73 protein-coding genes, 1 tRNA gene and 1 pseudogene are annotated in these 111,627 nt (G+C 66.6%); 37 read left to right on the top strand and 38 right to left on the bottom strand.

Features of this window, described 5'->3' with window-relative positions; genetic code table 11:
- The 4 genes from AB0L58_RS36380 to AB0L58_RS36365 form a co-directional block, all read right to left on the bottom strand.
- The coding region (locus AB0L58_RS36380; RefSeq protein ID WP_364394527.1) for a type I polyketide synthase at positions 1–6,125 on the bottom strand (6,125 nt) is incomplete at its 3' end.
- A 52-nt stretch (positions 6,126–6,177) separates the two neighbouring features.
- Positions 6,178–11,718, bottom strand: a complete 5,541-nt coding sequence (locus AB0L58_RS36375; RefSeq protein WP_364394525.1) for an SDR family NAD(P)-dependent oxidoreductase — start codon at positions 11,716–11,718, stop codon at positions 6,178–6,180.
- Positions 11,715–25,736 (bottom strand): type I polyketide synthase, encoded by a 14,022-nt coding sequence (locus AB0L58_RS36370; protein ID WP_364394523.1) that lies wholly within the window; start codon positions 25,734–25,736, stop codon positions 11,715–11,717. Before AB0L58_RS36370 ends, AB0L58_RS36375 begins: the two co-directional genes overlap by 4 nt.
- Positions 25,737–26,929: 1,193 nt before the next feature.
- Positions 26,930–27,003: transfer RNA gene (locus tag AB0L58_RS36365), tRNA-Met, on the bottom strand.
- A gap of 565 nt (positions 27,004–27,568) precedes the next feature.
- Here AB0L58_RS36365 and AB0L58_RS36360 point away from each other — a divergent pair.
- Positions 27,569–28,138 carry a transglycosylase family protein gene (locus tag AB0L58_RS36360; protein WP_364394521.1) on the top strand — a complete coding sequence of 190 codons (570 nt, stop codon included), beginning with the start codon at positions 27,569–27,571 and terminating at the stop codon, positions 28,136–28,138.
- 112 nt (positions 28,139–28,250) lie between these two features.
- Here the strand turns inward: AB0L58_RS36360 and AB0L58_RS36355 are convergent, their stop codons facing one another.
- Positions 28,251–31,253, bottom strand: coding sequence for a UPF0182 family protein (locus AB0L58_RS36355; protein WP_364394519.1), 3,003 nt, complete (start codon positions 31,251–31,253; stop codon positions 28,251–28,253).
- A gap of 234 nt (positions 31,254–31,487) precedes the next feature.
- Here AB0L58_RS36355 and AB0L58_RS36350 point away from each other — a divergent pair, with 234 nt between their 5' ends.
- Positions 31,488–32,078 carry a PPA1309 family protein gene (locus tag AB0L58_RS36350; RefSeq protein ID WP_364394517.1) on the top strand — a complete coding sequence of 197 codons (591 nt, stop codon included), beginning with the start codon at positions 31,488–31,490 and terminating at the stop codon, positions 32,076–32,078.
- 3 nt (positions 32,079–32,081) lie between these two features.
- Here the strand turns inward: AB0L58_RS36350 and AB0L58_RS36345 are convergent, their stop codons facing one another.
- Positions 32,082–33,107, bottom strand: coding sequence for a PDZ domain-containing protein (locus tag AB0L58_RS36345; protein ID WP_364394515.1), 1,026 nt, complete (start codon positions 33,105–33,107; stop codon positions 32,082–32,084).
- A gap of 128 nt (positions 33,108–33,235) precedes the next feature.
- Between AB0L58_RS36345 and AB0L58_RS36340 the strand changes: the two genes are divergently transcribed.
- The 3 genes from AB0L58_RS36340 (at position 33,236) to AB0L58_RS36330 (ending at position 37,025) form a co-directional block, all read left to right on the top strand.
- Entirely contained in the window at positions 33,236–34,645 is a 1,410-nt protein-coding gene (locus AB0L58_RS36340) for a zinc-dependent metalloprotease (protein WP_364394513.1), read from the top strand.
- Between the two features lie 89 nt (positions 34,646–34,734).
- Positions 34,735–35,598 (top strand): hypothetical protein, encoded by an 864-nt coding sequence (locus AB0L58_RS36335; protein WP_364394511.1) that lies wholly within the window; start codon positions 34,735–34,737, stop codon positions 35,596–35,598.
- Between the two features lie 83 nt (positions 35,599–35,681).
- Positions 35,682–37,025, top strand: a complete 1,344-nt coding sequence (locus AB0L58_RS36330; RefSeq protein ID WP_364394509.1) for an AarF/UbiB family protein — start codon at positions 35,682–35,684, stop codon at positions 37,023–37,025.
- A 184-nt stretch (positions 37,026–37,209) separates the two neighbouring features.
- Here AB0L58_RS36330 and AB0L58_RS36325 read toward each other — a convergent pair whose 3' ends face one another.
- Both AB0L58_RS36325 and AB0L58_RS36320 read right to left on the bottom strand, forming a co-directional pair.
- Positions 37,210–37,494, bottom strand: coding sequence for a WhiB family transcriptional regulator (locus tag AB0L58_RS36325; RefSeq protein WP_364394539.1), 285 nt, complete (start codon positions 37,492–37,494; stop codon positions 37,210–37,212).
- Positions 37,495–38,159: 665 nt separating this feature from the next.
- On the bottom strand, positions 38,160–40,349 hold the full coding sequence (locus AB0L58_RS36320) for an ATP-dependent DNA helicase UvrD2 (RefSeq protein WP_364394537.1): 2,190 nt from the start codon (positions 40,347–40,349) through the stop codon (positions 38,160–38,162).
- Positions 40,350–40,497: 148 nt separating this feature from the next.
- Between AB0L58_RS36320 and AB0L58_RS36315 the strand changes: the two genes are divergently transcribed.
- Entirely contained in the window at positions 40,498–40,728 is a 231-nt protein-coding gene (locus tag AB0L58_RS36315) for a mycoredoxin (protein ID WP_364394535.1), read from the top strand.
- 61 nt (positions 40,729–40,789) lie between these two features.
- Here AB0L58_RS36315 and nudC read toward each other — a convergent pair whose 3' ends face one another.
- The 4 genes from nudC to AB0L58_RS36295 all read right to left on the bottom strand — a co-directional run bounded on the left by nudC (position 40,790) and on the right by AB0L58_RS36295 (position 50,840).
- Entirely contained in the window at positions 40,790–41,692 is a 903-nt protein-coding gene (gene nudC, locus AB0L58_RS36310) for an NAD(+) diphosphatase (protein ID WP_364394507.1), read from the bottom strand.
- A 23-nt stretch (positions 41,693–41,715) separates the two neighbouring features.
- Positions 41,716–42,771, bottom strand: coding sequence for a potassium channel family protein (locus AB0L58_RS36305; RefSeq protein ID WP_364394505.1), 1,056 nt, complete (start codon positions 42,769–42,771; stop codon positions 41,716–41,718).
- Positions 42,772–42,912: 141 nt separating this feature from the next.
- Positions 42,913–46,794: an ATP-dependent DNA helicase gene (locus AB0L58_RS36300; RefSeq protein WP_364394503.1), complete on the bottom strand. Its 3,882-nt coding sequence runs from the start codon at positions 46,792–46,794 to the stop codon at positions 42,913–42,915.
- Positions 46,791–50,840: a PD-(D/E)XK nuclease family protein gene (locus AB0L58_RS36295; protein WP_364394501.1), complete on the bottom strand. Its 4,050-nt coding sequence runs from the start codon at positions 50,838–50,840 to the stop codon at positions 46,791–46,793. Before AB0L58_RS36295 ends, AB0L58_RS36300 begins: the two co-directional genes overlap by 4 nt.
- A gap of 126 nt (positions 50,841–50,966) precedes the next feature.
- Between AB0L58_RS36295 and AB0L58_RS36290 the strand changes: the two genes are divergently transcribed.
- The 5 genes from AB0L58_RS36290 (at position 50,967) to AB0L58_RS36270 (ending at position 55,006) form a co-directional block, all read left to right on the top strand.
- Positions 50,967–51,752: an alpha/beta fold hydrolase gene (locus tag AB0L58_RS36290; RefSeq protein WP_364394499.1), complete on the top strand. Its 786-nt coding sequence runs from the start codon at positions 50,967–50,969 to the stop codon at positions 51,750–51,752.
- A 4-nt stretch (positions 51,753–51,756) separates the two neighbouring features.
- Positions 51,757–52,053 carry an MGMT family protein gene (locus AB0L58_RS36285; protein ID WP_364394497.1) on the top strand — a complete coding sequence of 99 codons (297 nt, stop codon included), beginning with the start codon at positions 51,757–51,759 and terminating at the stop codon, positions 52,051–52,053.
- A 39-nt stretch (positions 52,054–52,092) separates the two neighbouring features.
- Complete coding sequence (locus AB0L58_RS36280; protein WP_364394495.1) at positions 52,093–52,842, top strand: VOC family protein; 750 nt, start codon at positions 52,093–52,095, stop codon at positions 52,840–52,842.
- A 97-nt stretch (positions 52,843–52,939) separates the two neighbouring features.
- Positions 52,940–54,724: an NTP transferase domain-containing protein gene (locus AB0L58_RS36275; protein ID WP_364394493.1), complete on the top strand. Its 1,785-nt coding sequence runs from the start codon at positions 52,940–52,942 to the stop codon at positions 54,722–54,724.
- A gap of 93 nt (positions 54,725–54,817) precedes the next feature.
- Complete coding sequence (locus AB0L58_RS36270) at positions 54,818–55,006, top strand: hypothetical protein (RefSeq protein WP_364394491.1); 189 nt, start codon at positions 54,818–54,820, stop codon at positions 55,004–55,006.
- Positions 55,007–55,376: 370 nt separating this feature from the next.
- Here the strand turns inward: AB0L58_RS36270 and AB0L58_RS36265 are convergent.
- Both AB0L58_RS36265 and AB0L58_RS36260 read right to left on the bottom strand, forming a co-directional pair.
- Positions 55,377–55,914 (bottom strand): annotated as a pseudogene (locus AB0L58_RS36265) (ATP-binding cassette domain-containing protein); the annotation flags it as partial.
- Between the two features lie 368 nt (positions 55,915–56,282).
- Positions 56,283–56,540 (bottom strand): hypothetical protein, encoded by a 258-nt coding sequence (locus AB0L58_RS36260; RefSeq protein ID WP_364394489.1) that lies wholly within the window; start codon positions 56,538–56,540, stop codon positions 56,283–56,285.
- Between the two features lie 31 nt (positions 56,541–56,571).
- On the opposite strand from AB0L58_RS36260, the gene mtnA reads away from it, so the two are divergent.
- Genes mtnA through mtnC form a run of 3 tightly spaced genes read left to right on the top strand, consistent with a single transcriptional unit; the run spans position 56,572 to position 59,526 of the window.
- Positions 56,572–58,266, top strand: coding sequence for an S-methyl-5-thioribose-1-phosphate isomerase (gene mtnA / locus AB0L58_RS36255; RefSeq protein ID WP_364394486.1), 1,695 nt, complete (start codon positions 56,572–56,574; stop codon positions 58,264–58,266).
- A gap of 4 nt (positions 58,267–58,270) precedes the next feature.
- Positions 58,271–58,846: a cupin gene (locus AB0L58_RS36250; protein ID WP_364394484.1), complete on the top strand. Its 576-nt coding sequence runs from the start codon at positions 58,271–58,273 to the stop codon at positions 58,844–58,846.
- Positions 58,843–59,526 carry an acireductone synthase gene (mtnC, locus tag AB0L58_RS36245; RefSeq protein ID WP_364394482.1) on the top strand — a complete coding sequence of 228 codons (684 nt, stop codon included), beginning with the start codon at positions 58,843–58,845 and terminating at the stop codon, positions 59,524–59,526. Before AB0L58_RS36250 ends, mtnC begins: the two co-directional genes overlap by 4 nt.
- Before the next feature lie 141 nt (positions 59,527–59,667).
- On the opposite strand, the gene AB0L58_RS36240 is transcribed toward mtnC, so the two are convergent.
- Positions 59,668–60,462: a helix-turn-helix domain-containing protein gene (locus AB0L58_RS36240; protein ID WP_364394480.1), complete on the bottom strand. Its 795-nt coding sequence runs from the start codon at positions 60,460–60,462 to the stop codon at positions 59,668–59,670.
- Positions 60,463–60,643: 181 nt separating this feature from the next.
- Positions 60,644–61,078: a YdeI/OmpD-associated family protein gene (locus AB0L58_RS36235; RefSeq protein ID WP_364394478.1), complete on the bottom strand. Its 435-nt coding sequence runs from the start codon at positions 61,076–61,078 to the stop codon at positions 60,644–60,646.
- A gap of 510 nt (positions 61,079–61,588) precedes the next feature.
- Here AB0L58_RS36235 and AB0L58_RS36230 point away from each other — a divergent pair.
- The 6 genes from AB0L58_RS36230 to AB0L58_RS36205 all read left to right on the top strand — a co-directional run bounded on the left by AB0L58_RS36230 (position 61,589) and on the right by AB0L58_RS36205 (position 70,152).
- Positions 61,589–65,293 carry a nitrate reductase subunit alpha gene (locus tag AB0L58_RS36230; protein WP_364394533.1) on the top strand — a complete coding sequence of 1,235 codons (3,705 nt, stop codon included), beginning with the start codon at positions 61,589–61,591 and terminating at the stop codon, positions 65,291–65,293.
- Between the two features lie 123 nt (positions 65,294–65,416).
- Positions 65,417–67,144: a nitrate reductase subunit beta gene (narH, locus tag AB0L58_RS36225; protein ID WP_364394476.1), complete on the top strand. Its 1,728-nt coding sequence runs from the start codon at positions 65,417–65,419 to the stop codon at positions 67,142–67,144.
- Between the two features lie 34 nt (positions 67,145–67,178).
- Positions 67,179–67,859, top strand: a complete 681-nt coding sequence (gene narJ / locus AB0L58_RS36220) for a nitrate reductase molybdenum cofactor assembly chaperone (protein ID WP_364394531.1) — start codon at positions 67,179–67,181, stop codon at positions 67,857–67,859.
- The gene (gene narI / locus AB0L58_RS36215) at positions 67,856–68,596 is read left to right on the top strand and encodes a respiratory nitrate reductase subunit gamma (protein WP_364394474.1); all 741 of its coding nucleotides are present in this window, start codon (positions 67,856–67,858) and stop codon (positions 68,594–68,596) included. The genes narJ and narI overlap by 4 nt, the downstream gene beginning before the upstream one ends.
- A 222-nt stretch (positions 68,597–68,818) precedes the next feature.
- Positions 68,819–69,766 carry an alpha/beta hydrolase family protein gene (locus AB0L58_RS36210; RefSeq protein ID WP_364394472.1) on the top strand — a complete coding sequence of 316 codons (948 nt, stop codon included), beginning with the start codon at positions 68,819–68,821 and terminating at the stop codon, positions 69,764–69,766.
- A gap of 47 nt (positions 69,767–69,813) precedes the next feature.
- Positions 69,814–70,152, top strand: a complete 339-nt coding sequence (locus tag AB0L58_RS36205; RefSeq protein WP_364394470.1) for a TfoX/Sxy family protein — start codon at positions 69,814–69,816, stop codon at positions 70,150–70,152.
- A gap of 5 nt (positions 70,153–70,157) precedes the next feature.
- Here the strand turns inward: AB0L58_RS36205 and AB0L58_RS36200 are convergent, their stop codons facing one another.
- Positions 70,158–71,858 (bottom strand): metallophosphoesterase, encoded by a 1,701-nt coding sequence (locus AB0L58_RS36200; RefSeq protein WP_364394468.1) that lies wholly within the window; start codon positions 71,856–71,858, stop codon positions 70,158–70,160.
- Between the two features lie 187 nt (positions 71,859–72,045).
- Between AB0L58_RS36200 and AB0L58_RS36195 the strand changes: the two genes are divergently transcribed.
- Entirely contained in the window at positions 72,046–72,492 is a 447-nt protein-coding gene (locus AB0L58_RS36195) for a cupin domain-containing protein (RefSeq protein WP_364394466.1), read from the top strand.
- A 71-nt stretch (positions 72,493–72,563) separates the two neighbouring features.
- Here AB0L58_RS36195 and AB0L58_RS36190 read toward each other — a convergent pair whose 3' ends face one another.
- Positions 72,564–74,921 (bottom strand): FdhF/YdeP family oxidoreductase, encoded by a 2,358-nt coding sequence (locus tag AB0L58_RS36190; protein ID WP_364394464.1) that lies wholly within the window; start codon positions 74,919–74,921, stop codon positions 72,564–72,566.
- 441 nt (positions 74,922–75,362) lie between these two features.
- On the bottom strand, positions 75,363–76,082 hold the full coding sequence (locus AB0L58_RS36185) for an alpha/beta hydrolase (RefSeq protein WP_364394462.1): 720 nt from the start codon (positions 76,080–76,082) through the stop codon (positions 75,363–75,365).
- 156 nt (positions 76,083–76,238) lie between these two features.
- Between AB0L58_RS36185 and AB0L58_RS36180 the strand changes: the two genes are divergently transcribed.
- Together AB0L58_RS36180 and AB0L58_RS36175 are read left to right on the top strand one after the other, a co-directional pair.
- Entirely contained in the window at positions 76,239–76,658 is a 420-nt protein-coding gene (locus tag AB0L58_RS36180; protein WP_364394460.1) for a pyridoxamine 5'-phosphate oxidase family protein, read from the top strand.
- A 105-nt stretch (positions 76,659–76,763) separates the two neighbouring features.
- Positions 76,764–77,216 (top strand): VOC family protein, encoded by a 453-nt coding sequence (locus AB0L58_RS36175; protein ID WP_364394458.1) that lies wholly within the window; start codon positions 76,764–76,766, stop codon positions 77,214–77,216.
- Positions 77,217–77,266: 50 nt separating this feature from the next.
- On the opposite strand, the gene AB0L58_RS36170 is transcribed toward AB0L58_RS36175, so the two are convergent.
- The 4 genes from AB0L58_RS36170 to AB0L58_RS36155 form a co-directional block, all read right to left on the bottom strand.
- On the bottom strand, positions 77,267–77,890 hold the full coding sequence (locus AB0L58_RS36170) for an AMP-binding protein (protein ID WP_364394456.1): 624 nt from the start codon (positions 77,888–77,890) through the stop codon (positions 77,267–77,269).
- A 178-nt stretch (positions 77,891–78,068) separates the two neighbouring features.
- Positions 78,069–78,293 (bottom strand): hypothetical protein, encoded by a 225-nt coding sequence (locus AB0L58_RS36165; RefSeq protein WP_364394454.1) that lies wholly within the window; start codon positions 78,291–78,293, stop codon positions 78,069–78,071.
- Between the two features lie 583 nt (positions 78,294–78,876).
- Positions 78,877–81,435, bottom strand: a complete 2,559-nt coding sequence (locus AB0L58_RS36160; protein ID WP_364394452.1) for an AAA family ATPase — start codon at positions 81,433–81,435, stop codon at positions 78,877–78,879.
- A 230-nt stretch (positions 81,436–81,665) separates the two neighbouring features.
- Positions 81,666–82,577, bottom strand: coding sequence for an NAD-dependent epimerase/dehydratase family protein (locus AB0L58_RS36155; protein ID WP_364394450.1), 912 nt, complete (start codon positions 82,575–82,577; stop codon positions 81,666–81,668).
- A gap of 129 nt (positions 82,578–82,706) precedes the next feature.
- Here AB0L58_RS36155 and AB0L58_RS36150 point away from each other — a divergent pair, with 129 nt between their 5' ends.
- Positions 82,707–83,666, top strand: coding sequence for a helix-turn-helix domain-containing protein (locus tag AB0L58_RS36150; protein ID WP_364394448.1), 960 nt, complete (start codon positions 82,707–82,709; stop codon positions 83,664–83,666).
- Positions 83,667–83,922: 256 nt separating this feature from the next.
- Positions 83,923–84,543 carry a hypothetical protein gene (locus AB0L58_RS36145; RefSeq protein WP_364394446.1) on the top strand — a complete coding sequence of 207 codons (621 nt, stop codon included), beginning with the start codon at positions 83,923–83,925 and terminating at the stop codon, positions 84,541–84,543.
- Between the two features lie 1,131 nt (positions 84,544–85,674).
- On the opposite strand, the gene AB0L58_RS36140 is transcribed toward AB0L58_RS36145, so the two are convergent.
- Positions 85,675–86,493: an alpha/beta hydrolase family protein gene (locus AB0L58_RS36140; protein ID WP_364394444.1), complete on the bottom strand. Its 819-nt coding sequence runs from the start codon at positions 86,491–86,493 to the stop codon at positions 85,675–85,677.
- A gap of 552 nt (positions 86,494–87,045) precedes the next feature.
- On the opposite strand from AB0L58_RS36140, the gene AB0L58_RS36135 reads away from it, so the two are divergent.
- Positions 87,046–87,372 (top strand): helix-turn-helix domain-containing protein, encoded by a 327-nt coding sequence (locus tag AB0L58_RS36135; protein WP_364394442.1) that lies wholly within the window; start codon positions 87,046–87,048, stop codon positions 87,370–87,372.
- Here AB0L58_RS36135 and AB0L58_RS36130 read toward each other — a convergent pair.
- The 3 genes from AB0L58_RS36130 to AB0L58_RS36120 all read right to left on the bottom strand — a co-directional run bounded on the left by AB0L58_RS36130 (position 87,363) and on the right by AB0L58_RS36120 (position 89,423).
- The gene (locus tag AB0L58_RS36130; RefSeq protein ID WP_364394440.1) at positions 87,363–87,764 is read right to left on the bottom strand and encodes a type II toxin-antitoxin system VapC family toxin; all 402 of its coding nucleotides are present in this window, start codon (positions 87,762–87,764) and stop codon (positions 87,363–87,365) included. The genes AB0L58_RS36135 and AB0L58_RS36130 overlap by 10 nt on opposite strands.
- On the bottom strand, positions 87,761–88,024 hold the full coding sequence (locus AB0L58_RS36125; RefSeq protein WP_364394438.1) for a type II toxin-antitoxin system prevent-host-death family antitoxin: 264 nt from the start codon (positions 88,022–88,024) through the stop codon (positions 87,761–87,763). The genes AB0L58_RS36130 and AB0L58_RS36125 overlap by 4 nt, the downstream gene beginning before the upstream one ends.
- Before the next feature lie 238 nt (positions 88,025–88,262).
- On the bottom strand, positions 88,263–89,423 hold the full coding sequence (locus AB0L58_RS36120) for a helix-turn-helix transcriptional regulator (protein WP_364394436.1): 1,161 nt from the start codon (positions 89,421–89,423) through the stop codon (positions 88,263–88,265).
- 116 nt (positions 89,424–89,539) lie between these two features.
- Between AB0L58_RS36120 and AB0L58_RS36115 the strand changes: the two genes are divergently transcribed.
- From AB0L58_RS36115 to AB0L58_RS36095, 5 genes are read left to right on the top strand one after another with little or no spacing between them, the layout of a single operon-like run.
- On the top strand, positions 89,540–90,022 hold the full coding sequence (locus AB0L58_RS36115; RefSeq protein WP_364394434.1) for a hypothetical protein: 483 nt from the start codon (positions 89,540–89,542) through the stop codon (positions 90,020–90,022).
- On the top strand, positions 90,022–90,345 hold the full coding sequence (locus AB0L58_RS36110) for a hypothetical protein (protein WP_364394432.1): 324 nt from the start codon (positions 90,022–90,024) through the stop codon (positions 90,343–90,345). The genes AB0L58_RS36115 and AB0L58_RS36110 overlap by 1 nt, the downstream gene beginning before the upstream one ends.
- Positions 90,338–90,715 (top strand): hypothetical protein, encoded by a 378-nt coding sequence (locus AB0L58_RS36105; RefSeq protein WP_364394541.1) that lies wholly within the window; start codon positions 90,338–90,340, stop codon positions 90,713–90,715. The genes AB0L58_RS36110 and AB0L58_RS36105 overlap by 8 nt, the downstream gene beginning before the upstream one ends.
- On the top strand, positions 90,661–91,215 hold the full coding sequence (locus tag AB0L58_RS36100; RefSeq protein WP_364394430.1) for a DUF3558 domain-containing protein: 555 nt from the start codon (positions 90,661–90,663) through the stop codon (positions 91,213–91,215). Before AB0L58_RS36105 ends, AB0L58_RS36100 begins: the two co-directional genes overlap by 55 nt.
- A gap of 28 nt (positions 91,216–91,243) precedes the next feature.
- A complete protein-coding gene (locus tag AB0L58_RS36095; RefSeq protein ID WP_364394428.1) occupies positions 91,244–91,615 on the top strand; it encodes a hypothetical protein in 372 nt (123 codons plus the stop codon).
- A 262-nt stretch (positions 91,616–91,877) separates the two neighbouring features.
- Here the strand turns inward: AB0L58_RS36095 and AB0L58_RS36090 are convergent, their stop codons facing one another.
- The 6 genes from AB0L58_RS36090 to AB0L58_RS36065 form a co-directional block, all read right to left on the bottom strand.
- Complete coding sequence (locus AB0L58_RS36090; protein ID WP_364394426.1) at positions 91,878–92,738, bottom strand: sirohydrochlorin chelatase; 861 nt, start codon at positions 92,736–92,738, stop codon at positions 91,878–91,880.
- Positions 92,735–93,976 (bottom strand): uroporphyrinogen-III synthase, encoded by a 1,242-nt coding sequence (locus AB0L58_RS36085; protein ID WP_364394424.1) that lies wholly within the window; start codon positions 93,974–93,976, stop codon positions 92,735–92,737. Before AB0L58_RS36085 ends, AB0L58_RS36090 begins: the two co-directional genes overlap by 4 nt.
- Positions 93,977–93,978: 2 nt before the next feature.
- Positions 93,979–94,383 (bottom strand): nitrite reductase small subunit NirD, encoded by a 405-nt coding sequence (nirD, locus tag AB0L58_RS36080; RefSeq protein WP_364394422.1) that lies wholly within the window; start codon positions 94,381–94,383, stop codon positions 93,979–93,981.
- A gap of 64 nt (positions 94,384–94,447) precedes the next feature.
- Positions 94,448–96,997, bottom strand: coding sequence for a nitrite reductase large subunit NirB (gene nirB / locus AB0L58_RS36075; RefSeq protein WP_364394420.1), 2,550 nt, complete (start codon positions 96,995–96,997; stop codon positions 94,448–94,450).
- A 26-nt stretch (positions 96,998–97,023) separates the two neighbouring features.
- The gene (locus tag AB0L58_RS36070; protein WP_364394529.1) at positions 97,024–98,487 is read right to left on the bottom strand and encodes a nitrate/nitrite transporter; all 1,464 of its coding nucleotides are present in this window, start codon (positions 98,485–98,487) and stop codon (positions 97,024–97,026) included.
- Positions 98,488–98,760: 273 nt separating this feature from the next.
- Positions 98,761–100,020: an MFS transporter gene (locus AB0L58_RS36065; RefSeq protein ID WP_364394418.1), complete on the bottom strand. Its 1,260-nt coding sequence runs from the start codon at positions 100,018–100,020 to the stop codon at positions 98,761–98,763.
- A 65-nt stretch (positions 100,021–100,085) separates the two neighbouring features.
- Here AB0L58_RS36065 and AB0L58_RS36060 point away from each other — a divergent pair, with 65 nt between their 5' ends.
- From AB0L58_RS36060 to AB0L58_RS36040, 5 genes are all read left to right on the top strand, one after another.
- Positions 100,086–100,757 carry a FadR/GntR family transcriptional regulator gene (locus tag AB0L58_RS36060; RefSeq protein WP_364394416.1) on the top strand — a complete coding sequence of 224 codons (672 nt, stop codon included), beginning with the start codon at positions 100,086–100,088 and terminating at the stop codon, positions 100,755–100,757.
- A 188-nt stretch (positions 100,758–100,945) separates the two neighbouring features.
- A complete protein-coding gene (locus tag AB0L58_RS36055) occupies positions 100,946–102,427 on the top strand; it encodes a nitrate/nitrite transporter (protein WP_364394414.1) in 1,482 nt (493 codons plus the stop codon).
- Positions 102,428–102,562: 135 nt separating this feature from the next.
- Positions 102,563–103,795, top strand: a complete 1,233-nt coding sequence (locus tag AB0L58_RS36050; RefSeq protein WP_364394412.1) for a GNAT family N-acetyltransferase — start codon at positions 102,563–102,565, stop codon at positions 103,793–103,795.
- An 85-nt stretch (positions 103,796–103,880) separates the two neighbouring features.
- Positions 103,881–104,420 carry a GNAT family N-acetyltransferase gene (locus AB0L58_RS36045; RefSeq protein WP_364394410.1) on the top strand — a complete coding sequence of 180 codons (540 nt, stop codon included), beginning with the start codon at positions 103,881–103,883 and terminating at the stop codon, positions 104,418–104,420.
- A 67-nt stretch (positions 104,421–104,487) separates the two neighbouring features.
- Positions 104,488–105,330 (top strand): hypothetical protein, encoded by an 843-nt coding sequence (locus AB0L58_RS36040; RefSeq protein ID WP_364394408.1) that lies wholly within the window; start codon positions 104,488–104,490, stop codon positions 105,328–105,330.
- Positions 105,331–105,344: 14 nt separating this feature from the next.
- Here the strand turns inward: AB0L58_RS36040 and AB0L58_RS36035 are convergent, their stop codons facing one another.
- From AB0L58_RS36035 to AB0L58_RS36015, 5 genes are all read right to left on the bottom strand, one after another.
- Positions 105,345–106,451: an SCO2521 family protein gene (locus tag AB0L58_RS36035; protein ID WP_364394406.1), complete on the bottom strand. Its 1,107-nt coding sequence runs from the start codon at positions 106,449–106,451 to the stop codon at positions 105,345–105,347.
- A gap of 1 nt (position 106,452) precedes the next feature.
- A complete protein-coding gene (locus AB0L58_RS36030) occupies positions 106,453–107,469 on the bottom strand; it encodes an SCO2522 family protein (RefSeq protein ID WP_364394404.1) in 1,017 nt (338 codons plus the stop codon).
- A 46-nt stretch (positions 107,470–107,515) separates the two neighbouring features.
- A complete protein-coding gene (locus AB0L58_RS36025) occupies positions 107,516–108,430 on the bottom strand; it encodes an SCO2523 family variant P-loop protein (protein WP_364394402.1) in 915 nt (304 codons plus the stop codon).
- 3 nt (positions 108,431–108,433) lie between these two features.
- Entirely contained in the window at positions 108,434–110,278 is a 1,845-nt protein-coding gene (locus AB0L58_RS36020) for an SCO2524 family protein (RefSeq protein ID WP_364394400.1), read from the bottom strand.
- A 298-nt stretch (positions 110,279–110,576) separates the two neighbouring features.
- Complete coding sequence (locus tag AB0L58_RS36015; RefSeq protein WP_364394398.1) at positions 110,577–111,428, bottom strand: TIGR02569 family protein; 852 nt, start codon at positions 111,426–111,428, stop codon at positions 110,577–110,579.
- Between the two features lie 18 nt (positions 111,429–111,446).
- Between AB0L58_RS36015 and AB0L58_RS36010 the strand changes: the two genes are divergently transcribed.
- Positions 111,447–111,627 (top strand): hypothetical protein (locus tag AB0L58_RS36010; RefSeq protein WP_364394396.1); only part of this gene is annotated, 181 nt, incomplete at its 3' end.

Here is a 111,627-nt window from a genome sequence, read left to right as displayed (position 1 = left end):
GACGGACCATTCGGCGCGGTCAAACCATTCGACGCACCATCCTGATTCACCGCCGAACCAGCAATCACCGCAAGCACATCATGACCATTGCGACGGGCATCGGACAACCGCTCCAACACCAGCACACCGGCGCCCTCGGACCAGGCGACGCCATCGGCGGTGTCGGAGAACGACTTACACCGGCCGTCCGGCGACAGCCCCCGCTGCCGGCTGAACTCCACAAAGGTCTCCGGAGTCGCCATCACGGTCACGCCACCGGCCAAGGCCAGATCGCACTCACCCGACCGCAGCGACTGTGCCGCCAAATGCATTGTCACCAGAGACGACGAACACGCCGTGTCCACCGTGACCGACGGCCCCTCCAGCCCGAACACATACGAGATCCGGCCGGACGCAATGGATCCCGCGTTAGCGTTGGCCGGATAGTCGTGATACATCATGCCGGCGAAGACACCGGTCGCACTGCCGCGCAGCAGCGCGGGGTCGACACCGGCCCGCTCGAACGCCTCCCACGAAGTCTCCAACAGCAGAAACTGCTGCGGATCCATCAGCGCGGCCTCATTCGGACTGATATTGAAGAACGCCGGATCGAACTCACCTGCGGCATGCAGGAATCCGCCCGAACGCGTGTACGTGGTGTGCGGTGTTTCCCCGGTCGGGTCGTACAGCCGCTCGGTATCCCAGCCGCGGTTCACCGGGAACTCCGACGTCGCGTCGGCCCCGGTCACCACCAGCTGCCACAGCTCCTCGGGCGATCGGACCCCGCCCGGGTACCGGCACGCCATGCCGACGATGGCGATCGGTTCGCCGTCGAAGGCTTTCGCGGCGGTGACCGCCACGTTGTGCCCGGTACCGGTGAGCTCGTCGGTCAGGTGTGCGGCCAGCGCCTGCGGTGTGGGGTAGTCGAAGACGACCGCGGCCGGCAACGACAGGCCGGTGGCGGTCTTGAGCCGGTTACGCAGCTCGACCGCACCCAGGGAATCGAAACCCAGGTCCTGGAAGGCACGATCGGGATCGATCGCGGACGCACTGTCGTGGCCGAGAACCGCCGCGATGTGGGTGCGGACGGTATCGAGCACCGCCTGCCGCTGCCGACCGGCGTCCAGACCCGAAAGCCGTTGCCGCAGAGTCGACCCCACCGTCGCGAGCGCCGCGGAGCGCCGCACCGCCGGCGCCAGTGCGCGCAGCAGCGGGGGCAGCAGTCCGGCCTCGGCCTTGGCGCGGATCGTGGCGGTGTCGACCGTGGCGATCACCGCGTGCGCCGTGCCGCGTTCGAGCACCGCATCCCACCCGGCCAACGCCGGCTCGTCCGGCATCGCGGTGAATCCGGCCCGGCTCATCCGAGCCAGGTCGGCTGCACCCAGCTGCCCGGTCATACCGCCCGAGCGCGCCCACGGACCCCACGCCAGCGACTGGCCGGCCAGTCCGCGGGCTCGCCGGTGGGTCACCAGCCCGTCCAGGAAAGCGTTCGCGGCCGCGTAGTTGCCCTGCCCAGGACCGCCCACGGTGCCCGATATCGACGAAAACACTACGAACGCGGCAAGATCCAGGTCCGCGGTCGCCTGGTGCAGATGCCATGCGGCATCCACCTTCGGTGCCAGCACCGCATCCACTCGCTGGGCGGTCAACGAGGCGATCACCCCGTCGTCGAGCACACCCGCGGCATGGATCACACCGGTCAACGGCCACTGTGCGGGGATGTCGGCCAGCAGCCCGGCCACCGCGTCGGCGTCGGTGACATCACACGCCACCACCCGCACCTGCGCACCCAATTGCTCCAGCTCGGCGCACAACGCCGCGATGCCCTCGACCCGAGGACCACGGCGACTCACCAGCAGCAACGACCGTACGCCGTGCTCGGCCACCACGTGCCGGGCCGCCACCGCACCCAAACCACCTGTGCCACCGGTGATCAGCACCGTTCCGGCACCGAAGGCGTCGGCGGCGGCCGATGGAGCGACGGGCGCAGGCCGGGTGAGCCGCGCGGTGTGGGGGATGCCGTCACGGAGGACTACCTGAGGTTCGCCCACGGCCACGACAGTGGCCGCGACGGACCGGTCGACCCCGGTGTCGGTGTCCACCAGGATGATTCGTCCGGGATCCTCGGTCTGTGCGGTCCGTACCAAGCCCCACACCGCGGCACCGGCGAGATCGGTGAGGTCCTCGCCGGCCACTGCGACCGCACCACGGGTGGCGACCAGCAATGTGCTCGCGGCGAACCGGTCCTCGGACAGCCACACCTGTACCACCTCGAGGACGCGTGCGACCTCGGCATGGGTAGCGCTCACCATGTCGGTGCCGGAGGCTTCGCTCCACCCGGACCCGACCTCGACCACCACGACCGGCGGCACCGCCGCGTCCGGTTCCAGCCGGTCCCACCGGACCGAACCCGAATCCACTGCGGGCGAATCCGATTCGACCGGCGACCACACCACTTCCAGCAACGGATCCGCTGGGCCGCCCGCACCCGCGGCGAGCTGCTCCAGTCGCATGGGCCGGGGCGTCACCGATCCGGACAATACCGGCTGCCCCTGCTCGTCCGCCGCCCACAGCGACACCGACGATCCGGTGGTGGTCAACCGAACACGCAGCACGGATGCCTCGGCCGCGTGCAGCGCGATCGACCCCCACGAGAAGGGCAGCACGACTTGCCCGGCCGCCACTGTGAACGGTGAATCCGGCTGTCCCGCAGCAGTATCGAGGACGCCGGCCAGCAGTCCGGCCTGCAGTGCCCCGTCCAGTAGTGCCGGATGAATCCCGAATCCTTCGGCGCGCGCACCACTATCGGCGTCGATGGCGATTTCGGCGAATACCTCGGCACCACGTCGCCACAACGCCCGCACACTCTGGAAGGCCGGACCGTACTCGTAGCCCCGCGCCGACAGCGCCGCGTACGCGGACGCGACATCGAGATCGGTCGCCGCGGCCGGCGGCCAGGTCTGCGATGCGGGCGCGGCCGTGTCGTCCAGGGTGGTCAGCTGCCCCCGCGCGTTCAGGACCCACTGACCGTCCGGATCATGCTCACCGCGCGAGTAGATCGAAATCGGCCGCTGCGTGAACTCCGGCCCCGGCCCGCCGACGACAACCTGGATCCGCACACCGCCCGAGGCGGGCAGCAGCAGCGGCGCCTGCAGTGTCAGGTCGTCGATTACCGGGTATCCGGCTTCGGCACCGGCGCGCAAGGCCAGCTCGACGAAGCCGGTCCCCGGCAGCAGGACCGACCCGGCGACCGCGTGGTCGGCCAGCCACGGCTGCGTCGCCACCGACAACCGGCCGGTCAGCAGCACGTCGCCGGACTTCGCTTCCGACACGACCGCACCCAGCAGCGGATGCCCCATCGCGCCGAGACCCACCGATTCGACACCGGCGGCACCGAGCGCGGGTTCGAGCCAGAAGCGCCGGCGGTCGAAGGCATATGTGGGCAGTTCCACCGGCGCCGGGTTCGGGTCCGCGAGTACCGCGTTCCAGCGCACCGGCACCGCCCGCACAGACAACCGCGCCACCGCGGCGAGGATCTCGGCGGGTTCCGCACGCTCGGGATGCAGCACGGCCACCGCGGTCGCCGCCTCGGGCAGGCACTCGGCTGTCATCGCCGACAGCACCGAGTCGGGACCCACTTCCACAAAGGTGTCCACACCGTCGGCCCAGGCCGCGGCCGCGGCGTCGGCGAACCGCACCGGCCGCCGCACCTGATCGACCCAGTACTGCGGCGAGCACCACAGGCCGGGATCCGCCACCGCCCCGGTGACGGTCGAGATCACCGGAATCCGGGGCGGATCGAAGCGCAGTGTCGCGACCACCTCGGCGAACCGCGCCAGCATCGGTTCCATCAACGAGGAATGGAAGGCATGGCTGACCCGCAACCGTTTGACGCGTCGCCCGCGCTCGCGCAGCTGCTCGGCGAGAACGTCCACGACCTCCGCACGACCGGAGATCACCACTGCCGCAGGGCCGTTGACCGCGGCCACGTCCACCCCGTCGACGCTGTCCAGCAGGGCGGTGATCTCCTGCTCACCGGCCTGCACCGCGAGCATCGCTGCGCCGGTGGGCAATTCCTGCATCAACCGGCCCCGCGCCGCGACCAACGTGCACGCATCGGCCAGGCTCAGCACGCCGGCGACATGCGCGGCGGCGATCTCACCGATCGAATGCCCGAACACCACATCCGCGGTGACACCCCATGATTCGAGCAGGCGATACAGCGCCACCTCGACCGCGAACAGCGCCGGCTGCGTCAACCGGGTCTGCTCCAATTCGGTTCCGGAGCTGATCGCATCGCGCAAGGAGAGCCCGAGCAGCGGATCCAGCTGCGCGCAGACCTGGTCGAAAGCCTCGGCGAACACCGGGAACCGGCCATACAGCTGCTGACCCATGCCCGCCCGCTGGGAGCCCTGCCCGGCGAACATCACACCGACCCGTGACGCCGCGCCGGAACCGACGGCGACATCGGGACCCGGTTCGCCGGCCGCCACCGTGGCCAGTCGGCGCAGCAGCTCGGTCCGGTCGGCACCAACGACCACGGCCCGATGCGCGAACAGCGTGCGAGTCGAGATCAGCGAATGCGCCACCTCGGACACCGATACCGCGGGATCGGCGGCCACGAACTCGTGCAACCGCGCGGCCTGGGCGCGCAGCGATGCCTCCGACTTCGCCGACACCACCCACGGAACCGCGACCGCGACAGTGCTTCCCGAGCTGCCGGGGTCGGTGCCCGGCTCGGATTCGGCCGATTCGCCCGCGGATACGTGTTCGAGGACGACGTGCGCGTTGGTGCCGCTGATGCCGAAGGAGGACACCGCGGCCCGGCGGGGCCGGTCCGCTGCCTCGGGCCAATCCCGCTTCCGGGTCAGCAGTTCGATCGCGCCGGTGGACCAGTCCACCCGCGGGGTGGGCTCGTCGACATGCAGCGTCGGCGGCATCACCCCGTGCCGCATCGCCATGATCATCTTGATCATGCCGCCGACCCCCGCCGCGGCCACCGAGTGACCGATATTGGATTTCAGCGACCCGAGCCACAATGGCCGCTCCGGATCACGGTCTTGGCCGTAGGTGGCGAGCAGGGCGTGTGCTTCGATCGGATCCCCCAGCACCGTGCCGGTGCCGTGCGCCTCCACCACATCCACGTCGTCGGTCGAGAGCCGCCCGTTGGCCAGCGCGGCGCGGATCACCCGCTGCTGCGAGGGACCGTTCGGCACGGTCAAGCCGTTGGACGCACCGTCCTGATTGATCGCCGTTCCGCGGATCACCGCCCACACGCGATGCCCGAGTCGCTGCGCGTCGGACAGCCGCTCCAGCACCAGCATGCCCGCGCCTTCGGACCAGCCCGTGCCGTCCGCCGACGCCGCGAACGACTTGCACCGGCCATCGGCCGCCAGCCCCCGCTGCCGGGAGAACTCCACGAACATCCCCGGCGAGCCCATGACCGTCACGCCGCCGGCCAACGCCATCGCGCACTCCCCCGAGCGCAGCGACTGGGCCGCCAGATGCACCGCCACCAGCGACGACGAGCACGCGGTGTCCACCGACACCGCCGGACCCTCCAGTCCCAGCGTGTACGCCACCCGGCCCGACACCACGCTGCCGGTCGTACCGGTCAGCAGGTAGCCCCGCAGATCCACCGGACCCGCGTGCAGCAGATCGGCGTACTCCCCGTTCGACGCACCGGCGAAGACACCGGTATCGGATCCCCGCAACGTCGACGGGTCGATGCCGGCTCGTTCCAGGGCTTCCCAGGAAGTCTCCAACAGGATCCGCTGCTGCGGGTCCATCGCCAGTGCCTCGCGCGGGCTGATCCCGAAGAACTCCGCGTCGAATTCCGCTGCGTCATAGAGGAACCCGCCCGAGCGCGTGTACGACTTCCCGCGCGCCTGCGGGTCCGGGTCGTAGAGCCCGTCCACATCCCAACCGCGGTCGGCAGGGAACTCACCGATCGCGTCGACGCCCTCCGATACCAGATTCCACAGATCCTCCGGAGAGGCCACCCCACCCGGGTAACGACACGCCACACCCACAACCGCGATGGGCTCGAATTTCTGATCCTCGACTTCCCGCAGCCGCCTGCGTGTTTGGCGCAGATCGACCGTCAGGCGCTTCAGGTATTCAAGGTGCTTGTTGTCGTCGACCATCTAAGTTTCCGCAATCCTTCCGAACTCGAGCCAAGCTCGAGGAATTCAGTGCTCAGGCTTCCAGTTCGCTGTCGAGAATCGCGAAAAGCTCTGCTTCGTCGGCGTCTTCCACATCGTCGTCACGATGGACGCCAGCGGTGTCGATTCGAGCTGCCCAACTGGTCGCAATGGACTGCAACCGAGCCACGATCCGAGCCTTTTCCTCCTCGCCCCGATTTTCGGTCGCGAGGGCGGATTCCAAATCCTCGAATACCGCGTCGATCGAACGAACGGGCTTTTTCCCGGGCCCGTCGAGGAGTTGTTCGCGGAGATACTCGGCCAGCGCGGCGGGTGTGGGGTAGTCGAAAACCACGGTGGCCGCCAGCGCCAGGCCGGTCTCCGCTTTGACCCGGTTGCGCAGCTCGACCGCACCCAATGAATCGAATCCCAGGTCCTGGAAGGTGCTGCGGTCGGCATCGCGCGCGGACACGCCGTCCCGGCCGAGTACGGCCGTCACGTGCGCACGGACGGCATCGAGCACGACCTGCCGCTGCCGATCGGCATCCAGGCCGGCAAGCCGTTGCCGCAGACCGGATATCACCATCGAGGTCGCCGCCGGACGGGTGGCCGCCGGTGGTACCAGTTCCCGCAGCAGGGGTGGCAGCAGTCCGGCATCGGCCTTGGCGCGGATCGCGGTGGTGTCAACGCCGGCGATCACCGCGTGGCCCGGACCCGTCTCGAGGACCGAATCCCATGCGGCCAAGGCCTGCTCGTCCGACAACGCGGTGAATCCGGCGCGCATCGTCCGGGCCGCATCGGCATCGGTCAGGTGTCCGGTCATGCCGCTGGAGCGTGCCCACGGCCCCCAGGCCAGTGACCGACCGGCCAGCCCTCGTGCTCGCCGGTGGGCCACCAGACCGTCGACGAAGGTATTCGCCGCCGCGTAGTTGGCCTGTCCGGGGCCGCCGATCGTGCCCGACAACGACGAGAACACCACGAACGCAGCCAGATCCAGATCCGCGGTCGCCTCGTGCAGATACCAGGCGGCGGTCTTCGGCGCGAGCACCGCATCCACCCGGGACGCGGTCAACGCCGCGATAACGCCGTCGTCGAGGACGCCCGCGGCATGGATCACCCCGGTCAACGGCCACGGCTCGGACACCTCGGCCACCAAACGGCGCACCGCGCCGGGATCGGTGACATCACACGCCACCACCCGAACCTGCGCGCCCAGTTGCTCCAACTCGCCGGTCAGAGCTGCGACACCGTCGGCTTGCGAGCCACGGCGGCTGACCAGCAGCAACGACCGAACCCCGTGCGCTACGACCACGTGCCGGGCGACCACCGCACCCAAACCACCGGTGCCACCGGTGATCAGCACCGTTCCCGTGCCGAAGGCGGACGCCTCGCGGCCGGTCGTAGGTGACACCACGGCGGGCCGGCCGAGTCGAGCGGTGTGGGCGACACCGGCGCGCACCACCACCTGCGGTTCGGCCGCGGCCAGCGCACCGAGGTGATCGTCGATACGAGTGTCGGTGTCGACCAAGTGGATTCGGCCCGGATCCTCCGACTGCGCGCTCCGCACCAGACCCCACACCGCGGCACCGGCGAAGTCGGTGACATCCGCACCGGGCAGGGCGACCGCGCCACGCGTCGCGACCACCAGCCGGCTCGACGCGAACCGGTCCTGCCCCAGCCACGCCTGCACCACCTCGAGCATCCGGGCGACCTCGGCGTGGGTCGTGGTCACCACATCGGCGCCGGTGTGATCGGTCCAGCCGGACCCGGCCTCGACCACGACCAGCGGGGGCACCGGCGACTCCGGACCCAGCGATTCCCATCGGCCCACTTGCGAATCCGCAACCGGGGACTCGGATTCGGTCGGCGACCACACCAGTTCCAGGATCGGAGCGGCCGCACCGCCCGCACCCGCGGCCGCCGCGGCCAGCTGCGCCAGCGGCGTCGAACGGGTCGTCATCTCGCCCGACAGCACCGGTTGTCCGTGCCCATCGGTCATCGACACCGACACCGACGAACCGGTCGCGGTCAGCCGCACCCGCAGCACCGATGCCTCGGCCGCATACAGTGCCACCGACTGCCACGCGAACGGCAAGACGACGTGCCCCGGCGGGATCTCCTGCACGCCGGCCAGCAGTCCCGACTGCAGGGTCGCATCCAGCAGTGCCGGATGAACTCCGAATCCCGCACCGTGCACGCCGGTGTCCGCGTCGACGGCGATCTCGGCGAACACCTCTTCGCCGCGGCGCCACAGCGCCCGCACACCCCGGAAGGCCGGTCCCAGGTCGTAACCACGCGTCAGGAACTTCGTGTAGTCGATCTCGACAGCGGTCGCCGCGGCCGGCGGCCAAGCCTCCGGCTCGGGCATCGCCGTGTCGTCTCGGCTGGTCAGCAGGCCCTGAGCGTGCAGTGCCCACCGGCCGTCGTGGTCGTGTACACCGCGGGAATAGATCGAGAGCGACCGCTGCGCCGACTCCGGCTCGGGTCCGCCGACGACGACCTGAATCCGGACCCCGCCCGACGCGGGGAACACCAGCGGCGCCTGCAGCATCAACTCCTCGATTACCGGACACCCGGCTTCATGACCGGCACGCAATGCCAACTCCACGAATCCGGTCCCGGGCAGCAACATGGCCCCACCGATGACGTGGTCGGCCAGCCACGGCTGCGACAGCGCGGACAGCTGCCCGGTCAGGAGGACACCACCGGCGGCCATCGGCACGGCCGCGTCCAGCATGGGGTGAGCCACCACCCGCAGCCCGAGGGAATCGGCGCCGGCGATTCCCGGTGTGGTGTCGAGCCAGTAGCGGCGACGCTGGAAGGCGTAGGTGGGCAACGACACTCGCGAGACCGGGCGGGCGGCGAAGAACACCCGCCAGTCGACGTCGGCACCGGCCACGTACGCCCGCGCCAGACCGGTCACGAACTGCTCGACCTCGCCGTGCCCGCGGCGGGCTCCGGCGATCACCGACGACTGCGATTCGATGTCCTCCGGCAGGCTCTGCCGGGTCATGGCGGCCAGCACGGCGTCCGGACCGATTTCGAGGAATCGGCGCACTCCGGCCGCCGCCAGCGACTCGATCCCCGGAGCGAAACGCACCGCCGACCGCACCTGCCGGACCCAGTAGGCCGGGTCGAGCACTTCGTCGCCGGCGATCCGCCCGGACAGGTTCGACACCAGCGGCAGCTGCGGGCGGCGATAGCTGACTTCCCGTGCGACAGTGGCGAACTCGGCCAGCATCGGGTCCATCCGGTGCGAATGGAACGCGTGTGACACCCGCAGCCGTGAGGTCTTGCGCCCACGGTCGGCGAACTGCCGCTCGATCGCCGCCACGGCGTCCTCGTCACCTGACACCACCACGGCCTGCGGCGCGTTCACGGCAGCGAGGGACATCCGGTCGCTCTGGCCGGCGAGTGCCTCGGAGACTTCGTGTTCGGTCGCCGCGACGGCCAGCATCGCCCCCCCTTCGGGCAGCCGACCCATCAGGCGGCCCCGCGCCGCGACCAGCCGACACGCGTCCGGAAGCGTCCAGACACCGGCGAGGTACGCGGCGGCCAGCTCGCCGATCGAATGCCCGATCAGGTAATCCGGTGTGACACCGAACGAATCCAGGAGCCTGCACAGCGCGACCTCGTAGGCGAACAGGGCGGGCTGGGTGAAATCCGTTCGATCCAGCAGGCCGGCATCGTCCTGCCCGCCACCGGTGAACATCACCTGCCGCAGCGAAACGCCCAGTAGTGGATCGAACTGTTCGGACACCTCGTCCAGTGCCGCGGCGAACACCGGAAACGCTTCGTAGAGTTCACGTCCCATGCCGTTCCGCTGGGCACCCTGCCCGGTGCACAGGAAGGCGGTCCCGCGCGATATCGCCTGTGCCGCCGTCACGCCGGCGGCCGTGCACGCCGAGCCGTACTCCGCGAGCGCCGCCAGGCCGGCCAGCAGTGTGTCGCGATCGCCGGCGACCACCACGCCCCGCCAGTCCAAGCGGGCGCGAGTGGTGAGGAGTGAATAGCCGATATCGTCGACCGCCACGTCGGGGTGCTCGATCGCGAACTGCCGCAGCTCGGCCGCCTGCGCGCGCAGGCCGTCCTCGGTCTTCGCCGAGAGCAGCAAGGTGCAGACGCCCGCCGCCAAGGCCTGCACACCCTGATCAGGTGCCTCGTCCCCCGTCTCGGTGGAAGCCTCTTCGACAGCAGGGGCTTCCTCCAGAATCACGTGCGCGTTCGTGCCACTGGCGCCGAAGGAGGACACACCCGCGCGCCGGACACGCTCCCCTGTCGGCCAGGGTTCCGCCGCGGTGAGCAGCCGCACCGAGCCCGCCGACCAGTCCACATGCGGGGTCGGCGCGTCGACATGCAGTGTCGCGGGCAGCATGTCGTGCCGCATCGCCTGCACCATTTTGATCACGCCGCCGACACCGGCCGCGGCGGAGGTGTGGCCGATGTTCGACTTGAGCGAGCCGATCCGCAGCGGCTCGCCGGCGCGATCGCGTCCGTAGGCGGCGATCAGCGCCTGCGCCTCGATCGGGTCGCCGAGGGTAGTACCGGTGCCGTGCGCTTCGACCACATCGACGTCAGCCGGTGTGAGACCGGCATTGGCGAGCGCCTGCGCGATCACCTTCTCCTGCGACGGACCGTTCGGCGCGGTCAGCCGGCTGCTGGCGCCGTCCTGGTTGACCGCGCTGCCGCGGATGACCGCGAGTACCCGATGGCCGTGCCGGCGCGCATCGGACAGCCGCTCGATCGCGAGCATGCCGAGGCCCTCGGAGAATCCCGTCCCGTTCGCCGCCGCCGCGAAGGCCTTGCACCGCGCGTCCGGGGACAGCGCATGCTGCCGGCCGAACGCGATCAGCAGGGCCGGATCCGACATCACGGTGACGCCGCCGACCAGTGCCAGCGAGGTGTCTCCCTGTCGTAGCGCGTGGCAGGCCAGGTGCAGGGCGACCAGCGACGACGAGCACGCGGTGTCCACCGACAGCGCCGGGCCCTTGAAGCCGAAGGTGAAGGCCACGCGGCCGGACAGAACGCTGCTCGAAACACCCAGGTAGGCATGGCCTTCCGCCTCAGCGGTGAGGCCGGGCGAACCCACGCGCGGGCCGTAGTCCTGGTGGATCACGCCGGCGAACACACCGGTGTCGCTGCCGCGCAGCGACACCGGATCGATGCCGGCGTCCTCCAGTGCCTCCCAGGCCGTTTCCAGGAACAGCCGCTGCTGCGGATCCATCGCCAGGGCCGCACTCGGGCCGATATCGAAGAAACCGGCGTCGAAATCGCCCGCCGCGTCCAGGAATCCGCCTTCGCGGGTGTAGACGGTCCCGGGCGCGTCCGGATCGGTGTCGAACAGCCGCTGCAGGTCCCACCCTCGGTCGACCGGAAAGGGGCCCACGGCGTCGGTGCCGGAAGCGACCAAATCCCACAGCTGTGCCGGAGTTTCGACACCGCCTGGATACCGACAGCTCATGCCGACGATCGCGATCGGTTCGCCGGCACGGTCCTCCAGGTGCTGGATGTGCTTCTTGGCGGCCCGGAGGTCTCCGGTGAGCTTGCGCAGATACCGGCTGAGCCGTTCCTCGTTGCTGGTGCCGGGGTTGGTCATGCTGGGCCGAACTCCTCGTCAATCAGATCCAAAAGCTCACTGTCGGAACGGAATTCGAGATCATCGAACTCACTGTCCGACCACGTGCCGGCCAGGTAGGTGCGGAGGCGCTCGTTGACGCCCCGCAATCCGGCGACGGTCTCGTCGTTGTCGGTGCCGCCGGCGATGATCCGCTCGAGCAGGGCCTCGAGCCGCGCGATGTCGTCAGCCACCGCCGATGTCGGTTGCGCGGGCGCTGTCACCGCGGTCTGCGCCAGCAGGTAGTCGGCGACATCTCCCGCGGTCGGGTAGTCGAAGACCAAGGTCGAGGGCAGCGACAGCTCAGTCACCTTCGAGAGCCGGTTCCGGAACTCGACTCCGCCGAGGGAGTCGAAGCCGAGTTCGCTGAAGCCGCGGCCGGGTCCGATGTCGTCGGCCGACCCGTAACCCAGCACCGCCGCCACATGTTCGCGCACCAGGTCCAGGACGACCCCGCGTCGCTTCGCCGCCGCCACACCGTGCAGACGCTCCCCGAGCGACAGTTCACCCCTCGATGTCGGGGCCGACCGGCCGCGTGCGCGAACGAACCCGCGCAGCACCACCGGAATCGGACCGGTATGCGCTTCCAGGCGCAGTTTGTCGGTATCCAGTTGCAACAGCGCCGGCACCGGTTCGGCCGTAGTCAGCGATTCATCGAACAATCGCAGGCCGTCGGTGCGGTCGAGCGGAGCAAGGCCCAGTCGCTCCAACCGGCTCATGGCGGCACGATCCAGCGCGCCGGTCATCCCGATGTCCTGCTGCCACGGACCCCAGGCGAGTGCGAGTGCCGGTAGCCCCGCGGCGCGGCGTTGCATCGCGAGGGCGTCCAGGAAGCTGTTCGCGGCAGCGTAATTCGCTTGCCCGGCGGAACCGATCATTCCGGCTATCGACGAGAACAGCACGAACGCCGACAGATTCATGTTCCGGGTGAGCTCGTGCAGATGCCACGCCGCTTCGGCTTTGGCACCGAACACCCGATCGACCTGGTCATCGGCGAGCGTGTGGAACGTACCGTCGTCGAGCACGCCCGCCGCGTGGACGACACCGGTGAGCGGGTGCTCCGCGGGCAGGCCGGACAGCAGATCTCGTAGCGCGTCGCGGTCGGTGACATCGCAGGCGGCGACCCGCACCTCGGCGCCGGATCGGGATAGTTCCGCCACGAGTTCCGTTGCGCCGTCCGCACGCTCGCCACGGCGGGAAACCAGCAGCAGTCGCCGCACACCGTGCGTGGTGACCAGGTGCCGGGCCAGCAGCGCGCCCAATCCCCCGGTCCCGCCGGTGATCAGAACGGTTCCGGAGCCGAACGATATTTGCTCCGCGACATCTCCTGAGGTCGATGCCTCCAGTCGGGGTATCAGGACATGCTCGCCCCGCGCTGCCACCTGCGGCTCCCCGGTCTCGAGCACAGCTCGGAGCAAATCGACCGAAATATGCTGTGCACCAACGGTTTCGTCCGCGTCGAGCAACACGATCCGCTCCGGGTATTCGGTCTGAGCACTACGTAGCAGCCCCCATACCGCAGCCGATGCGGTATCCGGCGTCTCATCGGGCAGGGCTACCGCACGACTGGTCAGCACAACCAGCCGCGACCGTGCGAATCGCTCGTCGGCCAACCAGTCTCGTACCGTGCGCAAGGCGGCATGGACCCGATTGCGCGCGGATTGTTTCGAATCATCGTGCAGCGCAGCGACTTCCGACCACACCACGACGTCCGGAACGGTCGAGGCCGAGGCAAGCGTTGTCAGATCCGGATACCGCTCGTCGATTCCGTCCACGTGCGCGGCTCCGAGCACGGCTGCGCTCGCGGTCGAGGTGTGTCCGTCGGGCATCTCCACCGTCACCCAGCGCAACCCGTACCGTGCCGCCCGTCCACCCGGCAACGTGGCGCGGAACTGCTGGACGTCGTAGGAACGCATGACCGCTTCGTCGATGGTGACCACCGGACTTCCGTCCTGGTCGACGGCCACGACGGTGATCGCCTCACCGCTACGCCGGATGGCCATCACCCGCAACGTCGTGACCGTGGACGTGGTGTGGATTTGCGTTCCGCCCCAACGGAACAAGAGTTTGCCCTCGGCGGGATCGCCCTTGTGGTCGGGCCAGATCAAGCAGGCGATTCCGGCATGCATCACCATGTCGAACAGCGCCGGATGCAAATGGAACCGTTCGGCCGGGAATTCCTGGTTCAAGGTGACCTCGGAGAAAACCGTGTCCCCACTGCGCCATGCGGCGTCGACGCCGATGAACGAAGCGCCGTATTCCAGTCCGGCGGCACGCGCCACCTGGGCCGGAATCCAGTCGGTATCGACCGGTTCGGCGTCGACGGGCGGCCACGGCGCGTTTCGCAGCATATCCATCAGTCCGATGTCGATCAGCTCGCGGCTGCTCAGCACGCCACTGGCGTTGCGCGTCCACTCGCTGTCGGCCGCGTCGCCGGTGCGGCGGTAGTGGAACGTGAACGATCGACGTCCCGTGGGATCGGATTCGCGCACCAGCACCTGGAGTTCGACATCGCCGTCGGCCGGCGGGAGGATCGGCGCCTCGAGGGTGAGCTCCTCCACGGCGCCGCATCCGATCCGCGGACCTGCGACCAGCAGCATCTCCATGAGCGCGGCACTGGGGACGAGCACCACACCGTAGGTGGTGTGGTCGGCGATCCATGGATGAGTGCGCAGCGAAAGCCGCCCCGTGAACAGCCACTCGTCGCGGTCGGCCACCCGAACCACGTCGGTCAGCAGCGGGTGTTCCGAGGTGGCGTTCCGGGACTCGCCGAGGGTTGGTTCGAGCCAGTACCGCCGATGGTCGAAGGCATAGGTGGGCAGGGTGACTCGTGACATCCGGCGGTCGGTGAACAGCCGATTCCAGTCCACAGCCATCCCGGCGATGTGAGCCTGGCCGAGCATCGTCAGGAACTGCTCGACCTCGTCGTGATCCCGCCGGGCCGCCGCGGCGACCACCGATCGAGCCTCGACATCCGCGGGCAGCGTATGCCGCGTCATCGCCGCCAGCACCGCGTCGGGTCCGACTTCGAGGAACCGGCGCACACCCGAGGCCACCAGCGTCTCGACACCGGGTGCGAAATGCACTGCGGCGCGCACCTGCGACACCCAGTACGCCGGATCCAGGATCTCGTCTCCCGCGATCCGGCCGGAGACATTCGACACCAATGGAATCCGCGGGGCGCTGAAGGCCACGCCCGCCGCCACGGTCTCGAACTCGGCCAGCATGGGCTCCATCCGAGGGGAATGGAACGCATGCGACACCCGAAGTCGGCTGGTCTTGCGACCCCGCTCGGTGAACTGCCGATCGATCTCGTCAATGGTGTCCTCGTCGCCCGAGACCACCACGGCCGCAGGCGCATTCACCGCCGCCACCGACACCCGATCACTCAATCCGGCGATCGCCGTGCTGATTTCGGGCTCGGACGCGGCGACCGCGAGCATCGCGCCACCCGCCGGCAGCGCATCCATCAGCCGCCCGCGTGCCGCGACCAGCTCGCAGACATCTGCCAGCGTCCACACGCCGGCCACATATGCCGCGGCCAGTTCACCGATCGAGTGCCCGATCACCATGTCCGGGACGAGTCCGAACGACTCCAGCAGCCGATACAGCGCCACTTCGAACGCGAACAACGCCGGCTGGGTCAGTCGTGTCCGATCCAGAATTCCGGGCTCTGCCGACCCTTCCGAGCGACCTGACAAGCAGTCGCTAGCGGTGACTCCCTGATCGTCGATCAGGTGACCGGTGAACATGGCTTGCTTCAGGGAACATCCCAGCAGCGGATCGAACTGGGCACACACTTCGTCCAATGCTGCGGCGAATACCGGGAAGGCATCGGACAGGCCGGTGCCCATACCGACCCACTGCGCGCCCTGACCGGTGAACAGGAAGGCAGTCTTGCCGGAGCCCACCGTGCCGGAAACCACTCCGGCCGAGGAGGAACCGGCGGCCAGTCGTGCCAGTCGTGCCAGCAGTTCGTCACGACCACCGCCGAGAACCGCTGCCCGCCACTCGTGTTGCGGACGTGTCGTGACGAGCGAATACGCCACATCCGCCGGATCGGCGTCGGGGTGGTCGGTCAGCCACTGCCGCAGCTTCTTCGCCTGCGCCCGCAGGGCGTTCTCACTCTTGGCCGACACCAGCCATGGCACCGCCGCGTGGGGGTGGCCGGTAGCCGGTGGCGAGACGACAGGCTGTGGGGCCGGCGCCTCCTCGATGATCACGTGCGCGTTGGTGCCGCTGATTCCGAACGAGGACACACCGGCTCGGCGAACCGCGCCCCCGGCGTGCCATGGTTCCGGCCGGGTCAGCAGGCGCACCGCGCCGGCCGACCAATCCACGTGCGGGGACGGCGTTTCCGCGTGCAAGGTCGGAGGCAGGGTTTCGTATCGCAGCGCCTGCACCATCTTGATCACGCCACCGACACCGGCCGCCGCGACGGTGTGACCGATATTCGATTTGATCGATCCGATGCGCAGCGGCTCCCGATCCCCACGCTCCTGCCCGTATGCGGCGATCAACGCGTTGGCTTCGATGGGATCGCCCAGGGGAGTGCCGGTCCCGTGCGCTTCCACCGCATCCACGTCGGCGGGTGTGAGCCCGGCATTCGCGAGGGCCTGCGCGATCACTCGCTCCTGCGACGGACCGTTCGGCGCGGTCAGGCCATTGCTCGCACCGTCCTGATTCACCGCGCTGCCCCGGACGACGGCCAGGATGTCGTGGCCGAGCCGCTGCGCGTCCGACAGCCGCTCCAAGACCAGGACGCCCACGCCTTCGGCGAAGGCCACACCGTCGGCCGCGGCGGAGAACGCCTTGCACCGGCCATCCGGCGACAGGCCGCGTTGCCGCGCGAAATCGACGGAGAGATATGGGGTTGCGGCCACGGTGACGCCACCGGCCAAGGCCAGCGACGTTTCACCCTGACGCAGGGCCTGGCACGCCAGATGCAAGGCCACCAGTGAGGACGAACATGCGGTATCGATGGTGACCGCTGGTCCCTCGAGGCCGAATATGTAGGCCACGCGGCCGGAGACGACACTGTGGGTGGTGCCGGTCAGCCGGAACCCCTCGAGGTCGCCGGTGACGCGGTCGACATATCCGGAGGCGCACGCGCCCGCGAACACGCCGGTATCGCTGCCGCGCAACGTGGCCGGGTCGATTCCGGATTGCTCGAATGCCTCCCATGCGGCTTCCAGCAGCAACCGCTGCTGTGGATCCATCGCCAGGGCCTCGCGCGGGCTGATTCCGAAGAATCCGGCGTCGAAATCACCGGCATCGTCCAGGAATCCGCCGCCGCGGCTGTAGACGGTGCCGGGATTGTCCGGATCCTGGTCGATCAGCTGCTCGAGATCCCAGCCGCGATCGTTCGGGAATTCCGTGGTGGCATCGGTACCCGACCACACCAGATCCCACAACTGCTCCGGGGTTCGGACGCCGCCGGGGAACCGGCAGCTCATGCCGACGATCGCGATGGGCTCGTCCACGCGTGCCCGGCGCGACACCCGTGTCGTCCCGGAACCGGAAGCCGTGTCTTCGATCTTGGAGTGCAAAAGGGTGGCGACGGCCGCGGCGGTCGGATGGTCGAAGACCAGCGTGGACGACAGCTTGACACCGGTCGCCTTCGACAGCCGATTGCGGAATTCGACGCCGCCGAGCGAATCCAATCCCAGAGCGTCGAATCGGGCGTCGGGCCTGATGTCTTCGGCGGAGCCGTGCCCGAGGACGGCTGCCACGTGCTCCCGGACCAGCTCGAGCACCACCGCGGACCGTTCGGCCGCTGGTACCCGGCTCAGTTGTGTGCCCAGCGAACTCGACGCGGCCGCGCTCGGGGCGGTGGTGCGGGGCAGATAACCGCGCAGCACCGCTGGCACCGCACCGTCGCGCGCTTCGCGCCGCAACCGCGCCGGATCGAAACCGATCGCGGCCAGGTGCGCGGCCGCGCGGCCGGCAGCCGCATCGAACAGCCGCAGACCTTCGTCGTTCCCGAGCGGGTGGAGACCGAGCCTTTCCCAGCGGGCGACGGCGCCGCGGTCCAAAGCACCGGTCATGCCGGCGGCGGAATTCCATGGCCCCCACGCCAGCGAAATCGCGGACAGCCCTTCGGCTCGGCGACGATGTGCCAGCGCGTCGAGGAATGCGTTGGCTGCCGCGTAGTTGCCCTGCCCCGCCGATCCGATCGTTGCCGCGATGGACGAGAACAGCACGAAGGCCGACAGGTCACGGTCGCGATTGAGGTCGTGCAAATGCCATGCGGCCGCGGCCTTCGAGTCGAACACTCGCCGCAGTTGCCCGGCCGTCAAGCCCGCGAGGGTGCCGTCGTCGAGGACGCCCGCCGCATGCACTACACCGGTCAGCGGATGATCGGCCTCGATCGAATCCAGCAGCGAACTCAGCGCTGCTCGATCACCCACATCGCAGGCCGCCACTCTGACGGTGGCCCCGGCTGCCGACAGCTCGGACACCAGTTCCGTTGCACCGTCGGCAGTTTCGCCACGCCTGGACACCAGCAGCAAACGGCGGACTCCGTATGCGGTGACCAGGTGTCGGGCCACGAGCGCGCCGAGACCACCGGTGCCGCCGGTTATCAGTACGGTGCCAGCGCCGAATGACAGCGTCGCGTAGCGACTCGTCGAGGGGTGGTGGTCGGGCGACGGGTGGGCCAGCGTCGCGTGGCGACTCGTCGAGAGGTGGTGGTCGGGCGACGGGTGGGCCTGTCCCGGTTCGGCTTCGTGCTCGGCTCGTGCTTTCGCGAGTCTGGGCACGAGCAATGCTCCGGCGCGCACGGCTACCTGTGGTTCGCCTACCGCGATCACCGCGCCGATCGGCATCGAAGCATCCAGGGGCGCGGCGGCCGACGGATCGGCGTCGATGAGAACGAAACGGCCGGGATATTCGGATTGGGCGCTGCGCATCAGGCCCCAGACGGCTGCCGCGGCGAGATCCGGTGCCTCGCCCGGCAGCGCGGCACCGTTGGTGGTCACCACGACCAGCCGAGTATCGGCCAGGCGATCTTCGGCCAGCCAGGACTGCACTGTCGCCAAGACCGTTTCCAGGTGGCCGCGAACGACCGCCGGATCGTCGACCGCGGTGCCGACCTCGGGATGCCAGACCACGACATCCGGAATCGCTTGTGCCGCAGCGAGTTCTAATGGACTCGGCGAGCAGGTGTCGACTCCGGCGACCGGCGCCGAACCGAGGACGGCCATCCGGTCCGCGGACAGACTCGGTGTCGCCGCTTGCGCGGGCATCCACTGGACGCCGTAGAGATCGGCGTCGTCCCCGGCCAAGGTGCCGCGCATCTGCTGTACGTCATAGGGCCGCATGACGACCGCGTCGACGGAGACCACGGGCCGCCCCGAATCGTCCACGGTCGCAACGGATATCGTCTCCGGGCCGGTCGCCGTTGCGATGACTCGCAGCGTCGTCGCCTTGACCAACGGCTGGTGCAGACGTGCTCCGCCCCAGCGGAACAACAACCGGCCGGTGTTCGGATCGCTGTCCTGATCGCGCCAGACCAGCCCTGCCAGACCGGCATGCATCACCAGGTCGAGCAGAGCGGGATGCAGATCGAACCGCTCCGGTTCGGGCGCGGCCGCGGTATCCAAGGTGATCTCGGAGAAGACTGTCCCACCCCGCCGCCATGCGGCGTCGACACCGATGAACGCGGGACCGTATTCGAGTCCGGAGCCCTTCGCGATCTGCTCGGGAACCCATGCGGTGTCGAGGGTTTCGGCGTCGACCGGCGGCCAGGCCTCATCGCGCAGCTGGTTCAGCAGAGCGTCATCGCCGTCCCAGGAGGGGGCAAGTACGCCACTGGCGTTGCGCACCCATTCGCCCGCTCGGGGACTCGTGTCGGGGCGACCCTCCTGTCCCCTGAGCTGCGGGGCTTCGTCCCTTGAACCTCTGGCCGGGCCCGTCTTACGGAAGTAGAAGCCGAACTGTCGTCGCCCGGTCCGGTCCGGCTCCTGCACCGACACCTGGAGTTCGACCTCGTCGTCCTCCGACGGCAGGATCGGAGCCTCCAGGGTCAGCTCTTCGACGACGCCGCAACCTATTCTGCTGCCCGCTACGAGGAGGAACTCGACGAGCGTCGCACTCGGCAATACCACGGTGCCGTAGGTCATATGGTCGGCGACCCAGGGGTCGGTCGGCAGCGAGAACCGGCCGGTGAAAACGAACTCGTCCGTACCGGCCACCGGCACCACACCGGTGAGCAACGGGTGACCGAGGGCGTCGCCGGTCGCTTCGGAGCGCGGCGGCAACCAGAATCGCTGGTGTTGGAAGGCGTACGTGGGCAGGGGAACTCGTGGCATCCGACGGCCACCGAACAGTGGCGTCCAATCCACCCGCACGCCGGACGTGTGCGCGTGCGCCAACATCGTCAAGAACTGTTGGGGCTCATCGTGATCCCGGCGCGTCGCCGCGGCCACAACCGACGGCTCCGCGCGCTCCGGCAGGGTCTGCCGGGTCAGCGCCGCCAGCACCGCGTCGGGCCCCACTTCCAGGAATCGACGCACACCCGAGTCGATCAACGTCTCGATACCCGGCGCGAATCGCACCGTGGCCCGCACTTGCCGAACCCAGTAGGCAGCTTCCATCAGCTCGTCCCCGGCAAGCTGACCGGAAACATTCGATACCACGGGAAGGCATGGCCGGTTATACGTCAAGCCCGCTGCGACAGACTCGAATTCGGCCAGCATCGGCTCCATCCGATGCGAGTGGAAGGCGTGGCTGACCCGCAGCCGCGACGTTTTCCGGCCACGCTCGACAAATCGAGCCTCGATTTCGGCGACCGCGTCCTCATCACCCGAGACCACCAGGGCCGCAGGCGCGTTCACGGCGGCCACCGACACTCGCTCGGAATACCGGGCGACGACATCATTCACTTCGGTTTCGGACGCTGCGATGGCCAGCATCGCTCCGCCCTCGGGCAACGCACCCATGAGACGGCCGCGCGCTGCCACCAAGCGGCAGGCATCCTCGAGCGACCACAGACCCGCGATGTGCGCGGCCGCGACTTCGCCGATCGAATGGCCGATCACCACGTCCGGGGTGAGGCCGAACGACTCCAGCAGGCGATACAGCGCCACCTCGAAGGCGAACAACGCAGGCTGGGTGAACTCGGTCCGATCCAGCACCGTGGCAGCAGCACCGCCAGGAGCAGCGCCGCTGAACATGAGTTGTTCGAGCGAGCACCCCAGCAGCGGATCGAACTGGGCGCACACCGCATCCAATGCGTCCGCGAATACCGGGAACGCCTCGTACAAACCGGCGCCCATGCCGATCCGCTGTGCACCCTGACCGGTGAACAGGAATGCCGTCGTCCCCGAACCGATGTCGCCCGCGATGACACCTACGCCGGTTCCCGATTCGGCGAGCTTCGCCAACCGCTCGAGCAGCTCGTCCCGATCATTGCCGAAGATCACACTGCGCGAGTCCAGCTGCGCCCGCGACGTCGCCAGGGCATAGGCCGCATCCGCGACATCGATCTCCGGCCGCTCCGACAACCAGGCACGCAGCCGCACGGCCTGCGCGCGCAGACCCGCCTCACCCTTGCCCGACACCAGCAATGGAATGACCGGCACGGTGATGTCCGCGGGCCGCTCCGCATCGTCTTCGGTGTCGCCCTCGGCAGCCCCCACCGCTGCCGCAGGTGCTTCTTCGAGGATCACGTGCGCGTTGGTGCCGCTGATCCCGAACGACGACACACCGGCCCGGCGCACTCGATCGCCTGCGATCCACTCTTCGGTCTCGGTCAGCAGCCGTACCGCGCCGGCGGCCCAATCCACGTGCGGCGTCGGCGTCTCGGCATGCAGCGTCCGCGGCAGCCGCTCATGCCGCATCGCCTGCACCATCTTGATCACACCGGCCACACCGGCGGCGGCCACGGCATGGCCGATATTCGATTTCAAGGAACCGATCCGCAACGGTTCCCGATCGCCGCGATCCTGTCCGTAGGCAGCGATCAACGCTTGCGCTTCGATCGGGTCGCCCAGGGCCGTGCCGGTCCCGTGCGCCTCCACCGCGTCCACGTCGCCCGCCGAGATCCCCGCATTGGCGAGGGCCTGCGCGATGACCCGCTCCTGCGACGGACCGTTCGGTGCGGTCAGGCCGTTGCTCGCGCCGTCCTGGTTCACCGCACTACCGCGAACAACGGCCAGGATGTGGTGGCCCAGCCGCTGCGCATCCGAAAGTCGCTCGAGCACAAGAACACCCGAGCCCTCCGACCACGCCACACCGTCGGCGGCAGCCGAGAACGCCTTGCAGCGACCGTCCGGTGACAGGCCGCGCTGGCGGGAGAAGTCCACGTACAGATACGGGCTGGCCGCGATGGTCACACCGCCGGCGAGAGCCAGCGAGCTGTCGCCCTGGCGCAGCGCCTGGCACGCCAGGTGCAATGCCACCAGCGACGACGAGCACGCGGTATCCACTGTCACCGCCGGACCTTCCAGGCCGAACACGTATGCGACGCGGCCCGAGATGACACTGTGCGATGTCCCGGTCAGCCGGAAACCCTCCAGGTCACCGGTCACCCGCCGGGCGTATCCCGACGAGCAGGCACCGGCGAAGACGCTGGTGTCGCTGCCCCGCAACGACACCGGGTCGATACCCGCGTCCTCCAGGGCTTCCCATGCCGTTTCGAGCAGCAACCGCTGCTGCGGATCCATCGCCAGCGCTTCGCGCGGGCTGATGCCGAAGAAGCTCGGATCGAAATCGCCCGCAGCGCTGAGGAATCCACCGTGGCGGGTGTAGACCTTGCCCGGCTTATCGGGGTCCGGGTCGAACAGCCGGTCCAGGTCCCAGCCGCGGTCGGCGGGGAATTCGCCGATCGCGTCCCGGCCCGCGGCCACCAGCTCCCACAGATCCTCGGCGGACCGCACACCGCCCGGGAATCGGGCGCTCATGCCGACGATCGCGATCGGTTCGTCCGAGGTCGGGGATGGTCGGCCGGTGGGGCGGGTGAGCTCGGTGCGTCGCGAAACCCGCCGCAGTCGGGTGTCGGTCCCCGTGACCCGCGACCGTAGCAGCGCCGCGACCGCACTCGCGGTCGGATGGTCGAAGATGAGCGTCTTCGGCAGCGGCACACCGGTGGCGCGTATCAGTCGGTTCTGCAACTCCACCCCGCTGACGGAGTCGAAGCCGAATTCGGTGAACGGCAGATCGGGATGGATCGATCGAGCCGACTCGTGGCCCAATACGGCAGCGGCATGCTCACGAACGATGTCGAGAACTACTGTGTCGCGCTGATATTCGGGAGCCGCCAGCATTTTGCGCGCCAGCGGGCCGTTCTCCCACGCTGCGGTCGGCTCATTGCCTTCGGAGATTTGCTCCTCGGTGGCCACAAGGAGGTCGGTGACACCGGTGCGGCCTTCGGAAGCGACCGGCGCACCGGCCCAGAAGTTCCGGCGCTGGAACGCGTATGGCGGCAGGTCGACCCGCGCCCCGCCGGAGACCAGCGCGCGCAGATCCACCTGCACACCGGCGCAATGGGCCTGTGCCAGCGACGCCATGAACCGTTCCGGGCCGCCCGCACCGCGCCGCAACGACCCGACAACGGATACGCCCTCGGCGGCACCCGCCGCCTCGGCGGTCAGGCCGATGCCGATGGTGAGCACCGGATGCGGACTCGCCTCGATGAATCCGTTGATGCCCGCAGCGATCAGCGCCGTAACGGCATCGGCGAATCGAACCGGTTCCCGCAGCGACCGATACCAGTATTCGGCGTCCAGTTCCACGGTATCCAACCGGTCGGCGAATACCGTGGAAAAGAACGGCACCGAACCGGATTGTGGGCGGATCGGCTCCAGATCCGCGAGCAGCCGAGCACGGAGCCGCTCGACCGCCTTCGAATGCGACGCGTAATCAACCGGAATCCGGCGGGCCCACACACCGTCGTCGGCACAGTCGGCGAGCAGGTCCGCCATCGCCGAAACATCACCAGCTATCACACTTTGCGCCGGTCCATTCACCGCCGCCAACGACAGCCGATCCCCATACGCCGACAAACGTTCCCGGACCGCGTCCGCGCCGAGTCCGATCGAGGCCATACCACCCTGTCCGGCCAGCTCATCGGCGACCGCCCGTGACCGGAGAGCCACCACACGCGCCGCATCGGACAGCGATAGCCCACCGGCGACGTGGGCGGCCGCGATCTCGCCCTGGGAATGGCCGATCACCACGTCCGGCTCCACGCCGGCCGCTCGCCACATCCGGGCCAGCGAGACCATCACCGCGAACAGCACCGGCTGCACCACATCCACGCGATCCAGCGGGGGCGCGTCACTTTCACGACGCAGCACTGCCGTCAGCGACCAATCCACGTACGGCGCAAGCGCCGCCTCACATTCCGCGATCGACTCCGCGAACGCGCCACCCGATTCCAGCAGCCCGAGCGCCATCCCCTCCCACTGGCTGCCCTGCCCCGGGAAGACGAACGCGACCCGCCGCCGCTCAGCCCGCCCAGCTGTCGGCTCGATCGCCACAGCGGGCGCGGTCGGATCGGCCAGGGCGGCCAAGCCGGCCAGCAGCTCCGCTCGATCCCGCCCGACGACGCCGCCGCGCCACTCCATGTGGGCGCGCGTGGCCAGCAACGAGTGCGCCACGTCGACCACATCCAACTCCGGATGGCGTAGCAGCCACTCCCGCAGCCGGGTCGCTTGTGCGCGCACGCCGTCCTCGCTGCGGGCCGACACCACCCACGGGACCGCACCGACCGCGCCGTCCACCGTGGACGCGACGGACATTACGGCGGGCGCCTCCTCCACGATCACATGGGCATTCGAGCCACCCATACCGAACGAGGACACAGCTGCCCTGCGCACGTCGGCCGCCGGCCAGTTCTCGGTGCCTGTCACCACCCGTAGACCCAGGTCCTCGAGCGGAATTCGCGGATTCGGTGTCTCGAAGTTCAAGCTGGCCACCAGTTCCCGGTGAGTCAGCGAGAGCACGGTCTTGATGAGGCCCGCGATACCGGAAGCACCCTCCAGATGCCCGATATTCGTCTTGATCGATCCGACGGCCAGCGGTGCGTCCTGCGCACGGCCCACGCCGTAGGTGTCGCCGAGCGCGGCGGCCTCCACCGGGTCGCCGGCGGGTGTCCCGGTCCCGTGCAATTCGACGTACTGCACCGACAGCGCCTCGACACCTGCCGCGGTCAGCGCGGAACGGATCGCCGCCGCCTGCGCATCCCGACTCGGGGCGCTCAGCACTCGGCGTTCATTGCCGGTGTTGACCGCACTGCCGCGGATCACGGCGTGGATCCGGTCGCCGTCGGCGACCGCCCGCGCCAGCGGTTTCAGCACCACCACGCCGCCGCCCTCGCCGCGCACGAACCCGTCGGCCCGCGCATCGAAGGTGTAGCAGGCACCGAGCGCCGACCGTGCGCCGAATTGCTCGATACGCGCACTGCTCGTCGGCGACAGAATCAGGTTCAGGCCGCCGGCCAGGGCCACGTCGCTCTCGCCGCTGCGCAGGCTCTCACAGGCCAGATGCACCGCGACCAGTGAGGATGCCTGGGCGCTGTCGACCAGGATGCTCGGGCCGCTGAAACCGAAGTAGTTCGAGACGCGATTGGCGATGATGCCGCGCCCGACACCCCACAGCGAGTGGCGGCTGATGCCAGGGGCGCCCTGGGAGGCCAGGATTTCGGCGAAATCGCTTCCGGTGCAGCCGAGGAACACACCACACCGCCGGGCATCGCGCGCCGTGGCGGCCAGGCCCGCGTTCTCGAGCGCCTCCCAGCTCAGCTCCAGTGCCAGCAGCTGCTGCGGATCGATGGCCCGCGCCTCATTGGGCGAGACCCCGAAGAAGTCCGCGTCGAACTCACCCGCGGTGTCGACGAACCCAGCTCGCTCGGTGATGCTCCCCCGTCCAGGAGGCGCTGTGCCGATCGTGGTGTGTCCCGCCCTGAGCAGCTGCCAGAGACTGTCGAGATCCGCCGCGCCCGGCATTCGGCAGGACATGCCTACGATAGCGACCTCAAACGACGCCGATCCGGTCACCTCTGAACATCCTTCCCAAGGCAGGCTGGGACCCGCCGTAAGCCTCTGACGAGTGTGTTTGTTGTCTGCAGCAAAGGAATCAGCCGATTCCTTTCTTCGACATGACGGATTCCGACGCGATCGAGGCGAAGTGCCTCGAATGGCGCGGAGCGTCTTCCGTGGGCGGCCTGAGGCCTCGAGGAGATGGTGCGGGCAGGGCCCAGATTGGACCTGGCTGTGCCGTCCGGCTCAGTAGGGCAAATAATCAGCGAACGTCGCTGAAGATCGAAGCGCTACGTGGGCTTGCCAGAGGATTAAGGCGCGCATAAGCGGGGATGGTGTCTGAAACACATGCCACGAAGTACGTACACAACGTCTACGCCACTGCGATGTGGATCGACACAATGATCCCTGAGATTCTTGAAAAGTAGAACACGATTCATCACGCTGAACAGTAATTTGACGATCTTGACCTTGTCAACCGGCCAGTAGCTTCCTCACGGCTACCTCAACCGAGGATGAGCCGCAGGCTCGATCGAGGCGGTGATCACCAGTCGGCTCCGGTCCGATTGTCCAGCGTAAAGCGTTGGGCGTAGAACTTCGGGGGGTGCAACATTGGGCCTCCTCGTGGCATCACTGCATCAGAGATAGCAGATTGCCTCCGAGCGAAGTTTCCAGACATGGGAAGGTGAGCCGGTCCGCGTTTCGATCGTTGCCGCGGACTGACCGACACGGCCGATCCATCCCACTCGACGACCCCACCCGGCGATTGTGCGGATCTGCCGATTCCGGCCGGTAAGCGCGGCGACCACGCCGGCTTGATCACCGTCGAACTACTGGTCGGAGGTCCAGCACCGCAACCGTTCAGCGTGCGGGTCCGGCCGAGTCACTCCACAGCTCCGTACCGGCGCGGCGTCGGTCAGCGGTCTGCATACCCGTGGTGCGGAGCTGTCACGGTCCGGCGCGCTCGCGGATCTGCCCTGGACCTCGGACGCCGATGTCGAGGTCGAGCCGGTCGCCGCCGATACCTACGACAACCTTCGTGAACTCGCGAATCATGCATTGGCAGCGGATGTAAGAAGAATCGCCGTCCTCTGGAACACAGTTCGACCAGATCGGCTCGAGAATCCCGACTCTGGCCAACATTCCCGAATATGTTCCCCGGCGCGCATGAAAAACGGCCCGGAACTGTACGTTCCGGGCCGTTTCCCTAGTAGCGGGGACAGGATTTGAACCTGCGACCTCTGGGTTATGAGCCCAGCGAGCTACCGAGCTGCTCCACCCCGCGTCGGTAAACACAACATTACACACGTCTACGCGCGGAAGGCAAATCGCTTATCTTCCAGGGGGTTTGCCCTGGTCAACGGCTCGACGACGGGGCGACGGCGAGCAGGTGAGGTTACATGCAGGCAGCCCCGAGGGCGGCAGGCGAGCATCCGCCGAATCCATCTGGCGTATCGGCACAAGCGGTGCGGCGAAAGTCGATCAGAACGCAACAGAGCAGTCGGCCAATAGCCTCAAACGTGACCCGTGCCACTATTTCGTAGTGATCCCGAACACATAACGATGCTATAACCGACCGTCCGGAATCCATTCTTAAGGCATTTGCTACCTGCGCAAACACCGGTATACACGTTATTCGCATCATGCAATGGGGAAGTTATCAAGATGTGATCTGCCGAGATTTCTTCGTTACCGTCGATCCACGGCCCGGATCAAACGTGACGGGCTCGAACTCGAACCGCCGAACACCGGCGACCCTGTCCCGCGGTTCGAGGATCCCCGACACACCTGGGGGCAGGGACTCGGCTTTCGCATTACCGGGACCGGTGGGCGCAGGGAGGGAATACATCATGTCGAAGCACCGAAAGCTCAGCACCCGCGCCCTCGGCTATGCCGCTGTCACCGGCGCAATCGTTGCCGTCCCGTTCGGTCTTTCCACCGGCACCGCATCGGCCGCCCCGACCCACAATTGGGATGGCGTCGCGCAGTGCGAAAGCGGTGGCAACTGGGGTATCAACACCGGAAATGGTTACTACGGCGGTCTGCAGTTCTCGCAGAGCACCTGGGCGGCCAACGGTGGCGCCGGTGCCGCCAATAATGCCAGCAAGGAAGAGCAGATCCGCGTCGCGGAGAATGTGCTCGCCACCCAGGGTGCGGGCGCCTGGCCGGTTTGCGGTCAGTACCTGCGCGCCGGTGAGTCCGCGCCGAGTCCGGCCGTCGTGGAGCCCGGCCCCGCCGGTGTCGAACCCAGCCCTGCCGCGCCCGTCGAAGCTGCCCCCGCCCCGGCCTCCAACGTCAAGTCCGCCATCGAGCAGGCCAAATCCGCGGGCTACGAACTGGCCGAGCAGAACGGCCTCGAGGGCCCGTACAAGCAGCTGCTGGACCAGAACAGCGCGCTGATCGACTCGTTCGGTCGCTGACGTTCGACGAATCCGACGTCGGCTCGGCAACGGCGCCGAGGTCGACGTCGGCTCGGCGTCGATGAGAACGGCCCCGCCACCCGAACCGGGTGACGGGGCCGTTCTCGTCGGATCAGCGACCGGCTTCCTGATACGCCTTCACCGCGGCGTCCAGTTCCTCCAGCGCCTTGCCGAAGTCCTGGAAATTCCCGGACTTCATGGCATTTCGCACATTCTCGATCTTCTTGCTCAGCTCCGCTGCCGCGGCATCCTTGGCCCCGGACCCGGTCGCCGGTGGCAGCGTAGTGCCCTGTGTCGGCGGTGTCGTCCCCTGTGTCGGCGGCGTGGTGCCGTGGTCCGACGGCGGGGTGGTCCCCGGTTTCGGCCTGCTCGCCGGGTCACCGCCGAACGGCGTGGCCAGTGAACCAGTCCCCGGCAGCACCTGATTCAGCGCATCGGCCAGGGTGGAGGCGAAGCCGACCTTCACACTGCCTGCCACATCGCGGTAGCTCACCAGTACCCGCAGCAGCTGCGGGAAGGTGGAGCTGCCCGCTCCGGTATTTCGCTCGTTGTAGAACGGTTCCACATAAAGTATTCCGCCGTCGGCGATCGGCAATGTCAGCAGATTGCCATATCTGATCTTGTTCGAATTCGACAGCAGTGTTTTCTGACTGGAGACTTCGGGCGCCGTCGTCATACTGTTCTGCGTTTGCTGCGGACCCTGCGTCTGCGTATCGGTCGGCAATTGCAAGATCGTGAATTTGCCGTAGCCGTCCGGATCCGAGCGCACCGAGATGTACGCGGAAAGGAACTGCCGGTTGTAGCCGACCATGGCGCTGGTCAGATTGAATACCGGCTTATTGTTCGCCGACGCGTCACCGAGCAACACGTAATACGGCGGCTGATTGAAGGTGCCGCCCTCGGTGGTCGGATCGCTGGGCACCGACCAGAAAGCATTGTTGGTGAAGAACTCTCGCGGATTGTCCACGTGGTACTTGGTCAGCATTTCGCGCTGCACCTTGAACAGATCCTCGGGATAACGGAAGTGCGCGCGCAGTTCCGGTGAGATCTCGCTCTCCGGCTTGACCGCGCCCGGGAACACACCGCGCCAGGCCTTGAGCACCGGATCGGTGGAGTCCACCTCGTAGAGGGTCACCGTGCCGTCATAGGCGTCGACGGTGGCCTTCACCGAGTTGCGGATGTAGCTGACCTCCTTGCGTGGCAACAGCCGTCCGGTCTTCTTGTCGATGCTGTCCTCGACCGCGCCCTCCAACGAGGTGGTCTGCGCGTACGGGTAGTTGTCCAGCGTGGTGTACGCGTCCACGATCCACTGGATCCGGCCGTTGACGACCGCCGGATAGGCATTGCCGTCGGTGGTCAGCCAGGGCGCCACTTTCTGCACCCGCTCGCGCGGACTGCGATTGAAGATGATCTTGGAGTTGTCCCCGATGGCCGAGGAGAACAGCAGATTGCGCTCGGTGTACTTGGCCGCGAAGGCCAACCGGTTGAACCAGTTCCCGATCGAGACGCCACCCTTGCCGTTATAGGTGTATTGCGCTGTGTCGGAATCGTATTCGCGCGGCTGCTTACCGTTCACGGCACCGACGATCGCGTAGTCCGGATTGGACTGCGAGATCAGCTCGCCGTAGTAGACGCGCGGCTGGTCGACCTTGATCTGCTGCTGGTCGGTCGAGTTGAACAGGTCGCTGACCAGGAAGATGGGATAGCCACTGTCACTGCTGCCGCCGGTATTGGCATTGGGGTCCTCGTACTGCGGCCGGTTGACCCGATTGGCGGGTGCCGCGACGAAGCCGTTGCCGTGGGTGTAGACGGTGTGCTTGTTGATCCAATCCAGCTGGTTGCCGCTCAGCGCCGACGGGTGCAGTTCGCGGGCGGCCACGATGTAGTCCTGGGTATCGCCGTTGAGGGTGTAGCGGTCGATATCCAGCGACTCCGGGAAGCCGTAGAAGTTCTTCAGTTGCTTGAGCTGAGTGAAGGTGGGCGACAGGATATTCGGGTCGAGCAGACGGGCATTGCCGATCGTCGCCGCATCGACCGGAACTTCCAGCGGACTCTTCGAACTGTCGCCCTTGTAGTCCTTGTACTCGATCTTGTCCGAGGTGATGCCGAACGCCTGCCTGGTCGCGGCGATATTGCGCTCGATGTATTCACTCTCTTTGTCGGCGGCGTTCGGGCGCACCGAGAACTGCTCGACCACCAGCGGCCATACCGCGCCGACCAGGACGGAGGAGAGCACGAGCAGCGCGGCCGCCATCGCGGGCACCCGCAGATCGCGCAGCACGATACCGGCGAAGAAGGCGATCGCGCAGATCACCGCGATGGACAGCAGGATCAGCTTCGCGGGCAGCACCGCGTTGATATCGGTGTAGGAGCCACCGGTGAAGGTCGGCTCCTTACGACTGCTCGACAGCAGTTCGTAGCGGTCGAACCAGTAGGCAATCGCCTTGAGCAATACGAAGATTCCAGCGATCACCGCGAGCTGAATGCGCGCGGGCCTGGTCAGCGTGCCCTCGCGACCGGTCAGCCGCAGGCCACCGAAGACGTAGTGCGTCACCAGGCTGGCGAAGAATGCGATGACCACCGCAACGAACAGCCAATTCAGCACCATGCGGTAGAACGGCAGGTCGAAGGCGTAGAACCCGACGTCGAGACCGAACTGGGGATCCGTCTGGCCGAACGAACCGCCGTTGAGGAACAGCTGCACGGTGACCCAATTCGACTGCGCCACCAGTCCGGACAGCACGCCGAGCACCAGCGGGATACCGATACCGAACAGCTTGAGCCGACTCATCACGGTGGTGCGGTAGCGCGCGATCGGATCGTTCGGCCCGGCCACCGGTACGAATACCGGCCTGGTCCGGTAGGCCAGCAGCAACGCCAACCAGACGACCAGACCGACGAACAACGCGACGACGACGAACAACAGAATCCGCGTGCGCAATACGGTGAGATAGACGCTGCGGAAACCGACCTCACCGAACCACAACCAGTTCGTATAGGTGTCGGTCAGCCGCGGTCCCAGCAGCAGCAGGGCCGCCAGGATGATGGCCGCCACCAGCAGCACTCGGCTGCGTCGGGACAACGAAGGTAAGCCGGTGGGGGGCCGCATGCCCACGATGCCACTCTCCAAGGTCCGGCGGCACTCGCACCGATGTTCTCGGCCGTGACACCGCAGTCCAATGTTGCAGGTGGCCCAATGGACCGCCTCGCGGCCCACTCTACGGAATCGGGCGGTGACATTGGCAGCGCCTTCGGCGCTGCATGTTCACGGCTCGCTCGTAAGACTCGCTCCGTCGTGGTTGCGAGATCACGCCGCCCTCGATACATCCACATGGTTGCTGGTGCGAGGATGTCCAATGTGACCGCAGATCTGCACGCCGAACTAGTCCTCGCCCGTTCCGTCCGCGAAGTGGCGGAATTCGTGGATGCCGAGGGTTGGGGCAGACCGCCGCAGATGTTCGCGCTGGTGCCGACGGCCGATCTGGTCGCGGCCGAGCCCGGATTGCTCGACCAGCTCGACGAGGGCAGCGAGCTGACCGCCATTGCGCAGGAGTCGTTCCCGGAGGACATCACCGGCGGATCGATGGCGCTGGACGAATTCCTCGCGACCACCAGTTGGCCCGAGGCCGTCAGCGGCTGTCTGCTCGTCCAGGAAATCGTCGTGCTGCCGCCGGATGCCGAGAGCACCCTCGACGATGCGCTCACCCCGCTGCTGGCCGATCACGAGGCCGCCGATGCGGCCGCACGCGCCGCGGCCGAAACGCATCCGGGGCGGCGCACGGCCCGGCTGTTCGCCGCGGTGCTGCGCAGGGGCGCGGAATTGTGCCTGCTACAGGTCAAGCCCGAGGACGATCTCGACGACTTCGGCGATCTCGACCTGCGCACCTATCCGAATCTGGCGCCCAACCTCATCGAGGCACTGCACCACACGCTGGAGTGAGGCTCAGCCGCAGGAGACGGTGTCCCGCCCTGCGTTGAGGTCGTTGAGGGATTGCACTGCGCCGCTGAGGTTTTCGACCTTCACCAGGCGCAGGCCGTCCGGTGTGCGCTGCTTGGCCTCATTGCAGTTGGCGGCCGGAACCAGGAAGGTCTGCGCACCGGCATCGCGTGCGGCGATCATCTTGTACTGGATGCCGCCGATGGGGCCGACCTTGCCGTCCTGATCGATGGTTCCGGTTCCGGCGACGAACTTGCCGCCGTCGAGCTCGCCGGGCGTGAGCTTATCGATCAGCGCGAGGCTGAACATGAGGCCAGCCGACGGTCCACCGATATCGGCCAAATTGAACGAGACCTCCATCGGCGGGCGCGCACCCTCGGTCGGGGTCAGCCCCAGATACCCCTTGCCGGCATCGTCGGGCCGGGCGGCCAGAGTGATGGTCGCGGTGTGTTCGGCGTTCTCGCGCCGGTATGTCACGGTGATCTGACTGCCGGGCGCCTGCGAGGTCACCGCGGCGACGACATCCTTGGGCGCGGCCATGGGTGCGCCGTTGACGCTGACCAGTTCGTCCCCCGCCCGCAGCGTCTCCTTCGCCGGGCCGTCGTCGGCGACCTTGCGCACCAGCACCACCGTCGGCAGGTTCAGGAAGTGCAGCGCCGCCACCTCGGCATTGCCCTCGGAATCCTTGAAGTCCTGCTGATTGGACTTATCGATCTCCTCGCGCGGGACGCCGGGTGGGTATACCTCGGCACGCGGGACCAGTCCGTGCTGACCGCTGACCCAGAAACCGAACGCCTCGAAGATATTCAGCCCGTCGCGCACCGAGACCGTTGTCATATTCAGATGACCGGTCACCGGGTCCAATTCCGCGCCGCGGACGTCGACGACCTGCTTGCCATCGACCGAGCCGAGGGTATTGAACGTGGGTCCCGGCCCGAGTGCGACGAACGGCACAGTGAGCACGCTGCCCACTACACCGAGGACGAGCACCGGGATCAGGGCAGCCACGAGGGTCAGGATCCGACGATTCACCTGGACCACAGTAATGATCGCCGCCGCGCCAAGTCGTGCGAGGCGCATATTTACCGGCGTGCGCGCGGGCGGAGATTTCGCGCCGCGCGAACATCGACCCCCTACACCACACGCGTAATGTTTGGAGTATGAGTGACCTCCCCTTCGGATTCTCGAACCGCGATGACGACGACCGCAAGCGCGGAGACGAGCCGAGCGGTGCCGGGGCGAACGATCCGTTCGGCTTCGGCGGGGCAGGTGCGGGCGGTTTCGACCCGGCCCAGCTAGGACAGATGCTCACCTCGCTGGGCCAGATGCTCAGTGGGATGGGTCAGCCCGGTTCGGCGCAGGCCGGCCCGGTCAACTACGACGTGGCGAAGCGGTTGGCCCGCCAGCAGCTCGGCACGAGCGTGCCGCCGGTCTCCGAAAGTACGGTCAAGGCCGTGAACGATGCCGCGCACCTGGCCGAACTGTGGCTGGACGGCGCGACCACACTGCCCGCGGGCGCCACTAGAACCGCAGCCTGGACCGCCAACGATTGGATCGAGGAGACCCTGCCGACCTGGAAGCGGCTGTGTGATCCGGTGGCCGAACAGATCTCCGGCATGTGGACCTCACAGTTGCCGGAGGAGGCGCGCGAGTTCGCCGGTCCGATGGTGGGCATGCTCGGGCAGATGGGCGGACTCGCCTTCGGCTCGCAGCTCGGGCAGGCGCTCGGCCAACTCGCCAAGGAGGTGCTTACCTCCACCGATATCGGGCTGCCGCTCGGCCCGACCGGCACCGCGGCACTGCTGCCCGCCGCCATCTCGGAGTTCAGCGCCGGACTCGAGCAGCCGGAAAGCGAGATCCTGGTTTTTCTCGCGGCCCGCGAGGCCGCCCATCAGCGCCTGTTCGGCCATGTGCCGTGGCTGCGTCAGCAGGTGCTCGGCGCGGTCGAGGACTACGCGCGCGGCATCAAGATGGACTTCTCCGCACTGGAGTCGGCGGCCCAGAATATCGACCCGATGTCGCTGACCGATCCCTCGAAACTCGAGGAGATCCTGTCCCAGGGCGCGTTCGAACCACAGACCACCCCGGAACAGAAGCTGGCCCTGGAGCGGCTGGAGACACTGCTCGCCCTGATCGAGGGCTGGGTGCAGGTCGTCGTCACCGAGGCGATCGGTGATCGCCTGCCTGGCGCGGGTGCTCTCGCCGAAACCCTGATCCGCCGCCGCGCCACCGGCGGACCGGCCGAGCAGACCTTCGCGACCCTGGTCGGACTCGAATTGCGGCCGCGCAAATTGCGCGAGGCCGCGGCGCTGTGGCGGCGGCTCACCGCCGATGCGGGTATCGACGCGCGAGACGCGATCTGGGCACATCCGGATCTGCTGCCGGATTCCAATGATCTGGACTCCCCCGCGGGCTTCATCGATTCGGTGATCGGCGGCGGTGTGGACGCCTTCGACGATCCGCTGGCCCAACTGGCCGAAACCGAGGCACGCGAACGGGCCGAACGTGAGGCCGCGCAGGGCGACGGTGCATCCGGCCCGGACCTCGGCAAGGACACCGACGCGTCCTGAGACGTGTCCTGTTGATAAGGCGCGAATCCCTGTGGATTACTACAGGATTCGCGCGCGTTCGCTGATGACCCGAACCGCATACTGCTGCCATGACGACGAGGCGGATGTGCGGGCCGATGCTGGCGCCGCGGGTGACGGTATTGGTGCGGTCGTCCGGGGTCGTGCAGCTGGGGTGGGATCCGGAGCGGGCGTTGCTCCTCGATCGGACCGCGTTGGACACCGATACCGTGCTGGCATTCCTACGGCTGCTGGACGGCATGCACAGTCGCCCGCAGATCATCTGGCGGGCCGAGGAAGGTGGCATCGACCCGGACAGCGCGGCCGAACTGCTGGATCGCATCGATGCCGCTGGCCTGCTATTGCATCCGGATCCGCGGCTGGGGCGGCTGCGTTCGGTGCGGGTGCACGGGCTCGGGCCGCTCTCGGATGCGGTGGCGACGGGGTTGCGTCGGTTCGGACTGCGGCCGATCCGCTCGCGGGGGTACTGCCCCGACGGTTCGGTGCTGGATTGGCAGGGTGAGCTCGTGGTGCTGGCCGATGCGCTCGTCATCGAACCGCGCCTGGCCAATGAGCTGGTGCTGCATGGGATTCCGCATCTGCAGGTCCGCATTCGCGATGGCAAGGGCGTGGTGGGTCCGCTGGTCTTTCCCGGCCTGACGAGCTGCCTGCGCTGCCTCGATCTGACCCGCTGCGAATACGACCCGGAGTGGCCACAGCTGGCGAGCCAATTGCTCGGTCGGGTCGGCCACGCCTCACCGGCCGGGATCCTGGCGACGGCGGCTTTGCTGCTCGGCGAACTCGAGGCGATCATGCACTGTTCCCCCGAACGTCAGCTCGACACCATGAACACCACGATCGAACTCGAACTCGATACGCACCGGATTTCGCGCCGGGAGTGGCCGCAGCACAACGGCTGCGGATGCCGCCGAATTTTCGCCGGTAGCACACGATGAGAGTGTCGATTCTTACAGTCCGCCAGGCGAAGACATCAAGATTGGCGTGGCGATCGCGCGGGTCCGTCCGCCATGATGGGTACGTGTCTGAGATCGTGCGCCGTCGCTCGTCCCGCAATGCCAAGTTAGCCAAGATTCCGCTGGGTATCGCCGGACGAGCCGCCGTCGGGTTCGGTAAGAAGCTCGCCGGTGGCGATAAGGGGGAGATCAACGCCCAGCTGAACCAGAAGGCCGCCGAGCAGTTGTTCACCGTGCTCGGTGAGCTCAAGGGCGGCGCGATGAAGTTCGGCCAAGCGCTGAGCGTCATGGAGGCCGCGGTTCCCGAGGAGTTCGGCGAGCACTATCGCGAGGCACTCACCAAACTGCAGGCCGCAGCGCCGCCCATGCCCGCCGAGACCGTCCACCGGGTCCTGGACCAACAGCTCGGCACACAGTGGCGGCACCGCTTTCATTCCTTCGACGACACCCCCGCCGCATCGGCGAGCATCGGCCAGGTACACCGGGCCGTGTGGGCAGACGGCCGGGCCGTCGCGGTGAAAGTGCAGTACCCGGGCGCCGACGAGGCACTGCGCGCCGACCTCAAGACACTGTCGCGGATGTCCGGTCTGATCACCTCGGTGATTCCGGGCGCGGATGTGAAGCCGCTGCTCGCCGAGATCACCGAGCGCACCGAGGAGGAACTCGACTACCGCAATGAGGCCGCCAACCAGCGCACCTTCGCCAAGGCCTTCGACGGACATCCCGAGATCGTGGTGCCGAAGGTGGTGGCCAGCGCGCCGAAGGTGATCGTTACCGAATGGCTGGACGGCATCCCGGTCTCACAGATCATCAAACAGGGGGCCGAGGATCCGGAGGGCACGCGTGCGCTGCGCAATCGAGTCGCCGGGCTGATGGGCAAATTCCACTTCTCCTCGCCGGAGACCGTCGGTCTGCTGCATGCCGATCCACATCCCGGCAACTTCATGATGCTGCCCGACGGCAAACTGGCCGTCATCGATTTCGGCGCCTGCGCGCCGATGCCGGATGGTTTCCCGGAGGTCCTGGGCCGGATGCTGGCGCTCGAGCTGGAAGAACGCTTCGATGAGCTGATCGAGCTCATGTACGACCACGGCTGGGTGATTCCGGGCCGCACCATTACCGATGAGGAAATCGCCGACTACCTGCGGCCGTTCACCGACCCGATCCAGACCGATTCGTTCCATTTCACCCGCAAGTGGATGCAGCGGGTGGCGGGTAAGGCCTCCGATATCGGCAGTCCGAATATGAAGACCGCGCGGGCACTGCAACTGCCCGCGCAGTACGTGATGATCTTCCGCGTACTCGGTGGTTCGGTCGGCATCCTGGCCCAGCTCGATGCCGAACTGCCGTTCATGCAACTGGTGCGGGCCTGGATGCCCGGCTTCCAGCAGGAGCGCTCCGCGAGCTGAACGAAGTCGAAAGCGACTGGCCGAGAACGCAAACGAGCCGCCCACCGGATCTCACGGTGAGCGGCTTGTTTGCTTTCTCGTTCCTGGGCCCTGTGCCGATCGGTTTCGGGCCGATCGGATTCGACCGAATCCGAACCGACCGGACAGGCGGCCTCAGCGACCGGAGGGAGGGACATCACGGACCTCATGCCGAGATCGCGACCTTGCGCGGGCGACCACGCGGGCGCTTGCGGGCGATCACGACACCCTGGTCGAAGATCTCACCGCCCCAGACACCCCACGGCTCGCGCCGATCCATGGCCGCGGTCAGGCAGACCTTTTGGATGGGGCAAGACGCGCACAGCGCCTTGGCCTGCTCCAACTGGACCGGGCTCTCGGCGAACCACAGATCGGGATCTCCGGCTCGACAAGGCAGGACCTTTGTGACCTCCCGGGGGCGGGTGGGCCGTGCCACGGTTCGGCATGTCACGTCAGTAGCGGCTTGTGGCCTCTCTGCGGTGAACACGTCGTTCTCCTTCAGCTCGTTTGCAGCGGTACGTTCGTTCGTTCCGCGAAACCGAGGCCGATGGTGGCTGAAGGGCCGGTAAAAAAAATACTGGCCACGGTTTCGCTTCGGCGATCCGTGGCCAGGAGGTCGGGGAGTGTTCCCTACCTAGTTCGACATCTCTGTCGAATCCTGATCACGGTCGCTGGGTGTGCGGTGCGGCGGAGGCGTGCTGCCCGCAGATCTGCCGGTGCATATCCGGCCTCAACTGCGAAGGCGCCGGCTTCTGCCGTGGTGGCAAAGGCCGGGTGCCAACCCGCGCTGGGCTTGTCCTGAATGACGACGCACATCGGGGAATGCATGCTCATGGCTTTGCCGTGATCCCCGCGTACGTCGACACCGGACAGACCGATCCCCGGCAAAGCGACTGCTTGCAGGTCGCGCAAACGGGCACTGCTCGTGAGGATCCCCCGGGAGGCCGACATAACGGGTGCAGCATTCACCGCAACGCCATTGGCGTTGAAGTTCGTATTGCCATTCATTGGTCTGCCTCCCTCCTGTACTCGTGTCGGTAACTCTGCGCGCCGAGATGCCCTCCCGGTGCGTGACTCCCACCATATGTGTTGCCACGCATCGCGACAACCTATTTTCTACCTGCGGTTTTGTGGGCTTGACCGCAGCCGTGACGCCACTATCGACAACACCTCGGCCCCGTATTGCTCGAGCTTCTTCGCCCCGATTCCGGGAATCGCGGCGAGTGCGTTGTCGTCGGTGGGCAGTTGCTCGGCAATCGCGGTGAGTGTGGTGTCGGTGAAGATCACGAACTCGCGCACCCGCAGATCCTGCGCTTTCTCCTCGCGCCACGCCTGTAGCGCCGCGAGTAGCTCGGCATCGAGTTCGGCCGGGCAGCGACGGCACCGGCCGAGCATGGTGGCGTAGGTGCCGATCAAGGGTTTAGCACATACCCGGCAGGTCGGCCGGACACCATTCGAGGCGCTATCGGCAACCGGCGCGGCGATTCGCGAGGCCGGCGAGTCGTCGGGTACCAGACCGTTGAGGAATCGGGAGCGGCGCCGCGTGCGCCTGCTGCCCTCGCCGCGGGAGAGCGCCCACGACAGTTGCAGATATTCGCGCGCCCTGGTCACGCCGACGTAGAGCAGTCGCCGTTCCTCTTCGAGCGCGGCTTGATCGGCGACCGAACCGTCGGCGCCGAGCACATGCGCGATCGGCAGTGTGCCGTCGGCGATACCGACGAGGAATACCGCATCCCACTCCAGGCCCTTCGCCGCGTGCAACGACGCGAGGGTTACGCCCTGGACGGTTGGTGGGTGCCTGGCCTCGGCGCGCGCGGCCAACTCGCGCAGCAGGCCGATGAGGTCGAGTGCGTCATCGTGGTCGACCAACTCTTCGGTCAGCCGCACCAGCGCCATCAGCGATTCCCAGCGCTCGCGGGCCTGGGCGCCCGCGGGCTCGGTTGCCGTGAGACCGACCGGCGCGAGTGCGGCGCGCACCAAGGTAACCAAGGCCTTACCGCTGCGGGACTGGTCGGGCAGATCCTCGCGAGCGGCCACCTGACGCAATGCAGATATGGCTTGCCTGACCTCACTTCGTGCGAAGAACCCCTCGCCACCGCGGACCTGGTAGGGAATGCCGAGTTCGGTCAGTGCCTGTTCATAGGCCTCGGACTGCGCGTTGATCCGATAGAGCACGGCGATCTCGGCGGCCGGTGTGCCCGCGCCGATCAGTTTCTTGATCGACCGCGCGACCGCATCGGCCTCGGCCGGACCGTCGTCGAATTCGGCGAAAACCGGATCCGGGCCGTCGCCGCGCTGGCCGACCAGTTGCAGCCGGGTGCCCGCGATGCGCCCGCGGGCGGCGCCGATCACCCGGTTGGCCAGGGAGACCACCTGCGGTGTCGAGCGGTAGTCGCGTTCCAGCCGGACCACCGTGGCCTCCGGAAAGCGGCGGGAGAAGTCGAGCAGATAGCTCGGGGTGGCACCGGTGAACGAGTAGATCGTCTGGTTCGCGTCGCCGACCACGGTCAGATCGTCGCGGTCACCCAGCCAGGCGTCGAGCACCCGCTGCTGCAATGGCGTGACGTCCTGATATTCGTCGACCACGAAACTGCGGTAGCGCCCGCGGAATTCGTCGGCCACCGACGGATAGTCCTCCAATGCGGCGGCCGTGTGCAGCAGTAGGTCATCGAAGTCGAGCAGCAGACCGTCCGGTGTGGCCTTCAACTTCTCGTAGCCGCTGTATGCCGCCGCGACCCGCATCGGGTCATAGGGCGGCTCGCGCCGGTGTTCGGCCACGGCCGCCGGATAGTCCTCCGGCGCGATGAGAGTGGCCTTCGCCCATTCGATTTCGGTGAGCAGATCGCGCACGGCCTCGGTATGCGAGGACAGTCCGGCCTGATGCGCGGCCTGGGCCACGACCGGGAATTTGCGATCGAGCAACTGCCACGGCACATCGCCGACGATCTGCGGCCAGAAGTACTTGAGTTGGCGCAGCGCGGCCGCGTGGAAGGTGCGGGCCTGCACCTGATTGGCCGCGCCACCGAGTCCGAGTGCACGCAGGCGGCTGCGCATCTCCCCCGCCGCGCGCGCGGTGAACGTCACCGCGAGCACCTGGTCGGCCTTGACATGTCCGGCGGAAACCAAGTGCGCGATCCGATGGGTGATGGTCCTGGTTTTGCCGGTACCGGCACCGGCGAGCACACAGACCGGCCCCCGGGGCGCGCGGACGGCCGCGGCTTGTTCGGGGTCCAGCCCGCCGTTCGAAGCCTCGGCCAACTCCGGGTGGGTGGGCTCGCGCGTACTGGTTGCCGACACGACACACATCATGGCAGTGCGCGCCGACAAGTCGCACCGCAAGGGATCCGGTCCGGATCGCATTCCGCGTTGTGCAGGCGCGCCTCGAGTTCGATGGAACAGGATCGGGCCGTCAAATGTTGAACGGTCCGTGACTGATGTGACCCCCGCCTTGACGATGTACTCGACCACCTGGTGCGGCTACTGCCGACGGCTGAAGAAGCAGTTGGACGAGTCCGGCATCAGCTATGTCGAGATCGATATCGAAGACGATCCCGCATCGGCCGAGTTCGTCGGCAGTGTGAACGGCGGCAACCATGTGGTGCCGACGGTGAAGTTCGCGGATGGGTCCACGGCGACGAATCCGTCGCTGGCCGCGGTCAAGCAGACGTTGGCCGCGTTGGCCTGATCAGGCCCCGATCCGACCGTGCGGACCGATCGGCCCGCACGGAACTGCTGCGTGTCTTCGATCAGAGCGCGGCCCAGGACTCCACGATGGTGCGCGCGATGGAGATCGAACCCGGCAGCAAGAGGCGCGCGCCCTGGTTCTGCGCGGACCAGTCACCCACGGCGAGAGCTTCGCGCACCTCGGCCCGCGTGAACCAGTAGGCCTCGGCGATCTCGCCATCGGAAAAGGTCAGCGGCTGCTCGGGATCCGCGATGGCGGCGAAGCCGAGCATGAGCGAGCGCGGGAACGGCCACGGCTGGCTGCCCAGGTAGGTGATGTCGCGCACATCGAGGCCGACCTCCTCGCGCATTTCGCGCTCGACGCACCGCTCCAGCGACTCCCCCGCCTCCACGAATCCGGCGAGCAGCGAGAACAGCGTCTTCGGCCAGGTGTGCTGGCGGGCCAGCAGGACCCGGTCACCGCCGTCGTGGAGCAGGCAGATGACGGCCGGATCGATCCGCGGGAACTCTTCGTGGCCGTTCTCGGTGACCCGCGACCAACCGCCCTTGGTCGCGGCGGACGCGGTGCCGTCGGCGGCATTGAATCCGGCCTTGTCATGCCAGTTCAGCAGGGCCATCGCGGAGGTGAGCAGCTCGGCGGTGAGATCGTCGAGACCGCCCGCCATGGCGCGCAGATCCGTCAGCGCGCCCTGCAGATCGATATCGCGTACGGCCCACACATGTCTGCCGCCGTGGATGCCGAGGAATGCCGCGGCCGGGCTCGGCTCGGCGGACAGCTCGGTCGCCGGTTCCAGCACCAGCGCACCGTCTTCGAAGCGGAACTGCCCGCGCTTATTGATCCGGAGCAACTCGGCCTCGGCCCAGCCCTCCTTCAGCGCCTGTTCGTCGGCCCGGATCTCCTCGGCCCGGTCGAGCACTGAACGCGAAAGCAATGGAACACCATTGAGCTGAAATCCAGAGGCCACGGTTCGAGACTATCGCGGCGGCATTACCGGCGTGCGTGCCGGATATAGAGCAGCTTGTCGGTCGCTTCCAGCGCGTCCACCTCGGCCTCACCCACCCGGATCAGCTCACCGCCGCGCACCACACCGAGCACGATATCGCCGAGATGGCGCGGCGAGCCGCCCACCTCGGACGGCTCCACATCGCGTTCGGCGACCGCGAAGCCCTCCTCGGGAGTCAGCAGATCCTCGATCATCTCCACCACGGTCGGCGTGGTGGTGGCGATGCCGAGCAGCCGACCCGCGGTCTCGGAGGAGACGACCACCGAATCCGCGCCGGATTGGCGCAGCAGGTGGGTGTTCTCGGCCTCACGGATCGCGACCACGATCTTGGCGCTCTTGTTGAGTTCGCGCGCCGTAAGACTCACCAGGACCGCGGTGTCGTCCCGATTGGCAGCGACTACCACCGACGCGGCCCGCTGCACACCGGCCAGCCGGAGCACATCGGACTGGGTGGCCGAACCGTGCACCGTCACCAAGCCCACATTCGCCGCCGCCTCCAAGGCGAGCGCATCGGTATCGACCACGACGATGTCGGCGGGCTGTACGCCGTCGCCGAGCATGGCATCGATCGCGGTCCGGCCCTTCGTCCCGTATCCGACGACCACGGTGTGATTACGCACGCTGCGCCTCCAACGCTGAATCTTGAATGCCTGCCGTGAGCGCTCGGTGAGCACGCCGATGGTGGTACCGACGAGCACGATGAGGAAAAGCACGCGTAGCGGGGTGATGATGACGATATTGGCCAGCCTGGCCTCGGGGGACACCGGCGCGATATCGCCATAGCCGGTGGTGGACAGCGATACCGTCGCGTAGTAGAAGGCGTCGAGGAACGATAGCTCGTCACCGGAATTGTCGTGGTATCCATCGCGTCCGAAGTACACCACCAGCGCCGCAGTGAACAGCAGCCCGATCGCGAAGAGCACCCGGCGGACCAGCGAAGCACCTGGGCTGGTCTGGATTTCGGGAATGCGCAGCACCCCGACCAACGCGAAATCCGGCCGACTGGACAGTCCGACACTGCGTGCGCGATCACCGAACACCGGACGCGCCCGCCCCTGTGCTCGCCGATCCCACGGTGTCGACCATCTCCGGCGTTGCTTGTCCCTCCGGCACGCACGGCAGCCTACCGGGTCCCCGATCCGACGCTTGGCCCCGACGCGAAGGTTTGGTGAATGTCTGGATCATTCCAGGGGCGTCGGTGCCGCATTGCGGATCAGCTCGGCCAGTTCGTCCGGGCCGGGTAGTTCGGCGGGCGCGATGGTGCGCCCGGTACGCACGTAATGGAATGCGGCGCCGATGCGTTCGAGCATTTCCGCCTCGGTGCCATGGTCGCGCGCCGCCATCAACCTGGCCCAGGCCAGTCGATAGACGGCCAGCTGCATGGCGACCGCGGGCTCGTCGGCGGGCGTGGGTTCGGCGCCGGTTTTCCAGTCGACCACGATCCAACTGCCGCCGGGCTCGGCGAAGACCGCGTCCATCCGGCCGCGGATCACCGTGCCGGCGATCGAGGTTTCGAAGGGGATCTCCACCTCGAGCGGACTGCGGTGGGCCCATGGTGAATTGAGGAAGGACTCCTGCATGGTGACCAGCTCGGTGTCCAGGCCCGCGTCGGCGGCAGAGCTGTCGGCCGCGCCGGGAAGTTCGTCGAAGCCGAGCAGACGGTCGGCGGCGAACCAGCGCTGCACCCAGGCGTGGAAGGCGGTGCCGCGGCGGGCCAGTGGATTCGGCGGGAAGGGCAGCGGGCGGCGCAGGCGGGCGGCGAGTTGGGCAGGGTCGGCGCGCATTTCGACCAGGGCGGTCGCGGCGATCTGGCCGGGGAGTTCGACTTCCTGGGCGATGGCCTGATCGGCCTCGAATTCGGCGAGGAGGGCGTCGACATCGGCGGCCCAGCCGTCGGTGTCGTCGGGATCGAGGGCGGAATGGTTATGGGGCGGTGCGGGTTCGGAGGTCGATGGGGCGGATTCGTCCGGGGGCGGTTCGAAGTCGTCGAAAGGCGGCTCGAAGTCGCCGCGGGGCGACGCGGAATCGTCAGGATGCGGATCGAGCCCGCGTGACGGCCGCGAAAAGTCGTCCCGGTCCGGTGGATCCGGCACGCTCGCGCGCGGTTCGTAGAAATCCTCGAAGGGTTCGGGCGCATCGGGAAGGGGGATGTCCGCATACGGGTCGGCAGCGAGCGCAGTCGGATCGTCGGCCCACGCGGCCGGTGTTCTCGGGTCGGCAAAGTTGTCGGTGGCAGGGTCTACAGTCGGTGTCATGTCGATGTCATGGGGCGCGCGGTCCGCGAAATCGACTGGAGTAGTTGCTTTGTCGTGGGTTGCGCGTTGGGGCGCGCGGTTCATCGCGGTGGCGCCTGCGGAAGGGTGTGCGAGTTCGGCGAGGGCGGCGCGGACGAGGGACGCACCCTGTTCGATCGGGTCGCGGCGGTTGCCGAGGGGGTCGCGGGGCCATTCGGCGGTTGCGGGATTATCGGTGAAGGGATTGACGGCATCGACGTCGGGGGCATCGTCCCAGCGGTCGATGGTGAGCGCACCGTTGGCCGGGCTGTCCGGGGCCTCGCTGGCGTGCTCGAGTTCCAGCAGGAAATCCGACGGTCCCTTTGGGGTGGTGCCGGTTTCGGCCCAGTGGTGCGCGGAGACGAACAGGACGCGTTCGGTTCTGGTGAGCGCGACGTAGAAAAGGCGGCGATCTTCGTCGATGCGACGGCGGTCCAGGGATTCCTTGTGGGACTTGATCGCTCGTTCCAGGTCGGCGCGGTCGTAGAGGTCGGACAGGTCGAGTACGGGGACGCCCTCGGCAGCATCGTCCTGTCTGCGGTCACCGCGCAAGGAGGTGGGAAGTTCGGCGAGTGCGCCGAGCCAGGTACCAGAGGCCGCGCCGGAGGGGAAGACGCCGCGGGTCACGTGCGGTACCGCGACGATCTCCCACTCCAGCCCCTTGGCCGCGTGCACGGTCAGCACCTGGACCCGGTCCCGTGCGACCTCGACTTCGCCCGGTTCCAAGCCGTTTTCGACGGATTCTGCGGCGGCGAGGAAGGCGAGCAGACCGCCGAGCGAGGCACCGGAATCGCTGGCATAGCCCGCGACCACTTCGGCGAAGGCATCCAGATGTTCACGTCCGGCACCGGCGCCGAGCATGGCGCGGCGGGCCTGGGTTTCCACACCGACGCCGATGGTGCGCTCCACATCCGCCACCAGTTCGGCCAGTGGTTGACCGCTGCGCTCACGCAATGCGGCGAGTTCCCGACCCAATGCGACGATGCGTTCGAATCCGGACTCCGAATACTGTTCCGGCGGACCGGGGTCGGCGATCGCGTCGGCCAGCCCCGCCTGTTCGGCCGGTTCGGGTGCCACCTCGCGCAGCGCCTCGGCCAGCGCGGCCGAATCGGTGATTTCATCGACTTCATGGCCGTGCAGACGGCTGATCGACAGATCCCTGGCGCGGCGGGCCAGCGCGGCGAGGTCCGTGACGCCGATGCGCCAGCGGGCGCCGGTGAGTATCCGCATGGCGGCGCTGCCCGCGCCGGGTTCGGCGATGAGCCGCAGCGTCGCCACGATATCGGCGACCTCCGGGGTGGCGAGCAGACCGCCGAGGCCGACGATTTCCACCGGAAGTCCTCGTTCGCGTAAGGCTTCCGCGAGTGGGGCGGCATCGGCATTGCGTCGCACCAGCACGGCCGAGGTGGGTGGCGGCTCCCCCGCTTCGCGTTTGGTCACCCATTCCGCCGCTATCCGGCCCGCCACCCAATCCCGTTCCTCGGCAACCGTTTCAGCGAGTGCCAGCGCGACAAGACCGGATGCGGCGTCAGGTTTCGCGCGCAGTGCGTCGACGGTTACGCCGCCGCTGTCGATGGCATTGCGACGCAACGGTTCGGCGACCAGATTCGCCAGGGCCAGCGCCTCCGGCGGGTTCCGCCAGCTGGTCAGCAGTGGCAGGATCGGCGCGGGAATGCCTGGGGCGCTGGGGAAATCGGTGGCGAACCTGGGCAGGTTGGCGGCGGACGCACCGCGCCAGCCATAAATCGACTGCATCGGATCGCCGACCGCGGTCACCGCCAGCCGCTGTGCGCCACGACCGGTTGCCGTTTGCTCGGCATCCGACCGACGCCCGCGCGTCGCATCGCCGTCGCCGCGGCGAACGTCGAAGTCGGCGGACAAACCGCCGAAAAGCGCGGCGAGCAGGATGCGTTGGGCGTGTCCGGTGTCCTGATATTCGTCGAGCAGGACCAGTCGGAAGCGCGCCCGTTCGGCGGCGGCGACCTCGGCATGTTCGGCGGCGAGACGGGCGGCCAGGGACATCTGGGCGCCGAAATCCAAGGCGCCACGCCGGCGTAAGGCCTCGGCGAGCTGTTTGACCAGTGGCAGCAGGGCGACACGTTCGCGCTGCACCTGGACAACGTTCTGCAGGGCCTGGCTCGGCCCACCGCGTTGGCGTGGGCCCGCGGGCAGGGTGTGGACCAGTTTTTCGAGTTCGGTGTGGGCCTCGGCGAGTTGTTCGGGTTCCACCAGGTGTTCGGCGAGTTGTCCGGACAGCGCGAGGACCGCCTCGGTCACCGACACCGGGGTGCGATCGGTGTCGAGATCGCCGTCCCAGTTGCGGACCACCTGGTGGGCGAGCTGCCAGAGCTGGGTTTCGGTCAGCAGTGTCGCGGCTGGCTCCACCGGCAGCAGCAGGCCGTGCTGGGTGAGCAGCCGACCCGCGTACGAATGGTAGGTGCTGATCTCGGGTTCGGCGCCGGAAAGCTGAGCGCGCAGCTCACCGCCGGTGTCGAGGTCACGCAGCAGCGGTGAACCGGCGAGCCGGGCCAGTCGGGTGCGGATGCGGGAGGTCAACTGCTGGGCGGCTTTTCGGGTGAAGGTCAGGCCGAGTACCTCATCGGGCAGGATGAGACGATTCGCGACCATCCACACCACGCGGGCGGCCATGGTCTCGGTTTTGCCCGCGCCCGCACCGGCCACGACCAGGGTCGGCCCTGGTGGGGCCGCGATTACCGCGGCCTGCTCCGCGGTGGGTGGTGGGAGGCCGAGCGCCTCCGCGAGCCGGTTCGGCGATACGGTGCCGCTCATTCGTCGGTCACCTGCCTTCCGGTGTCCTGGACGGGGCAGCTGCCCGCGACCGCACAGTGCCGGCAGCCATCGTTGCGCATGGCGAGGTAACTCGGGCCCTGGGTGGCGGCCGCGGCATCATGAATCGTGCCACGCCATTTATCGAGTGCGTCGGCATCGAGCGGAGGTTGCATGCGCTGTGTGGCGCCCTCCTTGCTGCTCGGCTTGGCGACGTAGACCAGTCGCGCACCGCCGGGCTCGCCGGTGCTGCTGTGGGGTTCGCCAGCAGCGCCGGACGCGCTGGTGTACCGGTCCGTTTCGCCTGCGGCAGGGGCGGATTCATCCTGCGCACGGCCGGATTCGGAGGTGGACTCGCCGATGGTGGCGTCGAGTGCGCCGGCTGCCGCGGCAACCTGGTACGTCGCGAGCTGGGCGTGGTCGGCCGCGGCCTGCTTGGTGACCGGCGATTTCCCGGTCTTCACGTCGACAATGACGAACCGGCCGAAGGCATCGCGCTCGAGTCGGTCGACCCGGCCGCGAATCCGCACGGCGCGTTCGTCTTCCGTGCGCGGTGGCAATACGCAGTCGACCGGGACCTCCACACCGGCCTGGGTCAATTCACCGCGGGTATTGCGCACCCAGGCCATGAAGGTCTCCAGCATGGCCTCGGTGCGGCGCAGTTCCTGCCGGGAATGCCAGCCGCTGCCGGGGTCGATGGCCTGCCACGCCTGGTCCAGCGCGGCGCGGACCTGCGATTGCGGTACCTTGCCCGCCAGGGCCTGCACGAGCGTGTGCACCAGATTGCCCTTGACGGCGTGTGGGTTGTCGCCGTCGGTGCCGCCGTGTCGTTCCAGTGCCCAGCGCAACGGGCAGGTGCGCAGTAGCTCGACGGTGGAGGGAGACAGGGCAACCGCGCTGTCGTCGTCATCCCAGAGCGACCGTGCGGAGCTGAGATCGGCTGTGCCATACCACTGGTCGGGATGCGTACCAGGCACCCCGGCGTGGGCCAACCGGGCGAGTTGGTGGGCGGCGCGACGTCGGCGCTCCGGTTCGGCCTCGGAATCGCAGACCACACCACGCAATTCGGCCACCAGCGCATGCATGACAAGGGCGCGGCCAGGGTCGGCGACCGGGAGCGCGCCGGGTTCGCTGTCGTCGTCGTGGCCGAGGAGTTCGGCCAGGAACCGCGAGGGTACGAGATCGCGTTCGCCCGATACCGATTCCACGGCGGTGACCAGCAGCGAGCGCCGGGCCCGGCTGCACGCGACCAGCAGCAGTCTGCGCTCCTCGGCCATGATCGGGGCCGCCCGGCTGACCACCTCGCCCGCGTCGACGATGCCCGCGGTGAGATCGACCAGATCCTCGGTCTGCAGCAGGGTGCCGCGCGGGCGCGGATTCGGCCAAATGCCTTCCTGCACAGCGGCAACCGCGACCACATCCCACTCCCGACCTGCCGATGCGTGCGCGCTGAGCAGCGCGACCGCCTCCCCCGCCGCGGTCAGTGGTCTGGTGTCCTGCGGAATCTCCTGCTGCACAAGGAATTCGATGAAGCCCTCGATGCTCGCGCGCGGCAGCCGATCCACATAGGCGGCCGCGGCATCGAACAATCCGACGGCGGCATCGAGATCGCGATCGGCCTGCATACCCGCCGCCCCACCGCGTTCGGACTGCGCCACCCATCGACGTTCCAGCCGCGACCCGGTCCACAGCGCCCACAACACATCCTCGAGACCGGCGCCGCGCCGCCTAGTCTTGCCAGCCCGGTCGAGCGCGTCGAACACCCGCTTCAGCGGTGCCGCCTCCACATCGGTCAGCCGCTCCATGATTCGACGATCGGCACGGCCGACCAGTAAGTCACACAGCACCTCGGCCGAGGATTTGTCGGCATAGGCGCGCCATTGGGAACGGCTGTCGTCCGGTTCGGGCGTCGACGAACCCCCTTCCGGATCGGCACTGCTCCGCTCGGCAGCAGCCGCACCGCCTTGATCGGCTCGCAGCGAGTTCGGCTCAACCTCGCCCGGGTCCCGCTCGCCGCCATCCGCACTGCGCCGGGCCTGGTCGGCGTCCCGCTCCGAGGCATTTGCGGCCCGTTCGGCCTGGCCTGTGCCTCCTTCCGCGTCACCGGTGCCTCGCTCGGAGTCGTAGTCCGCGCCCCGCTCAATCGCGGCCGGTGTGTCCTCCGCTGCGGCCAGCTGTGCGGCGTCTGTGTGTTGCGGGTGTTCGGAGGCCGGCTCGGCGTCGTCGACGTCCGATTCGGAATGGTCGCGCTGCCATTCCATATCTCGGCTACTGAACTCCGGCTCGATGCCATACCAGTCGGCATCGTCGGTGCTCCGTTCGACGTGGCCGATATTCCGTTCGGCCGTCGTCACATTCCGTTCGGAGCTGTCCACCCCTGGTCCGAAGCCTTCCTCATCCGGCGCGAACTCCTCCTCATCCGGTGGGAAATCCTCGGCGCGCCAATCGGGTTCAGCGCTGGACGCGGAACCCGTACGCGCCTGTGCGGCCTTGATTTCGCTGCGCGCGGATTCCAGCACGCTGCGGCGAATACCGCGACGCAACCGGCGCAGCGTGATCTGATCCGCGCCACCCAGTGGGCCCGCCAGCAGATCCAATGCGTCCTCGGCCGAGAACATCGCCTCCGCCGAACGCCGTCGCCCACGCCGCTGCGCATCCTGCGCGAGCACCGCGCGCAGGGCGAGCAGCATCCAGGCCGCGCCGCGCCGCCGCGCCAATGGCGCATCGAGCGCGGGCTGCTGCACCGGCACGCCGGCCGCCAAGAGGGCGCGGCGCAGTGGAGCCAGCGACAGCGGCACCGAGCGGACGATCACCGCCATCCGCGACCACGGCACACCATCGGTGAGGTGGGCGCGGCGCAAATGGTCGGCGATCTGGGCCGCCTCCTTCGCCGGAGTGGCCAGCACCCGCACCCGCACCTCGGTGTGGTCATCCTTCGGTGCCACCGTGTGATCGGGTGCCGGAAAACGTTGAGGTGCGCTGCCCGGCAACTTGGCCGCGATCCGCGCGACGGCCAGTTCCACCGCACCGCCGGATCGATGGTTGTCCCGCAGGATGATTCGCTGTCCATCCGGGGCGGCCAGGTCCGCGACAAAGCGCGAATCCGCACCGCGAAAGGCGAATACGCCCTGATCCGGATCACCCGCGACCACCGCGGTATGCGCGGCCGTACCCATCACCCGCACCAGCAGCGCGGCCTGCGGATCCAGATGCTGGGCATCGTCGACCAGCAGATATCGGATCCGGTTCCGTTCCGCCGCAAGCAGATCGGCATCACCGGCCAGCGCGTCCAGCGCGGCTCCGACGAGTTCGGCCGCATCCAGCGCGGGCGCGGTCGCCTCGGGCGCCTCCACCCCGACCGACCAGCGCAGCAGCATCGACTGCTCGTAGCGAACCGCGAATTTGCCCGCCGCCACCCAAACCGGTCGACCGTGCTCACGGCCGAGGCGCACCAGATCCTCGGGTCCCAGCCCGCGTTCGGTGGCCCGCAGCATGAGATCGCGCAACTGCTCGGCGAATCCGCCGAGGCCGAGCGCGGGTTGCAGTCGTTCCGGCCACAGGCCACTCGCCCCGGCCGCGATATCGATCAGGTCACCACGCAACATTTCGCGCAGCACGGCATCCTGCTCGGCACCGGTCAGCAAACGTGGCGGCGGATTGCCGTGCGCGCTCGCATGTCTGCGCAATACCGAGAACGCGTAGGAATGCAGGGTGCGCACCAGCGGTTCCCTGGTGGCGCCGGGCACCCCGCCTTCGGCGGAATCGGGAGCGGTGAGCCGGGCGGTAATGGCGTCCCGGACCGTGCTCGCCGCCTGCTTCGAATGGGTCAGTACCAGTACCGATTCCGGGTCGGCCCCGGCGGCGATGCGTTCGGCGGCCAGCTCGATCAGCAGCGCGGTCTTGCCGGTGCCCGGTCCGCCGAGCACCTGCCAGGGCCGCCAGTCCGGCCGAATCGGACCGACCGCGGCCGCGGCATCGAACAGCGCGCGAACATCGGCCCCCCAGGTCCGAGCCGGGGGTGCCGCCACGTTCCGGCGAACAAGTCGCACCGCGCTATCCGATCGCACCACGCGGGCTATTGCAACAGACACCTCCGACACGCCACGCGGGCGATTCACCGATCGGTGAGGTGCGACACACGCCTCGATCTGCGCCGGATTTCGCGATGCGCCACTATGAGAGCTGTGTCGCCTCTGCATGTGTATCGGTTCGGACCTGCCGACGGGCCCAAAGTCCTGGCCCTGCACGGTGTCACCGGACACGGCAAACGCTGGCAGGAACTGGCCACCCGACATCTGCCCGATGTCCGGATGATCGCCCCCGACCTGCGCGGACACGGTCGCTCGACCTCATTGCCACCATGGAATTTCGAGACCATCGTCGAGGATCTGGTCGAACTGCTCACCGCGGAGACCGAGGAGCCCGTGGTCGTCGTCGCCCACTCCTTCGGCGGTGCCTGTGCGCTGCACCTCGCGCACGAGCATCCGCACCTGGTGCGCAAGCTGATTCTGCTCGATTCGGCGATCGCGCTGGAGGCGGAGCGCTTGATGGATATCGCGCTGTCCAGCCTGGCCTCACCGGACTACAACACGGTCGAGCACGCCCGCCGGGACAAGATCGCGACCGGCTGGGGCGAGGTGGAGCCGCGTCTGCTCGATGCCGAACTCACCGAACATCTGATGCCCACCGCCGACGGCCGGGTGGGTTGGCGGATCAGTCTGCCCGCCGTCAACTCCTATTGGGGTCAGCTGGCCCGGCACTATGTGCTGCCGCCCGCCGACCTGCCGACGATCCTGGTGCAGGCGATGAAGGTGGTGCCGCCCTTCGTCACCCCGGAGTTCCGCGCCGCGCTCACCGCGCACCTGGGCGAGAATCTGACCATGCTCGAATGGGACTGCGACCATATGGTCGCCCAGGCCCGCCCGGCCGAGACCGCGGCGCTGATCCGATCGGTGCTGTAGCCGGATGGCCACCACCGATGCCGAGGTCGAGCGGGTGCGCGCGCTGGTCGCGACCGTGCCGCCGGGCCGGGTCGTCACCTACGGTGATATCGCCGCGGCGGCCGGATTGTCCACCCCGCGCACGGTCGGCTGGATCATGCGCACCGACTCCGCCGATCTGCCCTGGCATCGGGTGATCGGTGCGGGCGGTAAGCCCGCCGCGCATCTGGCCGACCGTCAGTTGCGCCTGCTGGCCGCCGAGGGCGTGCCGATCCGCGACGGCCGAGTGGACCTGCGCGCCGCGCGTTTTCCGCTCCCGTAAACGGCCCCACCGCCGTCGATGGGCGGTTAACGTTGAAATATGTCCACGCGCCTGGCATGTGTCATCTTCGATGCAGACCGGCCGCGGTTGGTCGCCGATTTCTGGGCCGAGTTGCTGGACTGGGCGGTGACGATCGACCGTACCGACGAGGTCGATGTGGCGGCGCCCGATCCGGACGGTCTCGAGCTGGCCCTGACCTTCCGCTCCGCGACGCGCGCCAAGGATGGCAAGAACCGGATGCATCTGGATCTGGCCAGTCGCTCGCTCGATCACCAGCGGGTGCAGGTCGACCGCGCGCTGGCGCTCGGTGCCCGGCACGTCGATATCGGCCAGGGCACGGTGCCGTGGGTGGTGCTCACCGATCCGGAGGGCAACGAGTTCTGTGTACTGGAGCCACGCGAGGAGTACGTGGACACCGGCGCGGTGGCCGCCATCGTGATCGATACGCACGATCCGGCCCGGCTGGCCGACTTCTGGTCCACCGCCTCGGGCTGGCCGATCGCCTACGGCGGCGCGCGGGGGGCCGCGCTCCGTTCGGCGACGGGGCTGGGTTCCTGGCTGGAGTTCGTCCGTACGCCGGATGTGCGCGGCGGCCGCAATCGACTGCGCTTCGACCTGGTGTCCTTCCCCACCGACGATCCGGCCGCCGAGGTGGCACGACTACGTGCGGCGGGCGCGACCCAGGTCGCTGCGGACGACGTCGGCGGCATGCCCGGGTTGGTGCTCGCCGATCCGGAGACGAACGAGTTCTGCCTGCGCCGACCGATGCCGGACTATTCGACGGTCTAGCCCCTTCGACCGCCGGAACCAGACCGCCCTCCCTGGATCTGTACAGCCGACGAATTAGCATGTCGGCCATGCCCTCTCTCACGCCAGGCGCGCACCGGTGACCACCACCGACGCGATCGTGCTCGCGGGCGGACGCGCCAGCCGCATGGGGGGCGTCGACAAACCCGCCATCGTCATCGGCGGCCGATCCATGCTCGAAGCGGCCCTGGCCGCGGTGGCGCCGTGTGCGCGGACCGTGGTGGTCGGTCCACATCGGCCCGAATTGGATGCGCGGATCGTGCAGGTGCGGGAGGTGCCGCCGGGCTCGGGTCCGGTCGCGGCGGTCGGGGCCGGATTGCGCGCGCTCGGCCCGACCGCCGCTCCCCTTGTGGTGGTACTCGCGGCGGATCTGCCGTTCCTGTCGCAGGCGACAGTGCGGGAGCTGATTCGGCACGGCGCCGAATCCGGCGCGGATGCGGTCTTCGCCGCCGACGAATCCGGCCGACCGCAGTATCTGATCGGCGTGTGGCGACGGACGGCGCTGGCGGACGCGTTGCAGCGGCTGGATTCGCTGATCAATCAGCCGATGAAGGCGCTGATCCCGGCCGACACGGTCACGGTCACCATGGCCGGTATCGCCGATTGCGATACCGAGGAGCAGGTGCGCAGGGCCAGGATGGCATGGGAATCCGGTGCCGCCGGTGTGGGGCGTCCCGCACCGACGGCCGCGGTCGCCGCGACGCCGCTGCCGCTCGACGAGGCACGGGATGCCTTGCGCACCAATATCTCTCGACTCACCGAGTATCGGGCCGAATTGAGTTCGGTGCGCGGTGCCGCGCTGTCCGCGCCGCTGACGGCGGTCGGGTCGCTGCCGCGCTTCGATGTCTCCGCCATGGACGGTTACGCGGTCGCCGGGGACGGACCTTGGCGTATGCGCCGCGATATCGGCTTCGCGGGCGGGCGGCGCCCGGTCGGGCTGCTGCCGGGTGAGGCGGTGCGGATCGCCACCGGCGCACATGTGCCCGATGGCACCACGCGGGTGCTCCGTGACGAATTCGCACGGATCGACAATGACGAAATGCTGTACCAGCATGAGGATTCCCCGCTGCGCGACGATATTCGCCGTCGCGGGGAGGAGCGGAGTCCGGGCGATCTCGTTGCACCCGAGGGCACACCGGTCACGGCGGGGCTGATTTCCGCCGCCGCCAGTGTGGAGGTGACCGAGGCGGTGGTGCGCGGTCCGGTGCGGGCCCGCATCATCATGACCGGCGACGAGATCCGCAGCACCGGCCCGCTGCAGACCGGTCAGACCCGCGACTCGATCGGACCGATTCTTCCGGATGTGCTGTCCTGGTACGGAATTCGCGCGATCGATCGGGTCCACCTACGTGATACTCCGCGCGGCTTCGACGAGGTGCTCGGCGCCGCCGATGATTGCGATCTGCTGGTGATCGTCGGTGCCACCGGCGGCGGTGCGGCGGACCAGTTGCGTGCGGCGATAGCTCGAGCCGGGGCCCGAACCCTGGTGCACCGCTTGAAATTGCGACCTGGCGGTTCCACCGTCGTCGCCGAATCATCCAGCGGTACAACCATTCTCGGCCTACCTGGAAATCCCTTCGCGGCCGTTGCCGTGCTGATGGCCCTGGCCCCAGCGCTCGTGGCGGGCCGAACAGGCAGCCATCCGCGACGCCCGCTGATCGGGCCACTGCACAATGCGAGCGCGATCTCCGGGCCCGTTGCCCGCATCGTCCCGGCTCGGCTCGCCCCCTACGGCGGTTGGCTCGGCGATCCGCAGATCCGCACCACCCATCTGGGCGGCCTCGTCGACCGTGACGGCCTGGTCATCGTCCCCGCGGAGGCCACCGACGACGACCTCGTCGAATTCCTCCCGCTCCTTATGTAAAGAATCGATATTCTTCTTCCACTGGTGATGTCGGCTCGCTATTGTGTGGTGGTTAGGCGAATACAACAACACTTCGGAAAGGACCGAGTGGAGATGGCTGAAAAGTCGAAGAAAACGCCTAAGAAAATGCCCAAGCAGATGGAACGGCAGCAGCAACAGCAGCGCCAGGACCAGGGCATGAACCGATCCGGCCCGATCAGCGATCGCGACCGCATGGAGAGCGAGCGCGGGCAGGGTTCTGAACGGCGAGGCGCTGACCAGCGCCGAACCGGACAGCACTGATCTGAAACGGGCCGCCGGTTCCACTACGTGAGCCGGCGGCCCGGTTGTGCGTGGCCGAGCCGGGTTCGCACCTTCTCCGGTGCGTCAGCCGTTGGGAAACTATTCACGGCAATACATTCCGGCCGATCGATCTATAAAGGTTGACGCGCCGCTTCGAACGCGTCACGCACGGTTCGAATTACACCGCCGATGGGCCACGCCCCGGCGAGTCGCATTTTGCCGCAGACAATTGTGCGCCCATCGCGCCGAGTCAATTGGCGGCTCCCCGAGCCACCATTCGACTATCGTCGGCGAACTCCAGCTGTGCGAGCGCTGAAGCCCAGCGGCAATCGCCGCCGGAACTCGACTGCCGTCCGGCCCGGTGCACGAGCTACCGCGACCTCGGTGGCGGGGGTCGGGCGCCGAGGCGTCGGGAGTGCGGCGGGTGGGGGTCGGGGGTGGGGACCGCGGCAAGGAGGTGACGTGTGTAGTCGGCGCGGGGAGCGACGAATACGTCTGCGACGGGACCGGTTTCGACGACGGCGCCCGCACGCAGGACCACGACGCGGTCGGCGACCTGATGGACCACCGCGGGGTCGTGGCTGATGAACGCCGTATTCGGCGCGCAGGTCGGCGAACAGGTCCAAGACCTGGGCCTGTACCGAGACGTCCAGGGCGCTGGTGGGTTCGTCGGCAACGAGCAGTCGGGGTGCCAGGGCGAGGGCGCGGGCCGGGGCGACCCGCTGGCGTTGGCCACCGGAGAGTTCGCCGGGGCGGCGCGCCGCGTAATCGCGTGGCAGGCGAACGGATTCGAGGAGATCGCCGACCTTGGCGCGCAGGAGTGCGCCGGAGGCGACCCGGTGCACCCGGAGCGGTTCACCGATGGTGTCCTCGATGCTGCGCCGAGGATCGAGTGACGCGGCGACATCCCCTGCCGCGTGCCGCGGACGACGACGGTACCCGGCACGAGTACACCTATGTCACCGATCTCGCGCCCACCCTGCTGGAGCTGGCCGGCCTGCGGCGGCCGACTGTGCGTAATGGCCTGCCCGCCAAGGATTTCGACGGCATCTCCGCCGTCGGGACACTGCGCGATAACGTCGAGGACGGCCGCATCGTATTCGGGCTCGACAGCTATGGCGTCTACAACACCGTGACGACCGAACCGCTCGTAGCGGGCGTCCGACAGATCACGGTGCGCGCCGCCGTTCGTCCCCGGTTGCGCGCGGATTTCGTCATCGAGATCGATGGCGTACCCGGCCCGGAGCTGCGCGATCAGGTGCAGCTGGTCGGTATGTCACCCTGGACCGGCATCTCGGTCGGCGTCGACGCCCGCGGCCCGGTCTCCTGGGAGCTGCGCGAACGCCGCGGCACCTTCCGCTACACCGGCGACCTGCGCTCGATCACCTATACCCCGGGTCCGATCCAGGTGCCGCAGCGAACCATCGAGGCGGTGGAACGAGAAGCGGAGTTCATCGCCGAACGAGCCGGATGCACGTGCGGTGCGGATTTCCGACGACACCGCCCGTCCGATACCGTTGACCAGGGACAACACCCCGATTCCGCACGAGCGAAGGATGCACCTGATGGACGACAGTTCCCTGATCTGGGACGACGGTGCGCTGGTCACCATCGACCAGCGCGAACTGCCGCACGAGGTGCGCGAGTTACGGCTCGCGACGGTCGAGCAGGTGATCGACGCCATCAAGACCCTGGCCATCCGCGGTGCCCCCGCGATCGGCATCGCCGGTGCGTTCGGCGTGGTCATCGCCACCGCCGCGCACACCACCGACGGTGTCGTCGATGTGGCGCGGACCGAGGCCGATGCCGCACGGATCGCGGACGCCCGGCCCACCGCGGTCAATCTGGCCTGGGCAGTGCGGCGGGTGCTGAGCAAGGTGCCGCTCGGTGCGGACGCGGTACTCGCCGAAACCCTGGCCATGCTGGCCGAGGATGGACGGGTCAACCGGACCGCCGCGACCCATGCCGCCGATCTCGTCCAGCGGCTGTGCCCGGACCGGCCGCTGCGCGTGCTCACGCACTGCAATACCGGACGGCTCGCGACCAGTGCCTTCGGCACCGCGATCGGGGCGATGCGGGTGCTGTCGGAGCGCGGGGCGATCGAGAACGTTCTGGTCGACGAGACCCGACCGCTGCTCCAGGGCGCGCGGCTGACGGCCTGGGAGTTGGCCGAGGCGGGCATACCGCATCGGCTCACCATCGATTCGGCTGCCGCTTGGGCGATGGCGAGCGGTCAGGTCGACTGCGTGCTGGTCGGCGCGGACCGGGTGACCGCCAATGGCGATGTCGCGAACAAGATCGGCACCTACGGGCTCGCGATCGCGGCACACCACCATGGCATTCCCTTCATCGTGGTGGCGCCGGAGTCGACGCGCGATCCGAACATGGCGACCGGTGCCGATATCGTCGTCGAACAACGGGCCGCGGCCGAGGTGACCGGATTCGGCGGTGTGACAGCGGCTCCCGTCGACACCGACGTGTTCAACCCGGCCTTCGATGTGACGCCCGCGGAGTTGGTGACGGCCGTCGTCACCGAACTGGGTGTCGTATACGGCGCGAATGCCGAAGGTGCCGCCATCGCCGATATCGCCCGCGAGTTGTACGGGCGGGGCTGGATGCCGGGCACAGCGGGCAATATCTCGGTGCGCACCGGCGATACCGCCGTGATCACCGGCAGCGGTTTGTCCAAGGGCGAATTGACCGGAGCGGATATGGTGACCGTCCGCATCGCCGACTCCGAGCCGATACCGAATCAGCAGCGCAAGCCTTCGGCGGAGACCACAATCCACACCGCGGTGTACCGAACCACCGGTGCCGCCGCCGTTGTCCATATCCATCCGCCCTACGCGACGACCGCGGCGACGCGCGCTGGCTCCCCCGACGCCCTGACCCTGTTGCGGATCGCGGACTACGAACTCATCAAGGGTCTGGTGGCCAAGGAGCCGGACGGTACCTACCCGACCGTCCTGGATCTGCCCGTCTTCCCGAACTGGCCCGATGTTGCGCGCATCGGCGCGGATATCGAAGCCTACCTGCTCGAAAACCCCACCGCGGCACCGGTATTGGCGATCGCTGGGCACGGGATCACGACGTGGGGAGACAATCTTTCCCAGGCACGCGACCGCGCCGAATGCCTCGAAGCCCTGTGCGAGCTGGTGGCCCGCACCGGCCGTCGGCAGGCGTTCACCGCTAGCGATTGCTTGCAGGTCGCTCGAAGCGATCAGCGCGTAATCCGAACGAGACCCTCGAGATTGGACTGACATCATGACGCTGTTGCAGGTTATGGCCGCCGACGATGCCGACAAAGTGCTGCTGCGCACCGCCGACGATGCGGTGATCGGCGCCGAATTGGCAACCCGCGGTATTACTTTCGACCGCTGGCCGGTGCTGGACAATGCCACCGAGACCACCTCGGACGAACTGCTCGCCGAATACGCCGACCGGGTGGGCGAACTGAATGCCTCCGGCCGCTTCAAGCACATCGATATCGCCCGCATCCACCCGGACGACGCGAATCCGGAGTGGCCGCAGATCGCCAAGGGCGCGCGCGAGAAGTTCCTCGACGAGCATCGCCATGCCGAGGACGAGGTGCGGTTCTTCGCGGCCGGACGCGGCTGCTTCTACCTGCATCTGGGCGACGAGGTCGTGGCCGCGGTATGCGAAGGCGGGGACCTGCTTTCGGTCCCGGCGGGCACACTGCACTGGTTCGATATGGGCACCCGCCCCGACTTCATCGCCGTCCGCTTCTTCGAGGAGGCCGACGGCTGGGTCGGCGATTTCACCGGCGACCCCATCAGCTCGGGTTTCCCGACGCTCGATCAGCTGCTGACGGCCCCGTGATCGCCACCGTCGTCGTCGATATCGAGGGCACCACCAGCCCGACCAGTTCGGTGCGCGAGGACCTCTACGGCTATACCCGGGCCCGCCTGCCCGAGTGGCTGGCCGAAAACCGCACGGATGCGGCCGCTCCCATTATCGCGGCCACCCGTGAACTCGCCGACCGCCCCGATGCCGACACCGACGAGATCGCCGCGATCCTGCGCGACTGGCTCGGCTCCGATGTGAAGGCCGAACCGCTCAAGGCGGCCCAGGGCATCATCTGCGCCGAGGGTTTCCGCAATGGCGCACTGCACGGGGAGTTCTTCCCGGATGTCCCGCCGGCCCTCACCGCCTGGCACGCCGCTGGTCTGAGGCTCTATGTCTACTCCTCGGGATCGGTACGCAACCAACAGGATTGGTTCACCTTCGCCCGCGGCGGCGAGCTGGCCACACTCATCAGCGGCTACTTCGACCTGTCCAGCGCGGGGCCGAAACGCGAACCCACGTCCTACGAGAAGATCGCGAGCGCCATCGGCACCCCCGCCGAGCGCATACTGTTCCTGTCCGACCATCCCGATGAACTCGATGCCGCTGTCACCGCGGGCTGGTCGGTGATCGGTGTCCACCGTCCCGGTGAGCCGAATCCCCCACGCCCCCCGCATCATTGGATCTCCTCGTTCGCGGAACTGACACTGCCCTGAATATTCCGCGGCAAGGGTTGCGATAATGGGTATTTCGCTGTCCCGGCCCGATATTCGTATAACCGGATCGAATACGTTCGGTACGTCGCTGTCGGCGACAATGAGCGATATCGGGCGTGCCAAGGGAAGTATCTACACTGGTCAGTGACCGGCGCAACGGCTCGGGATACCGAGGAAGAATTGGATCGCACCCGGATGATTGCCCGAATCCACCCGGAACAGTTGGACATCGAGTCGATAACACTCCCCGGAGCCGAGGTCGCGCAGATGCATGGGCCGATCCCGACCGTAGGTGGTGCCGCCCGCGGCCCACATTCTGCGGAAGTCCGGATACGCACCGAGTTCGTCGAGGAATTCGGTGGACCAGGCGGTATCGCCGGATTGACCGATCAGTCCGCGCAGCCAGTCGACGGTGAGCGCGGCCTCCCACTCCCATTCGACCATGACCTGTTTGGACACCTCGTTGCCGAAGAACCAGCGCAGCACATTCACATCGTCGACCAGACCGGGAAATGCGGCGGCGTAGATGTCATTGCAGGACAGGAGATTCCACCGGGTATCGACGTAGCCCGCGGCATTCGGCTCGTGCAGGCGCAGTCCGTCGCGCATATCCGCACTGATCTCATTGCGTAGTTCGGGTACGGAGGGAAATCTGTCCACGCCTAATCCGGCCAGATCGAAAAACAGTCTGCGTTCGGCGTCGGTGAGCGGAGCAACCCGATTCAGATATCCGAACAGCGCATTCACCACCGTCCTGGTGGGATGTTCGCGATCGCCGCTCTCGAGGTGGGTGATATAGCTGGTGCTCACGCCAGCGGCGAATGCCAGCTTTTCCCGAGAAATACGTCGATCGTCGCGCAGTCTGCGCAACTCGCGCCCGAACGTAGGCGGGCGCACGCGAGCCCCGTCACCGCCATCGGTCGACCTGCGTGGCACAGCAATACACTCCCATGAAACCGTAGATGCATCAACAAAGTTGGTAGTCCTGCCAGAGGCGAGCCGATACAATATTAAACGAAATATTTGCTCTAATTTCCGCCGAGCGCCCGCGTGTCTACGGCCACACCGAGTGCGAATGTTGGGAAGCACCAATAACATTCGCGCCGCGGCCGCCGAGCTAGCGTGCCGCCGCGACGGCCCTCTCGATGCGGCGGGTGCGGGTTTCCGGACGCTTCGCCTCGTTCACCGCCGTGACGAGTTCCCGGCGGGCCGAATACGACAATGCATCGAATGCCGCGCGCACCCCGGCGCGTGCCAGCGCCGCCGCCAGATCCGCCGGTACCTCGACGGTGCGCTCGGACTCGTCGCGCTCCACCGTGACCTCGACCGTATCCCCGGGCTGCTTTCCGAGCGCGGTGCGGATCGCCTTCAGCATGCCCAGGCAGGGACCCGCGCCCATGGACCCGATCGAGCCGGTGTAGGCAATGCCGTCGAAGGTGGCGCGAACCGGGATCCGACCGCCGCCTCCGAGCGCCGTGATGATCTGCGCGGGCACCGCGACATACGCACCGCCACCGGCGGCGGACTCGATGGCGGCCTCGAATTGCTCCATGTGGCGAAGAATAATCGGTCGAGATCGCCATAGCCGAAGTTGTTGGCGAATCAACAGCGAACCCATCGGCTGGCCGCGGAATGACTTTGCGCGGGACCGCTCGACCGCCGCGCGCGGATGCGGAATCGGCCTCGGCGGCCCCCGCCAGATGTGTTAACAAATGTAAACCGCCTGAGAACCAGTGGTTTCCAAAGCATCACCGGCTAGTCCCCAAAACACTGTCCGGAACCCGCATTTCGGCCGGTCAGCGCGGATCCGCCCTGGTCACATCGATGTCCTCGGCATTTCGCGGCAATCGCGCGGTGACCGCCACGTTGCGTCGACCTCACACCTCACGATCGACCGGTGCCGGCTGTGAGAGATTCGCTTTGACCTGCGTCGCCACCTCCTTACAGTCGGTGCAACAGCCCGATTTCACAGCTCGAAGGGGGCGTCGTGGTTAATTCGCGCACTCAGGCTTCCGCGTCCTCCGATTCGGCCGGTCGGCAATCCACCGACGCGAGTGACGCACTGCTGCGTCTCGGCAAATATTTCCACCGGGGCGAGGTCTCGGCGGATGAGCGCAGCCTGCATCAGGTGGGCGGGCGCAGTGCCGATGAGTTCTATCGGGATCGCTGGTCGCACGACAAGGTGGTGCGCTCCACACACGGGGTCAACTGCACCGGGTCCTGCTCCTGGAAGATCTACGTCAAGGACGGCGTGATCACCTGGGAATCGCAGCAGACGGACTATCCCTCGGTCGGCGCGGACAAGCCCGAATACGAACCGCGCGGCTGCCCGCGCGGGGCGTCCTTCTCCTGGTACACCTACTCCCCCGCACGTGTGCGCTACCCGTATGTGCGCGGCGTGCTGCTCGAGTTGTATCGCGAGGCCAAGGACCGGCTCAAGGATCCGGTGCTGGCCTGGGAAGCGATCGTCGAGGATCCGGCAAAGGCCGAGCGCTACAAGTCCGCTCGCGGCAAGGGCGGATTCGTGCGCGCGGAATGGTGGGAGGCCGCCGAAATCGCGGCCGCCGCGCATGTGCACACGATCAAGAAGTACGGGCCCGACCGGGTGGCCGGATTCTCGCCCATTCCGGCCATGTCTATGGTCAGCCATGCCGTTGGCGCACGGTTCATTTCGATGCTCGGCGGCTCGATGCTGTCGTTCTACGATTGGTACGCCGACCTGCCGGTGGCCTCGCCGCAGGTATTCGGCGACCAGACCGATGTGCCGGAATCGGCCGACTGGTTCGATGCGGGCTATCTCATCATGTGGGGTTCGAATGTCCCGGTGACTCGGACCCCGGACGCGCACTACATGACCGAGGCGCGCTACCGCGGTCAGAAGGTCGTCGTGGTCTCGCCCGACTATGCGGACAACACCAAGTTCGCCGATGAGTGGGTACCCGCGCGACCGGGAACCGATGCGGCCCTTGCCATGTCGATGGGGCATGTCATCCTCAGCGAGTTCTTCGTGGAGCGCGATACGCCGCGGTTCCTCGACTACGTCAAGCGCTACACCGACCTGCCCTTCCTGGTGTGCCTCGACGATCCGGAGGGCTGGGACGCCGATGGCAACTACCACCACGACGGTGCGCTGCCCGGCAAATTCCTCACCGCCGCCGATCTCGGCCATACCGACGAGACCGCGGCGCACAAGCTGGTGCTGCTCGGTGCCGCGGGTAATCCGGTGGTGCCCAACGGTTCGCTCGGGCATCGCTTCACCGCCGGTGATGCGGGCAAATGGAATCTGGACCTCGAGGGCGTCGATCCGCTGCTGACCATGCACGACCATGCCGATCAGCATCCGGTCGCGGTGCAGCTGCCGCGGTTCGATACCGATACCGCGGGCGTGCTGGTGCGCGGCGTACCGACGATCACCATCGCCGGCAAGCGGGTAACCACCGTGTTCGATCTGCTGCTCGCGCAGTACGGCGTGAGACGCGACGGGCTGCCCGGCACGTGGCCGACCGGCTACGACGATGCCACCGAGCCCTACACCCCCGCCTGGCAGGAAGCCATTACCGGCGTACCCGCCGCGCAGGCGCAGCGGATCGCGCGCGAATTCGCCGATAACGCCGATAAATCCGGCGGCCGCTCGATGATCCTGATGGGTGCGGGCACCAATCACTGGTTCCACTCCGACCAGATCTACCGCTCCTTCTTCACGCTGACCCTGCTCACCGGCTGTCAAGGCGTGAACGGCGGCGGCTGGGCGCACTATGTCGGCCAGGAGAAGTGCCGTCCGGTAACCGGCTGGTCCACCCTGGCCTTCGGACTGGACTGGCAGCGACCGCCGCGTCAGATGCAAGGCACGGTGTTCTGGTACCTCAGCAATGACCAGTGGCGCTACGACCCGTTCACCGCGCAGTCCTTCGCCTCCCCGCTGGGCACCGGGAAGTTCGCGGGCCGCACCGCCGCGGACAATATCGCGCTGGCCAGTCGACTCGGCTGGATGCCGAGTTATCCGACGTTCGACCGGAATCCGCTGGATCTGGTGGACGAGGCCGAGGCCGCGGGTAAGACCGCACCCGAACATGTGGTGGACGGGCTCAAATCCGGGGATCTGCGCTTCGCCTGCGAGGATCCCGATGCACCGGAGAACTTTCCGCGCTGCCTGACCGTCTGGCGGGCGAATCTGCTCGGCTCCTCCGGCAAGGGCAACGAGTACTTCCACAAGCACCTGCTCGGCGCGGACTCCAATCTGCAGACCACCGACGCCGCCGGTGTGCGGCCACAGGAACTGGTCTGGCGTGAGGAGGCGCCACGCGGAAAGCTGGATCTGCTGCTGTCACTGGACTTCCGGATGACCAGCACCACGCTGTTCTCCGACATCGTGCTGCCCGCCGCCACCTGGTACGAGAAGCACGATCTGTCCTCCACCGATATGCACCCGTTCGTGCACGCCTTCTCCCCCGCCATCTCCCCGCCGTGGGAGGCCAAGACCGACTTCGAGGCATTCCACCGGATCGCGCGCGGATTCTCCTGGATGGCCGAGAAGCATCTGGGCAAGCGCAAGGATATCGTCGCGGTGCCACTGCAGCACGATTCACCGGATGCGCTGGCGCAGGCCGGTGGCCGCGTCCTGGACTGGAAAGCCGGTGAGTGCGACCCGATTCCGGGCAAGACCATGCCGAAGCTGATCGTGGTCGAGCGGGACTACCCGAAGCTCGCGGAGAAGATGGCCGCGCTCGGACCGCTGATCGATACGCTCGGAGTCACCACCAAGGGTGTCACCACACATCCGAACGCAGAGGTGGCCTACCTCGCCGGGGTGAACGGCACCGTGGTTTCCGGTGTGGCCCAGGGGCGTCCGTCGCTGGCCAAGGACACCCACGCGGCCGAGGCGATCCTCGCGCTGTCCGGCACCACCAACGGCAGGCTCGCGGTCGAGGGCTTCCACGCACTGGAGCGGCGCACCGGCACCGAGTTGGCCGATCTCGCCGCAGAGCACGAGGGTAAGCGAATCACCTTCGCCGACACCCAGTCCCGGCCCGTACCGGTGATCACCTCACCGGAATGGTCGGGTAGCGAGACCGGTGGACGGCGGTATTCGCCGTTCACCATCAATACCGAACGACTCAAGCCATGGCACACCCTTACCGGGCGCCAGCACTTCTACCTCGATCACGACTGGATGGCCGAACTCGGTGAGCAGCTGCCGGTATTCCGGCCGCCGCTCGATATGAGCGCGCTGTTCAGTGAGCCAGGGGTGGGGTCCGTCGGTGACAACGGCGTCACCGTTCGGTACCTGACCCCGCATTCGAAGTGGTCGATCCACTCGGCCTACCAGGACAACCTGCACATGCTGACCCTCTCGCGGGGCGGACAGTCGATCTGGATGTCGGATCGGGATGCCGCGAAAATCGGTGTGTCGGACAATGATTGGATCGAGGCGGTGAACCGCAACGGGGTGGTCGTCGCGCGGGCCATCGTCAGCCACCGGATGCCCGAAGGCACGGTATTCATGTACCACGCCCAGGACCGGGCGGTGGATGTACCGCGCATCGAGGGCGCGCCGGGCGGATTCGATTGGGGCGCACCGGATAAGCAGCCGGGCAAGGGTAAGCGCGGCGGCATCCACAACGCACTGACCCGCATCATGATCAAGCCATCGCATCTCATCGGCGGCTATGCGCAGCAGTCCTTCGCGCTGAACTACCACGGGCCCACCGGAAATCAGCGCGACGAGGTCACGACCATTCGACGGCGCAATCAAGAAGTGGAGTACTGACATGATCCGACGAGGTCACGACGCTCCGCTCGATGGGCGCAATCAAGAAGTGGAGTACTGACATGATCCGACGAGGTCACGACGCTCCGCTCGATGGGCGCAGCCAGGAAGTGGAGTACTGACATGCGTGTCATGGCACAGCTGGCCATGGTGATGAACCTGGACAAATGCATCGGGTGTCACACCTGCAGCGTCACCTGCAAGCAGGCGTGGACCAACCGCGGCGGCACCGAGTACATGTGGTTCAACAACGTGGAAACCCGTCCCGGACAGGGTTATCCGCGCCAGTATCAGGACCAGGAGAAGTGGAAGGGCGGCTGGACGCTCAACAAGCGCGGCAAGCTGACCCTCAAGTCGGGTTCGCGCCTGAAACGGCTGCTCAATATCTTCGCCAATCCGGATCTGCCCACGGTTTCGGACTACTACGAGCCGTGGAGCTACGACTACGACAATCTGCTGTCCGCACCTGCCATGGACACCAGTCCGGTGGCGCGGCCGAAATCGCTGATCACCGGCCAGGATACGAAGATCACCTGGGGCGCCAACTGGGATGACGATCTGGGCTCCGGACCGGAGCAGGTCGGCAAGGATCCGCTGCTGGCCAAGCTGTCGGATCAGGTGAAGCTGGAGTTCGAACAGACCTTCATGTTCTACCTGCCGCGGATCTGCGAGCACTGCCTCAACCCGTCGTGTGTGGCCTCGTGCCCGTCGGGGGCGATCTACAAGCGGTCCGAGGACGGCATTGTGCTCGTCGACCAGGACAAATGCCGTGGCTGGCGGCAGTGCGTCAGCGGCTGTCCGTACAAGAAGATCTACTTCAACCACAAGACGGGCAAGGCGGAGAAATGCACGTTCTGCTATCCGCGCGTGGAAGTCGGTATTCCGACGGTCTGTTCGGAGACCTGCGTCGGTCGGCTGCGGTACATCGGCGTCATGCTGTACGACGCGGATGCGGTAGCTGCTGCCGCCGCGGTCACCGAAACCGAGGATCTATATCCCTCGCAGCTCGGGGTGTTCCTCAACCCGCATGATCCCCGGGTGATCGCGGAGGCCGAGCGGGCGGGAATCTCGCCGGAGTGGATCGAGGCCGCGCAGAATTCGCCGGTCTACACATTGATCGTCGATTACCAGATCGCGTTGCCGCTACATCCGGAATACCGCACCATGCCGATGGTCTGGTATGTGCCGCCGCTGTCGCCGGTGGTGGATGTGCTCTCCGAGACCGGCCACGATGCCGAGGACGCGTCGAATCTGTTCGGCGCCATCGACGCACTGCGCATTCCGGTCGAGTACTTGGCCGAATTGTTCACCGCCGGTGAGATCGGGCCGGTGCGGGCCGCACTGCAGCGGCTCGCGGCCATGCGGTCGTTCATGCGGTCGGTGAATCTCGGCATGGAGCCGGATCCGTCGATCGCACCGTCGGTGCGGTTGGAGCCGGCGGAGATCGAGGCGATGTACCGGCTGCTGGCCATCGCGAAGTACGAGCATCGATACGTCATTCCCCAGGGCGCGACTTCCCAGGCGCACGAACTGGATTCGCTGGCAACAGGGTGCAGCCTGGATACCGACGGCGGGCCGGGCATGACGGCATTCGACACGATGGTGGAGAAGTTCCATCTGGCCGACGCCAATGGCGCGGCGCCGGAGGAGAAGTCGAACCGGATCAATCTGTTGAACTGGGATGGGCGCAGCACCGACGGTCTGCTGCCGACCGCGCGCAATGGCAATGGCGCCGATGGGCACGGTGCGAACGGCACCAATGGTTCGGCGAAAAACGGTGTGGCCACCAATGGTTCGGCGCCGTCCACGAACGGTTCCGTCGCACCGGCGGCGACCGGAGCGACCAAATGAACGCGACCGACCCACTGGCCCACGGAGGCGCATGATGGCCCTACTGAAAGTGCGCCGCCGGCCGGAACCCGTCGTCCAACTGTCCGAGCGCGATTGCCGTCTGGTCTGGCGGATCGCCGCGCTGCTGCTCGACTATCCGAGCGAGCAGATGTTGGCGACCGTCGACCAGATCGACGATGTCGCAACGCGATTGCCGGATGAGGTAGGCGCGCCGCTGCTGGAATTCATCCACCATCTGCGCGCGACTCCACCGATCACGCTGGCCCAGCAGTATGTCGAAACCTTCGATCTGCGCCGCCGATCGAGCATGCACCTGACGTTCTACGCCTACGGCGACACCCGCAAACGCGGTATGGCGCTGCTGCGGTTCAAGCACGCCTACCGGCAGGCCGGTGTCGAACTCGGTGACGAGGAATTGCCCGACCATCTGCCGGTGCTGCTGGAATTCGCCGCGACCGTCGATCCGATCGGCGGTGAGCGTTTACTCGGCGAGCATGTTCCGGTGCTCGAGCTCCTTCGACTTTCGTTGGTAGACAACGGATCGCCGTACGCCGGAGTGCTGGGCGCCGTCGTCGCCACCTTGCCGCCGGTCACCACCGCGGACCGGCGTCGCATTGCCGAATTGGCCGCGCAGGGACCGCCCGGGGAAGAGGTCGGCCTGGACCCCTTCGCCATGGACCCCTCGCTGTTCGACGGATCGGAAGCCCGCCGATGACCACCACCTGCTGGATGACGCTGCCCTACGTGGCCTTCACCTCATTCGTACTCGGTCACCTGTGGCGCTATCGCAACGACCAATTCGGTTGGACCACACGGTCATCGCAGATCTACGAGAGCCGTCTGCTGCGCCTCGGCAGTCCGCTGTTCCACTTCGGCATGCTCGGCGTCATCGGCGGCCATGTGCTCGGTGTGCTGATCCCGGAATCCTGGACCGATGCCGTCGGCATTTCCGAGCACACCTACCATCTGATCGCGGTCGCGGCGGGTTCGGTCGCCGGACTCGCCGTCATCGTCGGTGTCGGCATCCTGCTCTACCGCCGCATCACCGTGCCCGCCGTCCGCAAGGCCACCACCCGCAATGACCAGCTCATGTATGTGCTGCTGGCCGCCGCACTGGTCACCGGGCTGCTCAATACCTGGGGCAGCAACCTGCTGTGGGGAACGTACAACTATCGCGAGACCGTATCCCCGTGGTTCCGTAGCCTTTTCACCGTCCATCCCCAGCCCGAGCTGATGGTCGGCACGCCGTGGACCTTCCAATTGCACGGTCTGGTCGTGCTGACCCTCGTAGCCATCTGGCCGTACACCCGCCTGGTCCATATGTTCAGCGCGCCGATCGGCTACCTGACCCGGCCGTACATCGTGTACCGCGCCAAGGAATCCAACGCCCCCGACAAGAGCCGCTACGCGCGCGCCTGGGATGCCCCCGTGACGCCGGAAACCTGGCGCTGACCCCGAGTTCGGGTTCTCTCACCCGATGCCCCACAGCCCCGTCCGCCCGCATCGGGCGAGCGGGGCTGTGTTATTTGCCAGCAAACACGCCCGTCGAATACCGAGGGCACGCCAACTGCCGTGATAGGAATTCGACCCATGTACCGGCCTGTGCCCATGGTTCGCTCGCAACGCTCCGCTGTGCCGATGGTTCGCTCGCTGCGCTCCCTTACGCGATGCCTGGTGTTCCTACTGGCGGTCTGCGCCGCGACCATCCCCGTAACCGCCGGAGCCGATCCCGACTCCCAGATTCTCGACGTTCGGCCGCTGGGCGGGCGACAGTTCGAGGTCGTGGTCCATTCGGCGGCGATGAATCGGCCTATCCCGCTGTGGATGTCGCATCCCGGTCCGGGTGCGCCCGCGCTTTATCTGCTCAATGCGGTCGACGGCGGCGAGGACGGCGGGCCGTGGACGACCCGCACGGATGTCGCGGACTTCTTCGCGGATAAGAACGTCAATGTGATCCTGCCGATGAGTGGGCGCGCGAGCTACTACACCGATTGGCTCAATGACGATCCGGTCCTCGGCCGCAATAAATGGACGACGTTCCTGACCCAGGAACTGCCGCCGCTGCTCGGTTCGCGTTTCGGCATGACCGGGCGCAATGCCATTGCGGGCCTGTCGATGTCGGCGACCTCGGCGCTGAATCTGGCCATCGGCGCACCCGGCCTCTATCAGGCGGTGGGTGCCTACAGCGGCTGCCCACGCACCAGTGACCCCGCCGCCAATGCCTATGTGCACGGCGAGCTCGCGGCCTTCGGCGCCAATGCGGACAATATGTGGGGTGCCCCGGACAATCCGGCCTGGGCCGAACACGATCCGATGCTGCACGTGGATCAACTGCGCGGTTTGGCGCTCTACGTCTCGTCCGGCAATGGCGCACCCGGACCGCACGAAAACCTCGGCGATCCAGGCATCGACGGCAACCCGATCCGGCTGCTGGATCGCATGCTGGTCGGCGGTGTCATGGAGACCGTCATAGACAACTGCACCCGCCCCTTCGTGGACCGGCTGGCCGCGGCAGGCGTACCCGCCACCGTGATGCTCCGGCCGGGGGGACACGCCTGGGCGTACTGGCAGGACGATCTCCACCAGTCCTGGCCGCTGTTCGCCACCGCGATCGGCGCGTAGCCGACAATTCGCCACGAACTTGTCGGTGCCCTGGTCGACAATGCGGTATGACCTATGACAAGGTGCTCGCCGATCGGATCCGGGAGCTGATCGACCCGACGCCCGATGTGAGCGAGAAGAAGATGTTCGGCGGTCTCGCCTTCCTGATCAACGGCAATATGGCGGTCGCGGCGAGTCGGAAGGGCGGTCTGCTCGTCCGCGTCGACCCGGAGGAGAGCACCACCCTGCTCGCCCGCGAATACGTCGGCACGATGGTGATGGGCGGTCGCGAAATGACCAACTGGCTGCTGGTCGACGGCGCGGCCGTCGTCGAGGACGCCGCGCTCGACGAATGGATCGACCGCGGCGTCAGCTATGCGCGGTCACTGCCGCCGAAGCAGAAATAGCGGGTTCAGTGGACCAGGCGGCGGAAGGTGAGTTTGTCGAATTCCCGACCGTATTCGTCCACCGCGACCACATCCATTTCGCTGGCGAAGATGCCGGGGCGGACATCGACGCGCAGGAACGAGTAGTTGCGGAACCGCACTCGCGACCAGGGAGCCGCCTCGTCCTGTTTGCCGCCGGATGCGGTCCACACGTAGCTGTTCGGGACCGTGGTGTCCGGCAATTCGTGGCCACGGAACGTTTCCTGGGAACCGGGCTGGAAGTCGTAGCGCGGTCGGCCACCGCCGCCGACGGTGTAGTAGACCGTGCCGTCGGTATCCGGGTAGACGATCGAATTATCCGCGGCGACCCTGGTCGCGGCACCGGCGCGGATCGGATCCGTGCGCTCGTAGACGTGATTGTGGCCCTGCAGCACCAGATCCACCTGATACCGGTCGAACAGCCCGGCCCACGCATCGCGCACGCCGCCGTCGCTGGCATGGGCGTCGGTGGTCGAGTATGCGCAGTGGTGGAAAAAGCACACCAGGAAGTCGATATTCGGGTCCGCGCGGTAGGCGGCGAGGGTGCGCTCCACCCAACTCGTCTGCGCCCCACCGGAATACCCGGTATTGGCCTTGATCTCGTAGCTGATGTCATTGGCGTCGAGCGAGAGCACCGCGACATTGCCGTAGGTGAACGAATACGCCGACGGGCAGCCCGCGGGGCCGTTGCCGGGAAAGTCCAGCCGCGCCAGATGTCCGCCGTAGCCGTGCTGGCCGTAGGTCGCTTCCATATCGTGATTGCCGGTGGCGAACATCCACGGCGTCTCGGCGGCACTGCGTTCGATGGCTCCGAAGTAGATATCCCAGACGTAGGGGTTGTACTTGTCGAAACCGGAGTCGAGCTTCGCACCGTTGGCGACGAATTCGTTCGGCTTGCCACCCCCGGACGGGTCGGCATAGGCGATATCACCGGCGAGAATGTGGAAATCCGGTTTGGCGGCGGCGATTTGACGCAGCACATTACTCGCATGTGGCGCGTTCGGATCGTTATCGGATTTGTAGTACTTGTCGTCGTAATCGCCGGGCACCGTGCCCGGCGGCAGCGCCGGAGTGTCGTCGGTGCCCTGATCGCCCATCATGGTGAACCGGAACGGCAGAATCGCAGCGCGCGCACTCGGCATGGCGGGTGCGGCGGCGCGGATATCGCCGATGAATCCGTCGGAGGTACGCCAGCGGTAAAAGTGCGGTACGCGTCCGGGCAGGCCGTCGACCGGGGCGTGCACGTAGAACTGTTCGGCCGCGAGGACACCGCCGTCGGCGGAGGGGACCTGGGTCAGCAGATTGCGCACCTCGGCCTCGATGGTGCCGCCGAGCGCGGGCGTCGGGCCGTGGTCCAGGAAAACCTTGGTACCGGCCGGTTGCCGGGACAGCTGACCGGCGAACCGGAGCTGACTCGTCGCATCCGGGCCGTATCCGACGTGCCGACCGCCGACCGCGAGCTGCGCGTCCTCGGCATAGGCGCGCCTGCCGAACGGTGAAGTTCCGACGGTGGCCACCGCGGCTGCCGCGGCCGCACCGCGAAGCACATTGCGCCGGGAGACAGCATGCCGACGCAGATAGTTTCGATGCCACTCGTGCTGCTCGGCCATGGTCATATGCGCGGACTGGGCGGCGGGAATTCCGGTATCCGGCAGATCGCCAGCGGGGTTCAACGGATTCGTCGGCACGGTATCCGATGCTGTACGGCCACAACGCATCACGCAACTCGACACCGCTTCCCAGGCACGAACAATTCGTGAACTCTGGCCCGCGCGACACCATAGCTTCGCAAATCACCCAAAACGAACGAATGCCCCAGCAGGAGGGGCGATCTCACCCTTTTCCGAACCGCGTCTCCAGGGCTAGGCTGCCGCGATGACGCCATTTACGCGTGCGGCCGCCGCCGCGGTCGTCCTGGGCGGTTCCGTATTCGGTGCCGCGACCGCACATGCGACGCCCGGTACCGATATCACCGCGGTCACCCTCGCCCAAGCGCAGATCCCCGCGGGCCTGCTGCCGTTCGTCGCGGGTACCGACCTCGTCGTCCGTGAAATCACCATTGCCCCAGGCGGTTCCACCGGCTGGCACTATCACTACGGTCCGGTCTTCGGCTTCGTCCGCTCGGGCACCCTCACGCACCCCGGCCCCGACTGTGTGGCTCCGGTCTTCCACACCGGTGATTTCATCTACGAACCCGAAGGCGCCTGGAACGTACACATCGGCGGCAATCTCGGCCCCGACCCGCTCGTCCTCGACGTCGTCTACGCACCGCCGACCGGTAAGCCGCTCTTCGAAGACGCCGACGCCCCGGACTGCGCATAGTCGGCTCGGTGCCGCACCCGTTGTCGCCGTTGCGGCCGGCCGTCGAGATGTCGGACGGTCGGCCGCTCGGGTCAGGTCATCTGGGCCGAGTGGTACACCCGCGAGGCGTCCGGCGCGACCGAACGCTCGATGGTGACCTCGAGGTTCTTCATGATCGGCTGATCGCTTTGGGTGCTGTAGTCGCCGATCGCGCACAGCACGTTCATTTCCGGCATATAGCCCGCGGCGCAACCGCGAGGGATGTCGTAGGGGATCACCCGATAGTTCCGCACCGATCGACTGCTTCCGTCACCGGCGATGCTGGTGATGTCGACCTCGTCGAATTCATGGAGATCTCGCTCACGCATATCGTCGGAGTTCATGAAGACCAGCGTGCGCAGGTTCTCGATACCGCGGTATCGGTCGTTGTCGGAGTAGATGGTGGTATTCCATTGGTCGTGTGAGCGCACGGTGGCCAGCCTCAGGGTGCCCGGTGCCACCGTGGTGTCGGGTAGTTGCGCCGCCGAGAATTCCGCACGACCGGACGGGGTGAGGAAGATCAATTCACGGGCCGGCTGGCGGATGCGGAATCCGAGCGGTAGCCGGACGCGCCGGTTGAAGTCCTCGAATCCGTCGAGGACTCGGGCCATCGTGTCGCGGATTCGGTCGTAGTCGTCGACGTAGGCCTGCCAGGGAGTCGGACTGTTCGGAAGTGCCGCCTGGGCGATTCCCGCGATGATCGCGGGCTCGGACATCAGATGTGATGAGCAGGGCCGTTTCATACCTACCGACAAATGGACCATGCTCATCGAGTCCTCGACCGAGGTGGCCTGGATTCCGGTCCGCTGTTGGTCCTGCTCGGTCCGGCCCAGACACGGCAGGATCAAGGCTCGTCGGCCATGGACGACGTGGCTGCGGTTGAGTTTGGTGCTGACCTGCACAGTCAGTTCGCATTTGCGTAGCGCCTGGTAGGTGTAGGCGGTGTCGGGTGCGGCCATGGCGAAGTTGCCACCCATGCCGACGAATACCTTCACCCCGCCTGCGTGCATCGCTTCGATGGTGTGCACGGTGTCGAGACCGTGCGCACGCGGCGGGTCGATGCCGCACACCTCGGCCAACTGGTTCAGGAATGCCTCGGTCGGGCGGTGGTCGATGCCGCAGGTCCGGTTGCCCTGAACGTTGCTGTGCCCGCGCACCGGCGACGGGCCCGCACCCTCGCGGCCCAGGTTGCCGCGCAGCAGCAGCAGATTGACGATCTCGCGCACGGTGTCGACCCCGTGCTCGTGCTGGGTCACTCCCAAGCACCAGCTGATGATGCTGCGGTCGGCATCGGTGTAGATGCGCGCCGCCTTTCGGATTTCGGCGACGTCGACCCCGGACAGCCGCTCGATCTCGGTCCACGTCGTCGCCTCGCACACCGCGCGATAGTCCTCGTAGCCGAAAGTGTGGCGGTCGACGAACTCCCTATCGATCGCCTTGGGGTTTGTCCGTGCTTCCTGGAGCACGGCTTTCGCGATTCCCCGCAGCAGTGCCATATCACCGCCGATCCGCGGCTGCAGGTTCAGCGTGCTGGTCGGGGTGGCATGGAAGGTGGCCATGTCCAGGAAGTCGTGCGGGATGATCGCCTTGCGTGCGGCCGCCTCGACCAGTGGGTTGATGTGCACGATCTGCGCCCCGCGCTTATGCGCCTCCACCAGCGAGGTCAGCATGCGCGGCGCATTGGAGGCGGCGTTGACACCGATGATGAACAAGGCGTCGGCGGTCTCCCAGTCCTTCAGGTCGGCGGTGCCCTTGCCGGTGCCCAGCGATGCCTGCAGCGCCCGTCCGCTCGCCTCGTGACACATGTTGGAACAGTCGGGCAGGTTGTTCGTGCCGAGTTCACGGGCGAGCAACTGGTAGAGGAACGTGGCCTCGTTGCCGAGCCGGCCGGACGTGTAGAACGAGGCCTGGTTGGGATTGTCGAGTTCGGCGAGCGAGTGGCCGACCAGCTCGAACGCCTCCTGCCAGCTGATCGGAATGTAATGATCGGTGTCCGGGTCGTAACTCATCGGCTCGGTCAACCGGCCCTGATCCTCCAGGTCGAACTCGCTCCACTGCGACAGCTCGGTCACCGTGTGCTCGGCGAAGAACTCGCGGCCGACCCGCTTGTGGGTCATCTCCCACGCGACATGCTTGATCCCGTTCTCGCAGATGTCGAGGCGCAGCCCCTTCATATCGTCGGGCCACGCACACCCGGGGCAGTCGAAGCCGTCGCCCTCGTGGTTCATCTTCAGGATGGCCCGTGGACCGTCCACCGTTTCGCCTTCGCGCAACAGGAACCGGGTGACGCTTTTGGCGGCACCCCAGCCTGCCGCAGGGTGGTGGTACGGGTGGAACTTCGGCTCCGCGTTCTGGTCGCGGTCCCGGCTCGGGCCTTCGTCGGGACCGAAATCTTCGCGTGGACTCGACATAGTCTCTCCACCTTTCGATGGTCCGGTGCCGCGATAGATTGTCGGATTTTCAAGGATTCTTGCTCGGGACATGCGTTCGGCTATCCGATGGACATGCATGCGGTTGAACGTGTGCATTTTTCGACGACCGCGCCGACGACGTCCGAACTCTGGCAAGGCAATAGACGCAGGGGAGGTCGTTGCAGCGACAGAGACCTTCACCCACACCGACAGTACGCCGGATCAGCCTGGTATCCGCCCGGTATGCCCCGCTCCGACCGCGGACATTGCGCTGCGGGGAATCGCCCACGCAGCTACCCGTCCCGGGCACAGACGTCGGACGCCTCAGTGCCCCGCCGCACCACCACATCGACTCGGACCGACGGCTCGCTGGCGATGCCGGCCTCGCCAAGGGCGGTGGACTTTCTTCCAGCAGCGGGCACATTTCGTCGATGATTCAGCTCAGTCGGCCGCGATCTCCAGTAACGCGTCGGCCACCGACTGCGGCTCGGTGATCATCAGGTCGTGCCCGGTGTCGATGTCCCACAGGCGCCCCGATGACCGGGCATTCTCGACCAGCATCGGGTCACGAGTAGCCAGCGTCGAAGTGCAGACGATGTGGTACTGCGGCAGCGCCGACAGGGCATCCTCGTTGCGCAAATCGAGTTTGTCCTCGAAGCACTGCCACGGGTGGGCGGTCAGCCGCGCCTGCATCCACGCCAGGTCCGCGGCATCGGTGACGCCGTAGAAAAGGCCCGCGTTCTCGGTCGGGAGCAGGACCAACTCGACCCCCTCGATGGTCTCCCCGAGCGGCCGGGTCGCCTCCATGATCGGGCCAGCGACATCGACGAGGGACTGCCCGTCGACCGGATTGGCGGCATCCAGATACACGAGCCGACCGACCCGCTCGATGGCGCGGTCCGCGGCGCCGGTGATGACCATGCCGCCGTAGCTGTGGCCGACCAGGATCACGTCCCGCAGATCCTCGTAGTGCAGCAGCGATGCGACATCCTGAATGTGGGTGTCCAAACCGATGCCCACGAGGCGCAGGTGCGCCCGCTCGGCCAGCCCTGACAGGGTCGGCGCGTACACCTCATGGCCTGCCGAACGCAGCAGCCGTGATACCCGCCGATAGCACCACCCGCCGTGCCCACCACCATGTACCAGGACAAACGTCGCCATCACGGCTCCTGAAAATCTAATTCTCAAATTTGAGAGCATTCTTACAGACCTTCGGATTATGCAATCGGCATCGCGATCGAACAATGGCCGACCGACACCAGCTACGCCGGCCTCATCGGCTATACTCGAACATAAGTTCGAATCGAGGGGTTTCGGATGCGGGCGTTACGTCGAGCCGAGATTGCCGGGTTGCTGGCCAGCGATATCGTCGCGCACCTGGCCACGATCGACGCGGCCGGATATCCGCACGTCACGCCGATGTGGTTTCTGTGGGATCAGCAGGCCTTTCGGCTGACCAGTTGGGCGGGGCGGCCGCATTTGCGGCGGATCCTGGCCAATCCGCGGGTCGGGTTGGTGATCGATCGAGAGGTCGTGGGGTCGCGGACCGGTGGGCAGCGGCCGAACCGGCAGGTGCGGGTGATCGGGGATGCCGAACTGACCATTGACACCGATGGTGTGTGGACCCAGCGCATCTGGGAGAAGTACGGCAGTGGGCCGGTGCTGGGTGAGGTGGAGCGCGCGCGGGTACTCATCACGATCAGTCCCGATCGCTTCATCGCCGTCGCCAGCGTCTGACCCCGCTCGATTTTCTTCAGAAATTTCGCGGAGATATGTCGTAGGCGTCGGGGTGGCTCCGACCGAAGGATGACAGTAGGTCATCACCAAGCCGAGGAGCCCACCATGTCGGTCAACACATTCTTCTGGTTCGACAGCGACGCGGAGGAAGCCGCCACCCGCTACACCGCGCTGATCCCCAACTCCCGCATCGTCGAGGTCAACCGCCACCCCGACGGCTCGGCGTTCATCGTCGCCATCGAACTCGACGGTCACCCGTACACCCTGATGAACGGCGGTCCCGGGCATCCGTTCACGGATGCCGCCTCGATCCAGGTGGTCGTCGACGGCCAGGCCGAAGTCGATCGCCTGTGGGACGCCCTGATCGATGGCGGCGCGCCCGGCCCCTGCGGTTGGCTCACCGACCGCTACGGCCTGTCCTGGCAGGTTGTCCCGGCTACCCTGCCCACCCTGATGAACGGTACGAATCCCACCAAGACCGCCGCTGTCGCCACGGCACTGCGCTCCATGACCAAACTCGACATGAAAGTTCTGCAGCACGCCTACGACAACGCCTGAGACCGGGCACCCCGTTCGCTGACCGGGCACCCCACACACGGGGTGCCCGGCTACGACAAGGGGTGCCCGGTCAGCACGATGTGGTGGTCGAGGTGGGGGTCGAGTGCGCGGTGGGTGGTGAGGGCGCCCTTTGGGGGGCCGGTTGTGTGCGAGGGGTAGAGGAGGTAGGCGGGGTGGTCGGGGCGTAGGGCGCGCGCTCGGTCGTTGTTTTCGATCGGGGTTGCGGGGCGGCGCGCGGCCCGACCGGCCGCCGCGGAATCGTCGAGCATCAGCCAGTCGATGCCGTGGCGGGGCAGATTCCGCCTGACGGAGGCGAGCGTAATCCCCTGTCGAGCACCGGAATCCGCTATTACCGTGGCTATTCGGCGAGACGGTTCGGTCGGGGCGACCGGAACGAAACACGCTCCGGTTTTGGCGACAGCCCACAGTGCCAGGACGGATTCGGGTGAGCGTGGTAGGGCCACCACCACGAACTCACCCGGTCCGGCACCACCGGCCAGCAACTCGCGGGCCCATCTCGACGACTGCTCGTCCAGCTCTCGATAGGTCATCGTGCGTGCGCCGTCGCGCAGGGCGACGGCATCCGGAACAGTCCCCACGCGTAGCAGTTCCGGCAATAGGACCGTCGAACCCGTATCGGCGGCTCGCCCATCACTGCTGTCGGCTCCCGTCACAACGCCTCCCCGGATTTCGGAAAGCCTGCGGCTGAAACATTCCGCAGGCCAACCTACGGCAGTTCCGGTCGGTGCCCGCGGTATTCCATGCGCTCGGGATGTCGCCGTCGTAAGGCCTGATCAAGACGCCGAAAGGACCTGGGCCTGTTTCGGCACCGAGAAGTACCCCGGGCGATATTCACAACTCGACTTCGTGCACTACGGCACCGGCTCGCACTTCGAGAACCGCCAGCAGAACCATCCGGCACACCGACATATCCGACATGTGTCCACGCAGGGTTATCACGGCGTGCGCCGCGGCTCGCCGGCATTCCTGGACGAGATCGACGAACGCCGGGGGCAATGTCCCGTTCTGCGGTGCGGGCTCGCGGAACACGGCGCCCAGCTCGTATCCGAGCGACATGGCAGTGTCCCGCAGTCTGTCTTCGCTCGAATTCGAGTCGCGGTCATGGAGCAAATCGTCGCGCAAGTACCCGTATGCAAGAGGTAATAGTGCAGTTGTCATGGGATGAATGGTTTCGGTCGGTCGGCAACGGGAGATTACCTCCGTCAGCCGGATGGATCTGTCATCGCAGGGCGGCATATACGCACCTGTTTGCCGTCGACACGACATGAAGTCGAGCTCGGCCGTCGCACGATTGTGGTTGAAGGTCTGGTGACGCCGTCGTCACCTGGGCCTTTCTCTGCTGCACGGCAACCAGCATGGGCCGTAGGTCCAGACCCCCGCATCGGTAACGGACGTGGGATATACCTATGGACAAGGCATAAGCAGGGGCGCGAACACAAGTACCACTGGCGCGGGCGGGCGGCTGACCTCGAAAAATGCGACATCTGCATCGAGCACGGCACGTACGGAGACCAGAAGGTCGAGACCGCAGCCTGGACGATCCACGGCGACGGGTGCACACCATGACCGACAATGGCGTGCTGCGGGAATTCGCCGCCGCCGAGGTCACATCCGCTGGTCTTTCAGGCCTTCGCTACTGTCAGCGCGGTCGTCGGGCGATTTCGCCTCGGACCCGGTCGGCCAATCCACTGGGGATGTTTTCGGATATGTCCGCACGTGAAGTGATGTCCAGTTTATTGAAAATCGCCGCGATTTGGGCGTCGACAGTTCGGGACGACTTTCCACGGCGGAAGGCGATGTCGATGTTGGTCCACCCGGCCGCGGCCAGGATCGCGACCTGTTGTTCGGTCGGGGTGAGTTCGCGCCAGTGCGATGTGGCGGCCGTGTCCGCCGCAGCGTCGATGGTCAGTGTGCCCAGTGCTAGCCGTTGCACTTCGTTTCTTTCCGGACGCAGACGCATGCCTTCGGCGTTTGCTACAGCAAAGGCGTCGGGCCCCAGTACCCGGCGGGCGACAGCGATAGCTTTTTCGGATTCGTCGAGGAGGGGGCCCGACGCCTTGATGTCGATGCCGAGCTTGGCTCGTAGGGTTGTGGTGCCCCCGGCCAGGTAGGCGATTTCGGTGGCGAGGGCGACCGACTTCTTGCGGTCGGATTTTCCGGCGGCGATCGAGTCGGTGATCATGTACGCCAATGACCAGGTCCGGAACTGCACCAACCACACCGCGGCCCATTGCTCGTTGGTGGCGAGGTGATATGCCAGCGAGGATCGTTCGAGGGCCAATGCCTCGGTGGGGTCGCCGTGTCGGGTCAGGGCTGTCGACCTGGTGAGTTCGGCGCAAGCCTTTTCCCATGGAATTCCGGAGACGGTCGCGCGATCGAGGTAACGCTGCGAGATCTCGTGGGCCTGCTGCGCGGTTCCCAGCAAGCCCGCGGCGAGGGCAGTGAACAGCTCGTTCATCGAGGCAGCGCCGCGGTCGCCGTAGGCCTCGAATTTATCCTGGGCTCGGCTCAGGACGGCGATGGCGCGGGCGTCACGGCGCGCGAATATCAGCTCCGCCCCCCATGCGAATTCGACAGGAGCAGGCAGTCCGATGTCGGTCTCGGCGGTGTCTCGCCAGTTACGCCTGGTATCCGGGTCGGGGATGCAAGCGGCGACGCAGTCCTCGAGCAGCTGTTCGGCATCCTCGAGGGTGCCCTGGAGCGTGGCGAGCCATGCGATGGTGGCCATGGCCCCGATCTGGAGTTCGGTGGGTTGCGGTGTCGCTGCCCGGGTGGCGTCGAGGCAGCGTAGGGTCCATTGGCGTATTTCTCGTACCGAGCCGCTGGTGAAGCACACCTGCAGGGTGATCAGCCCGAGACAGATCTCCAGACCGTCTCTGGCTTGGCCAGGGGTGGTGATGCTGGTTTCGATCGCGGTAAGGGTGTTGGCCCAGACCGTCCTGGCCCAGTCCACCAGGGGTTGCCCCGCGGGATCGAACCAGTTGGCTGCGGCGTAGGCGATCCTGTCGTGGTAGTAGCGGCAGTGCCGCTGGGCCAAACGGGTGGGTTCGTCCACCGCGGCAGTGGAGCGCTGGCGCAGTCGCTGCTGGGCGAATACCCGCAGGCTCTCCACGAGTGAATACCGCACCGTGGTCGCCGTCCTGTGCGTCGTGACCAACGATTGATCGACAAGGCGCTCGAGCAGGCCCTCGATCTCCTGCCGGGTCAGGAGCACCTGGGTATCGCTGGTTTCGTCGTCGCAGCAGATTGTCTCGATGGCGTCCAGCTCGGCACCCACATCCGGTGCAGCCTCTGTGGTGTCGTCGGGATTGGTGTCGTAGCCGGCGGCAAACACCGACAGGCGGTCGAAGAGCAGACGTTCCTTGTCGCTGCACAGCTCGTAGGACCAGGAGATAACGTCGACGACTCCTCGATGGCGCGGGTCGACGCCCACGCGGGGACCATGCGACCAACTCAGTCGAGTGTCATCAGCGTGGCCGGTGAGCCCGTGCAGGATGCCGGCCAACGGTTGGCGAAGCAGGCGTGCGGCCGCCAACTGGATGTAGAGGGGATGGTTGTGGACGTGGCGACAGATCTCGGCGGCGGTGGTGGTCTGGTCTTTGCCGGTGACGGGATGTTCGGTGAGTTCGGCGCGTTGCCGAAACAGGGCCAGTGCATCGCCGTGCGATAGCGGCGGAACGTTGATCAGGTGTTCGTCGATCCAGCCGATGGGTTCGCGGCTGGTGGCCACAATGCGCAGCCCCGGTACCGTGTCGATGAGGTCGGCGATCAGGGGCCCCACACCGGAAAGTACGTGCTCGCAGTTGTCGAGCACCAACACGGTGTGCGGGGCACGCCCGGCGGTGTCGGTTCGAGTAAGAGTATCGACCAGGGCGTCCCACGCCGATCGCCCGGAGAAATCCGCCTCGATCACCGCATGGGCTACTTCTTCCGCCACTGCGGTCGTATCCGAATCTGGAGCCAGCCGAGCCAATCGCACCCAGTACGCTCGTGTTTTCCCGGCTTCGGCTCTACCGCAACGGCGCAGCGCTTCGACGGCCAGACGAGTCTTCCCGATCCCACCCGGGCCGGTGAGGGTGATCAACCGGGCCGGGCCCAGCAGTAGAGTGCTGATCCTTTCCAGCTCGTGGTTTCGACCGACAAAGCTGTGAGTAGCAGCCGGTAGGCTGCCTACACCTTTCCGGCGTCGGACATCCATACCACACGATTGTAGGCCCCGCAAGTAGACAGGGCTTGTGCAGAGGCGACGTCGATCGACCCACATGTAGACGTCAGCGGCACCGCTCCGCGGCAACGCGCTCCCGTCACAACGCCTCCCCGGATTTCGGAAAGCCTGCGGCTGAAACATTCCGCAGGCCAACCTACGGCAGTTCCGGTCGGTGCCCGCGGTATTCCATGCGCTCGGGATGTCGCCGTCGTAAGGCCTGATCAAGACGCCGAAACCACCGCCGCGAAGACCTCGTCGAGGGCGCTCGCGGTGAGTCCGAAGGTCTGCAGGACGGTGGTGTCGTCGACGGTGAACTCGCGATGCGACATGTGGTACGTCTCGAACAATTCGGGCCAGAACGGATCGGTGAGACCGAGCAGGGTCAGTTCGCGGTCGGTCATCACCTCGAGACGCGGATCCGGGGCACCCGCCGCGGCGGCGAAGCGCTCGGCGGCGGCGCGCAAAGTGCTGGTGATGGTCGGCGCGAGCCAGGCACGCCCCCAAGCGTTTTCGCTGCGTGCGACCGCGACCAGCGCGGCGGCCGCATCACCGATCGCGGTGTAGGCATGCCACAGATCGAGATCCTGTGGCACCAGAGCGAGTTGGCCCGCAACGACTTTCGGCTGCACGAGCAGCGAGAACAGCGATACCGCACCGGGGCCGAGGAATTGGCCCGCCCTGACCTCGGCGACCCGCACCCGGCCCGCGTCGTGCGCAGCCTTGGCATCACGCCACATCTGCGCGCGCACCCGGCCCTTGGGGCCGGTGGCAGCCAGCGGGGTGTCGTCGGTGACCGCACCGTCCACCGGGCCGTAACCGTAGAGGTTGCCGAGCATTACGTAATTCGCGCCGGACTGTTCCGCGGCCGACAGGATGGCGCCGAACAGCGGCGGTACCGCCTCCGGCCAGGTGTGATAGGCGGGCATCGCGGTGTTGAATACGGTATCCGCGCCCTTGACGAGGTCGGTGAGCGCGGTCGCGTCCACGGCATCGGTTGCGATCAGCTCGATGTCGGGATGCGCCGGTCCGGTCCCGCTTCGGCTGATCATCCGCACCTGGTCGCCGGATTCGGCCAACCGGACGGCGGTTGCCGAAGCGGTGGCGCCCCGGCCGACGATGACATGCGAAGGCATGCGACTTCCCTTCTGAGACAAGGTGATTCACGCGACCGAGGCAGTTTGCCGATCGCGTGCCATCAACATTGCCCGGCGCGCGAGCGTTAGACTAGTGGCCGATTAGCCATCTATCCCAAGGATCCAGCCATGAAGACCGTGGCCGTTGTCGCCGTCGCACCGGTGAAACCCTTCGAACTCGCCATGCCCGGAACCATGCTCGGCACGGTGACGGTGGACGGTGCGCCGTGCTATCGGATGGTCGTGTGCACCGCCGAACCCGGCGTAGTACCCGGTACGCTGGGCGGCTTCGATGTCGTGGTGCCGCGCGGACTGGATGCGCTCGACGAGGCGGATACCGTCATCGTGCCGAGCACCGGCAGTCGCGGCACCGCCGATACGGCCACCATCGCGGCACTGCGCAGGGCCGTCGACCAAGGCAAGCGCGTCACCTCGATCTGCAGTGGCGCATTCGTATTGGCCCAGGCCGGGTTGCTGTCCGGACGCACCGCGACCACGCACTGGGGCCTGGCCGACGAACTCGCCGCGATGTTCCCGGACGTGACCGTGCGCTCCGACGCACTGTTCATCGAGGACGGACCGGTGACCACCGCCGCGGGTGCCGCCGCCGGAATCGACCTGTGCCTGCACCTGATTCGCACCGACTACGGTGCGACGGTCGCCAATGCCGCGGCCCGCGCCGCCGTCGTCACCCCGGTGCGTCCCGGCGGCCAAGCCCAATTCGTCGATTCGCCACTGCCGCCGGAGAACGGCCTCTCGCTCTCGGGCACCCGCACCTGGGCCATGGAACGCCTCGACACTCCCCTGTCCCTGGACGATCTGGCCACCCACGCCCGCACCAGCGTGCGCACCCTCACCCGCCGCTTCCACGAGGAAACCGGCCTCAGCCCCCAGAAATGGCTACTGCACCAACGCATTCAGCGCGCCCGCGAACTCCTCGAATCCACCACCCTGCCCATGGACCAGGTGGCCCGCCACAGCGGCATCGGCTCCGCGGAATCCCTGCGCCAGCACATGATCCGCCACGTGGGCCTACCCCCGAGCGCCTACCGCGCCTCCTTCACCCGCACTCCGTCATCGACAAGCTGAATCCGGCATCCGCAAAAGGCGGATCCGCGAAGAAACCCCGCATCGACACAGTGGATGGATGCTCGCGGCCAGGTGCACAGGTACCAATGCGAACCCGATCGGCAGCCGGCCGTGCGGTTGGGCGATGCCATCAGTGCGCCGATCGGGTTGTCTGTGGGACACGCTATCGGAGATCCCGTCGTGCACGAGCAATACGTCGGTGCTCCTTCAACCGGGAGCTACCTCAGGCCGGACCTGCTGGAATACCCTTGCGCGCATGAGCGAAGAGACCTGGGCAGCTTTGGAGGCGACTCCGCTTTCGGAGTTGCGTCGCCGCGCCGCGATCATCGGCGAACTGTTCGAGAGCAAGCCGACGACGGTGGACGGTGCCAAGCGGTACGGATGGGAGGACGGAAGCGGGCAGTCGACGGTCTGGTACTTCAGCCCGGACGACCGCGTGATGTTGCTGACCTTCCATCACGAAGAGGCTCTCAACCTCTACGTCGACGAGGGCAATTACGAACTGCAAGAACGACTTTACGATGGCGTGCCCGAGGACCTCGTCCGGCTGGTGCGCAACCGTCCGGAGAACAGCCAATCCTTCAATCTCACCAACCCGGAGACAAAAGACACGATCCATCTCGCAGGCGGCGTCTTCTGGTACGACGGCCAGCGATGGCGCATCGCCGACGGAGTGGTCGACTATTGCCGCAGCGAGGGCTTGGTCCTCTTCGATGAATGCGGGTTCGATACTTGCCTTCAGGTGTACCAGTTCGCCCAGGAATTCACTCCCGAAGACATCATCAGGGACCGAGCCTGGTTTGGCTGGTACGCGGACGATACGGAACAACAAGCCGCGCTGGCCAACCTTCGAGAGATCGTCGCACGGCACGAATGATTCGCGGCCGCCACATAGTTGGCGCCCGAGATTTGGCCGCGACTTCTGAGTGGTGAACAGATCGTGGATCTGCTCGGTGCTCAGTTCGATTGTCCAGGAGAACTGTTCGACGTGGGTGGCGACGAAATGCCGCCTGCTGGTCAACCGGTCGACCCAATCGTCGGTATCGAGTTCGGCTGGTCTGCGCGGTGGTGATCGGTCACCGCGGCGCGCGGTAATCTCCGCGACCCGTTGCCGGAACGGGGTGAGGACGGCCGATGGATCACCGAAGGCGTTCCTCCAGACGGCGAAATGGCCTTCGGGCACCAACGTTCGATGAAGTCTCGGCAGCACCACCTCGAGGTCGAACCAATGGACTGCCGGCGCCGCGACAGCGAGGTCGAAGGCGGCTGGCGGCAACGGGTGCGGTCTCAGCGCTGTCGATGACTATGGTGGCTTCCGGCCAGCGGCGGTGCAGGCGGGCGGCAAGGGCTGGCCCAGGCTCGACGGCGGTGACCGAGGCGCCAGCCTGAAGCATCGGCCCGGTTGCCGATCCGGTGCCGGCGCCGAGCTCGATCACCCGGGCCCCGCAACGCAGTAACTGATAGTCGTGGAGTTGTTTCCACAGCGGCGCGAGCACCGGCCCATTAGGGCGTTGAGTTTTCCCTCGGCTGCTGACAACCGAACGAGGCGGATTCAGGAGCATACGTGCTGTTCGTCGGAGACGGTCGGGCCGAGGATCGGCCATGAGGTGGCGGTGCAAGACGAACAAGGTAAGACCCTGAAGGCAGCCAGGCTGCCCGAGGGCGTCGAGGGCATGAGCTGATCGCCGGGTTCCTGCCGCGGGGTTCCGATCTCGGGCAAGTGCTGGTGTGCACCGAGACCGATCGCGATCCGTGGGTGCGGGCACTGGTCGCGGCCGGCTACCAGGTGGACAGGGTCAGCCCGAAAACTGCTGCGCGACATCGGGAACTGCTGTCGCTGTCGGGGGCCGAGGACGATAAGGCCGACACGAAGACCCTGTCCGACATGCTGCGCACCCGCCGCCATGAGCTACGTCGAATATCGCCGCCGATTCCGACGAGGTTGCGCGGGCGGTCGAGGTCGCTGCCCGCGCGCATCAGACACCGACCGCGGCGGGCGGGTCTTCGTTCAGTTGTTGGTGTAGAGCGCCTCGGCGAGGGTGGGCCAGGACCGAACCAGTTCATCGGTCCAGTACGGCCAGGAGTGGGTTCCGGTGGGGCGCAGGTTCACCGTCGCGGGAATCTGCAGTCGCGCGAGCCGATTGGCGAGGGCAGAGCCGCAGGCGTAGGCGCCGGCTTCCAGCGGTCCGCCGACGGTGATGTCGTCGGGCAGGTCGCCTTGCCCCAGCACGTCGTGCTCGCCAGGGATCCCGCTGCCCGAAGACAGGTAGATCGCGGTGCCGCGCAGGGCGTCGGCGTGAGTCATGACGTCGTGGGCGAGCCAGTCGGGATCATCAGGTGGGCCGAACATGTTGTCGGGATTGCCGCCGTAGGTTTTGACGATGGCGCGGGCCTGGGCCTGTCCGGCGCCGGAGGCGACGGTATAGCAGCCGCTGTGCGCGGCTACCGCCCGATACTGGCCCGGGTTGCGGACGGTGAGCATCATCGCCGCCTCGCCGCCCATCGACACCCCTTCGATGGCCTTGCGGCCGTTGCCCTCGAAGTGCGCATCGATCAACGGGGGCAACTCACGGGTGAGGAAGGTTTCCCACTTGTTGGTACCAAGGACGGGGTCGCGGCGTTGCCAGTCGGTGTAGAGGTTCGCCGGTCCTCCGGTGGTCAACACGACATTGACATCCTTGTCGGCGAAGAACTCCACCGCACGCCCATGCTCGGTCCAGCTGCTGGCATTCTCCGGAGCACCACGCCCGTCGAGCAGGTACACCGTCGGCCGCGGCCGGTCGCGATGCGCGGGCAGCAACACCTGCACCTGCACGACACGGTGCATCGCCGGCGACTGTACGAACACCCGCAGCCATCGGTCGGTGATCGGCTCGATCCGATCGACCGTCGGCCGGGCGGATTGACCAGTGTTCTCCGCGGGTGCTTGGTACCCGCCCGGCGGGCCGAGGTCCGGACCAGAAGTCGGCGGCTCTGCCGCGGCCACCCCGGCCACCAGCATCAAAACCACTGCGGCCGAGGCAATTTCGCCTGCGGCCCGCCATACCCGCGCGTACCGCTGCCGTGTCAGCCCCCTGGCACCCTTGGTGGTGTTTTCGTCCGATCCATTCGGTTTGTTCCCGGGTTCGTGGCCAACGGACTGTCGAACGGACTTTGTGGGATCGCAAGACACGCCCGCAAGTAGAAACCACGAACCATCGGTTCCTCACACATGGGAAGGAACACGTTCCTGTTTGGTGAGGCGCTAGCTACTTGCCCCTGAAAGAATGCGCGATAAATTCTTCCTCCTGGAAATATCATCGCGCGGACGAACTCCTCGCTTGGTGGCGCTCCGCACCGCTGTAAACACCCAGCCGATGGCATCGGACCATTGACAATAGTGCAACAGCCACGACACCCCCCGGCCCTGGACGATCTGGCCACCAGTGTGCGCACCCCGACTCGCCGCTTCCACGAGGAAACCGGCCTCAGCCCCCAGAAATGGCTACTGCACCAACGCATTCAGCGCGCCCGCGAACTCCTCGAATCCACCACCACCCTGCCCATGGACACGGTCGCCCGCCACAGCGGCATCGGCTCCGCAGAATCTTTGCGCCAGCACATGATCCGCCACGTAGGCCTCCCCAACCACCTACCGCGCCTCCTTCACCTGCACCCCCAGCCGATCCGCCTGAGCGAACCCCGGGGGCCGCCCGGCTACACCTGAATGACAGTCAACTCCGGTACGGCAGAGGGAAACCCGGTGTCCTGAGTGACTACCGGCCATCCGTGTGCCATCGCAGTCGCGGCAATCCACGAATCGTTGATCTCCATCTTCGTCCCTGCCGCCTTCAGCCGCTGCCGCAGCAGCGCCCACGCCGCCGCCACTCGCTCATCGATCGGAATCGGTTGCAAGCGTTGCGCTGCCGTCAAGGTATCCAGCCTGCGGGAACGAGACCCATCATCGACGGACATCAGCACACTCCACCGCAATTCAGCGAAGGTGACCACGCTGACCGCCGATTCCTCCGGAAGCAGGTCGATGTCGATGCGGCGGTTACTTTCGCGCGCGATAAATACCGACGTGTCGAGCAGGCCGATCGTCATGCGCTCACTCACCGCCACGGACCTGCGGTGTCGTCGGTGGTCTCGGTCAACTCATCCGCAAGTTGATCACGCAAGCCATGATCAGCGAGCGGCAGATCAGCGAAGAATGCCCGCGTCGCTACGGTAGCCGGGCGCTCGCGGCGAGGCACCAACAGGGCGACCGGACGTTCGTTCACGGTGACTTCGAGGGTCTCCCCCGCCTCGACTCGCCGCAGCACCTCACTGACGTGATTGCGTAGTTCACGCACCGAAACCCGCTCAGGCTGAGACATGAATTCAGTGTAGCATTCTTGCTACGCCGTGCTACGGCTTATCGGTCGGCGATTGGAATAACGCGCCATGAGCGGTACATAAGGAACGCCCCGCCTGAGCACTGGCTCAGGCGGGGCGCATGCCTCGAATTGCGTTAGGGGCGCTCGAATTCGCCACCGTTCACGCCAGCGGTGAACGCATCCCATTCGGACGGCGCGAAGATGAGCGACCGGGACAATCGCCACAGGGGTGCGTGATTTACAGCGTCGCTCCAAGCCACGACGCGAACCCCAGTAACCCATCCGACTGCCGTCGCTGCGCCGATGCGATCCCGTACACGGTTTCCCGCACCGAGGGATGCAGCCGGGTCTGTTGGGGTGCGGCGGCGCGAGCCTTGTTCAACGCCGCGAGCGCCCTATCTGGTTTCCCGGACATCAACCAGGCTCGGGCGTTGTCCTGCCAGTGGTGCGCGACCCTGGTCGGCGCGGAGTCGGCCGAGTAGGTGATTTTCGCTCCCTCGATGGCGGCTTTGTTCGGGTCGCCCGCTTCCAACTCGATTGCGTGGGAGTGGATCTCGACATTCAACGGACCGAACGCCGTCATGTACAGATCTGTTTCCCCAGTGCGGCGGGCGTAGTCGCGGGCCGCCATCACGTGATCCAGCGCCCCGGCGTAGTCGAGGGTGCGAGCCTGATTGATCGCCCCCGCGAGATGGGAGTATCCGGCCATCACATGCCCCACATGGGTCTCGTCGGCGGCAGCGATGGCCGTGGCGACCAAATGGGCAGCGACACCAGCTTCTCCGTAGTGGGTGAGCAGGCGGGCACGCGCTAATGCCGAGAACGCCGCATAGTTCGGGTCGTCGGCGTACGGGGCGTACATATCGGCCAGATCCAGCGCGGGAAGCGCGAGCATCAAATGCCCGGTGCGCCGCACCGACCATTCCGCGAGCACATACGCTGAGGTCAACAGCGTGTAGGCGTGGGCTTGCCGATCGCCGGTTTCCTCCCGCACCGCGCCGTGTATCCGCCGGATGACACCGGGCAGTACTTCGATGGTTTGGCGGGTGCGGTCGCCGCGATACAACTGTTGCGCCGCAGCCAGGTCGGTTTCTATCTCGGCAAGATCACCGGGTTCAGTGGCGCGGGCGTACCGCCCCTCGGCGAGTAGCACCGCGAGGTTGTTCACGGCATCTGAGAGGGGTTTCCCATCGGCGTAGGGCGCGCCGGTCAACTGCTCCGGGGTAATACGCAACACCTTCGCCACGGCCGACAGGAAACCGGGTGACGCCGGTTCCCTGCCCTGCTCCACCGCCTTGACCATCGACAGCGAGTAGTTGGTGCGGGTCGCTAATGCGCGTTGCGTCAGTCCGGCTATCTTGCGCTCGTTCGCGACGGCTTCGCCTGCATGATTCCCCATCACCCGAGCGTAGACCGACGGTCGGGTGGTGTCTTGCTGTCCCTTCCCTGTCCTTCCATCAGCTTGCAGGCAACCAAGGTTGATGCCACCAACCGGGCATACCAAGGGGGCGAGCATTGGATATACCGAAACTTCCGCAACGGGTCCTGATCCGGGTCGAATTCCGCACCGGGCCAGGACAACCCGCCGCCACCTACACCGCCCCTGCCGAGGTGATCGTGCAGTTCGTCGCGGCCCTTCAGCAATGGAGCCCCGGCTACCGGGTGCAGCTGGAAACCGTTGAACCCGACGATGAGGGGCACCTGCGGCCACAGTTTCCGACGGGGCGGCTGTTCGCGTGGGGCGAGAGTAGTCAGGGCCAGGCACGCACCTTCAACCATCGAGGTCGGGAAAGTCGGCAGACGCCGAACCATGATCTTCCCCAACGAGATCCGTTCATCGGGCCGCCCCGTGGCTACTTCGGTGCGTCGGCCGATGTAGTCGAGTTATTTGCCGATGCGATTCACGAGTGGGCAAACCAGCCCGCGCCTACCGAGTCGTCCCGGTGCCGGGGTGTCGATTCCCCCGACATCGGGCGTGCCAGCCACGAGGTGAAGTGATGCGGCGAGATATGTTGCGTACCACCCGAACTCGGTGCGGTAACAAGATTGCGGTGTGGCAGCTGATCCGTAGTTCCGCGCGGGTACTGCGGGTGCAGTTCCCCCGCGAGTCGTTCACCGCGCACCGGCTCCCGTCGCGGACGCCGCTTCCCGAGGCACAGCCCGGAACCATCCTGTTCGACGTATATCCAGATCTGGCCGACGCGCGCGAGTTACTGCCCGCGCACGACGACCTCTGGGACGTGCTGCGCAATGACTACTGGACCGCGCTTCTGCACGCGGCGGATCTCCCCAACTCGTTGGGGCACAGCGCAGATGGATGAGATCGAACCCCACCAAGACGAAATCACCCCCACCGTAGAGGCACTGCTCACCGCCTTCCACGAAGACACCCGACGCAAGCTCGAACTGGCTCCTACCAATAGCGCCACGCTGTGCGAGCTCGCGGACGGCTCACTGTGTGCGGTGGGTGCGGACGGCTGGCTCATCGAGTATGACGACCTGCACGAAACCGACGTAATCGATATCAACCTGACCAGCGCCGTGCCGTATGCGCCTGCGCTTGTCGGACATTCCGGGTGCCATGAGCCTGACCTACACTGTGATGCGGCCCGTGGATGCCGAATGGAGGGGTATAGGTGCGACAGCGAGCAACAACGGTCATCGCGGTTCTGGCGGGGGTGGTTCTCTTGATCGGGGGCTGCGGGTCGACCACCAAAGGCACGCCCACTGCGAGCACGACTCCCACTACCGACATTACAGCCGCTACGGCGGCGCTGTGGGACCCCTGCCAGATCCCCCAGGATGTTTGGCGGAGGATGGGCGTCGACCCATCCACGCTGAGTTCTGATATCGGCGGCACCCAAGAACCGGGATTCAAGCTGTGCGGTGGTCACGACACGAAGCCCGAGCGAACATTCGACGTCGACGTGTGGTCCACCATCCACACCGTGGAGGACTACAAGAGGAAGGAAGCCAACGCCGAATTCGTCCCTGTCAACGTCGGGGGGCGTGCCGGCGTCTCGTACCGACCAGCGGCTGACAAGCGTGGTGACCAGTGCAATCTTTTGTTTCCAGCCAAGCAGGGCGCGTTCTTGGTGACGGTGTTGAAGCAGGAAGCAAGCAGTCCAGTGGCACCGTGTGACCGCGCTACCGCGGTTGCCGAGATTGTGGTTCCATTGTTGCCACAGTGACCGAGCGACAATGGGGGCCGCTATGTCCATGGACGCAGAAATCACCCGCTGGCGGTATCTCGCGGATGAAGCGCAAGCGGGTCGGCTGACTCTTGACCCATCAGTTGCAAACGACTGCTACGCGGCCTGCGAGAAACAGATTCAAATCTATGAAGATTGCCGGGGTCTGCTCAAGCGCATGGACACCGTCACCGGTCTAGGCAGATTCGAATGCGCCGACCAGCTGGCAAAAATGCTGGGCGAGAAAGCCATTGGCGGCGACGGAGATGTCGACTCCGCACTCGCCGAGCACATCGAGGTGGTGAAGTTGATCCGCGACACGATCAAGGTGTCGGTCCAGCGGATCACCGAGCAGGAGCAGCAGAACGCCCAGAGCATCGCCGGTATCCAGATCCAGTAACAGCCTGCAAGTGCCGCGCCTGACAACGTCGCGCCGCTGATCACCAATCGCCCGACGATCACCGATCGCCCCCGTTATGCGCCGGGCTGCGCACCAATTCACCCGTCACGCATGCTTTATCCCGCGAATTCGTGCGCGGCGCGACAAAAGATGCGCGCCGCCACGATCCCAGTCTCTACCGGACGCTGTGTGCGCCGACGCGGGCGACTTCGGCCATCGGCTCACCGCGCGGTCGGCGAATTCGTGTCGGATCGCGCGGGTGCTACGCCCCGCTGACCTCTACAGGAAAGGCGCTGGCACGCATCAGCTCTCGGACGGCGTCCCGATAGCGGTCGGCGATCAGACGGACGACCGCCGGGTGAACACCGATCGGTTCGGCGACACCGTCGGCTCCGGCCTCGTGCAGACGCTGTTGGAACAGGCCGTGGGCCAGCAGATACGAGGCGATGAACACGCGCCGCGCACCCGACTCACGAAGTTCGGCAACGACTTCCGGCACGCGTGGGGTTCCGGTGGCGACATAGCCGATGCGAACCGGGACACCCAGATGTTCGGCCAGCATGCCCGCCGCACGCCGAACATCCTGGCGCGCACGGGCATCCGAGGATCCGGCGGCCGCGAAGACGACGGCGTCACCTGGGCGCCAGCCCACGGCACGCAGCCGCATGGCCATGATGCGGGCTAATGCCGGATCCGGTCCCATCGCGGGTGTCACCGCGACCTCGGGATGACCGCTCTCGGCCACCTCGCGCGGCACATCCTGGTAGACGTGATATCCGGATGCGAGAAACGCCGGAACCACCACGGCGGGAACCGATTCCCCTCGGGCATCGGTGAGATCCCGCAGCACTTCGGACGGCGATGGACCGAGCACATCCACGAAAGCGGTACGCACCCAAGGCTTCTCGATGGCCTCCGGCCCGCGAGCGACGGCGCGCTGTGCACAAACCGCGGAAGTATCGGCGTCGCGCCCCGAAATCGCGACGCCGTACTCACCACCGGCTCCGCCGGCTGCCGTGCCCCCGAGCTCTCGTGTCACCGCCTCCGCGAGCGCGGCGATCATCTGCACACCCCTGGTGCTCCTGGTGCCGTGTGCGACCAGGACCAGGGCCGGAGCCGTCACCAGCTCCCCGCAGTCTGTACGTACCTCGGCGCGCGGGCGGGAGAACCGATGCCCGCCACCGGCGCACGGCCGTTGGTGACGGTACGTGGAAAGTCGTCGGCGCAATCGGCGGCGTCCAGCGCCAGTCGGTAGCCCCGTTTGACTACGGTCTGAATGGCTTTCGGGGTGCCGAGCCCGGCGCGCAGTCGGGCGATGGCGGTCTCCACGGCATGGGTGTCGTCACCGCCGCCGGGCAGTGCCGCGAGCAGATCCTCCCGGGACACCACCCGGCCGGGCTGGCGCGCCAGCGATCGCATCAAGGCCATCGGCGCGGGCGCGAGTTGACGCACCGAACCGTCGACCACCACGCATGCCCCGCGCACGCTGATGGCGTGTCCGGCGGCCTGAATCCGATTGGCGCGCCGCGGCAATTCCTCGGCGACGTGCCGGGCCAGCGCACCGAGGCGCGCTCGTCCGGGCATCGACGTCGCCACACCCAGTTCCTCCAGCGGAGCCGCGGTGATCGGTCCGACGCAGGCGGGCAGCACCCGTCCGCGCAGCGCGTGCAGCACACCCTCCAGCAGCCCGGTTGCCTTGGCGCGCATCAACATCGACGCCACCGCGGGCGCACTGGTGAAGGTCACGCAGTCCAGGCTGGAGGTGATGATGGCCTCGATCAGGTTGTCCATCGGTCCCTGATCATCCGGCGGCACCCAGCGATACACCGGCACCGGAACGACATCCGCACCGGCACAACGCAATACCTCACAGAAGTCGGGTACGGGCTCCCATTCGGTTGTCGCGCCGTGCAATTGGACCGCGATCCGCACGCCCTCCACGCCCTCGGCGAGCAGGTGGTCGAGCACCTCGGCCGACGATTCGGACGCGGGCGACCATTCCTCGCGCAGTTCGGCGGCGCGGATGGCACCCTTGGCCTTCGGCCCGCGCGCCAGCATCCTGGTGGACGACAGCGTCAGCCGCAGATCCTCGGCAATGCCCCAGCCCTCGGCCGCTTCCATCCAGCCGCGGAATCCGATGCCGGTGGTGGCCACCACGATCTGCGGCGGATCGGCCACGATCTCACGGGTCACCCGCTCCAATTCGTTGTCATCGGCCAGCGGGATGATCCGGATGGCGGGAGCGGCAATGATACCGGCGCCCCGTCGGGTGAGCAGCGTGGCGAACTCGTCGGCCCGCCTGGCGGCCGTGACGCCGACCGTGAAACCGGCCAGGCAGGCGCCCGTATCGATCGTCGTCATGCCTATCCACCGTCCGTGGCGACGAGCCCGGCATCGACCGGCTCATTGGAAACCGAAACGATGCCGTCCTCGACGCGCACCGCGTATACCGGCAGCGTCGCCGAATCGTCGTCCAGGCAGTGCCCGTCCAGCAGTGAGAACGCCTGCTTCAGCAGCGGCGAGGCCACGACCGGAATACCGCCGCGGTCACCGACGATCCCGCGCGACATCACGGCCGCCCGGCCGATCGGGTCGATATTGCCGACCGCGGCGAGGGTGCCGTCGGTCAGCAGGAACAGGGCGGCCTGGCGGCCACCTTTCAGCAACACCGCGACGCCGCGGCCGGGAATCAGGTAGTCGAGTCGGCACGCCTGCGTCCAACCCGTGCTGGTAGCTGTGGCAATGCCGGGGGTGTCCATCACGGTCATCGGTGTCATCCTCCAAACGCCTTACCCATTGGTACCGGCGCCCTGTTTCTTCGGGGTTAAGCGGCTATTGCCCGCGTGTGGCAACCGGGATTTCCGGCATGCCGAGCAGCACCGGCACCTTCCGCTCCCCGGTCTCATCGAACGAAATGGTCGGATCGGCCGCTTCCGGTGCATTGACGAAGGACACGAAACGCGACAGTTTCTCGTCGTCCTCGAGCACCGCGGCCCATTCGTCGCGGTAACCGGCGACATGCTGAGCCATGGCCGCCTCCAGATCATCGGCGATTCCGAGGCTGTCCTCGCACACGACCTGCTTGAGGTAATCGATGCCACCCTCCAGCGCCTCCTGCCACGGCGCGGTGCGCTGCAGCCGGTCGGCGGTGCGGATGTAGAACATCAGGTACCGGTCGATGTATTTGATCAGCGTCTCGTCGTCGAGATCACCGGCGAGCAGCACCGCATGCTTCGGGGTGAGACCACCGTTGCCGCCGACATACAGGTTCCAGCCGTGTTCGGTGGCGATCACACCGACGTCCTTGCCGCGTGCCTCGGCACATTCGCGGGCGCAACCGGAGACGGCCAGCTTCAGCTTGTGCGGTGAACGCAGGCCGCGGTAGCGCTTCTCCAGCAATACGGCCATACCGACCGAATCCTGCTGACCGTAGCGGCACCAGGTGGAGCCGACGCAGCTCTTCACGGTGCGCAGCGACTTGCCGTACGCATGCCCGGATTCCATGCCGACATCGACGAGGCGCCGCCAGATCAGCGGCAGCTGTTCGACGCGGGCGCCGAACAGGTCGATGCGCTGACCACCGGTCACCTTGACGTAGAGGCCGAATTCCTTGGCGATCTGTCCGATGGTGATCAGCTGATCCGGGGTGACCTCACCGCCGGGCATCCGCGGCACCACCGAGTAGGTGCCGTTCTTCTGCAGATTCGCCAGGAAGTGGTCGTTGGTGTCCTGCAGTGCGGCCTGTTCACCGTCGAGAATGTGCTCGCTGGAGGTGGAGGCCAGGATGGAGGCGACCGTCGGCTTGCAGATATCGCAGCCAGTGCCCGTGCCGTACTTGGCGATCAGGCCCGAGAAGGTGCGGATGCCGGTGACCTGGACGATCTGGAACAGTTCGGCCCGCGACTGCGTGAAGTGCTCGCAGAGCGCCTTGGACATTTCCACGCCGGACTGCTCGAGCAGTTTCTTGAGCATGGGAACGCAACCGCCGCACGAGGTTCCGGCGGACGTGCATTTCTTGATGCCCGGAATATCGCAGGCGCCCTCGGCGATGGCCCCGCAGATCGCACCCTTGGAAACGTTGTTGCAGGAGCAGATCTGGGCATCGTCGGGCAGCGAGTCGGCACCGAGTTCGGCACCGGCGGGCGAGATCAATGCGGCCGGTTCGGCGGGCAGCGGACGTCCGACCAGCGGACGCAGTGCCGAGTATGCGGTCGCGTCACCGACCAGGATGCCGCCGAGCAGGATCTGCGCGTCATCGGAGACGACGAGTTTGGCGTAGGTGCCCTTGGCGGCGTCGTGCAGCACGACCGATAGCGCGCCCTCGGTGGTGCCGTGCGCATCGCCGAAGCTGGCGACATCGACGCCGAGCAGCTTCAGCTTGGTCGACATATCCGCGCCGGGGAATTCGCCCGCACCACCGAGCATTCGGTCCGCGACGATCTCGGCGGTGGTGTAGCCGGGGGCGACCAGGCCGTAGCAAACACCTTCCACCGCAGCGCATTCGCCGATCGCGTAGATATTCGGATCCGAGGTCTGCAGACCGAGGTCGGTGACGATGCCACCGCGCGGGCCGACCTCGATACCGCTGTCGCGGGCGATCTGGTCGCGCGGGCGGACACCGGCGGAGAAGACCACGAGTCCGGCGTCGATCACCGTGTCGTCGGAGAGCGTAACCTTCAGGCGCTCAGCCGATTCCGCGTCCGCGACGGTCTCGATCGATGCGGTGCCGACACCGGTGTGCACCTGCAGCCCGAGATCGGTGACCAGCGTCTCCAGGATGGCGCCACCCCCCTCGTCGACCTGTGCGGGCATCAGCCGGGGGTTGAATTCCACCACATGCGGCGTCATACCGAGCAGGCGCAGCGCGTTGGCCGCCTCCAAACCGAGGAGACCACCACCGACGACCACACCGGCCGCACCGGGTCCGGCCGCGGCGGCGGCCGCGCGGATGCCGTCCAGGTCATCGATGGTGCGGTAAACGAAGCACTCCGGCAGATCGTGACCCGGCACCGGCGGCACGAACGGGTACGAACCGGTTGCCAGCACCAGCGCGTCGTAGGCGATGGTGTCGCCCGCCGAGGTGGTCACCTTGCGCGCGTCGCGGTCGATGGACTGCGCGGACTGGCCGAGGCGCAGCTCGACCAGCTCGTCACCGGCGTATTCGTTACCGGGCAGCGCCAGCGCGGCGGCATCCCAGTTGCCGACATACGACGAGAGCCCGACGCGGTCATAGGCGGGCAGCTGCTCCTCGCTGAGGATGACGACCTGCCACTGGCCTGCCTCGTCCCGGGACCGCAGCGCCTCCACGAACCGGTGCCCGACCATGCCGTGGCCGACGACCACGACGGTCTTGCGCTGGGTGGGGTCGACTGTCGAGTTCATGACTGTCCTCCGTTGGTGATTCGGCGTCAGGCTCGGGCCGACGTGCTGGTGGACTGGGACGGGTTGCCTGCCTCGGCTTCGAGCACGAGCGCCTCGGCCTCCACGACGACCTCGGAGTCGACCACGCCGCGCGGGCGGCGCAGGAACACCAGCCAGGTCACCGCGGCGCAGGCCACGTAGAAGGCCATGAAGACCCAGAACGCGGTGGTCGCCGATTTGGTCGAGGCATAGGAGGAGCGCAGGACGAGGTTGATCGCGACACCGCCGAGCGCCCCGATCGCGCCGACAAAACCGATGAGGGCACCGGAGGTGTTCTGCGACCAGGCGGCCCGGGTGGCCGGACTCGCGTCCAGGCTCTTGGATTTGGCGTCGAAGACCGACGGGATGATCTTGGTGACCGCGCCGTTGCCGATGCCCGATACCACGAACAGCGCGATGAATCCGGCCACCAGCGCCGTCATCGCGGCACCGCTCGGCACGCCGCCACTGCGGTCACCCGCGGTGCTCGCCACGGCCACCAGCACCGCGGCCGCGGTCATCACGGCGAAGGTGTACAGCGTGACCCGGCTGCCGCCGATCCGGTCGGCCCACTTGCCGCCGTACGGCCGGGCCAGCGAACCGAGCAGCGGGCCGATGAAGGCGATCTGCGCGGCATGCAGTGCGGCCTGCGCGACCGTATCGCCACCGGCCTTGAAGCTGATCTGCAGCACCTGCCCGAAGGCGAAGCTGTAGCCGATGAACGAACCGAAGGTGCCGATGTAGAGGAAGGCGATCGCCCAGGACTGCGGCACCTTGAGCGCCGTGATCATGTAGGAGAGATCGGCCTTCTGGTTCTTCAAGTTGTCCATGTACAGCGCAGCGCCGACCCCGGCGAGCGCGACGAGCACGAGGTAGATCGCGCAGATCAGCGAGGCATAGCCGTTGCCAACGGTGGCGATGACCAGCAAACCGACCAGCTGGATGACGGGTACGCCGATATTTCCGCCGCCCGCGTTCAGCCCGAGCGCCCAACCCTTCAACCGCTGCGGGTAGAAGGCATTGATATTCGTCATCGAGGAGGCGAAGTTGCCACCGCCGAATCCGGCGAATGCGGCCACGACCAGGAAGGTCGTGTACGAGGTGCCCGGCTGATTGATGAAGTACAGCGTGAGCAGCGTCGGAACGAGCAGCAGCGTCGCACTGAAGATGGTCCAGTTGCGACCGCCGAAGCGCGCGGTGGCCACGGTGTACGGAATGCGCAGAATCGCGCCGACCAGGGTCGGCACGGCCACCAGGAAGAACTTGCCCGCCGGATCGATACCGAACTTATCGGTGGGCATGAACAGCACCATGACCGACCAGATAGACCACACCGAGAACCCGACATGCTCGGCGAATACCGACCAGATCAGATTCCGCTTGGCAACGTCTTTGCCACCGGCCTCCCAGGCCGCGACATCCTCGGCATCCCAATGCTCGATGTTGTGGTTACGCGTCAGCGTGCTCAACAGGGGCCTCCCAAAATCGGTTAGCCCCACGGTAGGAAACAGGTATTGCCGAAATGCTGCCCCAAATGACCGTCAAATCAACGGTTGCTCACGATTACCGGGAGTGCCGGGTGAGTTTCAACGAAATGTTTCGGGCATGTGACACACCGGTTTCGGCGCGTCACGAAGAGCCGATCTTCGAATTGCGGACCGGTGAGGTGTGACGCGCACAGCATCCTCGCCCCCGCACAACCTCGCAACTCGAACGGTGAGAAATTCGCCGAAGCGAGAACTGCCCTATTTCCAGGTGTCTTCGAGCATGCGCGGCTTGCAGGCCTGCCAGGCGCCGATGAGCAGCACCAGCACCGCGACGACGAGCATCGCGAACGGCGCGGACCAGCCGTCGGTCGCGTCGTGCAGCATGCCGAACAGCACCGGACCGACGCAGGCCACCGCGTATCCGACGCCCTGGGTGAAGCCCGACAGCGCGGCCGAACCCTGTGGGGTCCTGGTGCGCATATTGATCAGCGTCAGTGCCATCGGGAAGGTGCTCGGGCCGAGGCCGAGCAAGACGACCCACAGCAGCGGCGCACTCATCGGCGCGATCAGCAGTCCGGCGAATGCGGTGAAAAAGAAGACGGCGCAACCCACTACGAACGGGAACGGATTGCGGAACCGCGCGACCACCGTCGGCGCGGTGAGCGCCGACACCAGACCGACCAGCGCGAACACACCGACCATGGTCCCGCCGAATGCGGCACTCGCACCGGCCTCGGACAGGATCTTCGGCAGCCAGGTGAACATCGCGTAGGTGGTGAGCGAGGTCATGCCGAACATGCCCGCCATGCCCCAAGCCACCGGCGAACGCCACACCTTGCCCTTGGGCTCCTGCGTTCGCGGCGGCAGCGCGGTGCTGTCGATTCGATCGTGGCCGCGGCGATCGCGCAGCACACCGAGCCACGGCAGCGCGGCCGCGAAGCCGAGGATTGCCCACAGCCCCAAGGAGATCCGCCAGCCGTGTGCCTCGGCAACCGGCACCGCGATCAGCGCGGGCACCACGGTGCCGAGCTGGACCATGGTGATGTACAGCGAGCTGACCACCGCGAGCCGGTCCGGGAAGTACCGCTTGACCAGTGGCGGAATCACTACGTTGCCGATGCCCATACCGCCGAGGGCCAGCGCGGAGAAGATCAGCAGTTCGGCCGTGCCGCCGACCACGGCCCGGATCAGCATGCCGAGTCCGGCCATCAGCATCGCGACGAGTGCGGTGCGCTCCAACCCGATTCGCCTGACGAAAAGCGGGGTGAGCAGACCCGAAACCGCGAACATCAGCGTCGGGATCATGCCGAAGACACCGATGACGGCCGTCGAATACCCGATATCGGCGCCGATGCGCTCGGCCAGCGGCGAGAATGCGGTGACGGCGACCCGGAGGGTGAGCGCGGACATCACAATGGCGGCGAGGACGAGCAGTCGGCCTTCCGTCAGTGCACGTTTGCGCCGCTCGGCCCGGACGTATTCCGGGCGAGTCTCGATTTCCGGGAGAGTTGCAGTCACCGCGAAATCATAGGATGACCCGATGATCGGAGGCAAGGATTTGTGATGGGCGGTACTCTGATGCCGTGCAACCCGTCCGGCGGACCAGCCTCATTGCCCAGGTAACCGAGCAGCTGCGTGCCGAAATTCGTTCCGGCCGTTGGCCTATCGGCTCTCGCATCCCCACCGAACCGGAGCTGACCGAGCTCACCGGAACCGGGAGAAATACGGTGCGCGAGGCGGTGCAAGCGCTCGTCCACGCCGGGATGCTGGAGCGTCGCCAAGGCTCGGGCACCTATGTCATCGCGGCCTCGGAAGTCGGCGGCACCCTCGCGAAGTACTTCGCCGATGCGGAGGAGCGCGACGTGCTGGAGCTGCGCATGGCCTTGGACACCAATGCCGCGGCATTGGCCGCGCGCCGACGCGACGAGACCGATATCGCGAATCTGCGGCGCCTGCTGGCCGAACGCAGCCAGCAGCACTGGGATGAGCAGAATGTCGCGGCCATCGAAGCCGATGTGGAACTGCACCGCGCGATCGTCGTCGCCAGCCATAACGCGGTATACCTGGAGTTCTACGATTCACTGCTGCCGATTCTCGAACAGGTGATCCGGGCGCGATCCGCGAAATCCGACGACGCCTACGATGCGGAACACAATGAATTGGTGCAGGCCGTCATCGATGGCGACCCGGAACAAGCGGCTCAGGCCGCGCGCTGCTTCCTCGCCTCGCTGATCGCCGAATATCCGGACCGGTAGGCTTCTGGTCGATCGACCGAAACCCTTGCACCCGACCAGGTAACCAACAGGTCACCGATCGGCTGGCGGCCGTGTGAGTCGGATTTGCCGGGAACGTCACTCGGGGCCATTCACACGCAACAACCGGCTCCTACCTTTGTCTCGACCGTAGCTCGGCGAACCCACCGAGCCAGATCGAGAGGAAGCCGATGACTGCCGCAGTAGCTGCCACCGGCCAGCAGTCGGAAACCCCAACATTCACGCACCAGCAAAAGGGGCGCTGGCTGGATCACTGGGAGCCGGACAACACCGAATTCTGGGAATCGGGTGGTAAATTCACCGCCCGCAAGAACCTGATCTTCTCCGTCTTCGCCGAGAATCTCGGCTTCAGCGTATGGGTCATCTGGGGCACCGTGGTGACCAGCATGGGCCTGGCGGGCTTCGACTTCCTGGCCGGACTCGGCAAGGGCAACCCGACCGCCGTGAGCAATGCCCTGCTGCTGACCTCTACCCCGACGCTTGTCGGTGCGGCACTGCGCATTCCGTACACCTTCGCCATTCCGAAGTTCGGCGGCCGCGCGTTCACGGCGTTCAGTGCGGCCATGCTGCTCATCCCGACGCTCGGCCTCGCCTACTTCGTCAACCATCCGGGCACCCCGATGTGGGTGTTCATGATCCTGGCCGCGCTGGCCGGCTTCGGCGGCGGTAACTTCTCGTCCTCGATGGCCAATATCTCGTTCTTCTTCCCGGAAGGGAAGAAGGGTGCGGCCCTCGGTATCAACGCCGCGGGCGGCAATCTCGGTGTGGCGCAGACCCAGTTGGTGCTGCCGTTGCTGATCACCCTCGGCACCCACATCATGGCCAAGGACGCCGCGGGCTACCGCTTCGGCATCACGCTGTCGGTGCTGGTCTGGGTGCCGTTCATCCTGATCGCCGTGTTCGGCGCGCTGCGGTACATGGACAGCATCAGCACCGCCAAGGCCGACGGCAAGTCCTACAAGCTGGCGCTGACCAATAAGCACACCTGGGTGATGTCGTTCCTCTACATCGGCACGTTCGGTTCGTTCATCGGCTTCTCCTTCGCCTTCCCGACGCTGATCAAGGCCAACTTCCCGGATCTGGCCAAGATCGGCTGGATCACCACCCTCGGTAACCTCGCCTTCCTCGGCGCGCTGGTCGGCTCGTTCAGCCGTCCGTTCGGCGGCTGGATCTCCGATAAGGTCGGCGGCGCCAAGATCACCATCTATGTCTTCAGCGGTATGGCGATCGCGTCTGTGCTGATCATGGCCGGACTGAAGGCGAAGAGCTTCCCGCTCTACCTGGTCGCATTCCTGCTGCTGTTCGTGCTGACTGGCATCGGCAACGGTTCGACCTACCGGATGATCCCGTCCATCTTCAACGCCGAAGCCAAGAAGTACGCCTCCGAACACGGCCTCGACCTCATCGACGCCGCAGCCTCGGCCAAGCGCCAGGCCGGTGCCGCGATCGGTGTCATCGGCGCGATCGGCGCCTCCGGCGGCTACCTGCTCCAGCAGGCACTTCGCCTGTCCAACATCAACTTCCACAGCATGAACCCGGCCTTCTGGGCCTACGCCGGCGCCTTCCTGGTCATGGCCGCGGTCACCTGGTTCTTCTACCTGCGTTCCTCATTCGTGGCCCGCGTCCCCTCCCTGGCCTACGCCAAGGTGTAACCACCTCACCCGATAGACCCGAAGCCGCGCTGGAAGAGGTCCCCAGCGCGGCATTCGGCCGTCCACGGTCGAATCACATTGCTATCGTGGATATCACGCCGAGTCAGTAGGCAGCACGAGGGGGGCTCCGGCGAGATGGCATACATCCGCAGCACCAATGCATCCGATCTCGACGAGCTGAATTCGCTGGATGCGCAATGCTTTCCACCCAACGACCCGGACCACGAACCCGCGTCCGAATCCGAACTGCGCGACGGAGTCAGCGGCGGCCGGATATTCGTCTCGGTGGACGATGACGAAAAGATCATCGGCTTCATCCACTTCGAGCAGCCGTCGGTCAGCCACGTCTACATCAGTTCGCTTGCGGTCCGCGAGGATTGGCGAGGACGCGGCATCGGCGCCAGCCTGCTCGACCACCTGATGGCACTGCTGCGGCGTTCCGGCAACGGCAAACTGCCTTCCGTCTCGACCATGACGAGTCCGGAAAACCACGCCATGCTCCGGCTGCTGTTCTCCCGGCGCTTCGTCGCACGAACCATCATGCGCGGCTATTTCGGCGCCGGCCGCGACCGCATCTACTGCCAGCACAAGTTGCGCGTCGACTTCCTCGATCCCGATGAGCGGTACCTGGTTCCCACCGAATCCGAGGAGCACTGGGATCGGCTGCTCTCCGACGAGAAGTACGTGATCACATCGATCGTGCAGCTTCCAACCGGACCAGCATTCGAGTTCTGCCGATTCGATCGAGACGATCTCGCGGGACTGGAATCCGACGAGGTGTCGACCAGTGTCACCTTCGCGGGCACCGTGCTGGCCGCGGTGACCTTCCTCTTCGGCTTCTCACTCGCGTCCGACAATTTCCCGAGTCTCGTGCGCGCACTGTTGTTGGCCTCGACGCTCGCCACAACGATGGCGCTGGTCATCTACACCAATAGCGCGGGCGATATCGCCAGACTGCGCTCGAACTCCTTCAACGTCTATATGCGCACGGGGAATGTGCTGTCGGAATCCGGTGGCTTCTACCCGTTTCTCATCTCGCTGCCGATCACCTTCTCCTACGTCAGCGCATCCATCCCGGCCGGAGTGATCGCCGGATCGTTCTTCGTGGTCAGTCTGGGGCTCTACGAGGCATCACCATTCTCGATATCGAGCCGATTCCGGCGCTCACCGTTCCGGGTCGCACTCCTGGTGTTGATCATCACGGCGCCGTTGAGCGGAGTGGTCGCGATTCAATCCGATCTCGGCTCGTGGATCTGGACGATCGGCATCGCGCTGGTGCTGATCGCCTTGTCGATCAGCCATCTATCCGAGCCCATCGGTGAACGACGGCGGCCGACAAAGCGATCGGGCTGGGACACCCGCGACTGAGGTGGCATCGCTTTGCCGGTCTCGGCCCCGCGACCGCGTCGGGACTTTACGCTGGACAGCAGACTCACACCGGGAGAGGTGAGCATTGGATAACTCCAAGGGGGCGGGGGAACCGGTATTCCGGACCGCGCGATTGGCGGATCTCGACGATATCGCCGCGCTGGAGCGCGAACACTTCGGCGAGCTGTGCTACCCGTACGTGACGCTGCGACAACTGTTCGACCTGCACGGACCCGATTGGGTGGTGGCCGAAATCGGCGGCAGAGTGCGCGGCTACGCACTCGTCGGCGTCGGCACCCGCCGACGCGGCTGGGTAATGGGTCTCGCGGTCGCACCGAAGTACCGCAACCGCGGCCTCGGCCGGGCGCTGCTGGATCGGGCGGTAACGAGTTGCCGCACCGCACAGGCGGATTCGGTGTACCTCACGGTGCGACCGACCGATCAGCGCACGGTCAAGCTGTACAAGAACGCTGGATTCCGCTGGGCCGGATACGAACAGCGCTACTTCGGCGCAAATGAACCGCGAGATGTGCTGGTGCATCGGATCGATCACTGGCCGACCAGCGCGCAGTTCCCCGGACCGAATGACAAGCGGTGGCTCAAGGGTGGTCGCGCGCCGGATTGATAGTCGAATCACGTTGGTATGGTGGATATCACGTCGATCACGACGGCTGCACCCGGGGGAACACACGATGACCGAATACGCGGGCCTATCCCAACTACCACCTGCGGTCAATTCGATGACCATGCTGATCGATCGACATGCCGACCGGTACGTCGACGAGATCGCCGAATACTTCCAACAGGCCGGAGCCGGATCCGAACAGCGGCTACTCGACTCCTTCAACACCCACGTCGAGACATTGGAACTCGACTACGACCCGGTGAAGATTTCCCAGCCCGGCGACAGCCTGGTCTTCTCCCATATCTACGCGGTAGCGCGGGACCCCGCCGCGGACGGTGACCGATCACTGCGCGCCTTGACTGCTCTGCTCGCCGCCGAGGTCGAATTCCGCGGACCACGACGGCTGAGCCGCACCCAGAACATCCGGATCGCGGAAATCTATGAGCATCTCGGCCGCGCGCTGATCACCGCCGACCTGCCCCAACATGCCGTACTGGCCTTCAAACGCGCGGTGGGACTGCACCGTGTCGAGGAGGACTTCGAGGCACAGGACCGCTGCGGGCACGCCTTGGCGCAGGCTCGCCGCCGCGCCGTCTATCCGGTCTGGAAGCGTATCCCGCATTGGACCCTGGAAGTGCTGTGCGGCTACGGTTTCCGGCCGTTCCGGCTGCTCGGCTGGATCGCCGCCGTGCTGCTCATCGGCACAGTCGCGCTGTGGGCCACCGATGGCCAGCCCATCCCGACCGCGCTGCACATGTGCCTGATCAACTACTTGAATCCACTCGGCCTCGGCGATCTCGAGGACATCAGAGGCACCGGACGGACACTCCTGATCATCGAGGCCTACGCCGGACTCGTGCTCAATTCGCTGTTCTTCGCACTGCTCGTCCGGCGATGGTTCCGAATCTGATGCCGCTGCGGCGGCTAATCCGCGCTGTAGTCCTCGGTGCCGATCCTGGTGTGCCGCACCGCATCAAGTGTTGCCACCAGCACCCGATTGTGCAGCTGATCGATCAGGGCACGCCGTCCCGCGGTGAAATCCGGATCGGTGTTCAACTGCGTCCACAGTCCGCGCAACGCCGGTGGCGTATGCGCGCCCGGCACCCAAAGATGTGCCAAGTGGTGCAGCACCGGGGCCAGCACAGCCACCGACTCCGCACTGCCCGGTGCGAACAGATCGGACTGCTCCAGCGCGGCGGCGGTGACCGACAGCAGCCAGTCGTGTACCGCGAGATCTTCACAGAACCGCTGCACGTCGGCCAGTTCCGCCTCGGTGCGCACGGTGATCAGCGCGGTACGGACCGTATCGTTCTGCAACCGGAACCACACCACCGGCTGCGCGGGATCGCCGATCCGCGCCGCCCAGCGCAACCTGGTCGTGCCCGATTGCACCGGGGTGTTCTGGTCCAGGCGATGATCCATCCGGATGCGGCCGAGTAGCCGATTGGCGATCGACGCGAGATCGAGGGCGCCCGACGGCGGCGGACCCGCGGCCAGGAAGCCCTCGGCAAGCCGGGCACCGATTTCCGGAGTGACCTTGGTGATCACCTCGGATACGCCGACCTGGCTCAGATAGTGCGACCACGTCCGGCGCTGATCGCCGGCCGCGCGAACCACCCTGGTCCGTGCCGAACTCTGCAGCACCCGCCCACCGACCACGACCGCATGCGTTGCCACGGTGCCGATCGCCCGCACATCGGTATGCGAGGGAGCGGCCAACCGGCAATCCACCCCCTCGGCGGTGGTCGGCGAAACCGCGAGCGACATCGGCCGCTCCCGCCACAGCATCGGACGCCCCGGCACCAGCTCGAGCAGTTCCTCGAGATCACCGCGCGACAGCGGCGTCGCCGCGGGCAGCAGACAGGTGTCCACCTCACCGAACACGATCAGGGGGCCGGCGGGTGTCCTGGTCTGTGCCGCACCCGCGCGCACCAGCAGACGCACGGCTCGACCACGACGCAGCTGCCGCAGGTGCGGCGTCGTGCGGACCGTGCGCACCCGGCGCGCGGCCGCATCGTTCGGTTCGTTCACGTCAGGATCCGTCCAGCAGGAAATGGGTGAGGCGTTCGGTTACCTTGCGCGATACGTCGATTCCCTCCTCGTTGCCCCTGGCGACGATCTGATCGACCACTTCCTCGTCGAGTTGGATGTGATCGAGTATTACCCGCACCGCGTGCTCGATACTCAGATATCGCTGCGGCAGCAGCGAAAGTGACCGATATGCGGCAAATGGCTTGGCCCGCGGATTCAGCTGGACTACCGCGGGGATCTCCCACCAACTGCCCGGCCAGGGCGTATCCGGCTCCCACAGCTGCGGCTCGACCACCGGCATACCGTCGAAACGCAGCATGCCCAGTCGCAGCAACTGCCAGATGGAGGCCAGGTACGGGCAGGACCATTTGGTGAAAACTTCCTTGCGCCCGTTCACCTTTCGGGTCTGCTTACTCCACATTTCGACATCGAGGAAAATCGAATGCTCGCGCCGCCCGAACTCCTCGGCCGGTTCGTACGGCTCATCATGCATGGCCTGCTCCGCGGGATCATCGGAGGCGCGTCGGCCGTTGCACAGCCAGCCGGATTCCGCGGTGGGCGGTCTGCGGCCGTTCGCGCCCTCCGGCGGCTCGGCCACGATGCGGGCGCGGACCAACTCGGCCAACTCGATGCGCGGCGCGCTCACCGCGCCGTATTCGGCGGCCGGAACCTCCCAACAACCCGCCTCACGCGCCAAATAATCGATGGTCAAACCACATTCGTCGGCATTGCGCAGCAATCTGTCGAGGATTTCGCCGGGATTGGTATCGAACCGGAAATAGTCGTCGACCAGAAAACAGGTGCTCACCCGGGCGCGGGGACCGAATTCGATTTTCGCGGACTCGGTGAATGCCCTGACCAGCGGCACGATCCGACGAAACTGCGCGCGAATCTTCTCCTCACCATTGGCCAGATCGTGCATATAGAAATGTCCGACCTCGATCGACACATGGGACAGCGGCACCTTGGCGACGCGCGGGTGCTCGGTGGCCTCGCTGTAGCCTGCGGCATGCTCCATATGCTCGAAATCCCCTTCCAGGATGGTGTTCTCGAGTTCGGTCGAATCAGATTCGGCGCCAGGCGGCTGGATCGAGCACGCGATCGGCGAGCGTATCGAAGGCCTCGACGGTTGCCTTATTGGCAATTTCCTTCTGCACGTCGATATCCAGAATCAGCTGTTCGCGCCATTGCAATACCGGCTCGACCGGGGTCTCGCCGAGCATCGCGCTCGCACCGACCTTGTTCGTCGATGCCAGCCGTTTCAACATAGAGTCCTGCTGGTGCAACCAGGCCGCCTGCGGCCCAGGGGATTCGGTGGCCTCGTTCAATTGCGGAACAGCGGTGCGCACGTATCTGATGTTGTCCAGCAGCGTTTCGGGATCATGGCCCGCGCCAGTGCCGCAATCGAGCAGTCCGTACCGGCCGCGCACCAGACCGTGTGCGGCGATGATGTGCTGACGGGTCCAGCGATGAAATACCAACCAGCGCACTGTTCGCGCGGTCAGCTGCGGCAAAGCGGTTGCCTTGAGCGCGATTTCCATCGCCACCGAGCGCCCGGCGCTGAGATCGACAATGCAGACGTCGAAGTCCTGATCGAGCTCGAGCAGCAGCTTGGCGCAGTTGTCGATGGTGCGGTCCTCGATCTTGGTGAACTCCGCGCCACCGGCATCGCCCGGCAACAGAAACAGTTTGCCGGTTCGCGTGCGCATTTTACGTAATTCGCGACGATCGGTGTTGTCCCGCACGTCGATTCGCGCCGCGACGCCCGCCGTGCCGAGCAGATAGGAGTGCAGCCCGTCACCGCTGGAGATACCGCGTTCCGCACCGCTGATCTCGAAAAGCGCGCCCGCGGTGGGGGAACCGAAATCGAAATCCAGATAGGCGACCCGCTTACCCCGCACGCACATCCGATAGGCGAGATTGCAGCTGGTCACCGAGCGGCCGGTGCCGCCCTTGTCGGAGGTCGCAAACACGATCATGCGCTAGGGGTTCCTTGTCGCGTCGCGGCGGCCGGTGGCCAGTCGGTCGAGTTCACGCAGCGCGGCGAAGGCGTGGATGAAGGTGGTCGCGGAATCCTCGCGCACCAACCGCCTGGCCTGGTCGATATGGTCCTCCACGCCATCGAGCGCGGTCCGATTGCCCGAGGTGTCGTCGATGCTCACACCGAGCATCTCCTGATCGAACCGATGCTCTGCGGTATTCAGCATGAGCCGCGCGATCTCCTGCAGGTCCGGCCAGTTGGGCGGCGGTTCACGGTAGGTCCGGTCCGCGGCCACCAGACATTCGATGACGCGCTCGGTCATGTACCAGGACGGTTTTGTGACCTCGGCGGCGCCGTTCTCCCCGAACGCACCGGCCGGATCATCCCACAGCCCTGGCGCTCCGGCGCGCAACATGCGCCGATCCAGATGCTCCATTACCGATTTGGCCAATTCCATCAGCTTGTCGCGGGCCGCGACATTGTTGGACAGCCTGGCCGCCTGCAGCATTCGCTTGAGCAGCACGGCCGAGAAGTCCGAAACCTCCCACTGCAGCGTCGGTCCGTCATCGACGACCTCACTGCCCCGCAGGGTCAGCCGCACGCCGGGAGTGTGCATCGCGACCGCGGGGTCCTCGCGCATGGTCCGGCGAATGATCCGGCCCCGGCCGGCCAACTCGTCGAAAATGGCTACGGCCCTTGTCAAGTCGTCATCGGAGGCGGTGCGTGCGACGAGATCCTGGATCAGTACGGCGGATACGATGAGACTGAAGTAATCCGACTGCTCGCCATCGGAGGTACGCCACGGAATATCCTCCAGCGGCCAACCGCCGGAGCCGAAGCGCGCGACGGTCGACCAATAGCGCTGGGTCAGTTCCCAGCGGGTACGCAGGGCCTGGGCCAGCCGGTGCTGTTTCTCGTCGAGCAGACCGAGCTCACCGGTGCGCGGGGAGACGAGGTCGTTGATGCCGTCCAGCGCGACCACCGTGAAATACAGATATGGGCGCGGATCGGCGATGCCCTTCTGACTCGCGATCTGCGCCTCGACGAAGTCGACCTCGGTGGCGTCGCGCACCACACCCCAACTCCACCCGCATTCGAACAGCAGATTCTCGTTCTCGAGTTCCTTGACCGATTCCTCCTGGCCGAGGGTGACATCGCTGCGCAACCGCGCCCGCACCCGTTCCAGACTGCGCCGCACACCGTCGACCATGGCCTGCTCGGGCTCGCCGGTCTGGTTCAGCATTTCCAGAATCGCCTGTCCCTCACGGGATTTCGGCTTCACGGTGTTGACGACAAAGCTGCGAACCAGTCCGGTCATCGCGGCGGTGAGCCGCGCGCTGAGCTGCTCGCTGAGGATATCGATCCGCTGCGACAGCTCCCCCGGTCGAGCCCAGCCGCGAAACGCACGCAAGAAACGCAGTCCCGCCATACAGACGGTCAGCGACATCGAGTACGAGTCGACGACTTCGATGCCGCGCTGCGTCGAATTGGGTTCGCGCTCATCGGCGGAGCGCAGATAGCTGCCCGCGGAGAAGTTCGGCTGGCCGTCGTTGCGCGTGTTCTGCTCGATATAACTTTCGAGCAGCCAGACCATGAAGCTGCCGATCTGCGTCGGACCGCCGAGTGGTTCGAGGACCGAACTGACGTCGTCCTCCATGCGATCCGGATTGTCCAGTGCGAAGGTATCGATCTCGGTGGCCGGATACAGCAGGCACAGCAACTGCTCGGAGTCGCTGATGGAGTTGGCGTCCATCCGCCCGCCCCACCGCCAGCCCGTACCATCCCAGCACGCGGCGAGCATCGCGCGCCACACATCCAGAATCTGTTGCCTCGGTTGGATTCTCACCTGCCGCCGTCCTCACCCCATGTCGCAGGCGCGCCGCTCCACACCGCGTCCACGAACGTCAAATTAGCACGGGCACAACGCTTACGCTGGCTCCACGAGGGTCCGATCCGGTTCCATTCCGGCATCGGCGGAACCGGTCGCGGGGCCGTCCGAACACGGGCAACCGCACAGCATCCGGCGGCCCGCACAGCAGGTGAAGCTATTGCCGCAAGACACCGGTTGTCCGAGCATAGAGCAACCGATGCGGCACACGGTGCCGGATCGGGTAACCGGGCGAGCGCGCCGGCTACGAGAAAACTCAGAGCATCAGGCGAACCATATCCGCGGTTCGCGACAATCCGGGAAACGCCTCGGGCGTCGATCGTGGATGCAGCGCATGTACAGCAAGCCGAAACATGACCGCGCGCAACAGCATTTGCGGCCACTCGGGTAAATCGGACCAGCGGTCGAGCAGGCCGTCGTCGGCACCGCCCCAGGCGAGTGCGTCGACGACGATGACACCGGCGGCCCACGGCGCGGGACGCCAATACGGCGTGATATCGGTGAGGCCAGGGGTGAAGACTCCGGCGAAAAGCACCGTGCCGAACAGGTCTCCGTGCACCAGTTGCGCGGGAGTTTGGATCGGTTTGCGCAAGGTGGCCAATTGACCGATCAGTTCCATGCTGCGTTCGCCGTCGGGAGAGGTGGCCGGGGTGATGCCGCCGGCGCGCAGACTGCGCAGCGGAACCGCCTCCCAGGCGGCGCGGTCGGCGGCGACGAAGACATCGACATCGACCCAGGGGGCCACCGGCGGCTGGACCAGGAACCGCGGCCGTTCGAGTTGCGCCGTGGCCTGATGTAGTCGCAGCGATACCGAGACGACCTCGTCATAACGTGGCTCGGGCACACCCTCCAGATAGGTATCGGCGCGCCAACCGGAAACCACATAGCGGCCGTCGGTGGCGCGCACCGGGCGGGCCAGGCGTAGACCGTCCACCTTCAGGGTTTCGCGGACCTTCGCCGACCATGCCGCTCTGGCATGATCCGCGACCGGGCTCAGCACCACCTCCCCGAGCCGCCAGCCACCGTCCCAGTCTCCCAGCGAAACCGGGGTCACTTCGCGCAGACCGAACGTGGCGCGCACGTGCTCGGGGGGTTCCACAGAAGTCACGGCCGTACGGTACCTGTGTTGAATTTGGCACGCCCGCGGCGCGCCGTGTGCTGTGTCTTTGGCAGCGCCTTCGGCGCTGCGTGTTCGCGGCCCCCTGGTGTCTCGCGTCCGAGCCGTCGAGACTCGCGCCTGCGGCGCATGCGCTTCGATGCGGGTCGGGTCGCCGGTGCCGCGCGCGCCGACTACGCCGAGGCGGCCG

The sequence above is a fragment of the Nocardia sp. NPDC052112 genome, from assembly GCF_040680135.1.
In the GTDB taxonomy this organism is placed as follows: Bacteria; Actinomycetota; Actinomycetes; order Mycobacteriales; family Mycobacteriaceae; genus Nocardia.
This window is presented reverse-complemented; position numbering and strand designations above follow the sequence as displayed.

Bases quoted from the DNA above. Each gene is read 5' to 3' on its own strand.
- AB0L58_RS36120 (WP_364394436.1), bottom strand. From the start codon at position 89,423: ATGGGGAATCATGCAGGCGAAGCCGTCGCGAACGAGCGCAAGATAGCC.
- nirD (WP_364394422.1), bottom strand. From the start codon at position 94,383: ATGACCGTGATGGACACCCCCGGCATTGCCACAGCTACCAGCACGGGT.
- AB0L58_RS36030 (WP_364394404.1), bottom strand. From the start codon at position 107,469: ATGGAGCATGCCGCAGGCTACAGCGAGGCCACCGAGCACCCGCGCGTC.
- AB0L58_RS36190 (WP_364394464.1), bottom strand. From the start codon at position 74,921: ATGTCGAGTCCACGCGAAGATTTCGGTCCCGACGAAGGCCCGAGCCGG.
- nirB (WP_364394420.1), bottom strand. From the start codon at position 96,997: ATGAACTCGACAGTCGACCCCACCCAGCGCAAGACCGTCGTGGTCGTC.
- AB0L58_RS36340 (WP_364394513.1), top strand. From the start codon at position 33,236: ATGAGTGACCTCCCCTTCGGATTCTCGAACCGCGATGACGACGACCGC.
- AB0L58_RS36150 (WP_364394448.1), top strand. From the start codon at position 82,707: ATGAAGACCGTGGCCGTTGTCGCCGTCGCACCGGTGAAACCCTTCGAA.
- AB0L58_RS36375 (WP_364394525.1), bottom strand. From the start codon at position 11,718: ATGACCAACCCCGGCACCAGCAACGAGGAACGGCTCAGCCGGTATCTG.
- AB0L58_RS36285 (WP_364394497.1), top strand. From the start codon at position 51,757: ATGGCCACCACCGATGCCGAGGTCGAGCGGGTGCGCGCGCTGGTCGCG.
- narI (WP_364394474.1), top strand. From the start codon at position 67,856: ATGACCACCACCTGCTGGATGACGCTGCCCTACGTGGCCTTCACCTCA.
- AB0L58_RS36235 (WP_364394478.1), bottom strand. From the start codon at position 61,078: ATGGAGCAATTCGAGGCCGCCATCGAGTCCGCCGCCGGTGGCGGTGCG.
- AB0L58_RS36320 (WP_364394537.1), bottom strand. From the start codon at position 40,349: ATGTGTGTCGTGTCGGCAACCAGTACGCGCGAGCCCACCCACCCGGAG.
- AB0L58_RS36360 (WP_364394521.1), top strand. From the start codon at position 27,569: ATGTCGAAGCACCGAAAGCTCAGCACCCGCGCCCTCGGCTATGCCGCT.
- AB0L58_RS36105 (WP_364394541.1), top strand. From the start codon at position 90,338: ATGGATGAGATCGAACCCCACCAAGACGAAATCACCCCCACCGTAGAG.
- AB0L58_RS36095 (WP_364394428.1), top strand. From the start codon at position 91,244: ATGGACGCAGAAATCACCCGCTGGCGGTATCTCGCGGATGAAGCGCAA.
- narH (WP_364394476.1), top strand. From the start codon at position 65,417: ATGCGTGTCATGGCACAGCTGGCCATGGTGATGAACCTGGACAAATGC.
- AB0L58_RS36280 (WP_364394495.1), top strand. From the start codon at position 52,093: ATGTCCACGCGCCTGGCATGTGTCATCTTCGATGCAGACCGGCCGCGG.
- AB0L58_RS36155 (WP_364394450.1), bottom strand. From the start codon at position 82,577: ATGCCTTCGCATGTCATCGTCGGCCGGGGCGCCACCGCTTCGGCAACC.
- AB0L58_RS36185 (WP_364394462.1), bottom strand. From the start codon at position 76,082: ATGGCGACGTTTGTCCTGGTACATGGTGGTGGGCACGGCGGGTGGTGC.
- AB0L58_RS36180 (WP_364394460.1), top strand. From the start codon at position 76,239: ATGCGGGCGTTACGTCGAGCCGAGATTGCCGGGTTGCTGGCCAGCGAT.
- AB0L58_RS36025 (WP_364394402.1), bottom strand. From the start codon at position 108,430: ATGATCGTGTTTGCGACCTCCGACAAGGGCGGCACCGGCCGCTCGGTG.
- AB0L58_RS36050 (WP_364394412.1), top strand. From the start codon at position 102,563: ATGGCATACATCCGCAGCACCAATGCATCCGATCTCGACGAGCTGAAT.
- narJ (WP_364394531.1), top strand. From the start codon at position 67,179: ATGGCCCTACTGAAAGTGCGCCGCCGGCCGGAACCCGTCGTCCAACTG.
- AB0L58_RS36315 (WP_364394535.1), top strand. From the start codon at position 40,498: ATGTACTCGACCACCTGGTGCGGCTACTGCCGACGGCTGAAGAAGCAG.
- AB0L58_RS36175 (WP_364394458.1), top strand. From the start codon at position 76,764: ATGTCGGTCAACACATTCTTCTGGTTCGACAGCGACGCGGAGGAAGCC.
- AB0L58_RS36085 (WP_364394424.1), bottom strand. From the start codon at position 93,976: ATGACGACGATCGATACGGGCGCCTGCCTGGCCGGTTTCACGGTCGGC.
- mtnA (WP_364394486.1), top strand. From the start codon at position 56,572: ATGGACGACAGTTCCCTGATCTGGGACGACGGTGCGCTGGTCACCATC.
- AB0L58_RS36140 (WP_364394444.1), bottom strand. From the start codon at position 86,493: ATGCACCGTGTCGTGCAGGTGCAGGTGTTGCTGCCCGCGCATCGCGAC.
- AB0L58_RS36195 (WP_364394466.1), top strand. From the start codon at position 72,046: ATGACGCCATTTACGCGTGCGGCCGCCGCCGCGGTCGTCCTGGGCGGT.
- AB0L58_RS36270 (WP_364394491.1), top strand. From the start codon at position 54,818: ATGGCTGAAAAGTCGAAGAAAACGCCTAAGAAAATGCCCAAGCAGATG.
- AB0L58_RS36125 (WP_364394438.1), bottom strand. From the start codon at position 88,024: ATGTCTCAGCCTGAGCGGGTTTCGGTGCGTGAACTACGCAATCACGTC.
- AB0L58_RS36300 (WP_364394503.1), bottom strand. From the start codon at position 46,794: ATGAGCGGCACCGTATCGCCGAACCGGCTCGCGGAGGCGCTCGGCCTC.
- AB0L58_RS36165 (WP_364394454.1), bottom strand. From the start codon at position 78,293: ATGTCGCTCGGATACGAGCTGGGCGCCGTGTTCCGCGAGCCCGCACCG.
- AB0L58_RS36055 (WP_364394414.1), top strand. From the start codon at position 100,946: ATGACTGCCGCAGTAGCTGCCACCGGCCAGCAGTCGGAAACCCCAACA.
- AB0L58_RS36250 (WP_364394484.1), top strand. From the start codon at position 58,271: ATGACGCTGTTGCAGGTTATGGCCGCCGACGATGCCGACAAAGTGCTG.
- AB0L58_RS36290 (WP_364394499.1), top strand. From the start codon at position 50,967: ATGAGAGCTGTGTCGCCTCTGCATGTGTATCGGTTCGGACCTGCCGAC.
- AB0L58_RS36110 (WP_364394432.1), top strand. From the start codon at position 90,022: ATGCGGCGAGATATGTTGCGTACCACCCGAACTCGGTGCGGTAACAAG.
- AB0L58_RS36160 (WP_364394452.1), bottom strand. From the start codon at position 81,435: ATGGATGTCCGACGCCGGAAAGGTGTAGGCAGCCTACCGGCTGCTACT.
- AB0L58_RS36040 (WP_364394408.1), top strand. From the start codon at position 104,488: ATGACCGAATACGCGGGCCTATCCCAACTACCACCTGCGGTCAATTCG.
- AB0L58_RS36205 (WP_364394470.1), top strand. From the start codon at position 69,814: ATGACCTATGACAAGGTGCTCGCCGATCGGATCCGGGAGCTGATCGAC.
- AB0L58_RS36350 (WP_364394517.1), top strand. From the start codon at position 31,488: ATGTCCAATGTGACCGCAGATCTGCACGCCGAACTAGTCCTCGCCCGT.
- AB0L58_RS36335 (WP_364394511.1), top strand. From the start codon at position 34,735: ATGACGACGAGGCGGATGTGCGGGCCGATGCTGGCGCCGCGGGTGACG.
- AB0L58_RS36145 (WP_364394446.1), top strand. From the start codon at position 83,923: ATGAGCGAAGAGACCTGGGCAGCTTTGGAGGCGACTCCGCTTTCGGAG.